This is a genomic window from Aquimarina sp. (genome assembly GCF_977115655.1).
In genome coordinates this window covers 57,672-139,148 of the sequence record NZ_CDSBKO010000005.1, presented here as the reverse complement: position 1 = coordinate 139,148, position 81,477 = coordinate 57,672, and the positions used below count along the sequence as shown (strand labels likewise).

Genomic DNA, 81,477 nt, shown 5'->3' with positions numbered 1-81,477 from the left:
CCTTTTTATTTACTTCAAAGGTACAATAGGTTCCTTCTTCTTCAAAAGCATAATAGATGCTCCTGCTACAGGAGGATAAAAATAATAATGTTACTATATATAAGACAGATCGTATCATTTATTTGGTTTCTTTTAAATAATTATGGGTTTTGCCTGTGGTACGCAATATATCCCACTGCCATTGGTAAAACACCTTGCGCTGCATAGTGGTGTTTTTAGACCCGCTATCGGTATGGGTATAATCCATATAGTTTTCTAAACTGGTGGATTTGGATTTCTTTTTTGGTAGTTCTTTTCCTTTTACAGCAGTTTTTTGTTGTACCTCTAATTCTGCTATTTTTTGGGTTGTGGTGTTAATTTCTTTTTCTAACTCTTCTATATTTTTTATAGCCCCCGTTCCTATAGATAAAGGATTGCTTTCTATTTCTAATGATTTTTTTACATAATCAACAAAAAACTGTTCAAAATTAGCGATATTCTTATTAAAAAATAATTTGGCATTCATTACTCTTTGTATAGAAGAATAATATGCATTTAAGTTGTTTAATTGATATAATTCTATATTGGTTAATTTATTATCCTTTTTTAAATTATTTAAATTAGCTAAATCCTTTTTTTTGTCAATCAATCTTTTCAACTCATCCTTTAAACTATCTAATTCACTATCCACATCCTGTTTATAGGTAACCCCGTCTTGTTTTAGGATAGTAGTACCAAGATCGTTAGAAAAGGTATGCTCTAATCCCAGGCTATGCCCAATCTCGTGCAAAGTACCAGTAATTGCAGTGGCATCTTGCAACAGCAGATTAAATATATGTGCAATCCCCGAGGTGGTAGCAGAGTATGCCGCAGCATCGCCGTATGCCCCATATATATTCTGGGTAATAAACAAATGTATTTTATGGGTTTTATCCAAAGCGGTATCTGCACCTCCCAATTGGTCATACGATTGTTTGGCTTGCAGGTACCCGGTATATGCTGCCTGTACTTTTGGGTGCTGCCAGATGGTGGTTACCATTTTTTTGTCGTACCCTTTTTTGGCTTGCTGTATACCATCTTTATTATAGCTGTATTTTTTATCAAATACCTCTAATAGCTTTTGCCCTTTTTCTTTTACTTTTTCTTCTGCCTTGTTTTTTTGTCCCTGATTTACCAGCAGGGCAGCATACCTGCTCTCTACCATAGTATTATATTGTAGTGCGGTATTTTCGTTTTTAAGGTGTAGTTTGCCCTCTCTATCCTCCAGATACTGGTCTAATTGCGATCTGCTTAGGGTAATTACATTGGTATGCGGTGCCAGTACAGCATGTATGTACGACTGGTTAAAAGATTTGGTGTTAAATGCTTTTACCAAAGTGTTTAAAAAAGGGCTGTTGGGTATTTTGTCTACCGTTTTGCCTTCGGTAGTTGCCAGTTTAAGCATTACGGGTTGTATGGTGGTGGTATATCGCTCGTGATTGGGGCATACGATCAATTGCCCCACGATTTTATCGGTTTCTTTGGTAATACGCCTGGCAGTAATGGTTACAGGGGTGCTAAACTCTTGCAGGCACTCGATCTGTAGCTCGCCTATGGCAACCGCGTTATGGGTAGCATCTTTTTGCCCGCCCATGGTTAGCATAATGGTTACCGCGCCGTTATCATTGGCTCCTGCAATGGCCACCCTATCGGGGGCAGAGGATATAAAATGTATTAGCCCCAGATCGGGATCCCCATTGGTAAACTCTTTGCCGGGCTCTAGCCGTACATATACTTTGGCACCGGTAGTATTGCCATTGGCATTGGGCGGGTATAACGACAGGTAAGAGCATAAATGCCTGTGGTCGCCATCTACGGTTTCTTGCCGGGATTCTACCCCGGCAACAACAGCATACTCATTTACCATACCTTCTGCCATAACCTTGGTATCAAAACGATCAAAGCCAAAGGTACCGGTATAGCCGGTATCCTTAGCACCATAATTGCCCATGGCATGCTCTTTGGACCGGTAAAAGGATACTACCCCCGGTAGTTGTGGCTTGTTAAGGTGGGGGATGGTGATATGGTTAGAGGGGTTGCCGGTTTGGGATATTCGTATGGGCATAGGTTATATTTTTTGGGTTTCGACAATCTCTAATGGTACCTTGGTAATATCCCCGGTAATTACCACATTGTTTAAAATATCGTTTTCTAGTAGTTTGCCACGGTACATAAAATCATGGGGATAGTCAGACAGGTCTATATTTAGTTTTTCGTCTTTTCGGTTCGAGGTTTTTATAAGTAAAATTGCTTTTCCCAAATAGGTCTCGTCTATAGTGTTGCCTTGTTCGTCCTCAAAATGTGCAGACTCTATAATAAGCTGTTGGTTGCTGTTTTGCACAGAGGTATAGGGTTGTTGTTCTTTTGGTTTAACCCAACTCTCTTGCCAGGGTTTTATATGCGTTACCCCTTTTATTTTGTGTATTGCTGAGGATATTTTTAAGGTAATGGTCATTGGTTTTTCGCCATGGGTGCAAAAGGATTCGTGCCACATTACCAAAGCAGAATCATTAAAATGGTACTCAAAAAGCACTGTGCCATCAAAACTACCTTTATAAAAAACCACTTTAGATTCGGTAAGGGTGCAACGTTTGCCTTTTGGGCTGTGCAGTATCCATCGTTGCAAACGGTCATCATTATGCCCCGCCATAAAAGACAGGGTAAGCATGCCCCCCATGGGTACCTCGCCACAGCGACCTGTTTTTGGGTTTAAATACCTATGGTATTCTAACTCGGTATGCAATAACTCCCTAAAGGTACCAAGGGTGTATAATCTGGCGACTACGTTCATCCAAAAAGATTTTATTTGTATAAATTTTGAACTGCATTAAGACAGCGAAACAGGTTCTTAGACATCAAAGTAACGCAAAATATTGCTATGATGTATAGATGCCGCAAAAGTTTGCGGTTTTACCGTAATTGGTTCTTTTTCAAGAAATAAATTAATGGTGATGGCTCTGGTTTATAATAGCGTTGATAATTTTATCAAAACTGGGCATATCCCATTGCTTAGAAGGAAGAGAGCCAATAATCTGTAAACTTTTTTTGGGGCGAGTCAAAAGCCCTTCCCTTTGGGAAGGATTTAGGATGGGTGTTTAATCCTTTAGAGCTTTTAAAATATCCTCTACAGGGATACACATTGGATTGGAATAATAATGTTTATATCTCCAAGGGAATACCATATACATAGTGCAAGGAATACATTTTTTATTTTTTATCAAATCTATAATCTCATTCTTCTCAAGATATCTGCTTTGTGATCCATCATCATCATATTCGTAAAATAATAATTCTACACTATAAAGATCATCTTCGTTTATATAGTTCTTTGGTTTAGTATCTTTTTCTATAAAAAGACTTTTTATAACCTGTTTATGATAATCTCCAACTTCAAAATTTTCCTTACCAACTAAAGGGCAAATAATTTGAGGATTGCTACGTTTAATATTTGCGATGCTATCAATATTAATATCAGAGGTAAAATATAAGCGATAAGAATCTATATTATTTTGATCTTTAAAAGGTTCAATTTGTTTATAATGAAGGGTTATTGGCGGGATATTATGATCTTTTAGACAACTAGTTGCCAAAACAGATAAACAGATTAATAAGCAAGTATGTACTATTTTCATTTTGTTTCTATATATTTTTTTATAGCTGCTAGTAATAAACTAGATGCAGAGATGGTTTTTTTTGATAAAATTTCTGTAAACATTTCTCCTGCATTACCATGATTATGTGTAGAGGTATGCATGATATGTGGGGTATGCCATTTTGGTATCCATTGTCCACCTAAATCAGCTATTATATCATCCTGTTCATAAGTATTTGGGTCTGTATAAATATGTATCCAATGTTTAGCTTTTGGCTTTGGTCTATTAAAGTGTATATCTGCAATAAGAGTCACTTGTGTAAGTTCTCCTACAGGATCTAAAGTTATCAAAGTATTTTTATATATCCTTTTTTAGTTAAAATATCAGATAAATGTGCTCCGTTCCACCCTCCTAAACTATGACCAACAATGTTTACTTGTGTGCCATCTTTATTAGGTATTTTGCTTATTACATATTTCTGAATATCTTCTGTACCTTTTACCTCTTTATAGCTTAAATACTCTGATGAATATTGAGGTGTATCAATTAAATTTTCATCAAAAGGTTCTTTTACTTTTTCTTTTACAATTTCTGTTTTCCAATCTGTATAAAACGGTTCCTTATCCCCAGCGCCACCGATAAAAAAGGTAACTACCTGCTTATACTTGGCTTTGGTATTTATATTTGGGTTAAGATTGCCTGTATAGGCATATATGGTAGCGGTATGTTTTCCTTTACTTACTTGTATTTGTGTTTTTAATATTCCATCTTGATATATGCCGCCTGTGAGGAGTTTTTGATGTTGTGCGGTATCTTCATCGTCATAAGTAGCAGACCATTGTATTTGGTTTAAATCATCTCCTTCTTTATAATTTTTTATAGTAGCGTGGTAATAATATGTATGTTTAGGGCTAATATATTTTACTTTATTCCCTGTCTCATCAAAAGGCCCTGATATATTGGTTACTTTTATAGATTCCGTTTTTTGTTGGTTTTCTACAGAGGTATAGGGTTGTTGCTGCGGTGGTTTAACCCAACTCTCCTGCCAGGGTTTTATATGCGTTACCCCTTTTATTTTGTGTATTGCCGAGGATATTTTTAAGGTAATGGTCATTGGTTTTTCGCCATGGGTGCAAAAGGATTCGTGCCACATTACCAAAGCAGAATCATTAAAATGGTACTCAAAAAGCACTGTGCCATCAAAACTACCTTTATAAAAAACCACTTTAGATTCGGTAAGGGTGCAACGTTTGCCTTTTGGGCTGTGCAGTATCCATCGTTGCAAACGGTCATCATTATGCCCCGCCATAAAAGACAGGGTAAGCATGCCCCCCATGGGTACCTCGCCACAGCGACCTGTTTTTGGGTTTAAATACCTATGGTATTCTAACTCGGTATGCAATAACTCCCTAAAGGTACCAAGGGTGTATAATCTGGCTACTACGTTCATCCAAAAAAAGATTTTATTTGTAAAAATTTTGAACTGCATTAAGATAGCGAAACAGGTTCTTAGACACCAAAGTAACGCAAAATATTGCTATGGTGTATAAATGCCGCAAAAGTTTGCGGTTTTACCGTAATGGGTTCTTTTTTAAGAAATAAATTAGGGATAATCAACCAAATATTTGTTTTTAAGCACAGTTCATCCCGGCGATTTGTTCCTCGCGTTAAAAACGGGAATGGGGTCTATTTAGCATAAGGATTATTAATAATGGATTCTGTTCTCCAACGGAATGACAAATCCGCTCATTCCTCTATGCCGCATAAATTTTTGTCATACACAAAAGTATGTTTCTTAAACTTTTTTTAACATAACTGTGCAATCTATAGTCGTTCTAATGCTATAACTTGTTATCCGCAAAAAATCACACAAATACATTAACAGTTATGAAATTAAAATTACTTTTAATTCCATTTATTATCTCTTGTTTTATAGGGATTCAGGATGGATTTACACAATCTGTGTTTATCAATGAAATACACTATGATAATGCAGGTACCGATGTAGAAGAAGCTATCGAAATCGCAGGGGTAGCAGGAACAGACCTTACCGGTTGGAGCATTGTTTTGTACAACGGTTCTAATAGCAGTGTTTACAACACCATTTCTTTATCAGGAACTATAACAGACCAACAAAATGGTTATGGTACCAAAGTAGAAATCCTTTCTGTAAACGGTCTACAAAATGGGTCCCCCGATGGATTGGCATTGGTAGACAACAACAATACGGTGGTTCAGTTTTTAAGTTACGAAGGGGTAATTACCGCAGCAGACGGACCGGCAAACGGTATGACAAGTACAGATATTGGGGTATCCGAGCCTAATACCGCACCTATTGGATCCTCCTTGCAACTATCGGGGGCAGGAACCACAGCAACAGACTTTGTTTGGGAAAACACCACAACCAATACCTATGGGGCAGTAAATACAAACCAAACGTTTGGCAGCCCGTTTACAGCACCCGTAATCAATGAGTTTGTGTTTAACCACACAGGTGCAGATACCGATGAGTTTGTTGAGGTACTATCTGGTGCAAATACCGATTTAAGTGCCTATTGGTTGCTAGAGATCGAAGGGGACAGCAATGCTGCAGGAACTATCGACGAGGTAATACAATTAGGGACAACAGATGCTAACGGGTATTTTACCACTGCCTTTGGTAGCAATACCTTCGAAAACGGAACGGTGGCATTACTGCTGGTAAAAAATTTTACGGGCACACTTGGACAGGATTTAGATACCAACGACGATGGTGTTTTGGATACCACCCCGTGGGAAGAAATAACAGACGATATTGGGGTTAACGATGGCGGGGCATCTGACCTTAATTATGCCACGGTTACCTTATTGCAATCTTTTGACGGAAGCACATTTACCGTGGGTGGGGCTTCCCGATTTCCTAACGGCAAGGATACCAATGCAACCACCGATTGGACCAGAAATGATTTTGACGGTAGTGGGCTGCTTAGCTTTCCTAATGTAATAGCAGAACCGGGAGAAGCCGTAAATACCCCAAACCGGGAAAATGTGGTCATCGAAGAGGTAAACCCAACAGCACCATTGGTAATTAACGAGATAGATGCAGATACACAAGGATCGGATGCTTTAGAATTTGTAGAATTATATGACGGCGGAGCAGGAAACACCCCGCTCGATGGTTATGTATTGGTAAACTATAACGGGAACAACGATACTAGTTACAATGCCATCGATCTGGATGGTTTTTCTACTAATGCCGAAGGGTATTTTGTGATCGGTAATGCAGAGGTTGCCAATGTAGGGTTAGTGGTGCCGGGCAATACGTTTCAGAACGGGGCAGATGCTGTGGCTCTCTATTTTGGAGATGCTACCGGTTTTCCTAATGGTACCGCCGTTACTACCGATAACTTAATAGATGCCGTAGTATACGATACCGACGATGCAGATGATGCAGGGTTATTGGTGTTACTTAACGCAGATCAACCACAAATTAATGAGAATGTAAACGGAAAAAAAGATAGCGAGTCCCTGCAAAGAGTACCTAACGGTCAAGGAGGAGCACGTAATACATCTGCTTATGTAGCCAAAACTCCTACACCGGGTGTAAGCAACGAAGGTATTATTGTAAACCCGGGAGAGCAGATCAGTATTGCCGAGGCAAGGGCCGTTGCCGAAGGAACCACAGTTATAATTGCAGGAGTATTAACGGTAACCGATAGTTTTAAGGGCCCGGCATTTGTACAGGATGCTACCGGTGGTATTGCGGTTTTTGATGAATCTGTACATGCAAACGCTACTTTAAAAGTAGGGGACTCTATAACTATTACAGGAACAAGAGCTGTTTTTAATGATCAGGTTCAGATAAGCTCTGTTACAAAAGTAGTAAACCATGGTCTTCCTCAAAACCCGATCACGCCAATAGATATTGCTTTGGCAGAACTTGGGCAGCACCCGGGAGAACTGGTTAGGGTACTCAATACTACCTTTCCTAATCCGGGAGATATTCTATTCGGAAATTCTAACTTTACTCTTACAGATACCAGCGGAAGCGGGCAATTACGGGTGGATAACGATGTGGCCTCTATCGTTGGCAAAGCACAACCGGCTACCTGCCCCGAAATTACAGGGGTAGTAGGACGTTTTAGGGAGTTTTATCAGGTACTGCCAAGACAATCCTCAGATATTCCTTGTGCAACAGAGTTTGTACCACCGGGAGATACCGTTGGTTTTCCTAAAGAAGATACTTTTGATGTAGTAGCCTGGAACATCGAGTGGTTTGGGGATGAAAGCAATTCACCAGTTGGGCAAAACCCGTTATCTGATGCTATACAGAGGGATAGTACTGCTACAGTATTAAAAAGATTAAATGCAGATGTATATGCAGTAGAAGAAATTGCAGATGATGCCTTGTTTGCCGAATTGGTAAACCTGTTACCGGGATACGATTATATCTTGTCGGATGCAGTATCGTACCCTGGTTCTGGCGGGGTATCCCAAAAAGTAGGGTTTATTTATAATACCCAAACGGTTTCGGTAGTAAATACCAGAGCGATGTTCAAATCCATACATCCTTTATATAACGGTGGTGATGCATCGGCACTTGCAGATTACCCAAGCGATCCTTCTCGTTTTTATGCCAGCGGAAGATTACCTTTTTTAATGACGGCAGATGTAACCATTAAAGGGGTAACAGAACGTATCGATCTGGTTGCATTGCACGCTAGGGCAAATAGCAGTGCAGACCCTCAAAATCGTTATGATATGCGCAAATACGATGTAGAAGTTTTAAAAGACTCCCTAGATGTTCATTTTGCAAACAATAAACTTATTCTTTTAGGGGATTATAATGATGATGTAGACCAAACCGTTGCAGATATCCCTTCTACCATTTCTAGTTTTCAGGAATATGTAGACGATACCGCAAACTATACCATTGTGTCTGCCGCATTAAGCGAAGCAGGATTGCGATCGTATGTGTTTAGGGAAAACATGATCGATCATATTACGGTAACCAATGAGCTTAAGGATGCGTATATAGATAAATCAGTAACCGTTCATTATGAGGTGTATGATAATGACTATGCCTTTACCACCTCAGACCACTTACCGGTTTCTGCACGATTTTTATTAACACCAAAATATGTGGATAACGAGTGTGCAGGAGGATCTGTAGTAGCGTTTGAGCAAGGTAAAAGACAAGATGGCAGAAAAGTTCCCTGGTTTAGGAGCAAGCCAGAACGTGCCATAGGACAACCGCGAGAAAGAAGGTACTTTAACTTTGTAAGCTTAGGGTTTGGGGGATCGATCACTATAGAATTGGACAACGAGATATTTGATAATGCAGATACTAACGAATTTGCAGTATTAGAATCCACAGGGTTTTTTGATAACATACCATGTAATTATTATCCGGAATCTGCAGAGGTATTTGCATCCCAAGATGGGGTATCGTTTGTTTCGTTGGGAACTACCTGCCAGGATGGTGAATTTGACCTTGCGGCGGGTAACCTGCGTTCTGCAAAATATATTAAAGTGGTAGATACCAGTGATAAAAATATTTTTCCTTGGTTTGCAGACGGGTATGATCTGGATGCTATTGTATGTTTAGAAAACGGAGAGCGTATTGCTACCAAAAATAAACTAGCGTATTCCAAAAATCCTACTGCTCTGGAAAGCGAATTACTAACCGAAGAGTTTGGATTAGAAGAAGTACAGGTATCGGTAACTCCTAATCCTGTTAAAGATCAATTATCTGTAGAGTTTAACAGTTTTGCCAATGCAAGCAATGTAAATGTTGTAATTACAGATGTTACAGGAAAAACTGTTTATACACAAACGATCAGGCTTAAAGTTGGACAATCTAAATTGTCTGTCGACATGCATCGCTATCCAAAAGGATTTTATGTAGTTAGAGCTTTGGATACTACAGGAAAATTGAATATTACCCAAAAAGTGATGAAAAAATAAATTTTATAAATATATTTAAAAACAGGGTACGTATTGTTTATAGGTATCCTGTTTTTTATTGTAAAATTGCTAAGTAAAAATATAATCTTACTCATGTAAATGGTAGTATTCCCTAACGCAAAATAAGTCAAAAAACAATAGCGAACTCTTGACTTTATTATTTTACATTTTCTGGTTTTACGTTTTATACCCTAAAATGGATTCCGTTCTTCAACGGAATGACAAAAAACAATAGTGCCCTGAGGTAACTCGAAGGGCAACGCTTCAATAAAAAAAATCGAAATACGATCAAACATGTAATGTTATTATTTTACATTTTCTGGATTATGTTCTTCAATAGAATGAACAAATCACCTATATTTTTGTGTTCTGTAAATTCTTTACTGTACTTAAGAAGTTTAAACCTTCAAGGTTTTTAAAAACCTGTAACAGGTTTTGTGTCAAAGACGAGTGTTTCAGTACTAAAAAAACCTATTCTCGATAGCATTGCCGGGTTTGTCGAAATACAGCTTTTATTCCTTTGAAAACAAAAAATTAAAAGAGTAATCATAAAATCAAGTTATTCAATTTTAGTATACTTTTCTTTACACGGTTCCATACATTGTGTAGGGTAATCGATAATTAGAGTTAGATCCTTTAGTTCAAAATTTATTTTAGACGCTGTAGAAGCGCAAGGTATAATAAGAATGGTTTGATCTACATTATAGGTTCCTGATTTTCCCACAGAGATATCTGTATTTAATGGGCAATAGGATGTATTGCTTTTTAAAGTACCATCGGCAAAAAATTCGATAACTTTTTCCTGATTTGATTTTTCAAAAGTAGCTTTACCATTTCCTATATCGATTAACGTATGGGTTAGCTTCCATTTACCAACTAAAGGGGATTTATTTTTTTTGGCACAAGCAGTGCAAATAGCAAATATAAAAAAGTAGAAAATAAACTTTTTCATGTTTATAAAGATTTAAGAGTTATTTTTTAACGAAGCTATAAAAAATAAGATAGAGTACCTTACGGCTTTACCTTCAAGTTTTTATATTTTTGTATGTGGTAAAAGCTCTGCACAAGAAAGTGCAGGGGAGTGCTTGTTTATGTTTGCTCATATCAATTTTACTTTGAAACAGCAGGTGCAAACCCTTTTCAGAACAAAGGACTTTTGGTTACTTTTTTTTGGAGATTGAATATAGCAACCCGAATTATAATCCGGGTTAAAATTATTTGTATTGTTTAAAAACAAATAACCCCGGAGCAAGCTCACGGGGTATGTTTCAAAAATATATTTTGATTTTGAGATCAGGGCTTTCAGGGATGCTTTTTAACTCTTAGAACCCATAATTTACACCAAGTCCAAATACTTCTCTAATTTGAAAAGCACGAACCGCATTATCATCATAGATTGCCTGAAAAGTAATGTTTGTAGATAAGTATTTATTGATTTTCATTACAACATTAGCTGTATAATCTATATCTACATTTTGTGGGTCTTCTAAATAGTTAGAATATAAGTTTAAGATATTCTCCATAGATACATTTTTCATGATTTCAAACTTAGCATATCCGCTAAGTGATGCACCAAATTCAAAACGAGAAGTTTCATTTGCTTTTACCCCAAAATAACCTCCGGCAGCATTAAAAGCATCTATATCTGCTTGTCCTGTTTTTTTAGTAAACTCATCGTGAACAAGTATAAATCTGGCCGTTGCGGGAGCAATATTAACATACAGGTTATCGCTTTTTTTCCATAACATACCAGGACCAAACTGTAAATATGCAGGCGAAAAGAAATGAGTGGTTCTAGAACGGATTTTTTCTGTTAGAGCACTACCATTTATAATAACAGGAGTTCCCTGGTCGTCCAAAAGGGGTATTTCTTTATCCTCAAAACCAGAATCCATTTGTGTTCTAAAATTTAAAAACAAAGAATAGTACCAATTAGATTCTTTTATTTGTTTTCCCAAAATAGAGTTCAATTCTAAACGGTCATTTGTTTTTCTTGTAAAATCGTCTCCTTTTATTTTTGTTAAACCATAATCAGCAATAATTTTATTGTCCCAGGAAAGTGATCCTTTTTTATAGTTAAAACCATAGGATACCGAAAGGTTTGCAGCGATATTAGAAACCCCACCACCAGTCCAATCATTGTTAAAAGCAGATTGGTTAAATAACAAGCTAATATTTCCTCCTCTGGTCCACCCGTCTTTTGGGGCTTCTTCCTTATTCGTTTCTTCCTGAGCAAATGAAACCGCAGAGACTGCTATTAATGATAGAGTTAAAAGTGTTTTTTTCATGTAATACATAGTTTTTGGTTTTAATGAGTCATTTCAAAAGTTAAGTAATTTGTGGGTATCCATGACTGCCTATATTTTTACGTTGGCAAATATATTTTAAGGAACAATTTTTACTCTAAAAAAAAGTGCATAGCGCATCGATTTTCGACAAAAGACATTATTTTCGGACAAAATGCTTTATTTTTTTTTATACAGAGGAACAGAGGAACATGCTTCGCCATACATAAGGCTTTTTGCTACTGGTTGTAGTTTTTGGATTAATGCAATATAGGCTCCCTGAGGAACTGGTTTATTTGCACATCCTTTTATAATAATAAACTTGTCCTGATATTTAGAAATATCCAAATCCCTTATAATTTCATTATAAAGGATTGTTTCTATGGTTTCTAAGGATCCTGTTACTATTTTTTTTGCAAAAGGAAAAGCAGCACTGGTTATTAACAAATATGCCCAACCCGGGATAATAGCATCTGTAGAACAGGTTAATGCAACATAAGTATCCTGGTACTGACTCCAATCATGATCTGCAACTTTTTTTCTAAAATCTTTTTCTCGTAAAATCAACCCTTCAAAAAGCCAATCTTTTATATCAAAAAGTATACGGTTTCCTTTAGGATAATAATCTTCTAAATCGAAAGTGATCAAATTTATATTACCGGCAACTTTATTTACAATTTCTTCTGCCATTATTGTATTGTAATTTTATTTATATCCTATTTTTTGGGATAGCTCTATTTTACTTTTTGTAAAATTTCCTGTTCCAAATGCAACTTCTTTTCCGTCTTCATTATATAAAACAGATTCTGCAACAAAATGGTTTCTGGATCTAAATTTTATTTTTCCTATCGCTGTAATAATTCCTTTATGTACTGGTCTCACTATATTAATGGTAAATGAGGTAGTAAGTACAAAAGCGTCTTTTATAACCGAGTTTACAGCAAAAAAAGCTGCATCGTCCAGTAATTTAAAATAAACCGAGCCGTGTATTGCTCCTAAGGCATGAAAATATTTTTCTGAGATCTCCAACTCTATTTGTGCCAGTCCTTCAGAAATTTTTACTGTAGTGGTATCATACAATTTTGTATTGATACTTGCTTGCAGATACATTCTTTCTAATTTACTATAATGTTCAGGATCCATTTTCCTTATTTAATGGTTATAGAAAAAGGGTTAGTAAATATTTTATAGCATTCCCAGTTCTAATTTGGCCTCTTCGCTCATTAAATCCTGCGACCATGGCGGATCAAAAGTAAGTTCCATTTCTACATCGTTTACAGCATCCAGAGATTTTACTTTTTCTCGTATTTCTTCTGGCAAAGACTCTGCTACAGGGCAGTTGGGCGAAGTAAGTGTCATTAAAATTTTTACATCCTGATCTTCATTTACAAATACATCATAAATTAGACCTAGTTCGTATATATCTACAGGTATTTCCGGGTCATAGATTGTTTTTAAAACCTTTACTATTTTTTCTCCCAGTTCTTCAGTATTTATATTGGTTTCGCTCATTTTATTGGATTTATACTCTTTGCTGTGTTATATCTGCAAAAAAGTAATTATTTTAATTGGGTTTGGTAAGCTACAGCATATAGTTTTATTTGTTTAATCATACTTACTAAACCATTAGCACGTGTTGGCGACAAGTGTTCTTTTAGTCCGATTTCGTCTATAAAACTGGTGTCTGCATTAATAATATCTGTAGGATGTTGCCCGGAAAATGCTCGTATTAAAATTGCGATAATGCCTTTGGTAATAATTGCATCGCTATCTGCGGTAAACTCAACTTTATCTTCTTTCATTTCGGCATGCACCCATACTTTACTTTGGCACCCTTTGATGATATTATCTTCTGTTTTGTATTTTTCTTCTATAAGGGGAAGCGATTTTCCCAGTTCTATCATATACTCATATCGTTGCATCCAATCCTCAAACATACTAAATTCGTCAACAATCTCTTCCTGAATTTCTTGAATCGTCATTACCTACAATTTTTTAACAAAAGTACAATAAGAAATGAGCATAATCAAGATTTTCATTCGTAACTAAAAAGTATTATTGTGCAATTTGTATACAGACCTGCATTTGCAGGATTGTATCTATACAAAACAATGGTTTTAACAGAGATTAATTATTGCTTTTTCATGTTTTCTGCTAATGCCAGTATAGTAGTAATTAATGGCTGTATTTCTTGAGGAGGGGCACCATGATCAAAACCACCGGAAATATATGTTTTGGTTGCAGATGTAATTTTTAATTGCGCATGTGGTGCTCCGTCAAAAAAGCGTTTTTCAGTTGGTGATTTTAGCGCATCGATTTTTTCAATATCTATAGTTTTTAAAAGAGAAAGAATAGTTTTCCAATCGTCGTCTGAGCATTTTTTAGAGATAATATCCTTTACATCCCTATCTGTTGTTTTTTCTATATGATCTTTATTTATTTTAATTTGAAGAAAAGATCCTCTTGACAAAGACTCATATTCAATATACATTATTTTATCCTGAGAGTTTGGGGTTACAGAGGTATCTTTTTCTTTAGATACTATTTTAACCAAGGTATATTGCAATGAAGAGCCATCTGCAGGAGGATTTTCTGTTTTAGTAACTGCTACTTCGATTTCGTAAATATATCCTTCTTCATACTCAAAACCATCGATAGTGTCGTAAAAAAACAACCAGTCCTCTGTGGGGTTTTCTTTGTACAACATACATTTTTGGGGAGCTTCTCCCACACAATCTGCTAAAGAACCGGCAATAAATATTGTTTTTGTCTCTTTGCAAGAAGAAAATAAAAAGATAAAGGATACTAAAACAACAAAGTTATTCATAAGGCAAAGATTTTAAACTATTAAGCAGTATATACTAATATAAATAACAAACGAATACTTCTTAGTTTTTGTTATAAAATAAAAACTAGCTTAGCATCATTTTGGCTTTTTTAACAGATTCTACCAAAATATCTATTTCCTCTTTGGTATTGTAAAATGAAAAAGATGCTCTTACTGTTCCTGGTATTTTATAAAAATCCATAACAGGTTGTGCACAGTGATGCCCTGTACGAACCGCAACTCCTAATTTATCTACAATAGAGCCTATATCATACGGGTGAATATCCTTTATATTAAAAGATATTACAGATGTTTTATTTTTGGATGTACCATAAATTTTTAAGCCTTCGATTTCTAATAGTTTTTTTGTACCGTATTCTAAAAGTTCTTTTTCATAGGCTGCAATATTATCAAAACCAATGGCATTCATGTAATCCAGTGCTACTCCAAAGGCTATTCCTCCGCATATATTTGGAGTACCTGCCTCAAATTTATGTGGCAGACCAGCATAAGTAGTTTTTTCAAAAGTTACCTGATCTATCATCTCACCACCACCTTGGTAAGGAGGAAGTTTGTTTAACCACTCTTCTTTTCCGTATAGTAATCCAACTCCTGTTGGCCCACAAAGTTTGTGTGCAGATGCCACATAAAAATCTACATCCAGAGCTTGAAGATCTGGTTTTATATGTGGGCAGGATTGTGCACCATCAATCAATACTGCTGCGCCAACCTTATGTGCCTTATCAATGATTTTTTCGATAGGATTTATCGTGCCTAAAGCGTTGGAAATATGATTAACAAAAACAAGTTTGGTTTTATCAGATAGTAATTGTTCATAAACATCTATTACTAATTCTCCTTCGAGATTCATAGGGATTACTTTAAGAACAGCTCCTGTGCGCTCACAAAGCATTTGCCACGGTACAATATTAGAATGATGTTCTAATGCCGAAACAATAATTTCATCTCCTTTAGACAAAAGGTTAGTAAATCCTGTAGCTACAATATTAATACTATGCGTAGTTCCTGAAGTTAAAATAACCTCATAACTGTGTTTTGCATTAAAATGCTCTTGTACTTTTTTACGAGCCTTTTCATATTCATCTGTTGCTTGTTGTGATAAAGTATGTACCCCACGATGAATATTGGCATTATAATTACTGTAATAATCTACTATAGCATCTATAACTGCAAGTGGTGTCTGGGATGTTGCCGCATTATCAAAATATACCAAAGGTTTTCCGTTTACTTTTCTTTTAAGAATAGGAAAATCTTCTCTAATTTTTAGTATATCTAACATATTCATTTCTTTCTGCAAAAGTACTAAGTATTTCTAAGCAGGATTGTTTATTTTTAGAATGATTTAACTCTTCTTAAAAAAAGGAGTGTTCTAAAAAATAAATAGCAATATATACACATATAATCTTAAAAAAATAATCTCATATTATAATGAAACGCTTTAAAAAAATTATTGGTATAACATTTATAATCCTTATAACAGGAGTTTGTATTATAGCATATCTTAATTATCCTAAACTTACCATACTTACAGGATATTCTGCAAAAAACATGAGTTCGTCGGTTTTTATTGCAAACCGAAGCTTAGAATATACAGACACAAATGACAATAATTTTGACCCTGTAAGTTTTGCAGAGGATAGTATAAATAAAAACAAAAAAACAGCTATTGCTTCTGTATTTGGTCTTAAAGAAAGAAAAGCAATTTATAGAGAAGGGCTAGGTAGTGTTTTAATTGATGAAAACTTTGATGAAAATGCACCTGTATTAGTCCCAAACCGAACTATAATTAATACCGGATTATCATACCCGTACGGAGAATTAGAACAAAAAGATACTATTTTTAGTTCTGTTGATTATAAAAAGATAGATGACGCTATTACCTCCATTTTTGATACCGGCGTAGAAAAAATAAAGAAAACAAGAGCTGTTTTGGTTATCCATAAAGATCAGATTATTGCAGAAAAATATACAGATGGTTTAGATAAGACTTCAAAATTACTGGGATGGTCTATGACCAAAAGTATTCTTAGTACTGTATATGGGGTTCTGGAAAAACAAGGAAAAGTGGATATTAATGACAATGCACCTGTACAAGAATGGCAAAGTGATGAGAGAAAAAATATTACTATCCATAATTTATTACAAATGAACTGTGGTTTGGAATGGGACGAGGATTATGGATCTATTTCTGATGCTACAAAAATGTTATATGTAGATGCAGATATGACTACTGCACAAATTCATAAAAAAGCAATTCACAAACCGAATGAGTATTGGTATTATTCTTCTGGCGTTTCTAATTTGTTATCTGGTATATTACGAAAACAATTTAAAAGCTACCAAGAGTATCTGGATTATCCTTATCGTGAATTTATAGATAAAATAGGAATGCATTCTATGCTTATAGAAACGGATATGGCGGGTAATTTTGTTGGTTCTTCGTATGCTTGGGCAACAGTTAGGGATTGGGGTAAATTTGGACTCTTATATCTTCATAAAGGAAACTGGAATGGAGAGCAAATTTTTAATCCGGACTGGGTAGATTATGTTACTACACCAAGCCCAACATCTAATGGGGATTATGGTGGTCATTTTTGGTTAAATGCCGGTGGTTTTTATCCGGATGCTCCAAGAGATATGTTCTCTGCAAATGGATTTCAAGGACAAAGAGTATTTATAATCCCATCTAAAGATTTGGTTATTGTTCGTTTTGGGTTGATAGGGGATGCAGGTGTAGATTTTAATACATTTTTAAAGGAGGTTGTTTCTGCAATACATTAATACCAAAAAACCTCACAGATCTTCAAGATCTGTGAGGTTTTTGTATAATTTAAATGAAATTTTCAGATTCTATAAATCAAAACCAAGATTTACACCTAGTTTATTGGCGATTAGTTTATTGATTCTGCTTTTTAATTGCGGTATTTTTACACTTGCCAATACATTATTGGCAAATGCATACATTAATAAAGCTCTGGCTTCTTTTTCGCCTATACCTCTGGATCGCATATAAAATAAAGCACTATCATCTAATTGCCCAATTGTACAACCATGAGAGCATTTTACATCATCTGCAAAAATTTCTAATTGAGGCTTAGAATTAATAGTAGCCTTATCGCTTAATAGTATATTGTTATTAGACTGAAAAGCATTGGTTTTCTGGGCTTCTTTATTTACTATGATTTTACCATTAAAAACACCTGTAGATTTTTCATCAAAAATACCTTTATAATCTTGATGACTTTCACAATTAGGTTCTGTATGATGTACCAATGTGTTGTGATCTACGTGTTGTTTTCCTTCAATAATTGTAACTCCGTTAAGGATAGAATCAATTCCTTCTCCTTTTTGATAAAAATTAAGATTGTTTCTGGTAATATTCCCTCCAAAGGCAAAAGTATGTACCGATGCCACACTTTGTGCGTGTTGCTCTATGTAGGTGCTATCTATTAAAGAAGCATTTTGGTTGTCGTTTTGTATTTTATAATAATCTACAACGGCTCTTTTATCTGCAAAAATCTCGGTTACAGAATTGGTTAAAACAGGATTATCTGTTAAACTTTGGTGACGTTCTATAATTTGTACATGCGAGTTTTCTCCAACCACAATAAGATTGCGTGGTTGTAGCATTTGTGCAGATTCTTCTCCTGTAGAAAAGTGTATAATTTGTATTGGTTTATCTGCCAGCTTGTTTTTTGGAATATAAATGTATGCTCCTTCTCTGGAAAATGCGGTGTTTAAAGATGTTATGCCATCTTCTGATGCTATTTTGTTAAAATGGTTTTCTATCACCAAACGATATTTTTCGTGCGTTAATGCAGAAGACATTAAACATACATCTATTTTATCGTGTGTTGTTTCAGATAAATGAGAAGAATATTTTCCATCTATAAACACAATTTTATATGTATCCAGATCATAAAGGAAGAATTTTTTTATGTCCTTAAACTCCAAAGCATTTTCTTCCTTCGGAAAAATACTATAATCATGCTTTAACAGGGTATTTAGCGATGTATATTTCCAGGCTTCTTCTTTTTTGGTAGGAAACCCTTTTTCTTCAAAATTTTTAATAGCTTGGCTTCGAATATCATGAACAGCACTATCGACATCTATCGTATCTTCAAAGGCCAAAAAAGAGGATACTAATTTATCTTTCAACTCCATAATTTAGTTTCAGGTTTTGTTTCTTATGAAACATTTTCAGGTTTCAAGGTTAAGATTCTTTATACTTTATACCTTTAAACTCTTTTTTATTTGAATAACTAATAAAACCAGAAATTCTCCTGCTTAATGTTTCATAGTCATTAACTAATATCTTTAACGTTTTTTCTTCTATATCCAGAATGAAAAATTCTGTATAACTGAGATTTTGTTTCTCCTGAAGAGGCTTTAGCTATAGATAGAAATTGTCTGAACTCTATATTACCGTCTCGCTCAAAACCTTCAGCTATGTTATCCATTACTGAACCAAAATTTTAGTCTAAAATCACTTTTTAGATTTGTCGTTTTCAGGCAAGAAAATAATTTTTTTGCTTAATCTTCGAGCTTCTTTCCAAATTTCTAAATCTTCAATTTTTTTTATAGTAGCCATATTTATACACTAGTAAATTTGAAACTTTAAACTAAAGGTTATGCATTTATTTCTTCCTTGATCCAATCGTATCCTTTTTCTTCTAATTCCAGAGCAAGATCTTTAGTTCCGGACTTTACAATTTTACCATCGTATAATACATGTACAAAATCCGGAACTATATAGTCTAATAATCTTTGGTAATGTGTAATAACTATAATAGCATTGTTATTGTTTTTTAGTTTATTTACTCCATTAGCAACAATACGAAGAGCATCAATATCTAATCCGGAATCTGTTTCATCCAGAATGGCTAATTTAGGTTCCATCATTGCCATCTGAAAAATCTCGTTACGTTTTTTCTCTCCCCCAGAAAAGCCTTCATTAAGGGAACGCGATAAAAATTTACGGTCGATTTCTAATAATTCAGATTTTTCACGAATTTTTTTAAGCATATCTTTTGCGGGCATTTCTTCCAGGCCTTGCGCTTTTCGGGTCTCGTTAATAGCCGTTTTCATGAAATTAGTAACCGTTACCCCGGGAATTTCTACAGGATATTGAAAAGACAGAAAAATACCTTTATGAGCACGTTCTTCTGGCGCTAATTCTTTGATGTCTTCTGTTTCTAAAAGAATTTTCCCTTTAGTAACTTCATATTCTTCTTTACCTGCTATAATACTCGCTAAGGTACTTTTACCGGCCCCGTTGGGCCCCATGATAGCATGTATTTCTCCTGCTTTCACATTTAAGTTAAGACCTTTTAAGATTTCTTTCCCTTCAACACTTGCGTGTAAATTTTTTATTTCAAGCATTTTATATTGTTTTCTCCTCTTAGCAAAGATTTTTTCAATTATTAGTGATTATGACCTTCGTGACCTGATTTTTCTGTGTTTTCTTCTCCATCAGGTGACTTAATCTTGGTTGGCAATTCTGATGTTGGAGCACTTACTCCTATAATTTCTTTTATTTCCACTATTTCTTCCCAACCTTCATCTGGGTTAGGTTTTACAATTCCTTTTATTACCACAGGAACCATATCATATTCTTCCCTTTGTAATGGTTCTATTTTTTTGGCCAGTTCATGGGTTAATTCGTTAATTACCACACCATAAATAAAATCAGTGCCTTTTATAACCGCTGCATCATCGATAAAAATAAACTCTCCGCGAATTAAATTGGATTCACCAGATTTGTTTTCTGATTTACAAGAAAAGATAATAAGACTTAATACAATTAAAATACCTAGTTTTTTCATTATAGTAGAATTTGATGGTTACACAATTACCCTACAGAACCTTCTAGAGAAATTTCTAAAAGTTTTTGTGCTTCTACGGCAAACTCCATAGGCAGTTTGTTCAATACTTCTTTACTGAAACCGTTTACGATTAATGCGATTGCTTTTTCTGTATCAATACCACGTTGGTTACAATAAAAAATTTGATCCTCGCCTATTTTGCTGGTAGTTGCTTCATGTTCTATTTGAGCAGTTTTGTTTTTTGCTTCTATATAAGGAAACGTATGTGCGCCACATTCATTGCCCATTAATAATGAATCACATTGTGAAAAATTACGTGCATTGGTCGCCCTGCTATTTATTTGCACTAATCCTCTATAGCTATTGTGAGATTTTCCTGCAGAAATACCTTTAGAAATAATAGTACTTTTGGTGTTTTTACCTAAGTGTATCATTTTTGTACCAGTATCTGCCTGTTGGTGATTATTGGTTACTGCTATAGAATAAAATTCTCCAACAGAATTATCTCCTTTGAGTATACATGAAGGGTATTTCCAGGTAACTGCTGATCCTGTTTCTACCTGTGTCCATGAAATTTTGGCATTGGCTTCGCAGATTCCTCTTTTAGTAACAAAATTAAAAACCCCTCCTTTTCCTTCGGCATTACCAGGGTACCAATTTTGTACGGTAGAGTATTTTATTTCTGCATCGTCTAATGCTATTAATTCTACAACTGCAGCATGCAATTGGTTTTCATCACGAGAGGGAGCTGTACATCCTTCGAGATAGCTAACATAGCTGCCTTGGTCTGCAACTACCAATGTGCGTTCAAACTGTCCTGTGCCTGCTTGGTTTATCCTAAAATAAGTAGATAATTCCATAGGGCAACGCACACCTTTTGGGATATAACAAAAAGATCCGTCACTAAAGACTGCAGAGTTTAAAGCTGCATAAAAGTTATCTTTTTGCGGGACAACAGACCCGATATACTTTTTGACCAGTTCGGGGTGCTCTTTTATTGCCTCAGAAATAGAGCAAAATATAATCCCTTTTTCTCCTAATGTTTTTTTAAACGTTGTAGCTACAGATACAGAGTCCATTACAATATCTACAGCAACTCCTGCCAGCTTTTTCTGCTCGTCTAATGAAATTCCTAGTTTTTTGAATGTATCCAGTAATTCAGGATCTACCTCGTCTATACTATCGTATTTTGGTTTTTTATTTGGTGCAGAATAATAGGAGATGTTTTGAAAATTTGGTTTTTCGTAGGTAACATTTGCCCATTCTGGTTCTTCCATTTCTTTCCAAATCTGAAATGCTTCTAGCCTCCATTCTGTCATCCATTCTGGTTCTTCTTTTTTCTTAGAAATTGCACGAACGATATCTTCATTAAGACCAACAGGAAAGGTATCTGATTCTATATCGGTATAAAATCCATACTCATACTCTTTGGTTTCTAATTCTTTCTTTAAGTCGTCTTCGGTATACGCCATTTTCTTGACCTTGAAATAATTCAGGGTATTTTTTTTATCAATTAAAGGGAAAAACTTTCACCACAACCACAAGTTCTGCTTGCGTTGGGGTTATTAAACACAAATCCGGTACCGTTTAATCCTCCAGAATATTCAAGAGTTGTTCCTATCAGGTACAGGAAACTTTTTTTGTCTACAATGATTTTTATATCATTGTCTTCAAAAACTTTATCTTCATCTTCTTGATTTTTATCGAATTTCAAATCGTACGATAAACCAGAACATCCGCCACTTTTAACACCTACTCGGACATAATCTACAGAAGCATCATATCCGTCATCATTCATCAATTCGATGATTTTCTTTTTAGCTATATCAGATACTTTGATCATATTTTTGTAAATAGATTAATTCTAAATTGAATGCAAATATACTACATAAGTAGATTTTATACGCAAAACCTAACATTTATCTGTTATATATTAAAATAGGTAAAAACTATAGTGACTTAAAAAGAGTGTTTTTAAAATTCTGAAAATCGATTATCGTTTAAAAAATCGTCATCTGTAAGAGTTTTAAGAAAAGTAATAATTAGTTGTTTTTCCTGAGTGGTCATAGGGATTCCCAGAGGTTCGTTTGGGTTTTTAAACAGGGGATCCAGGGTTTCAGAATCTGCCATGCCATCACTGTAGTGATTTAAAACATCTTCCAGGGTTTTTAATCTGCCATCGTGCATATATGGAAAAGTAAGTTCTATGTTTCTTAAACTAGGAACTTTAAATTTATATATGTCCCCCTCTAAACCTGTTACTCGTTTTCTGCCTATATCATTATATTGGGGATCAATTGGCAAACCATTGTTTCGGTAGGATTGATCGGTAAATAATGTTCCTTGGTGGCATGATGCACATTTGGATTTAAACAGTTCCAAGCCTGCGGTTTCTTCTTCGGTAAATACAGAGCCTTCATTTCTTTCTACTTTATCGTATTTAGTGTTTGCAGAAATCATCATAATCATAAACTGGGAAAGTGCTTTAAGCATATTATCAGAATTAATTTTTTGATCTTCAAAAGCTTCTGAAAATAATTTTACATATTCTGGTTGTTCTTCTAATTTTTTTATAATTCCTGCAAATGTTTCATTCATTTCAACTTCTGCCGTAATTGGTATAATGGGTTGTACATCCAGATGTATTGCTGCTCCATCCCATGTAAACTCTTTCATAAAAGCCATATTGTGCAAAGGTTGTGCGTTTCGGGTACCCAATGCGCCGTTTACACCGTGACTTACAATATGTGTGTGATGGGTAAATGCAAAATCCTGTATATGGCAAAATCCACAAGAGATCACTCCATCTGATGCCAAACGACCGTCATAAAACAATTTTTTTCCTAGCTCGAAACCTTTTTCTGTTGGAGGGTTAAGGGTAATATTATAGCTTGGTTCGGGAAAATTTGCCGGGACAGTAAATTCTAGTTTAGCATTCTCTATAATGGGCACATAATCTTCCTTTTCTGAACTACAGGAAGTCCAGAAAAGGAGAGATATTATGTATGCCAAAATTCTTAATTCCATACTAATTATTTACGCTAACTACGGTAAACATTGTAGCACTATTTTCTGCAATTTTTGGGGCATTTTCGGGATCTACCTGAACACTGTTTTTTATAGCCAGAGAATGTGTGTTTGTACTATCAAATATTTTGGATATATCTGCATTGACTGTTATACCAGATGTAGTGTCTTTTGTGATTTTTAATCCGGTTGGTAAATCCAGTGTAATTTCTTTATAATTATCTAATGTTGTACCATGGCTGCCTATATGTATTTTAAAATCTGTATTTGATCCTCCATTAACAATATAACTTCCTTCAAATTTAAGAAATATATATCCTGCAGACCAACTCCATAACATTTCATTTTCTTGTGCTGTAGGAATAAAATTATTTACTCCATTAAGTGGATATTTGGATTGATCTACACCTATACCAAATCTTATTTTGGTATACTCATTAACATTTATACTGTCCAAAACTATTTTTTTACTATTTTTTACATCTTCATTAACCAAGAAATAGCTTTTTGCGACTGGATATTTTATTTCTTCTCCGTTAGATTTAATAAGCACTATATTACTAATAATATATTTTAGTTCTGAAATAGTATATGTTTCGTTACTTTTATTAGTGTACGATGTTTCTGTACTTAAAACAATTGGAGTATCGTTTATTGTATTGTTAAACTCTATATTTAAAACCCCTGTTTTTTGTTGTGTTTGCATATTATCGTCGTCTTCATCTTTGCAGGATACTATTGCAAATAATGAGAATACGATTATTATTATATTTTTCATTTTTTTTCTTCTTTATATTTTATTATGATAAAGTCTTTTGAGCCTTTATTGTTTGGAACATCAAAATCATTGCTTTCAGAACTACCTACAATGATTATTTTTTTATCACTTGTTTGCAAACAACTTTCGCCAAGTTCTGCCAGACTACCTCCTGCTGTGGATTGCCATTGTACATCTCCTTTACTGTCAATTATTACATTTAAGATATCGCTTTGTCCTTTATTTTCTTTTATATCTATATCGTTGCTTCTGGAGTTTCCGGTAATTATAAACTCATTGTTTTGGGTTTTAAAAATTCCTCTGCCAGTATCAAACTGTGTTCCTCCTATGGATTTTTGCCATAAAAGAGTACCGTTTCCATCTATTTGTATCATCCATAGATCTGCATTTCCTTTGGCATCAGAAATATCACCATCGTTACTTCGGGAGTCTCCTACAATAACGTATTTTCCATCTCCCGAGGATGCAATTGCATAAGCAATATCTATTTCAGAACCTCCATAAGATTTAAACCATGACTTAGTTCCATCTGCATTTACTTTTACCGCCCAAAAATCATAACTTCCTTTACTACCATTACCTTCTGCGACATTGAAATCAATACTCTCTGAGGATCCGATCATTAAAAACCCATTATCTTCGGTTTGCAAAACATCATAGCTTCGGTCGTTGTTGGTTCCTCCAAAATAGCGTCTCCAGATCTTATTTCCGGATGCATCAAGTTTTATCCCCCAAAACTCTCCTACACCATGTTTTGTATTGTTTTTTGATTTATCATCGTTACCCTCTCCATTACTGGCAGTTACATCCAAAAATCCTGTAACAAAATATCCTCCGTCATTGGTTTGTATTACAGAAAAAGCTCGATCAATGCCAGAAAAACCAAAGTTTTTTTCCCATTGAATATTTCCTTCGCTATTAAGTTTAACAACCCAATAATCCTGCAAACCTTCATTTGAAGCTACATCAACATCGTTACTTCTGCTATATCCTACTACTGCATATCCGCCATCGTTGGTTTTAATAATTTTTTCTGCTCTTTCGTCTCCGGTTCCTCCATAGGTTTTACTCCATACGATTTCCCCTTCTTTAGTAAGTTTTAGAACCCAAAAATCGCTATCGGTTGCTGTTTTATCGGTTATATCTCCATCCATACTTAAGGTGTAGCCTGCAATAGCATAACCCCCATCTGTAGTTTCTACTACAGACAGGGCATTATCCTCATTACTTCCGCCAAATGTTTTTGTCCATTCTATGGTTCTGGTAATTTCTTTTTCCGGACCGGGATCCGGGGTTGTCCCCGAATCTTTATCATCACTACTACAAGAACTTAATACAACCATTGTAGTAAATACAATATGTTGAAGGTATAAAAATTTAGGGGTCTTCATTTGACTATAAGTTTATGGCGTTAGTTTTTTACAAAACGCTTGGTATAAATCTGATTGTTTGCTGCAATTTGTACAAAATATGTACCTGCTCTTAAGTTAGATACATTTATTGTATTTGTAACAGTACCTTTGGTTACCGATTGTCCTAAAAAGTTTTTGATTTCATAAGTTGCATTTTTTTCTATTCCGTCTATAAAAACAGTTAACAGATCTCCTTTAACTGGATTTGGAAATATGTAAAAAGCAGTATCTTCAACAAATGTAATTGCTTCGCTTCTTGAGGTATTGATAGTTAAAGATACATTGTCGATAGCAATATCAGCCTGCCATGTAGATCCTGTTGTTCTGTTAAATCTTAATTGTACGCTGTTTCCAACATAAGCAGACAGGTCTACGCTAGCAGTTTTCCAGGAATTTCCCTGATTACCGGTCTGGCTCCATATACTGGTCCATGTGGTTCCATTATTTGTACTTGCTTCCAAGGCAAAGCTTCCCATATCTGTTGCACCATACATGTGGTATGCAAATGAAAACGTGGCTGATGATTGACTACTTAGATCAAAACAAGGAGAGTTTATAATTGCTTGTTTATTAGGAAACCCTGCTGTTCCCGAAGCTTCTACATACAGATAATATGTGCCTTGTGCAGCACTGGTTGGTCCTGTGTTATTAGAAGGGGTTCCGCTTGCATCTATAGTCCAATCTATATTGTCTGCAGAGGATTGTGTCCATGAGCCAAGTGTGTTTTCAAAGCTTTCATTATAAGGAAAAGAAGATATTCCTGAAGAGCATCCTTGATTTCCGCCACCACCATCACCTGTGGTAATATTTACAGTATAATCTTCAACTTCTCCATATTGAAAAGACTCACAAGAGGTAGGTATACCATTATATTTCATAGAAACACGCATTCTTGTTGTTCCTTCGGTTGCTCCTGCAGGAACTGTAAAACTTCCGCTAACGGGAGTTGTTTTGGAGGCGGTTTTGGTCCATACCTGTTCTCCTGAATCTTCAAAATCCCCATCTTTGTTATAATCTATCCATACACTATATCCTTCATCATAAACATTGTTGGTCCATGTTGGGGTTATCGTAATAGTTTGCGAACTTCCTTTTGCTATATCTGTTGAAACAGATGTATTATCTGCATAACCACCAGTTGATGCTCCTGTAGTATTGTTAATAGTTCCTAAACTAACATTGCTTATATATTCGTCGGCAACACTTTTGCCATTAGAAGCACAATAGTTTATCTGTACATTGGTAGTTGTAAAATTAGCAGAGGCACTAAAATCAGAAGATGTTCCATCCTGACACTTACTTCTTACCTGTGCTTCATAAGATGTAGCAGCGGTTAAACCGGTTATGTTATAAGACGCCGAATTTGAAGAAACAGTGGTCCACGAAGTTGTTCCTGTTTGGCGATATCTTATGTCATAAGTCGCATTTGATATGGAGGTCCAGGTTATTGTTGCTGTTGTTGCTCCTGTATTAGATGATGTTACTCCTGCAGGTACTGTTGCGGTACATTCTCCTCCAGAAGTATTACTTTTGCGAACTAAGAAAAATCCTCCCTGGATATCACTTATTACAATGTTACCACTATTAAAATAAGGATACACGTTCCATACACCATCCATGCTTACACTATTACTAGAGGTATAGGTATCAAAGAACCCCACCTCTGTCATTGTTTTAGCTCCTATACTAGAAATATCTATTACTCTTAACCCAGCTCTATAATTTGCCAGATAGAATAAATTGCCTTTTACATATCCATTATGATCTGTAGAGGGAGTAGGCCCAAAGTAGTTAAAGTGAAATTTTGGATTATCCAGATCCTGAAAATCAAATATAATTGTTTTGGTATTAAAACCAACACCTTGTTCGTCCAGCTCATCTCCCAATATAAAATATTTCAAATCCTCGGTAAACCATCCCTGATGCGTGTATTTAACATCGGTATATTTTATGGTAGATATAGTTACAGGGTTTGATTTATTGGTAATGTCTGCTATTACTATTTCAATCTCATTGCTACCTATTAAAATTTCTTTTCCGGTATAATCACTATCCGGACCATTATAGGTTATTACTTGTGCATCGTGCGTATAGGCTCTTTGTCCGCCAGATAAAAGTCCTCCTGCATTAACAGGGTTTTTAGGGTCTTGAATATTAATAAACAGAGGTCCTCCTTTGTAGGGTCCAGAGTTTCTTTGTGCTCCTACTACATAGGCATACCCGGAATCTTCATTTATCACAATATTGTGGGCGTTTCCAAATTCAGTGTATCTCTTATCCGCAGTAAATGTTTGAGGAGGGTTTGCTACGTTACGCAATCTGGTTAAATCAAAAACCTGCATTCCATGATTAGCAGCTTCACTCACAATAAAAGCATGATTTTTATATACTTTTACGTCTCTCCAGGTGCTATTAGAAGTAGCCGTAGGAAGTTTCCCTAAATATACCGGATTAGTAGGATTAGAAATATCTATAAATGCAGTACCATTATCTAATCCGATAATAGCATATTCATTACCATTTTGTGGATCTGTCCATCCCCAACTATCGTTACCTAAACCGGCGTTCATAGTAGATAGGGTTATATGAGACATTAAATCATAATCCTTGCAAGGATAAGAACCTGCCAACCCATTTTGACAAGGGGTTTGACCATAAGAAAACACTGCCGTGATTAACAGCAGAAGAGTAGTAATTAAATTTTTCATTGAGTTTGTGTTTTAAGAGTTAGTTACAACATTAAGTTTTTGTCATGCTTTTTATAAAAGTTTAGTTAAAAATCTTACTAATTTATCAAATAATTTTATATAATATTAGCAATGTTTTAATCATTAACAATTTTTAACAAATATTTATGTTAAAAACTGTTGCTTTTATTATAAACTTCTATACGCTTAATTTTTAAAACAAAGAAACTAAATATCAAGAGTTTATAAAAATTCCTGATGCTTGACCCTTTTAATGAGGGATTACTACCAAATAGACCCTAAAAATGCTAGGTTCGTTCTTCCTTATAAAATTTCTGTAGCTATACTCTGGTTTAGCTCAGTACATGTGCTATGTATGAGTTTTACTGCTTCAGATAACCTGAGTTATACCATTTTAACTTTGAAATAGTGCGTATAGAAATTGAATTTATTTTTTAAGTATTCAAGGCAAAAAGCTTGTACCAGACTTGATCTGGCATCAAGCATAGCTGTAGTTACGGTTATGTTTTTTAACGAAGAACAGATGAAAAAGAAATAATTTATTAGCGCTATTTCAAAGTTAAAATGGTATTATAATGATACCTCAATATTTTTTCTATTTGTATTGCTAAAAATCAATACTTTATATTGATACTGAAATATTTTATGGGAGTTAAAATGCTTACAATAAAAAAGTTAATAAACTCAGGTAAGTAAGAAAAAAGCAGTTACATGTTTTTAGAACTTTTTTTGTGCAATTTATCAAGTCTGGTATCTCAAAGCAAAGTATATTTTTGGAAGCATGCTTAAAGAGTTTGCTCTGAGGTTGTTTATTTATGAAGAGCTTTTTCGAACCAGTACACACCCTTTTTCGATATCGCTAATCAAAATAGTACCACTTTCAAAAAATGGGTACACGTTCCACGCGCCATTAAAATTTGCACTATTGTTTGATGGAAATGTATCAAAAAAACCAACTTCAGACACATTCTTATTTTCAATATCTGAAATATCGATTACTCTAATTCCTGCTCTGTAATTTGCTAAATATAACAGGTTGCCTTTTACATACCCATTGTGATCAATGGCTGGTGTTGTGCCACTATAAGTCATGTGCAAATGAGGAGCATCCAAATCTTCAAAATTAAATATCAAAGTTCGGGTATTAAACCCTACCTGTTGTTCGTCTGTTTCATCTCCTAGTATAAAATATTTAAAATCCTCGGTAAACCATCCTTGGTGGGTATATCCAACATTTGGGTATTTTATTGTTTTAATAGTAACAGGATTGTTTTTATCGGTTATATCGGCGATTACAATTTCTATTTCATTACTGCCAATCAAAATTTCTTTACCTTTATAATCATTATCGGGGCCATTATAAATTACCACTTGGGCATCATGACTATATGATTCTTCACCAGACGAAAGAAAACCGCCGGCAGCAATCGGGTTCTTGGGATCTTGTATGTTGATAAATAAAGGCCCCCCATTATAAGGGCCCGAATTTTTTTGAGCTCCCACTACATAAGCATAACCAGAATCTTCATTGATTACAATATTATGTGCATTTCCAAATTTGGTATATCTTTTATCTACTGTAAAAGTCTGAGGGAGTGTTGTAACATTTCTTAATCTGGACAAATCAAAAACCTGCATTCCATGATCGGCAGCTTCACTTACAATAAAAGCATGATCTTTATATACTTTGATATCCCTCCAGGAACTATTAGAAGTAGCTGTAGGAAGTTTACCTAAATATACTGGATTAGCAGGATTAGAAATATCTATAAATGCAGTGCCATTATTTAATCCAATTATAGCATATTCTTTTCCTGTAGAGGTATCTGTCCATCCCCAACTATCATTACCAGAGCTTGCATTCATATCTGCAAGGGTTATTCTAGATACAAAATCATAACCATTACAGGGATAAATACCTTGTGCAAACCCATTTTCACAAATGTTTGAAAATGCAGGATTGGGAGGGCTTGTGAGGTTGTCATCGGTATTTGTAGTATTTTCATTATCATCGCTACTGCTGCATCCCCAAAGACTTATTAATACTATAAAAGGACAAAAAAAGATAAAATAATTTTTCATAGTGACTGCTATTTAAGTAAAAATACAAAATTATTATTTTAAAAATTAACTATATGTAAATCAAGTAAATAATGATTATACGTAGGAATATGTTTTATTTTTTTAAATTATGATGGATAAAAATGTTGTGTTACCTAAATTTGCAAAATGATTGAAAATAAAAATACATCAAGAACACAGATATCTGAATTAGGGGAATTTGGACTTATTAATCATTTAACTAAAAGTTTCAAAATCAAGCAAAAAACTACAACCCTTGGCGTTGGTGATGATGCGGCGGTTTTGGATTTTAAGAATAAGAAATGTGTTTTAACAACAGACTTATTGATTGAAGGAGTACATTTTGATTTATCTTATGTACCGTTAAAACATTTAGGGTATAAAGCTGTAGTTGTTAATCTGTCTGATGTATATGCAATGAATGCAACAGCAACTCAAATAACCGTTTCTATTGCAGTATCAAACAGGTTTCCTTTAGAAGCTTTGGAAGAATTATATTCTGGTATTGAAGCAGCTTCAAAAATTTATAATGTAGATTTGGTAGGAGGGGATACTACTTCTTCAACAACTGGTTTATTAATTAGTATAACTGCTGTAGGACATGCCGAAGAAAAAGAACTGGTGTATCGCAGTGGTGCTAAAGAAAATGATCTTTTGGTGGTAACCGGAGATTTGGGAGCAGCATATTTAGGGCTTCAGGTATTAGAAAGAGAAAAAGAAGTTTATAAAGTCAACCCAAATTCACAACCGGATTTGGATCCATATACATATCTTATAGAAAGGCAGCTTAAACCCGAAGCCAGAAAAGATATAAAAGAACTCTTAAAAGCTCTTGATGTACAACCTACAAGTATGATTGATATAAGTGATGGTTTATCTTCTGAAATTATACACTTATGTAAACAATCTAAAGTTGGAGTAAATTTGTATGAAGAAAAAATCCCGTTGGATCCTACGGTAATATCTGCTTGCGAAGAGTTTAAATTAAATAGTACTACTGTAGCCTTAAATGGTGGAGAGGATTACGAACTATTGTTTACTATCCAACAAAAAGATTATCCAAAAATTAAAGCAAATCCTAGTTTAACTGTTATTGGACATATAACAGATGAAAAAAGTGGCATAGGGCTAGTTACCAGATCTAATGAAAAGATAGAGATAAAAGCTCAGGGATGGAATCCTATGAAAGAATAATCAAGATGCTGCCTGAAAAGAGGTATCTATATTGGTTTTTGCCATTTTTTTGGCATGTACAAAAGCCAAAGCATTATTAATTTCTTTTAATTTTGGGGTCATTATTTCTAATTGCCCTCTGCTATTAGTAGTAGCTTGCTCACCGCAATGAGAACATGTATACTCTTTTATATGGTGTGTAACGTTTTTAGAAAGAAGGTAATTGTGACCAAATAAAGAACAATAGATTCTGGAAAAAGAAAATACGGAGTTAGGGGTAGTTTTTTTCATTACTTTTAGGGGTTAAAAAATTCATATAAAAAGGTTAAGGGTTCATTATCAATACAATAATAATATTTTTTTTATTACTATCCATACTTTTGTAAGAAAAAAACACATTTAACAGGTGTTTTTTATTTAAAACACCGTTTATAGGATGAATTTTAACCGATAAAAATGTATTTTGTCTACTTATTAAGCTTTTTTGATTATCCAAAGTAAGAATATACTTCTGTTTATTAACCCCTCATCGAGAGGTTAAAGGGGCTTGTCTCAAAAACAAAATATATTTTCCAGAAGCATACTTTGTAAGATTGCTTCGGGGTTATTGATTATACAGAATTCAAAAACCGGTCAAGTGCCATCATATATTGCTTCTTATTTTCGAGATAAGACATGTGCCCGCCTTCAAAACTAATTAAATCTATACCATTTTGTTTTGCTTCCAAACAACTTTGTTCATAAGATAGAACCGGATCTTTGATTCCTGCAAAAATTATCTTAGGACCTTTAAAATTTGCTAAAACACTGGTTCGATCTTTTCTAATCTTCATCCCTTCAAGAGCAGAAATGATTCCTTGTAAAGATATCTTAGAGGCTTGATCTTTAATTTTATATATATCATTTTCAAAGTGTAACCTGTTTTCTTCGGCAAAAAGATTAGCAATTGCCATACTGGTATATGCATTAGGGTTGTTTTTTACAATATTAATAGCTCTGGTTCTGTTTTGTTTTCTTTCTTCACTGTCTGGTAACGAAGTAGAATTAAGCAATGCAATACCCAAAGCCAGATCAGGAAAAAGATCTATACAGGCCAAAGACACATATCCGCCCATAGAATGTCCTACAAAGACCGCTTTGGATATACCCAGGTTTTCTAAAACAGTTTTTACCGCTTCTGCCATATTTTCCATAGTATGTATGTATCCCATGTTTTCTGAATCACCATGACCCAAAAGATCGATCAAAATGCATTGATAGTTGTTCATCAAAAATTTTGTTGTTTCTTCCCACATACTTAAATTTTCTAAAAACCCATGAAGAAATACCACAGGAGTTCCTTTTCCTAAGGAGGTATAACTTATTTTAATCCCTTTATATGCTAATATCATTATGAAAGTTTATTTTTAAGGTTCATAAACCTAACTAAATGAGATTTAATAGAGAAACTTTCGTGGCAGGATTTGCATTATTTTCTATGTTTTTTGGAGCAGGAAACCTTATGTTCCCTCCTCTTCTTGGTTTAAAAGCCGGAGATGCCTGGTTGATGGTTATGTTTGGCTTTGTTATCTCTGCGGTAATTATACCTTTATTTGGGATTTTTGCACATGCAAAACTACAAGGTACTATGCTGGATTTTGCAAAAAAGGTATCTCCTGTTTTTAGTCTTGTTTACTGTATTCTTGTATATTTGATCTCGATTGCGTTACCTTCTCCCAGAACTGCCTCTGTAACTCACGAAATGGCAATTCAACCTTTTTTTGGAACCAGTGCATGGTTAACAAGTATTATTTATTTTGCTTTAGTATTGCTTTTTGTACTTAATCGGTCCAAAGTTCTTAACCTGTTGGGTAAATTTTTATCTCCTGTTCTGTTTATTGTTGTTTTAAGTATTATTTTTATTGGTATTTTTTCTGTACAGGACCCTGTTATAAACCCATCTCAATTTAAAACACCAATGATTAAAGGATTATTGGAGGGATACCAAACTTTTGATGCCATAGGTGCTGTTGTTGTTGGCGGGGTTATTATAATCTCTTTAAAAATAAAAGGAGAGAATAATTTTATTAAAAATAGGGGGCTAATTATAAGCTCTGGTATTGTAGCAGGAATGGGGCTTTTGATAATCTATTCTGGGATGATATATAGCGGAGCATTGTTTAACAACCAATTTGACACCAATGTAACCCGAACAGAACTACTATCTGGTTTAAGTTTAATAACCCTTGGCAATATTGGAAAAACATTTTTAAGTATCCTGGTTGGAGTAGCTTGTTTTACCACCGCAGTTGGTATCATAACCGGTACTGCAGATTTTATAAAGGGACTGTTTAAAAACTCTCAAAAAGCATATATCCTTACTACAATTATAGCCTGTGTTTTAGGTGTTTTGATAGGGCAGTTTGATGTTCATTATATTGTTGTTGTAGCCATACCAGCCCTTATGTTTATTTATCCTGTAACTATTGTTTTGATAGTTTTAAATTTATTGCCAAACAGATTTACTGCTCCGTTGGTATTTAGAGCAGTAGTTGTTATAACTATCATTTTCAGTATTCCTGATTTTTTGGGATCCATAGGAATGCAAAAATTTGTTGATCCAATTCTGGAAACCCTTCCTTTTGGAAAGTATAGCTTAGCCTGGTTAATCCCCGCAATGGTTACCTTAATTTTTATGAATGTTTTTTCGCACAAAAAGCAAAAATTGGTTCCTGAGGCATAAATACTTCATTAACAATTCAATTTATGGAAGTACTGATTGACAAAATAACAAAATTAGGGATGTTTTCCTCTTTTGTAGTGTGTTGATTTTTATTACTTTCGTAGTGGAAAAACAATTTTATTTATACTAACCCACCATTTATCATTTGAATTTATATGTAAAAAATTTAAACAATAACTGGTATAAAAAAATGAATGCCTATGAAAAAAATAATTACTCTAACATGTATTATTTCTTTATTTCTATTTTCTTGTAGCGACGATGATGATTATATCCCCGTAGGATCAAGATTGGATAAAGACTTAATTACTATTTTAACAACCCTTTCTGAAGATAAAACCTTATCTTATTTTATTTTACCAGAAAGTGATGATTATCTTAAGATTCCTCAAGATCCTTTAAATATAATTACTAAAGAAAAAGTAGAATTAGGGAAGTTATTGTTGCATGAAACTGCGCTGGGCAGAAAACCAAAAATGGCAGAAATGAAAGCTACATACTCCTGTGCATCCTGTCATCAGGCTGCTGCAGGGTTTAGTTCTGCTTTAAAGCAAGGGATTGGAGAGTGTGGTATTGGATTTGGAACCAATGGTGGCGACAGGATAATTAATACAACTGTTCCTATAGATTCTGTAGATATACAACCTATTCGTTCTCCTACCCTTTTAAATGTTGCATACCAGGATGTAATGCTTTGGAACGGACAATTTGGAGGTACAGGAACCAATAAAGGTACCGAAGCAAACTGGGGTCAAATACCTGAAAATTTTTTAGGATTTCAAGGAATAGAAGTTCAGGCTATAAAAGGGCAGGGAGTTCATAGATTATTAGTGGATGAAGATTTTGTAACTACTTTTGGTTATAAAGAAATGTTTGATCTGGCTTTTGCTGATATTACAGAAACACAACGTTATACAACCAAAAATGCAGGTCTTGCAATCGCAGCATACGAAAGGACCTTGCTTGCAAATAAATCCCCGTGGCAAGAATGGCTAAAAGGAGATCGTAGTGCTATGAGCAATGCAGAAAAAAGGGGTGCTATAACTTTTTTTGGTAAAGGAAAATGTTACGAATGCCATAGTGGACCTGCTTTAAGTGATAAAGGTTTTTATGCATTTGGAATGGGTGATTTTGATAACTCTGGTAAAGCAATAGTTCTTGACAATGCCGGATTCGAAAATGTAAAAAAAGGAAGAGGTGGTTTTACCAAAAATACTGCTGATAATTACAAGTTTAAAACCCCTACTTTATACAATTTGGTAGATAATGGTTTTTATGGACATGGAGGCACATTTACATCTGTACGAGATGTTATTGCATACAAAAACAACGGGGTTGCACAGTCTGCAGAAGCAACCGTTGAAAATCTGGCACCTCAATTTGGAACCATTGGTTTAACAGACGAAGAAATAAATAACCTTACTGCTTTTGTAGAAAATAGTTTGCGGGATAGCAATTTAAACAGATATGTTCCCGAAAGATTAAAATCCGGACAATGTTTTCCTACCAATGATATACAATCTCAAATTGATTTGGGATGTAACTAATACGTTATAAATGGTTTATGCTTTTTTGATTCTGGCAGAAAAGCGTAAACCACTACTTAATATAGATACAGACCAAACCTAGTTTAATGTGGCAATCCACCAGGTATTACCAAATGGATCCTGAAAACCTGCTCCCCGGGCACCATAATCCTCTTCCATAGGTTGCATCAAGGATTTGGCTCCGGCATCAAGAGCCTCATAATAGGTTTTGTCTGTGTCTTTTACATATACATACATAGATCCGGGATGAGCAGGGTAATGTGATGAAGCTTCGGAAAGAAGAATAGTACAATCCCCTATTTTTATCTCAGAATGTTGTATTCTGTTATCCAGATCCAGATTTCTTACCATTTCCTGTGCTTGAAAAATTTTTCGAATAAAATCTATAAAATCCTCAGCTTTTTCAACTACTATATATGGCATTGCTTGCTGGTGACCAGCAGTAATTTTCATTCGTTGCATATTATGTATGGCGACTTTTACAGGAAACGAAAAAGTAGTATAAAATATTCTATGCAGAAGTAAAAAGATGCTTTAAAATTTTAGTGTTTCATGAAAAAATTCACAGATTTTGTTAAAATGTAGTTTAAAAATTAGTGCCGGATATTTGTAAAAATAACTTATAACAAACCATAAATTAAATTATAGTGGGCAGTACAATAATAGCACTCCTTTTTTTCATTTAAATTAGTAGCCTAAATAAAGATTGTTATGACTCTTACAATGAGTATCCCCGCATTATTGTTTCCTGCAATATCCCTGACTATGTTGGCTTATAATGCCAGATATCTGGCTATTGCAGCTTTAATTAGACAGTTACATAATGAATATCTGGTTTCTTCATCCAAAAACACCGTATTGCAAATCAAAAACCTAAGAAAAAGATTATCGCTAATACGAAATATGCAGGCAATAGCTATCTTAAGCTTTTTGACCAGTGTGATTACTATGTTTTTGTTATATATAGAAAAATTAGTATGGGCTAACCTGGTATTTGGTATAAGCTTACTCTTACTAATGATCTCTCTTTTTTTGTCGTTTATAGAAGTTCAGATTTCTACCAAAGCCCTGGCGATTAGATTAGATACGATTCAGGAAAATAAGTAAGAAATTCTTATCTTGTTAAGATAATTATTTCCAAAACTTTTCTAATGCTTCAGAATGAACTTTTTAATAATGTAATAAAAGATTTCAATACAGGGTATTGGGAACTGCATAAAAATCCGGAAAGGGAGATTTGGTCAGAAAAGTTTTATAGCAATTTAGGATATACAAAAAATGAAGTAGAGCCTACCATCGATTATTTTTTAAAACACTTAATACATCCCGAAGATGTAGATGTTTTCAGAGATAATTTTATTAGTTACAGGCGTAATATTGTTAATTTTAAGCAATATATAAAAATTAAATCCAATGGAGATGTTTATAAACTGTTTAGATGTGCTACCAATGATAGCTTACCAGTAAATATAAAATCAGAGTTTGATCTTATCTTTTTTTTCGAAATAAAACTAGAATCCGAACACACTATTACAAAAGACAATTTTTACTATAAAGAAACTGCCCAAATGACCGCTACCGGTAGTTGGTATGTAGATTTTATAGAAAAAAAAAGTTTTTGGGACTTTGAAACCAGACGAATTTTAGAATACCCCGATAACTATATCCCTTCTCTTAAAAAATCTGCACTATACTACGCAGAGGAATCACAACAAAAAGCAGCAAATTTGTTTTTTAATTGTGCAATGACAGGAATGCCTTTTAATTCAGAAATTAAAATGGTAACAGCTAATAAAAGAATATTTTGGGTTAGGGCAATAGGAAAACCGGTATATAATGAAAACAAAGAAATAATCGGGATTAGAGGTGTTTTTCAAGATATAGATGAAATCAAAAAAAAAGAACTAGGATTGCAAAAATCTATAGATATCATAGCATCTCAAAACTCCAGGCTGTTTAATTTTGCACATATAGTATCCCATAACCTTAGATCCCATACCAGTAATCTGTCCTTATTGGTACAATTAATAGAAGAGATAGACAATCCTGAAGACAAAATAGGGTTTATCAAGGATATCAAACAAATATCCCATAGCTTAAACACAACTATAGAACACCTTAACGAGATTGCCGCAATCCATACCAATAAAGATCAAGAAAAAAAAGTTGTCAAATTTCAAGATGCCCTTAGTGTGGTTACCAATGGTATCGGTCAAATGATCTCTATAAGCAAAGCCAAAATTATAGTAGATTTTAGTCTGTTGGATAAGATTAACTATATACCCGCATATCTGGAAAGTATATTATTAAACTTGATAACCAATGCAATAAAATATAAACATATAGACAGAGACCCAATAATAGATATAAAAACGTATAAAAAAAATGACAAAAAGTATTTAAAAATATCAGACAATGGCAAAGGAATTGATTTAAAATTATTTAAAAACAAAATATTTGGTATGTATAAAACATTTCATCACAATAAAGATGCAGTAGGAATAGGATTGTTTTTAACAAAAAATCAAATAGAATCATTAAGTGGCAGAATTACCGTAGAGAGTGAGGTAGATAAAGGAACCACTTTTATAATTGAATTTTAAAATTAAAAAACATATAGATTATGAATAAAAAAATTGGATTGGCTTGTATAATAGATGATGATAATATGTATGTAAATCTTGTAAAAAAGATTGTAGAGGCAAAAAACCTTTGTAAAAATTTGATGGTATTTCAAAACGGTAAAGAAGCCCTTACCTACTTTGAAGCCATTTTGACGAATTTAGACAAAAAAACAATTCCGGATATTATTTTTCTGGACTTAAATATGCCTGTTATGGACGGATGGGAGTTTTTGGAAAACTTTACCAAGATCAAAAACAAGCTCGAAAAAACAATTACACTGTACATTGTAAGCTCTTCTATCAATCCGGTAGATATAGAAAGAGCCAAGAGCATTAATACCGTCAAAGATTATCTTATAAAACCGGTTACCTTAAAAGAACTGGAAGCTATTTTTTTAAAACAAGCCGTATAAAAAAATTGGCAGGCAACTTGTTTTAAGAGCATTGATATAAAAAACTTAAAGCCTCACTGAGGCTTTAAGAAGTTATTTTATACTTGAGAAATCCTAAGGGTATTAACCATCCCTTTGGCAGTTATAGGCATTGCAGCCAGATTAACCAACATATCTCCTTGCTCTACAAAACCACGATCTAACGCAATTTTATTAATATCCTCTACAGTTTCATCGGTACTTACAAATTTATCATAAAAAAAAGCTTTTACACCCCACAAAAGGCTAAGTTGTGACAGAATCCTTTGATTGCTGGTAAAAACCAGAATATGGGCATCTGGTCTCCAGGCAGAGATCTGAAACGCAGTGTACCCACTATTTGTTAATGTACATATAGCTTTGGCATCAATATCATTAGCCATGTGTGCAGCGTGATAGCAAATAGATTTGGTAATAAATCGGTTTGTTCTTATATGTGGTGGATTTTGAGGAACAGTTATTAAATCCGAATTTTCTACGCTTTTAATAATTCTAGACATAGTCTCAATTACTTGCACAGGATATTTTCCAACAGATGTTTCACCAGATAGCATAACCGCATCTGCACCATCCATAACAGAATTTGCAACATCGTTTACCTCTGCACGAGTAGGGGTCAGGCTGTCAATCATAGTTTCCATCATCTGTGTTGCTATTATGACTGGTATTCTGGCAATTTTTGCCTTTAAAACTAATTTTTTCTGAATTAACGGAACTTCGTGTGCAGGAATCTCTACTCCAAGATCTCCTCTGGCAACCATTAATCCATCACAATATGCTACAATAGTGTCAATATTTTCAACACCTTCGGGTTTCTCTATCTTAGCTATAATAGGTATTTTATGTTCGCTGTGTTCTTTGATAAGATTCTGTAATTTAATCAAATCATCGGCATGACGCACAAAAGATAGAGCAATCCAATCTACTCCTTGCTCACAAGCAAAAATGGCATCTTTTACATCTTTTTCGGTTAATGCAGGTAAAGAAATATTGGTGTTCGGAAGATTGACCCCTTTTTTTGACCTTAATGGCCCTCCTTGTATTACTCTGGCAGTAACAGTATCTTTTTTGTTGGTAGAAACAACTTCAAAAATTAATTTACCATCATCCAACAGGATTCTTTCTCCGGCTTTTACATCTTTAGGAAAATTTTTATAATTCATATAAACCTCTTTCGATGTTCCTTCAAAAGGTTTTCCTGTTATAAAATTAATAGTATCCCCATCATTAACAATAATATCCCCTTTCATAACACCTACACGCAATTTTGGCCCTTGCAAATCACCAAGTATCGCAGCATTATAGCCATGATCTTCACTTAGTTTACGTATATTTTGTATGCGCTCCTTAACATCTTTATAGTCTGCATGTGAAAAATTTATTCTAAACACGTTTACACCTGCATCCAGCATTTTTTTTAAAATCTCTATATTACTTGTAGCGGGTCCAAGAGTAGCTACTATTTTAGTTCTTTTACGTTTAGGCATTATTCAAATATTAAATTGTTCTTTGATTTGAGTATCGTATGATCTACTATATATGCAGTCATAATTTGAGAAATGTTTAGCATATTTAACAGTAAAGACTTACTGGAAAAATTAGATGCTTCTGTTTCAATTTTTAAAAAATAATCTACACTTTTTAATTCAGGAATTAAATATTTTGTTACCAGGGTATCCTCTGCCAAAGCAGTAAATAACCCATTTGTGATATTGTTTTTTTGCTCTGTTTGAGCCTGAAATTTATTTCCAAAAAGGTTATATATGGTATATTGAAAATGATCTTCAAATTGATATAACGGAAAACAGGCAATTAAATCCTTATGCGAAAAAATAATATCTTCTTTTTTTCTGAAAAGCCTTAAATTCAAGTTTTTATTTAATAGAAATGCTAGCCTGTATGAAGCTAATGAACAATGAATAGCAATGAGTTCATAATCATCATCGGCAAAGGAATCTAATACTAACCGTTGAACAGCCACTTGGATTTTTTTGTTTCAGAATTAACGCGAAATATACAAATAAAATCACCTAACAAGTTTAATTAAGCATAAAGATATTTTACGAAAACGATTGCGTTAGTATCTTTTGTTTCTGAAAAATCAATCTGTCTGTAAAGCAGCAGTTCATGTTTTAATAAACCAGAAATTAATTTGATAAAGTTTTGATAAAATTTACTTAGTGTGGTTTTCAATTTTTTTATAAAGTCTTAACAGTGTATTTTTATAAAATGCGGCTTTACCATCTATAATATCTATTACCGGGTTCATTTCCAAGAGTACTTTTTGGATAATTTCTTTAGAAACTCGTGCATACTCTGATAATCTTGTAATAGCAATTTCTTTTTCTTCTGGATTCAGGTTTTTATAATTTTTGTTAAGCATAAGAAAATGGTGTATCAAAAATTTGACATATTAATGTTTTGGGGCATCATAAGTTCTTAGGATATAAAGACGTCTTGCCCGATGAATATATTCGATGGCTTCCTCACGACTTTTGCCACTTTTGTATAACTTATCCATCCAGTTGTATATTAAAACCTCATACGGGGTTTTTTGTAAAACATCATAAAAAAAATTATCAGATTGTAAATGAAGTGCTCTCAATACTTCAATCATAAAAATATAATGGGCTTCATTTTTTTGTATACTCATCTGGATATTGTTATCTGATACGCTGCAAGTTACAAATTTTCTTTTTAAATCAGTGTTATATGTCTTGAAATTACGGCTTATAAACCGTAATTTTTTAACATCTGAATGCGGACTTTTGTGAATACAGACGTTTAATGTCGTTGATTATGAATGAACAAAACAAATTACAACGTATTAAGTTGATAGGAGAACACATCAAGCAATTGAGACTTAATGCTGGATATACAAGCTACGAAACATTTGCTATAGATAAAGGATTAGACCGAAAACACTATTGGCGTTTAGAAAAAGGCTCTAATTTTACTTTAAACACACTTATTCGTATTTGTGATATTCACAATATTTCTTTAAAAGAATTTTTTAAAGATATTGACTAGTCCAACTATTTTTTTTAATAATTGAAGACTTAAAACAAAGCACTTAATTATTTATTTTGGATTGAAATGCAAAATAACCTCTTTTTGATGCTTTTTCTTCTGCCTTCTTTTTTGAAGTAGCTCTTGCTTTAGCAATTACTTTATCATCTATCCAAAGTTTTACGGCAAAATGTTTCATTTCATCTTTTCCGGTATCTTCGTATACTTCGTAGTTAAATACTTTTTTCTCTTTTTGACACCATTCTATCAATAAGCTTTTATAGCTAATTATTTGTCCTTCCAGGCTTTCAATATCCACATACGGGTCAATTACCGCTTCTTTAATAAACCGCTCGCAATACACATAGCCACGATCCAAATAAATAGCCCCTATTAAAGCTTCAAAAAGGTTTCCGTGTATATTTATCCCAAATTGAGATTTTGGAATATTGGTTTTGACTAATTCTATTAGTTTTAAATCCTTGCCTAACTCATTAAGGTGTTTTCTGCTTACTACTTTGGCCCTCATTTTGGTTAGGTAACCCTCATTGCCTTCAGGCACTTCTTTAAACAAGTGCGCAGCAATAACGCTACTAAGCATAGCGTCTCCAAGAAATTCGAGTCTTTCAAAATTAATAGCATTTCCTTTTTTATCTTTTAGATTTAGAGATCTATGGGTAAATGCTTTTTCGTAAGGACCAATACTTTTTGGCTTAAAACCTACAATTTTCTGAATTTTAGAAAAAAAATTCCCGTTCTTTTCAGAGCGGGAATTTAATATGTTGCGAATAACATTCATTATTCGTTCAATTTTTTAAATAATACACAAGCATTATGACCTCCAAAGCCAAAAGTATTACTCATTGCGTATGTAATTTCACGTTTTTGAGCTTTGTTTAAGGTCAAATTCAAAGAAGAATCTATGTTTTCATCCACAGTAGTGTGGTTGATAGTAGGGGGCACTATACTGTTTTGCATTGCCAATATAGAAGCAATTGCTTCTATTGCTCCAGCAGCGCCAAGCAGGTGTCCTGTCATAGATTTTGTTGAATTGATATTGATATTAGGTGCATGATCCCCAAAAACTTTAGTGATAGCTTTCAATTCTGCGACATCTCCTAATGGAGTGGATGTCCCGTGAGTGTTTATAGTATCTACTAGTTCTGGTGTAACACCTGCATCTTTTAAACAATTAAGCATCACGCGTTCTACGCCTATTCCGTCAGGATGTGGAGCTGTCATGTGATATGCATCACTAGACATTCCGCCGCCAACGACTTCTGCATAGATTTTAGCACCCCGTGCTTTTGCGTGTTCGTATTCTTCAAGAATTAGAGTTCCACCACCTTCACCAAGCACAAAACCATCTCTGGTAGCGTCAAATGGTCTGGAGGCAGTTTCAGGACTCTCATTTCTTGTAGATAAAGCGTGCATTGCATTAAATCCTCCCATACCAGCAATAGTTACTGCAGCTTCACTTCCTCCTGTAATGATAATGTCACAATGTCCTAAACGTATATAGTTTAGAGCATCGATCATAGCATTGGCAGAAGAAGCGCATGCAGAAACAGTGGTATAGTTAGGTCCCATAAAACCATTTCGAATAGAAATATGCCCGGGAGCTATATCGGCGATCATTTTTGGAATAAAGAAAGGATTAAAACGAGGCGTTCCGTTTCCATTGGCATAGCCAATTACTTCTTCCTGAAAAGTTTCTATTCCGCCAATTCCAGCACCCCAGATTACACCAACTCTAAATTTGTCGACTTTTTCCATGTCGATAGCAGCATCTTTTATAGCCTCTTCTGAAGATACTATAGCATACTGTGCAAATTTATCTAGTTTGCGAGCTTCTTTTTTATCAAAATAATCTGTAGGAGAATAATTTTTGACTTCGCAAGCAAATTTAGTCTTGAAATTTTCGGTATCGAAATAAGTAATGGGTGCGCATCCGCTTTTACCATTAATTAATCCATCCCAATATTCATCAATATTGTTACCGATAGGCGTTAATGCCCCTAGTCCTGTGACTACAACTCGCTTAAGATTCATATTCTGTTGTGAAATTATTACTTTGCGTCTTCAATATACGATATTGCTTGACCAACTGTTGCAATGTTTTCAGCTTGGTCATCTGGAATCTGAATATCGAATTCTTTTTCGAATTCCATAATCAATTCTACAGTGTCTAATGAATCAGCGCCTAGATCGTTTGTGAAACTAGCTTCATTCACAACTTCGTTTTCGTCTACTCCTAATTTGTCAACGATTATCGCTTTTACTCTTGATGCAATGTCTGACATAATGTTTAATTTTAATTTTTAATTAGGTGGCAAAAATAAAAAACTTTATTTTAAAACCCCACAATCCCACAAAAATGTATTTGTATTTTATCAAATATAGCGAAGTATTGCCTTTTTGCTGCCTAAAAATGAATAATTATTATTTTTTTTGTGCTCTCTGATTAACAATTTTATACTATTTATTATGAAACGTATCATAATTTTTGCTTCCGGCTCTGGTACCAATGCCGAAAATATAATTAAATACTTCCATGAGCAAAAAATTGCCGAGGTTACACATGTGTTCTCTAACAACCTGCGTGCCAAAGTATTAAAACGAGCTCATGCCTTGAAAGTAAAGGCATTACATTTTGACAAAGAGTCATTTTATGTCACAAATGAGGTGCTTAATGTCTTAAAAGATGCTAAGCCAGACATAATTGTACTGGCAGGGTTTTTATGGATTTTTCCAAAAAAAATTATTGAAGCCTTTCCTGATATGGTCATAAATATTCATCCTGCCCTGTTACCAAAATATGGTGGAAAAGGAATGTATGGCAATCATGTGCATGAAGCCGTAGTGAAAAATAAAGAAAAAGAAAGCGGTATTACCATTCATTATGTAAACGAACATTATGATGAAGGCGCTATCGTATTTCAGGCTAAAACTCCCGTATTAGAAGGAGACACTGCAGAAGATGTTGCAAATGCGATTCATCAATTAGAATATAAACATTTTCCTGTCGTGATAAAAAAATTGTTGTTTCCAGAAGCCGATACTTCGTTATAGTGGTGTGCTTTATAGTAGAATCAGACAAAAAACAATAATGTTTGAAGAGTTGGCAGGTATGTTTTTTAGTATTCTTCGAAAACTTCAGGATACCAAAAAAGCATACTATTACTATTCGTAACGCAAAAAATATTTAGAAGATATGTCAAAAAAAGAAAAATTTTATGTTGTCTGGGAAGGGCACAGACCAGGAATTTATACAAAATGGGAAGATTGTAAGGCAGCTGTAAATGGTTTTACAGGAGCAAAATACAAATCTTTTGATTCTTTTGACATTGCAAAAAAAGCATATAAAGGAGATTATGAAGATTATAAAGGAAAAAGTAGCCCTAAAAAGGCTCTTACCCCAGAGCAATTATCAAAAGTAGGAGAGCCTAACTTATATTCTATCGCAGTAGATGCTGCTTCTAGTGGTAACCCCGGTAAAATGGAATATCGTGGAGTAGATACCCAAACTTACAAACAGCTTTTTCATCAAGGCCCGTTTCCTGAAGGAACAAATAATATAGGAGAATTTTTGGCTCTTGTGCATGGGCTTGCGTATCTTAAAAAGATAAATAGTGATCGTATACTGTATTCTGATTCTAGAATAGCGATAGGTTGGGTAAAACAAAAAACCTGCAAAACCAACTTAGTAAGAACATCCAAAAATACAGAAATGTTTGCATTGGTAGATCGTGCAGTACACTGGCTTAAAAATAATACATATACCACCAAAATTGTAAAATGGGAAACCAAAGCATGGGGAGAAATTCCTGCAGATTTTGGCAGGAAGTAACATGGATTTTTGATCAAAAAGCATAAATCAATAACCATAAAACATCATGGTTTTTTCTCATTACTTAATAAGAATTTTTATTCTATTTTAGTATATAAATTATCCTACCCTAAAATGAATATCTATAGTAATCAGTTATTTGATAACTGTCTCGAAATAGATATTTATAAAATCAATGAATATTATTATGTATAAACTATCTTTTTAAATAAGGATAGATGATAGTTGTTGCGCAACAATCAGGCGAAAACCGAAAAGCCTTGATAGAATAGGTAGATAATTTTAAAGAATCAGGTGTTTTTGAAATATATGTATATTATAAGTTTCGTTTTAATCATATCCTGTAGCAAATAGATGAATCAAGTTAACTATCATTTTATGGATCTTGATTCTTTGATAACTTCTTTACATACAAAAGAAAAGAAAAGAAAGAAAAATTTCTTGTAGATTTATTTCAACAAGATCAAGAAGTAAGGGGTTCGGATAAAAAATTGGAGATTTTAAAAAGGAATAATTGTGATATGAAGTCAGAAGAATTTCAGAATTATGCCAGAAAAATGGTGGATACAGATTCTATGAATTTTTTAAAGACAAAAAAATATGTTAGAATCTTTTGGATATCCTGATTATTTAGAATCTGATTCAAAAGCTAATTATGCTTTAAACGTAATTGCTTTACATCAATCTTTTAACAAGCAGCTAGTGTTATTTCCCTATATATATAAAGCGTATAATGATGGTTTTGTAAACAGTGAACGTTTTTCTTTTTTTTCTTAATAAAATGCATATTCACAAATATGGAGAGAGTCATCCACATGCAATTACTTATGAGGAAAATATAGAGCAGTTATTGAAGAGACTTCAACTAAAATAAGGAGTGTATTATGAATTTGAAATTTTATGGTATAAGATTATGTAAGCTTGTTTTCTCAAGCAGAAATAGGGATGAGTTGAATTAAACAATGTATTTATTTTTAAATACAAGGTGCTGATCGATGAGGAGGTAGTATTGCCTGCATATTGTATTATAGTCACTGGAATAATGGATGATGTTGTTAAAAAGAATTAGATGTAAAAAAGCCCCGATACAAGATCAGGGCTTTTTAAAAATATAAATATTATTTATTTCTTAATTATTCAAAGTAGGAAATACTGCATTACTTTTTGTTGTTGCAGATGATGTACCACATGCACCAAGATTATTCCATCCGTTAGCTGTTAATTGGTATAAATTTCCTTGATAAGTTACTTTATTACCAACAGAATAAGTATTATTACGGTTATATTCAGCAACGCCAGCACAAATATCGCCATTAGGTGTACTATCACATGCACCAAGATTATCCCATCCGTTAGCAGTTTTTTGGTATAAATTTCCTCGATATGTTACTTTATCGCCAACAGAATAAGTGTCGTTACTGTTGTACTCGGCTACACCGTCACATTTACCACCACCAGTAGTAGAACCAGGATATATTCTTGCAATAAAAGACTTATCTGTGGTAGATAATTGAGTATTGTTCCCTACAGAAACGCCATCTGTAGTATGTTCTGCAGGAATAGGATAGTGCATTATTGATAATCGATCGTATGCACTGTAGTTAGTAGTACTTGCTTCATAACGTCTGAACAGGTTATTATCTACCTGTGCTCTGGTCCATCCTTGAGTTCTTTGGTAATACTCATAAACAACCTCTTTGTTCCAGTTAATTCCTGCAACAGGATTTTGATGCTCATGGATCAACCCGAGTGCATGCCCAAATTCATGAACTATAACACGTCTAAATTCCTCATCAGGTGTATTGTTGTTAAAATACTCATAATGCATACTATGAGATTGATTATTAGAATCAGTTCCTAAATATGACCAATACCCTTTTGCATTATTATAGTTGCCGAAACCAATTTTGATATTTGCACTACTATTAGAAGAAACAAATTCAAATTTTATATTGGCATGGTCTTCCCATTGTACAGCATATTGCTTTACTTTGGATTGTAAATAGCTACTTCCATTTAAAAATTTTACACGGATAGTTTGTCCAGGTTGCCATTGTACATCTTTAACACTGGCGGCTTTAGACTCATTAGTATTCCATTTTTCAATACATACATGAGCAGTACTTTTTGCGATTGCGTCCTGATTTGTTTCGGCTGTGAATTCAGAATCTTTTTCACAATTGAAGAATAAAACTGAAAGAGAGGTAGCTAAAACAAGTTTAGCTAAATTTAATTTTTTCATAATTATTGTAAGTTTGAGTTTATGTTGGATACAAGAACGTAATTTTTTTAAGATTATTTTAGTGTTATGTCATTAATTTTAATAAAACATTATTTTTTTTTTAACTATAGTGCTTAAAAATTATTATTTTAACATAGTTGAAGAGCAGACGAAACCTTGATAAACTATGATATAGTGAAGTAAAAAAATTGGTTTAAGGATTCTGTCGTTATAAAATGAGACACGAGATAATAATTTAATCCCTTATTTGGAGTCTGATTTCCCAAAGCTTGCCTCGAAAACAGAATATATTTTTAAAGAGTATACCTCGTGAGCTTACTTTAAGATTATTGATTATTAAAGAAACATTAATAAATACCCCAAAATACTTTTTGATTTTTGAAAAATAAAAAACGTAAACATCTTGATCCTAACATCTGTCAGACAAGGATAAAAACAACAATCAGGAAAAGTTTTTTTGAAATAAATAACACCTTTTGAGTATAGACTCTCAAGGTTTTAAAAAACCTTGAAGGTCTAACTAAAAGTAAAACGTATATTTGCAAAAAAATTATTACGCTACTTTATGAGCAAATTACTTATTGTAGGCTCTATTGCCTTTGATGCTATTGAAACTCCTTTTGGTAAAACAGATAAGATATTAGGAGGAGCAGCACCTTATATAGCCCTTTCTGCATCTAATTTTAATGTTTCTTCTGCAATTGTTTCTGTAGTTGGTCAAGATTTTCCGGTAGATTATCTCCAAATGCTAAAGGAAAAGAATATTGATATTTCTGCTATAGAAATAGTAAAGGGAGGAAAAACTTTTTTTTGGAGTGGCAAATATCACAATGATTTAAATTCAAGAGATACACTAGACACACAACTTAATGTACTTGCTGATTTTAATCCTGTAGTTCCCAATAATTATAAGGACGCAGATATTGTGATGTTAGGAAACTTAAATCCATTGGTACAGCTTGGTGTTATAGAACAACTTACTCATAGACCAAAACTTACCATATTAGATACCATGAATTTTTGGATGGAAGATGCTTTTTTGGAGGATCTTTTAAAAGTAATTTCAAAAGTAGACGTGATTACTATAAATGATGAAGAGGCCAGACAGTTAAGTGGAGAATATTCCCTTGTAAAAGCTGCAAGAGCGATCGAAAAAATGGGTCCAAAATATGTAGTGATTAAAAAAGGAGAACATGGGGCACTGTTGTTTCATGAGGAACAAATTTTCTTTGCACCTGCATTACCATTAGAAGAAGTTTTTGATCCTACAGGAGCAGGAGATACATTTGCAGGTGGTTTTGCAGGGTATTTAACAAAAACAGGTGATGTCTCGTTCGAGAATATGAAAAAAGCAATCATTCACGCATCAAACTTAGCATCTTTTTGCGTAGAAAAATTTGGAACAGAACGAATGGGAAACTTAAATAAAGATGAAGTTCAAAAACGACTTCAGCAATTTAAAGAACTAACACAATTCGAAATAGAATTATCTTGACACAAAATATAGCCCTAAAGCAATTGTTTGGGGCTTTTTTGATTATAATATACATAACACAACAATAGTTAGAATATTTGGAATACAATGAGTGATGCATTAAAACACGAATGCGGGATAGCATTTATAAGGCTGTTAAAGCCATTAGAGTATTATAAAGAAAAATACGGAAGTGCATTTTATGGGGTAAATAAAATGTATTTGATGATGGAAAAGCAGCATAATCGTGGTCAGGATGGGGCAGGATTTGCAAGTATTAAATTAGATACAGCTCCCGGAGAACGATATATAAGTAGAGTTCGATCTATTGAATCACAACCCATACAAGATATTTTTGCTCAGATTAATGACAGAATTAATAAGGAGTTTGATGAACATCCAGAATATGCCGATGATGTTGATTTACAGAAAAAAAATATACCTTATATAGGAGAAGTCCTTCTTGGGCATGTACGATACGGTACATTTGGAAAAAATAGTGTAGAGAGTGTTCATCCGTTTTTGAGACAAAATAATTGGATGCACCGTAACCTTATTGTGGCAGGTAACTTTAATATGACAAACAATGATGTATTGTTTAATAACCTTGTAAGATTAGGTCAACATCCCAAAGACAAGGTCGATACTGTTACTGTGATGGAGAAAATAGGACATTTTCTGGATTCTGAGGTAGCTAAGCTATATAAGAAACTAAAAAAAGAAGGATTTAACAAAAATCAAGCCTCCCCACAAATAGCAGATCGATTAAATGTTGCTAAAATTCTAAAAAAATCATCAAGAGATTGGGATGGAGGATATGCTATGGCAGGGATGTTGGGACATGGAGATGCGTTTGTTTTAAGGGATCCCGCAGGAATAAGACCTGCATATTATTATAAAGATGAAGAAGTAGTTGTAGTAGCATCAGAAAGACCTGTTATTCAAACGGTTTTTAATGTTGCTTTTGAAGAGGTAATGGAACTGGATCCGGGAAAAGCAATAATTATTAAAAAAGACGGGGAAACCTCGATAAATAAAATTATGGACTCATTAGAGCGAAAGGCCTGTTCTTTTGAGCGTATTTATTTTTCAAGAGGAAGTGATGCCGAAATCTATGAGGAACGAAAAAGATTAGGAAGGTTACTTATGCCTCAGGTGTTAGAAGAAATTAACCACGATACAGTTAATACCGTTTTTTCTTTTATTCCTAATACCGCAGAAACTTCATTTTATGGGATGGTTGAAGCTGCTCAGGATGAACTGAATAAGCAAAAAAATCAAACGATACTTTCTGAAAAAGACACATTGACAGACGAACGACTTTCAGAGATTCTATCCTCCAGATTAAGAACAGAAAAAATAGCGATCAAAGATGCTAAGCTTAGAACCTTTATTACAGAAGACAGCAGCAGAGATGATCTGGTAGCGCATGTATATGATGTAACCTATGGCGTGGTAAAACCAGAAGACAGTTTGGTAATAATTGATGATAGTATTGTTAGGGGAACTACTCTTAAAAAAAGTATTATCAAGATGATGGATAGATTAAAACCAAAGAAGATAGTTATTGTTTCTTCGGCACCACAAATTCGTTATCCCGATTGTTATGGGATCGATATGGCAAGATTAGAAGGGTTGGTTGCATTTCAGGCAGCATTAGAACTTCTGAAAGAAGATGGAAATTATGATCTTGTAGAAAAAGTTTATGAAAAATGTAAAGCGCAAGAAAATTTGGCAGATGCCGAAGTGCAAAATTTTGTAAAAGAAATTTATGATGGGTTTTCTGATCAGGAAGTAAGCGAAAAGATAGCAGAACTATTAAGTGATACCTCTGTAAAAGCCGAGGTAAAGATTATTTATCAAACCGTAGACAATTTGCATAAGTCTTGCCCAAAGAATCTTGGAGACTGGTATTTTACAGGAAACTACCCAACACCAGGAGGAAATAGAGTTGTAAATAAGGCATTTATAAATTTTTATGAAGGTAAAAACGAAAGAGCATATTAAAAAACAAGAATGTTTACTACTAAAAATAGTTAATTTGTGTATTTCAACAAGTATTTTGACCTTTCATCTAAAACATTTTTTCGATACGAAATAACGTATTATATTAGCAGAGCCATAGCATAAGTAGGTTAAGTTCATGGTAGATTTGGGGCAAAAAAAGGTGGTTCTTCCACCTTTTTTTATTTTATAACAATTCGTAAAGTTATATATAAAAAGGAGGGTATCTGAAAAGTATTTAGTTGAAATAGTAATTTCTAAAAAACTCTTTGTTTCTTTTTGTGAAACCTTCTTTTAGAGCTAATTAAAAAAAATCACAATAAAAAAAGAGGATATTTGAATTTTCAGACACCCTCCTTTTTTTTCTTGAATATTTCTTTACACTATTTTCCCTGAGCATATCGCTTAGAAACCTCGCTCCATTCAATTACATTAAAAAATGCAGAAACATAATCAGGACGACGATTTTGATAGTTCAAATAATATGCGTGCTCCCAAACATCCAGTGCAAGAATAGGAGTGCCTCCACAGCCAACACCTGGCATTAATGGGTTGTCTTGATTAGGAGTAGAACAAATCTCTACTTTTCCACCTTGATGAACACATAACCATGCCCATCCAGAGCCAAATCGGGTACCCGCTGCTTTTGAGAATACCTCCTTAAAAGTATCAAAAGATCCATAAGCCGCAGTTATAGCATCAGCAAGTTCACCAGAAGGCTTTCCTCCTCCGTTTGGAGACATTATTTCCCAAAATAAATTGTGGTTATAATATCCACCTCCATTATTTCTAACAGCTCCGTTAGACATATCCAGATTGATAAGTATATTATCAATCGTTTTACCTTCAAGATCTGTCCCTTTAATTGCAGTATTCAGGTTATTGGTGTATCCTGCATGATGTTTATCATGATGAATTTCCATTGTACGGGCATCTATATGAGGTTCTAACGCGTCAAAAGCGTAGTTTAATTTTGGTAATTCGAATGACATAATGTTATTGTTTTGATTAATAAAAAATAAAAGAGACATCAAATTTAACAATTAGAGCGATGAATAAAAATTTATAATTGTTATAAATTGATTAAAACCAAAAGTAAAGATGAAATCCACGGTTTAGTCCGGGATAATTTATATAATTTGGAACTATAGAATCTCGGGTTTTAGTATTTTAGTAAAAAAAAGAATTGAACGCTACTACTGCATTTACTGTTTATAACGCTGCTGCTGGTGCTGGTAAAACATACACCTTGGTCAAAATGTATTTGATTACCTTGCTAAAGGGCGAATTTAAAGACAGTTACAAAAATATTTTGGCTATAACCTTTACAAATAAGGCAGTTGCCGAAATGAAAACCAGAATCTTAGAAAATCTCGTGGCTATTAGTACCCCCGATACTCCTGTAAAATATCAAGGCCTGCTACAAGAATTAACTGTTGAAACCAATATAGCAGAAAAAGAACTGAAACAAAAAGCAAGCAGAATGCTTAAAAGTATTCTTCATAATTATGCAGCATTTGATATTGTCACAATAGATACATTTACACACAGGATAATCCGAACATTTGCTCATGATTTGGGGATACCCATGAATTTTGAGATCGAAATGGACACAGATTCTTTAATTGAAGAAGCTGTGGATGCAGTAGTTGCCAAAATAGGGTTAAATGAAGAACTTACCAAACTGATTATTGATTTTGCAATTAGTAAATTAGAAGATGACAAAAGTTGGGATATTACTATAGAACTTAATAAGGTCGCCAGGCTTTTGTTTAGTGAAAACGATAGACAACATCTTAATAAGTTGTCAAATAAAGAGATTAGTGATTTTGAAACACTAAAAAACCTGTTATATCAAAAGGTCAAAGACTTAAAAGACAAAATAAAAAACTCTTCAAAAAAAATTCTGGATCAAATATACAGTCTGGGATTAGAGAATAAAGATTTTAACAGAGGTACTATCCCCAATCATTTTCAAAAGCTTTGCGAGGGAGTAACTAAATTAGATTTCAAAAAAACAAAATGGGCTCAGAATATTGAAGCTGCCGATTTTTATACAAAAACCTTAAAAGAAGATAAAAAAAATAGTATTAATAGTATCAGACCTATTATCGAAGCTGCTTTTATAACAACAAAAGACCAATTGATACAACTTTCTTTGTTCGGTAATATACTTAAAAACATAACCCCGCTATCCGTACTAAATGCAATTAATAAAGAATTAATAGAAATTAAGAAAGAAAGAAAAATTCTATTAATATCAGAGTTTAATACCATAATAAGTAAAGCGATTCAAGGACAACCTGCACCATTTATATACGAACGATTAGGAGAACGATACCGGGATTATTTTATTGATGAGTTTCAAGATACCTCAGAACTACAATGGAATAATTTAGTACCTCTTATAGATAATGCCGTCTCTACAGAAACCTTAACAGGAAAAAGAGGGCAAATTACCATTGTAGGAGATGCAAAACAAGCTATTTACAGATGGCGAGGAGGCAGAGCAGAACAATTTATAGACCTTTCCTCAGATAAAAACCCTTTTTCTGCAAAAGAAAAACAAGTATATAATTTACCCAAAAATTATCGTAGCCATGAAGAAGTAATTAAGTTTAATAATCGATTATTTACCTTTTTATCAAATGATTTTAGTGATAAAAAACATCGTGAACTATATGTGTCAGGGAATAAGCAAGAAACAAATTTTAAAAAAGACGGATATGTAAACATATCTTTTATCGAAGCTAAAAATGTAGCCGAAGAAAATGAATTATACCCAGAAAAAGTTTATGAAATAGTAAATAACAGGGTAGATAACGGGTATGCACTTAATGAAATATGTATTATCGTTAGAAAACAAAAAGAAGGAGCAGCAATAGCAGATTTTCTTACTCAAAAAGGGTTGTCTATAATTTCTTCAGAAACATTATTGATAAACAATGCTCCTCAGGTAGCATTTATAGTAAACATTCTTACATGGTATGCATATCCGGACCATTTATACTCTAAAATAGAAGCCCTGCATTTTTTAACAGAAAAGTTTTCTATACAAGAAAAGCATTTGTTTTTGCAAAAAATGACAGATAGTGCACCAAATATGTTCTGTGCAGAACTAAAAGAATATGGTGTAAATTTTAATTTTACGCAACTTGCAATAAAACCTCTTTATGATGCCGTAGAATATATAATAACAAGTTTTTTTCTTGCAGATACCACTACCGCCTATATGCAATTCTTTCTGGACACAGTATTTGCATTTACACAAAAATACACAGAAGGTATTGTTGGGTTTCTGGCATATTGGGAAACCAATAAAGAAAAATTGAGTATAGTAGCCCCACAAACAGAACAGGCAATCCAAATAATGACAATACATAAGGCAAAAGGATTAGAATTTCCATGTGTGATTTATCCGTATGCTAATATTAATATTTATGACGAGATTGAACCAAAAACATGGTTCCCTGTTGACAAAGAAAAGTATGCTGATTTTGAAGAAGTATTTATTAATTATAATAAAGAAATATCAGATTATAGTATAGCTGCAGAAGAAATAGTTCTACACAGGCAAGCACAATTAGAATTGGATACATTTAATTTATTATATGTAGTGCTTACCAGGGCAAAAGAACAGCTATATATTATTTCTAAATTAGATTTAAACGCTAAAGGCGAAAGCAACCCTAATACCTTTTCAGGCAAACTAATCTCGTATTTGGATCATCTGGGATTATGGAGCCCAGAAAAAACAGAATATGATTTTGGAAACCCTTTACGACCACAAATAGAGAGTGTTAATACAGACAATAAACCAAGTGCTATTAATCTTTCCGGGTTTCAGAACACATCTGGAAAATATAAAATTAGCATAGTAACCAATTCTGGTAAATTATGGGACACTGCCCAGCAAAATGCCATTGAAAAAGGAAACTTAATACATGACATTATGGCTTCTGTATACACGTGTGAGGATGTCGAAAAAGTTATAGAAGAAGCATATACAACAGGGAAAATTGTGTTTTCAGAAAAAGAAATACTTTATAATGAGATAAAAAACATTACAAATCACCCTGAACTTTCTCAATACTTTTCTAAAGACAATATTATTTACAATGAAAAAGATATTATTTATAAAGGAAAACTGTTCAGACCAGATCGAATAATAATAGATAAAAATAATTTAGCTACTATACTGGATTATAAAACAGGGACTCACAACCCTTCTCATTCTAAGCAATTAGAGGAATATACCTTTGTTCTTCAAGATTTGGGTTATACAATAAAGGATAGAATTTTAATTTATTTTAACGAGACAATTTTCTTAAAACATATATAAATAAAATGTATTTTTTAGAATTACTAAAAGAAATTTAAGGATAAAAGGTATTTTTATCTTATAATTGTAGCATAATTATGAAGATAAATAGGATATTTTTTCTTTAACATAGTTAAAATCATTGCTTTTTTTAGGGCTAAAATACTGTTGAATTAAACTGAAATTCCCTTCAAAACTATGATATATACTGGCTTGTTAAGAAAAATTTATTAGATTTATCTTTGACAGTTATTTTTAACATATTACATTTGCTCTAATTAACACTTAAAAATTAAATTATTGAATATGAAACATCTTAGCAGATTTTTAGTGGCTTCGTTACTAGTACTTGGATTTAGTACGGCGAATGCACAAGATGAAAACAATCCTTGGGCGGTTTCTATAGGTATTAATGCCGTTGACATCTTTCCTACTGGGGGAGACCTTATCAATCAGGGAGAAATTTTCGATGAATTTTTTAATGCTAGCGACCACTGGAACATACTTCCATCTGTATCCAAATTATCTGTTGGAAGGTATATAGGAGATGGTTTTTCTTTTACAGTAGCTGGGTCGGTTAACAAAATAGAAAATTTAGGAGAACTTCCTAATGGAACTCCTGTTAATGCTAATGACCTATCTTACTATGCAGCCGATGCAAAAATTGGTTACAGCCTAAAAAATTTATTAAAAACAAAATGGTTTGATCCTTACCTAGGAGTAGGTGGAGGTTATACCTGGATTGATGAAGTAGGAGCTGGAACTTTAAACGGTTCTGCCGGAATAAACTTTTGGCTAACTGAAAATTTAGCTTTTAACGTTCAATCAACGTATAAGCACGTATTCGAAGATTACGAAAAAGGAGATTATATCCCAACACACTTTCAACACTCAGCAGGACTTACTTTCGCATTTGGAGGTAAAGATACTGACGGTGATGGAATATACGATAAAGATGATGAGTGTCCAGACGTTCCTGGTTTAGCAGAATTTAATGGATGTCCTGATACTGACGGTGATGGAATCACTGATGCTAAAGATGAGTGTCCTGATACTGCTGGTACTGCAGAATTTAATGGATGTCCTGATACTGACGGTGACGGAGTTCCGGATCCTAAAGATGAGTGTCCTACTGAAGCTGGATTACCTGCACTTAATGGATGTCCTGATGCTGATGGTGATGGAATCACTGATGGTAAAGATGGTTGTCCAAACGAAGCTGGTCCAGCTGCTAACAACGGATGTCCTTACCAAGATAAAGATGGTGACGGTGTATTAGATAAAGATGATAGCTGTCCTGATGTTGCTGGTACTGTTGCAAACAACGGTTGTCCTGAAGTAACTGAAGAAGTACAAAAAACACTTAACAATTATGCAAAAACAATCTTGTTTGATACTGGTAAATCTAGTATTAAAGCAGAATCTAATAAAGTGTTAGGAGATATTATCGGTATCTTAAAAGAGTATCCAAATGCTAAGTTTACAGTAGAAGGACATACAGATAGCGTAGGTAGTGCTACACTTAACCAAAGATTATCAGATTCAAGAGCTAATTCTGTAAAAAATTACTTAACAGAAAACGGTATCGATCAATTTAGATTATCTGCTGTTGGATATGGTGAAGACAGACCTATCGCTTCTAACAAAACTAAAGCTGGTAGAGCAGAAAACAGACGTGTAGAGATTAACTTAGTAAAAGAATAAGTAATACATACTCTCACAATATAAATAGTAAAAACGTCCCGAATTTTTCGGGACGTTTTTTTATTTTTAGAACAGTAATCATCATTACACTTTTTTGCTTATAATACCACATCTGTTAACCCCCTTAAAACCCTAACATTTGAAAAGTTTTCTAAAAGAAGTATTATTAGAACTATACAATACTAATGAGGGTATAAGCGATTTGCTTTTTATTGTTCCCAGTAAAAGAGCAGGGCTTTTTCTTAAAAAAGAACTTTTGGAGATCTATACAGATACCACCCTGTTTGTACCTGTAATCCTTAGTATAGAAGAGTTTATTGTCCAGTTATCTGGTTTACAACAAATAGATAACACACAAACGCTGTTTGAGTTTTATGAAACCTATCTAAACACTCATCCTGATGTAGAAAAAGAAAATTTTGAAACATTTAGTAATTGGGCACAGACACTTGTTTATGACTTTAATGAAATTGACAGGTATTGTATCGATCACAAAAGCTTTTTTACCTATTTATCCAGAATACAAGATCTAAACCATTGGTATTTGCAGGAAGAAAAAACAGAACTGGTTAAAAACTACATTAAGTTTTGGGAAAGCCTTATAGATTACTATAATAATTTTAAAAACAAACTTTTAGATAAAAAAATAGGATATCAGGGGCTATTGTACAGAAAAGCTTCAGAAGACATACAAACGTACATTAAAACCGAAAAAAGAAAACATATTTTAGTAGGATTTAATGCCTTGAACAATGCAGAACAAATTATTTTTCAATCTCTTTTAGAATCAGATATAGCTCGTGTATATTGGGATGCAGATCAGTTTTTTTTCGAAAACACCTATCACGAAGCATCCTTGTTTTTAAGAACATATAAAAACCAGTGGGAGTATTATAAAAAGAAACCTTTGCAATGGATTAATAATAATTTTTCTTCAAAAAAAGACATCACTCTTATTGGTGTCCCTAAAAATATAGGTCAGGCAAAATCCGTAGGACAGCTACTGGGAAAAATCCCTGAATCCCAAATGGAAAAAACCGCTTTGGTATTGGCAGATGAAAGTTTGTTACAGCCATTGCTCAATTCATTGCCAGATGTTGTTAAATCCCTAAACATTACTATGGGATTACCATTAAAAGAAGTTCCGACCGCGGCATTCTTTGAGTTGTTGTTCAATCTGCACAAAACATCAACTAACCCCAAAGGATTTTATTATAAACAAGTATTAGAGATTTTAAATAGCTTACCAGCATATAGATTGCTCGGGTTTAGTGCAACAAAATTGATTCATACCATATCCAGGGATAATATAGTATTTGTAACACTTAAAAAATTACAAGAACAAGTTGTCGAAAAAGAAAAACAAATACTTGCATTATTGCTTGAGCCCTGGAAAAATGTTACCATTGCTTTGGATAGTTGTAGAAAAATAATACAGTTGCTAAAGAATAATCTGGATAAAGACAAGAACGAATTAGAATTAGAATATGTGTATCATTTTCATTTGGTATTTAATAAAATTTCTACTTTGCATAGTAAATATCCGTACTTAAACAGCTTAACATCTTTATATACATTGTATAAAGATATTTTAACAACCCAGACATTAGATTTCTCAGGAGAGCCATTTAGCGGGTTACAACTTATGGGAATGTTAGAATCCCGCTGTTTAGACTTTGAAACAGTGATAATAACCTCTGTAAACGAAGGTACTTTACCAGCAGGAAAAAGCATGAACTCTTTTATTCCTTATGACCTTAAAAGAGCATATAACCTTCCTACTTATAAAGAAAAAGACGCTATTTATACCTATCACTTTTATAGATTAATACAAAGGGCAAAAAAAGTGTATTTGTTATATAACACAGAAAACGAAGGAGTTGGTGGTGGAGAAAAAAGCAGGTTTTTACATCAATTAGAGATAGATAAAAGACCAAATCATACCATTTCTAAATATACCGTATCTGCAGAAGTACCTAAATTGGTAAAGCAGCCATTACAAGTTAGTAAAAATTTGCACGTACTATCCAGATTAAAAGATTTGGGAGGACATGGATTATCACCATCGGCACTAACAACTTATATTAGAAACCCAATAGATTTTTATTATAAATATGTTTTGGGGATTAAAGAAACCGAAGAAGTCGAAGAAACCATTGCAGCAAATACACTGGGCACAGTAATCCACAATACCCTGGAAACATTTTATAAACCTATAGAAAACAGATTTCTTAGTATCAAAGATATCCAAGAAATGAGGAGCCAAATAGATAAAGAACTTAGCAATCAATTTAAACAAGAATATACAAAACTGGATATCACGCAAGGTAAAAACCTATTAATTTTTGAAGTAGCCAAAAGGTATGTTTACAATTTTCTGAAAGCAGAAGAAGCACTTTTACAGAAAGGTTCTCAACTAAAAATTTTATCCATAGAAAACAATTTAAAAACCAAATTGCAAATTCCAGGCTTAGATTTTCCTGTTTATATAAAAGGAAAAGTAGACAGGATAGACTCGTTGGACGGGCAAATAAGGATAATAGATTACAAAACTGGCAAAGTATCCCGTAACGATGTAGTGGTTATGGATTGGGATGCTATCACAAAAGATTACAAATACAGTAAGGTAATACAGGTTTTGGCGTATGCTTATATGCAACATAATGAAAAGCCTATTCCGGAAGCTTTTCAGGCAGGTATAGTTTCATTTAAAAATTTACAGGAAGGATTTCTTAAGTTTGGAACCAAAGAAAACGTAAGAGGCAAAATAAACGATGAAATTACAGGTTCTGTATTCGAGCAATATCTAATTCAGCTACATAAATTAATTATAGAGATTTTTGATATTGAAATACCATTTACCGAAAAAGAAACAGGGGGATTATGAACAAGTACTATTTATAAGTAACCCTGCAACCAGAGCTTGTGATTTATATAAAATATCTCTGTTTGAAAAAGAAATCAGGATTAACCAATAAAATACCAGTTTATGATTGTAAAAAATAAAAATTTAGTATTAGAAGGAAAACATCAAAAACCTATAGTAACAGATATATTTTATAAAGAAGAACAATCTCAAAAACCAATAGTCATTTTTTGTCATGGGTATAAAGGCTTTAAAGATTGGGGAGCCTGGGATTTAGTAGCAGAAACCTTTGCAAATGCAGGATTTTTCTTTGTTAAATTTAACTTCTCCCATAATGGAGGAACTGTACAACAGCCTTTGGATTTTCCCGATCTCGAAGCTTTTGGAAACAACAATTACATCAAAGAGCTAGACGATCTTACAACCGTTATAGATTGGGTTACTTCTCCATATTTTGAGTTCAAAAATAAAATAAAAAAATCTGATATTATTTTGATAGGACACTCCAGAGGAGGAGGAATTGTGACCATAAAAGCAGCAGAAGATACCAGAGTTACTAAATTGATTACCTGGGCAGGCGTTTCTGACTATAAAAGCAGGTTTCCAAAGGGAGAAGCTTTTGAAAAATGGAGAAAAGATGGAGTAATGTATATAGAAAACGGAAGAACCAAACAAAAAATGCCACATTATTTTCAATTTTATACCTCTTATATAGAAAATGAAGAGCGACTTAATATTGCTATAGCAGCTAAGAAAAATCTGATACCGCATTTAATCATTCATGGCACAAAAGATCCAACAGTTAATGTGCAAGAAAGCGGGCAAATTAAGGAGTGGAGCACTAATAGTGAATTATTTTTGGTAAAAGGAGCAGATCATGTATTTGGGATAAAACATCCCTGGAAAGATAAAAATTTATCCACGCATCTTTCAATAGTACTACAAAAAACGATTGATTTTGCAAGTATTTAACACTTTATTAATTAAAAAATATAAGAAGCAATCATTTTTTTTCGTTTATTTGTCGTAATGAAGATTAACAGGCAAATACTAGCATCTATATTTTTGATACTCTTTGGGGTAATTCAATTGGCAGACTTGCATATTGTAAGTCATGATACCGATGATGTAGACTGTTCCCTTTGTAAATTTACTTCAGATAATCATAACGCTAATTTTACTTCTCCAGACACGATTACCGTTTCAGATATAATACTTGTTCCTGCAGATGTTGTTAGAATTACTTATGAAAACCGATATTTTGGTTCTAGAATTGCTCATTCCTTTTTAAACAAAGCTCCTCCTGTAGCTTAATCTTATCAAAACCGTTTTATTAGAAACAATTCAACTAATAGTATAGTTCTACATTAGTTACTCCTATTTATTTTTTTATAGATGAAAAGACACACTTGGTTATTAGTGTTTCTTCTCGGGATCAACCTCTTATCTTCTCAAGAATGTAACAATACACTTTCTGGCAGAGTTATAGATTTTCATGATGGAATCCCCCTTGAAGGCGCTGCAATAACTTTTAACAATCGTACAATTGTGACAGATGCAACAGGTATGTATACTATTGATAAGCTTTGTGCAACAGCATACGCTTTTACAGTATCTCATGAAAAATGCAACTCACAAGTAATAACATTAGATATCGCTAAGATATCTTCAAAAGACTTTTACTTAGAACATCACCTTAATGAATTAGAAGAAGTTAAAGTGGCTGGCAATACTAATAAAACAACTTCTGCACAAGAAGAAACTATTGACTCTGATGTTATTGAAAAATATAGTAGTGCTTCTTTGGGAGATGCGTTAAAAGAAATTACAGGAGTTTCTTCATTAAACACAGGTTCTACTATAGTAAAACCTATTATTCAAGGACTAAGTGGCAGTCGGGTATTGATTATGAATAATGGTGTTCGTATGCAGGATATGGAGTGGGGTGATGAGCACGCTCCTAATATGGATATTAATACAGCAGGTAATGTAACTGTTGTTAAAGGAGCTTCAGCTTTGCGATATGGTGGTGATGCTATTGGAGGTGTTGTTATTATGGAACCTAATAAAATACCCGCAAAAGATACTTTATATGGTAAAACAATCATTATAGGAGTAACAAACGGGAGAGGAGGCTCACTTTCCTCAGAGCTGGTAAAAGGCTATGAGAACGGATGGTTTTTTAAAGTGCAAGGAACTGTAAAACGTTTTGGAGATGTAGAAACACCAGATTATATATTATCTAATACAGGAGTATTTGAAAAAGGAGCATCCATATCTTTTGGGGTAAACAAATTTACTCACGGCTGGGATGCATATTATTCGTTTTTTGATAATGAAATAGGAGTACTGGCTGCTTCGCATATAGGTAATGTAGATGACCTTATCAATGCAATTAATAGCCAAAAACCAACCATTATTAGAGATTTTACTTATAAGGTAAATAATCCTAAACAAGAAGTTACACATCACTTAGGAAAACTAAGATATTTTAAACGTTTTGAAGAATTAGGAAAATGGAGTACACAATACGATTTTCAATACAACAAACGGTTTGAATTTGATGTTCGCAGAACAGAAGAACTCAGCAAATTGCCAAGTATCGATCTGGAACTAAAAACACATACTGTAACATCAGATTTTCACTTTGATTCTAATCCTGAATTTTTATGGAGTGCAGGAATAATGTTTAGATATCAAAATAACTTTGCAAATCCGGATACCGGGGTTAGAAGGTTGATTCCGGATTATGATAAGTACGATGCTGGTATGTTTATTACCGCAGAATATAATGTGAACAACAACATCATAGTAGACACTGGTATTAGATATGATTACAACCGTATGGATGCCCAAAAGTTTTATTTAAAATCCAGATGGGATGAAAGAAGGTACAACGAGGATTTTGCAGATTTTATTAAAGAAAACTTTAATTCACAATGGCTAACCAATCCTGTTTTTGATTACCACAGTATTTCTGCAACCATAGGTATGCAATATATTTTTAAAGAAGATTATCAATTTCGATTTAATTATGCATTAGCACAAAGAGCCCCGAATCCGTCAGAACTTTTTAGTGATGGTCTGCATCACTCTGCTGCCAGAATAGAATTAGGAGATTTACGAATAGATCAGGAAACATCTCATAAAATATCATTAGCAGCACAAAAGAACACAGAAAAATGGGGATGGGAAATTGCACCATACGCCAATTTGATAAATGATTATATCTTATTAGAACCAGTAGATGTACAGCTGTCAATACGAGGAGCTTTTCCTGTATGGGAGTACAGACAAGCTAATGTTACATTGTTGGGACTGGATACAAAGCTTTATTTTAATTGGTACAAAAACTGGAAAACAGATCATAGTTTTTCTATTGTAAAAGGAAATGAGAGTAAAAAACACACACCATTGATTAATATACCTCCTCCAAAATTTGATAATAGTGTAACTTATAAAAACGAAAAATGGTTTGGTTTACAAGTATCTATAGAAAATCAATATTTTTTCAGACAAAATGAATACCCATCTAACATATCTGTATTTTCTCCCCAACAAAACAGAGATGTGCTTTTGGACATTAATACTCCACCCAAAGCATATCATGTTTTAAATGCAGATACTAGTATGGAGTTTGTAGTAGGACAAAAAAGCAAATTAAAAGCAGGAATAGCCATAAATAATATATTAAATAGCACCTATAGAAATTACTTGAATCGTCAGCGATATTTTGCAGATGATTTAGGCAGAAATTTTTTACTAAGAATATCAATAAACTATTAAATTATAAAAACGATGAACACACGTAAATTTTTATCCATACTTACTGTAGGAAGTATTTTATTTGCATCTTGCTCTAATGATGATGATGATCCGGCACCAATCAATGAAGGAGAATTAATAACTAAAATGACAATATCTCTTGTAGGAGGAGGGCAAACCATAAATATGATTGTAGTAGATGAAGATGGAGCAGACGGGCCTTCAGCACCAAAAGTGACCGTTTCAGGAGATTTAAGTGTTAATACCACATACAATGGCACTATAGAGCTGCTTAACGAATCTGTCAACCCTGTTGAAGCAATTAATGAGGAAATAGAAGCAGAAGCAGATGAACATCAATTTTTTTACACTGCTAATTCTTCGTTAAAAATTGCAACAACCTATACAGATAAAGAGTCTGATTATAAGAAAGAAGACGGAACCACTTTTACATCTGTTAATCCTGTAGGATTAAAATTTACAGTAACAACCACAGATGCAGGAACAGGTGCTTTTACGGTTATCTTAAGGCATAAACCTAATAAATCTGCAACAGGAGTTGCTAATGGGGATATTACAAACGCAGGAGGCAATACAGATATAGACCAAACCTTTAATATAACAGTTAAATAATAATTAAAAATAATGATTGAGACTTTATAAGTTATGTAAGTTGAGTTTGTGTAAAAAATTACATAATTAGTTTCAATTCTGGCCCCTAGGAGTAGTTACCTAGGGGTTTTTTATGTTTTTTACAGAACAGTAGTATGGGATACACTTATGTTTTTTGTTTTGGCTCAGTTTTAACTTTGAAACAGCACTAATAAATTATTTCTTTTTCATCTATTCTTCGTACTACAGCTATACTTGATACCAGATCAAGTCTGGCACAAGCTTTTTGCCTTGAATACTTAAAAAATAAATTCAATTTCTATACACACTATTTCAAAGTTAAAAAAGAGATTTTATACAGGTGAATTAAAACTATAGAGAGAATGTAGTATTTTGGCATGAAATTTGATAAAAGAGAAATATACAAGTATTAAAGAGAATTTTATGAAAATAGGGGACAAAGATAAAATCATAACAAAAGTTAAACAAATTAAAAGAATATCATAAAAACTGGTTTTCAGTATATTAATGTCAATAATTTTATCAAGATATTATCACATCATTAAATGTTAATTATTAAGTGAAAAACGTTGGAATCTTTGATGGATAGGCACTACCTTTGGTGCATAAATCTAACCTAATAGAACAATTGAAACTATCATAATTAGTATAAGTTGAGTTTGTGTTAAATACAATTAAGTTTCAATTCAGATCCCTGGGAGTAGTTAACCCGGGGATCGTTTTTTTAAGCATAATTTTTTTCTAAAGGTTTTTGCAGATCAAGATATTTTGTTTAACATGGATTATCCATGTCGTTAAGCTAATACAAAAAGATATTGTAGTGTCACATTGGTTTCTGTGACAATGTAATTAAAAATGTTGTTAGACCTCAAACAGATACCTGTTATACCTTAACTAAACTGCTACGCTGAAATTAAGAAAACACCTGTATGTATTGTGCTTTACAGCTTCATAACAAAGACCTAATGCATAACTCGGGTTTGATGAATTTATAAAAGTATGAGCTTTATATATTAGCGCTTTTTTATACCAGAGTTACTACTTTTGTTTGGACGGATATTTTAAGACGGTCATGCCTAAATAAATACCTTGATATTGTTAAAGCAACACACAGATGTTCTGCAAATTTTTCTTGCGTCCAAGTGTATTGATTTTCTTTACCCTTGGATAAATGTAGATAAATTCATAAATATGTGTTATTAAATATATAAGGAACAAGAATCAACTAACCATATAATCTATTGTGTTTATTATATGAAAAATAATTTACAGCATATTTTTGATACGCTACAAAAAATCAAAAGTAATGGTACAGTTGTAGTTTCAGGAACAAAAAAGCTTATAGTTCCGGGACTTCATATTAAAGATTTGGGAGAAATTAGTTTTCCAATTGAAGCAGCCAAAGCCAAATCAATCATTCAGATATCGCATAAAGCCCCTTTTGGAAAAGGAAGTACAACTATTTATGATGATACTATACGCAGCGCATGGGAAATAAACGCAACATCAATTTCTTTTCATAACCCAGAGTGGTTGCCATATCTGAATAAAATAATAGCCAATGTTAAAAAAGGGTTGAGTTTTGAGAAAGAAAAAAATGTAGAAGCAAACTTATACAAACTTTTGATATATGAACCCGGAGATTTCTTCTTGCCCCACAAAGATTCTGAAAAAGAAAAAGGAATGTTTGGCACATTGATTATTGGGTTGCCCTCTGCTCACACAGGAGGAGAATTAGATGTTAATTTTGATGGCAGAAAAAAACCGATAGATTTTTCAGAAGCTTGTAATTCATATAAAATACCATATACCGCTTTTTTTGCAGATTGCGAACACGAAGTTAAGCCCGTTTTATCAGGGTATAGGATATGTCTTGTTTATAATTTAATCCATAAAAATCAAAGCGTATCATCTATAAAATCTCTTGATTTTAGTTCACAACAAAAAAATATATCAGATCTGTTAATTTCAGAACAAAAACAGTTTGGTGAACTCCCAAAAGTAATTTTACTAGGTCACGAATATACTCCGGCTAACTTTTCGTTACAAAATTTGAAAGGTCATGACAAACCAAGGGCCGAAGCATTAATAAATACTGCAAAACAAGCTGGATATTATGCAAGTCTGGCGTTATTAACACATTATCAAAACGGAGAATTAGAATCAGACTATTATTACCATGATTATTATAGTTACAGAAACCAAGGGTATAGAGAAGAACCAGAAACAGATGGGATCATGGGAGAAGTTTTTGAAGAATACACATATATAAAACATTGGGATTCTACTTATCCGGGATTGGGAAATCTGCATATTAAAGAAAAAGATGTTATCACCGAACTAAATCTGGGTGAAGGGAAACCAACAGAAAAAGAAGGGTATACCGGAAATGCAGGTATGACTATTGAATACTGGTATCATTATGGAGCTGTTGTTTTATGACCCAAAAGCAAACATATTTCAATCCTGAAAGGCAGACCCATAGAAAGTCAATTAGAATGGCTGGATTATTATAATAAAAAAATTCAAAAACCGGATTTTAAATACATTAACATCATAAAAAAAGTATTATTAGGTTTTTTGGATCATGATTTTAAAAATCAGGATTGTCAAAATCTCAATTTCGAAGCTTTAGCAAAAGCATTGTACTATCTCGATGATGTTGCATTGATACAAAACCTGAACAAGGTTTTAAGTGATTTATTTGGCTCTATCAGAATAGATAATTGGATTTCTTTAGTAAAAAAATACCATTTAGATACTTTTAAAGAAATATTTTTATCCGTCGGAAATTCTAATAATCTATACAAAATAGGGACTTTAATCGGTCTTCTTAAAAAATTGGCACAAGAACAAATAAAACTTGATTCATCACTTTTAAGGCAAATAGACCATATTCCAAATTATATCAATACAAATGATATACATAATATAGGAGATTCATATTTGTATTACAGAGACCATTCATTAAAAAAGGCAGAAGTGGCAACCCTCCTTATACTGGATATTTTAACATTAAGTACGTTTAAAAACAAAGACGGTGATTGGATCCGGAGCACCTCGGGTCAAATTACCAAATCATTATCCAGAAAATACCTTAACAAAGTTGTAGTACCTGCGCTTTTAGAATCAGACCATAAATCTTTGTTGTTTAACAGCTTGTTAGACAGTTGTATAAAAAAACTATCTGATAAAACGAAAGAAAAACCAAAGCCCCTGAAAACTGGACCAGAAAGGTTCCTGACTCCAAATATAATGCCGAGATATGGAAAATGCTAACTCCTTTTTTGGATTCTCCAATAGATTCTGTTTTTGAGTACAGGGCTAATCAACAATTAAGACAAGAAGTAGAAAACGCCATAAAAAATGTAACTATTGATCTAAAAACAGAAACTATTGAAAAAGGAAGACCTTACACCTTGAAAATTATGAAGACACAAAAGGAATATGAAAGATTATTAAAACAATGGAATGAGGATAAATCACTGTTGCATCAATTAAAAAATGTTAACGGATTCGTTTTAGGTTCTTAAGGTTAAGTATTTAACCCCTTTTCCTTCGGATCTTTAAAGAAAGTTGTGATAAAAGATATAAAACAAAAAACCTGCAAATTAGCTGTTTGCAGGTTTTTTTAAATCTTGGTGGAGAAGATGGGATTCGAACCCACGACCTCTTGACTGCCAGTCAAGCACTCTAGCCAACTGAGCTACATCCCCAAAATTTTTAATCAGATCCCCTTAAAACCAATAACGGAATCCTGCTATCAAAGTCCTTTTTAAGGATAGTGTTTTCTTCCCAAAGTTTAGAAAAAAATCCACGCTTACGTCTGAATACACACAGAAGGTCTGGATAATTTTCGTTCAAATGTTCTAAAACACCTTGAAATAAAGTTGCGTTTTCAGATACTTTATAAGAAGAAGTAATACTTCTCAAATCTGTGTCCAAATCTGAATCTTCAGGCAAAAAATCTGCCGTTTTTATTTGAAGCAATTTCATTTCGGCATTAAAAGTACTTAAAATTTCTTTTAAAGGGGTCAAAGCGCTTTTCTTTTTTATAATTCCTGATTTAATAGACATAAGTATTTTTTTAACAGGCTTAAAAGCATACATTTGAGGAACGATCAAGATGGGTATCTCTGTTTTTTTAACAAGTGCCCCAGAGGTTTCCCCAAGAAAATAAGGATTTTTAATATCACTAACCTCTGCACCCAAAACCAATAAATCAATAGTATGTTGTAATTTAAACTTTGGGATAGCCTCTAAAAGCTCTCCCTCTAGTGGTAAAGCGATCACTTTTACTCCTTTTTTATCAATTTTTGAAACCTCTTCTTCAATAGAAAACATAGTAATCTCCTCTAGCGTTTTATTTATTAAAGGCAAACTACCGGATCTTGGCGATTTTTTAAAAACTTTTACTACATAAACAGTCGCTTTAAACTCTTTTGCAAAATCTATTGCGTATTGAAGCTGAGCAATACTAATCGAAGGTTCTGATAACCCCAAGGGAACTAATATATTCTTCATTAATTAGTGAGATTTGTGTTTTAGGTTGTAAAATTACGATTTTAGACCCTTTACAAACTACTTTATTTATAAATATTAATTTTTAACCTCTAATTATGCAATAGAATTTGGTTATAAAAGGAAAACATAAAATATATTTTGGATAAAAATTAGAACCATATTTTTTTAAGGTTTTTAAAATTCAATATGGCATTGTTATCTACAATATAAAGTTAGTATTTTTGGGCTTTAATTAATAAAATATGATTCGCAAAGCCTTACCATCCGATCTTGATTCTGTATATAAATTAGTACAATCCTGTGCCAAAGCAATGATAGCCATAGGGATTTATCAATGGAACGAGCATTATCCTACTAAAGAACGTTTTCAAAAAGATGTAGAATTACAAGAGTTATATGTATTAGAGGAAGATAATATCGTTATAGGAATTATTGTGCTAACAGATTTTATGGATGAAGAATACATTCCTATACCTTGGCTAACCAATAACGAAAATAATTTATATATACACAGAGTAGCAGTTCATCCTGATTATTGGGGCAAAGGATATGCACAGCAATTAATGGATTTTGCAGAGGGTTTTGCAAAAAACAATGAATACCAATCTGTTCGATTAGATACTTTTAGCCAAAACCAAAGAAACCAGAAGTTTTATGAAATAAGGGGGTATCAAAGGTTGGGAAATATCTATTTTCCAAAACAAAGTGAACATCCTTTTTATTGCTATGAACTCCTTACATGAACAAAATAATTAGTTTTAAAAACATAAATCGTTTGGCAGTACCAGCAATTATTTCGGGTATTGCAGAACCTTTACTTTCTATAACCGATACAGCTATAGTAGGAAACATACCCCAATATGGTACAGAATCTTTGGCAGCAGTAGGTATTGTTGGTTCCTTTTTATCGGCTTTAATCTGGATTCTTGGGCAAACCCGTAGTGCAATTTCTGCTATAATTTCTCAATATCTGGGGGCTGGTAAGATCGAAGAAGTACAAACACTACCCGCGCAAGCTATATTTTTTAATGTTAGCCTCAGTATTTTGGTATTACTTTCGACGGTGTTCTTTGTGGAAAAAATTTTTATGCTTTACAATGCTTCTGGATTGATTTTAGAATATTGTGTTCTATATTATGATATAAGAGTTTGGGGATTTCCTTTAACATTATTCACTTTTGCTATTTTTGGAATTTTTAGAGGGCTTCAAAACACATTTTGGCCAATGATAGTGGCAATAACAGGAGCTGTGACCAATATCGTACTGGATTTTATTTTGGTGTACGGTATTGAAGATATTATAGTGCCTATGGGAATTAGTGGTGCAGCATGGGCAAGCTTGATTTCGCAATTTCTTATGGCAGTTATTGCTTTTGCTTTATTGCTAATTAAAACTAATGTTAGCCTTAGGCTCAAGTTTCCGCTGCATAAAGAGTTGGGCAGGCTGGTAACTATGAGTCTTAATTTATTTGTTAGATCTATTGCATTAAACACTGCCTTGTATTTTGCAACAGCAAATGCTACACAATATGGAGATGAGTATATCGCTGCATATACCATAGCTATGAATATCTGGATGTTTACTGCGTTTTTTATTGATGGATATGGCAGTGCGGGCAATATACTAAGTGGTAAATTATTAGGAGCAAGAGATTACGATTCGTTATGGAAATTAAGCAAGCGTGTAAGCGGCTACGGTATTGGAGTAAGTATGGTTCTTGCAATTGTGGGATTTATATTTTATTACCAAATAGGAAAAGTTTTTACTAACGAAGCTATAGTGTTAGATACTTTTTATAGTGTGTTTTTTATAGTTTTGATTGTACAGCCCATTAATGGTCTTGCTTTTGTATTTGATGGGATTTTTAAAGGTCTTGGAGAAATGGGGTATTTAAGAAATGTATTGCTGGGTGCAACATTTTTGGGGTTTATACCTGCATTATATATATGCAATTTTTTTGACCTTAAGCTATACGGAATTTGGATAGCTTTTACTATTTGGGCACTTTTTAGGGGAGTAGCGCTTGTTATAAAATTCAGAAACAAGTTTTCGCCTTTAATTCCTGATTAATACTCTGATTTACAATTTTTTACATAAAAATAAAAATCTATTTTTAAGAAATATATCTCGTGAGCTTTCTCCCGGGGATATTGATTTGCTTATAAAACATAAAAAAGCATACATAATAAAGGTATATACATGACTATTAAGAAAACCCCGATTCGTAAGCTGTTTTTTTGAAAAAAATGTTCCAGTGTTCTAATCATAAATTAATAACCTTGATATAAGCACCCTAAAAACGTATTTTGTTTTTGAGACAAGCCCTTACTTAATTAAATTGTAATAGAATAATTAAAGATTATACAGTTCTATCGTATAATAAAGACTTTTTATTTTATCTATAATTACGCTTTCATTTGTAAGCTTATGATTTTATAGAATACAACTAAAAATCATATCTTTAAACGTGCAAAATAAATACAGTTAATCCTCTTATACCATTTTAACTTTGAAATCGTGCGTATGGAAATTGAATTTATTTTTTAAGTATTCAAGGCAAAAAGCTTGTGCCAGACTTGATCTGGTATCAAGTATAGCTGTAGTACGAAGAATACTTAAAAAAGAAATAATTTATTAGTGCTATTTCAAAGTTTAAAAAGGTATTGCTCTAAATCCAAACAATAATGACACCAAGATCAAACGGAAGTTTATATACCCATATCGAAAATAACATTGCTACTATAGAATTTGGTCATCCTGCCAGTAATTCTTTTCCTTCAGAATTATTAGAAAGACTGGTAAAAGCTTTCGATACCCTATCTAAAGATGTATCTGCTAAGGTTATTATTCTTAAGTCTGAAGGAGATAAAGCCTTTTGTGCAGGGGCTTCTTTTGATGAGTTGGTAGCAATAACCAATCTTGAAGAAGGAAAACAGTTTTTTTCTGGATTTGCCAATGTAATTAATGCTATGCGAAGGTGTAAAAAACCTGTTATAGGCAGGATACAAGGCAAAACAGTGGGAGGAGGTGTAGGATTGGCGTCTGCTTGTGATTATTGCCTGGCAACCGAGGCGGCTTCGATTAAACTAAGTGAGCTTACCATAGGTATCGGACCATTTGTAATAGAACCCGCCGTATCCAGAAAAATAGGATTAGCAGCTTTTGAAACCTTGGCCTGGGATGTATCTCAATGGCAAAATGCCTATTGGGCAAAAGAGCATGGGTTATTTGCACGGGTTTTTGAAACTATAGCCGAGTTAGATAGCGAAATACAATTATTTGCTGAAAAATTGGCAAGCTATAATCCCCAGGCCACACAGCAAATGAAAAAAGTAAATTGGCAAGGAACAGAGCATTGGCAGGAATTACTTATAGAACGAGCAGCAATTTCTGGAGAATTAGTGCTTTCAGAATTTACTAAAAGAGCTTTAGCAAAACATAAAAAATAAATAAAGAAGTCGTTTAAAATAAACTTGCTAAAAATTATTTAAAAATCCGGTAAGCTCATTGTTGGTAAAAAAGTATAAAGATTAGATATTCATTTTATAGAAAATCTCTTCGTAAAACATCTTCCAATGTTTCAGGATCTGTTCCGGTTAGAGTTTTTATGCTATCAGTAGTATTCTTAATATTTCCATTTTTGATTAAGCTATATATAGGAATCATATAGTCTGCAATAAAATTCGGGGTGCCAGAATCTTTTAGTACTTTACGATACGTATCTGGATCTGGATTAGCATATATTATAGGGTTACCTGTAATAGTGGTAAGCAATTTGGCAACATCAAAGTGAGAATATGCTTTAGCCCCTGTTAAAATATGTGTTTGATGTTTTCTGTTTGCATCGGTAAGCAATACCGCAATAGATCCCGCTATATCCCGAGAGGATACAAAGGGTGTTTTTCCTTCTCCCGCAGGAGAGAATAATACATTACGTTGCTCAATATTTTCTCTTTCATAATTACCAAAATTTTGCATAAAAAAACCCGGGCGCACAATATTCCAGTTAAGATTAGAAGTCTTTAACTTATCTTCCATTAAACCATGAAAAGGCATTTCTTTTAGGGTATCCATGCCGTACCCAGATAGATATACCACTCTGCCAGTGTAATTATCTTGTAGATAATTTACAAAAGGCTCTAGCAATTCAAAAAGAGCAGGATTTAAAGGAGGCCCTATAATAAATACACCATCCGTACCTTCAATTTGATTAAAAGTGTTTCTGTTTTGATAATCAAAATGTATTGGTGTTACTTTAGAGCCAAACAAACCTTTTGATTTTTCTGTGTTTCTTGTTGCTGCCACCACCATATTATTTTTTTCAAGAAGAGCAGTAACAACTTCTTTTCCTATAGTGCCGGTAGCACCAGTGATAAAATATTTTTTCATAATTTTTTTTATCCACATTGTGGAGTTTAATTCTCCGAGGCTTGCCTCGAAAACAAAATATGTTTTCGGAAGCATACCACGTGAGCTTGCTCCGAGGTTATTGATTTTTAGAACAAGGTATAAAGTATAGTATCTTTGCGCAAGTAGGTACATAAAAGTTGTATACTATATAAAAACATACTAATACTGATTATTAGTTCATTATGATGAAAAAAAAATACGATCCTTTAGAAAATAGTGAAGAATTTTTTGCTTCCTGCCCTGTTATTACAACTTTGGATGTAATAGGAGGTAAATGGAAACCAGCAATATTGTGGCAATTACAAAATAATGATCTCTTACGTTTTGGACAATTAAAAAAGCGTTTGGGAGGAATTACTCAAAAAATGTTGACTCAACAATTACGGGAGTTAGAAGCAAATAATATTATCTTGCGCAAAATATACCCAGAGGTACCACCACGAGTAGAGTACAGATTATCAGATCATGGCAAAAGTCTTGCTCCTTTACTTAACGAAATGGCAATCTGGGGAGCTAATCATAATAGAGCTAAAGAAAAATAACATAAATTTATTTGATTGATTTTATACTATGGATATATTAAATTTTTTAGGAGGTAATGGATTGTTCCTGATTTTAGGAATTGTTTTGGTTGTGGTTTATTTTATAAATAAAAGAAAGAGGAGATAATTTATTATCGTGTTTTTAACCATCCTGTAATACTAAGGCGCTCACTGGCATTAACAGGTTTTACCTCGTGTTCAATAATTTGACTTTCAAAAACGACTACCCTTCCTGGTAAAGGAAGAATAGTTTTACAGGTTTCTTTATCGTCATCCTGTAAATATAAAACCAGTTCACCCCCATTATCAGGATTCCAGTCTGCGTCATTGAGGTAACATACAAAAGATAGTTTTCTTCTGTCATCATTCATAAAAGTATCTATGTGTCTTTTATAAAAAGTACCCTCGGGATAAATAGCATAATGAAATTCTTTGTATAAGATACCTAAAAAACAAGTCCTGTTTAAATAAGAAACCAGAGCGTTTATTTTATTAAAAAAATAGTCTTCGGCTTTATTGGTTTTGTTTTCATTAATCCAAAAAATAAAATCCCCTCGAATAGATTGTATTATACTTTTATTTATTTTATTGCCGATAGCTGCTTTTTTAAATTTATCTTCCTCATATTTTTCTAGCAAAGAAGAACGAAGTATGTCTACTCCGGGAGCATCAAAAAAAGAATCAACAATACTGTACTTATCTTTCAAAAGATCCGCAATGATTTTTTCGAAAATAGGATTTTGATCAAAATCAAGTTGCTCATACAAGTGATTATCTGTCATTCATTATTTTTTTAAGGCGAGCAAATGTAACTTGTATTTCGATAAGTTGTATTCAAAAAACTCATAATAAAACAAGTATATTTGTATCGCTAAATTTTTATAGAATGAGTAAAATTAGGATTACCAAACAGTTTTCTTTTGAAACTGGTCATGCCTTGTATGGATATGATGGCAAATGCAGAAATGTTCATGGGCACAGTTACAAGCTAAGTGTAACAGTAATAGGAACTCCAATTACAGATACTACACATGTAAAATTAGGAATGGTAATTGATTTTGGGGATCTTAAAAAGATAGTAAAAGAAGATATTGAAGATGTTTTTGATCATGCTACTGTATTTAATAAAAACACACCACATCTGGAGTTGGCAAAAGAACTAAAAGACAGAGGGCATAATGTGATTTTGGTAGATTACCAACCTACCAGTGAGAACATGGTAATTGATTTTGCAGAAAAGATAAAAGCAAGACTGCCAGAAAATATAACATTATATTCTTTGAAATTACAGGAAACAGAGACATCGTATGCAGAGTGGTATGCAACTGATAACGAATAAATCATTTACATAAACCTTAAAGGTCCTTAAGATTCGTGAGATTTTGGGCTTTTTTATTTTTACCTTAAATAAATTATACTATGAACCTTCCGGAAGGAAAAAAAATCTATTTTGCCAGCGATAATCATTTAGGAGCTCCCACACCAAAACAGAGTTATCCCAGAGAACAAAAATTTGTACAATGGTTGGATGAAGTTAAAAAAGATGCTGCTGCCATATTTTTATTAGGGGATCTTTTTGACTTTTGGTTCGAATACAAAACTGTAGTTCCTAAAGGATTTACCAGAACATTGGGAAAACTTGCAGAAATAACGGATTCTGGGATCCCGGTATATTATTTTGTAGGAAACCATGATCTGTGGATGAATGGATATTTTGAAGAAGAACTTAATATACCCGTATATCATAAACCGCAAGAGTTTATTTTTAATACGACCACTTTTTTTATTGGTCATGGAGATGGTTTGGGACCCGGGGATAAAGGTTATAAACGAATGAAAAAAGTTTTTACCAATCCAGTTGCAAAATGGTTTTTTAGATGGTTGCATCCGGATCTTGGTGTAAAACTAGCACAATATCTATCGGTTAAAAACAAATTGATATCTGGGGATGAAGATGTAACTTTTTTGGGAGAAGATAAGGAATGGTTGGTGCAATATTGTAAAAGAAAATTAGAAAATAAACACAGGGATTATTTTGTTTTTGGTCACAGGCACCTTCCTATGGAAATACAATTAAATAAAAAGTCCAGATACACTAATCTTGGTGACTGGATAGGGCATTATACGTATGCTGTTTTTGATGGGGAGGATTTAAAACTATTACACTATAACAAATAGCTATATTCTTTTACGGTTTTTAAGGATTTCTTCTGGTATCGTAATTCCAATTATTTTGGGAGCTTCCAGCTTATCGGGATGGTTAAAAAATAAAACAGAATTATCCAGTATCGCTTCAATAAGATAATAGCTTCCATTAAAATAGGCATTTTTTACTCTGGCTTTTGCTTTAGCTTTTGGGTCTGTTTTTATTTCATGCGGATATACCAAAATAGTTTCTTTATTATCTGGTGTGGTAAATGAAGAAAGCTGTATGGTGTTAACTTCTCCAAACAAAGAGGCTATATAATAGTTGGCAGGGTTTTGATAAAGGCTAATAGTATCTTTTTGTATTATAATTTCACCTTTTTGTATCACTATAGTTTGATCTGTATACGAAAGAATATCGGTTTTATCATGTGTTGCAGTAATACTTGTAATTTTATTTCGTTTTAAATATCTAAATAAATTTCTTCTTAAAGAATTTCTTCTAAAATTATCGATATTACCAAACGGTTCATCCAATAATAATAGTTCTGGTCTTTTTGCCAATGCTTTTGCAAGTGCAACTCTTTGCTTTTGACCACCGCTTAAATTTTCTACCTTAGTATCTGCAAAATCTGCCATTTCTACTATTTCTAGTAGTTCTTCTACTCTGCTTTGCTTTAATTTCTGCTCAAAGTTAGACAAATACTGACCAATGTTTTCTGCTACACTTCGATAGGATTGTAGCTCAAAACCTTGAGAAAGGTATTTCATGTTTTCTTCACCCGGGACAAGATTAAAAAGCGGTCCTGATAGTTTTTTAGAACCCCAGTATAACTCTCCTTCCTGTACATGTAAAAGACCATAAATAATTTTTAATAAAGTGCTTTTTCCACAACCACTGGCTCCAATAAGTGCTATATGTTGCCCTTTTTCAATAGTAAAACTAATGTTTTTTAAAACAGGCTGTGTGGTATAAGCAAAAGATACGTTTTGTACTGTTAGCATATTTATGGACTATTTTTTTAGTTGCAGACCGATATCAACACCAATTAGGTATAGGTCTAATATACCAGTTTATATAAAACGGGTAGTACTTCAAAGATATTGAACTTTAATAAAAAAATCCGCTTCTTTTCAGAAAACGGATTTTTTAATTCCTTAGAGAGAATTTTTATGGTTGTATCTTTATAGATTTGCTATAAAACTCTCATGTTTAGACTTAAATATTAATCTTTTACGGCATCAGTAACTTTTTCAGGTAACACTTCATATCCCATATTATATAAGGTAAATCCGTAAATATCTGCGTATTGCTCAATAGTTTTGCTAACGGGTGTTCCTGCCCCGTGACCAGCTTTAGTTTCGATACGTATTAATGTAGGATTATTACCAGATTGTTTAGCTTGTAGTTCTGCGGCAAACTTAAAAGAATGTGCAGGCACTACACGATCATCATGATCTCCTGTAGTGATCATTGTAGCGGGATATTGTACTCCTTCTTTTACATTATGTACAGGAGAGTATCCTTTTAAATAGTCGAACATTTCCTTATTATCCTCTGCAGTACCATAGTCATAAGCCCATCCTGCTCCCGCAGTAAAAGTATGATAGCGTAGCATATCTAAAACACCAACTGCTGGCAATGCTACTTTCATAAGATCTGGTCGTTGTGTCATTGTTGCTCCTACCAGTAATCCTCCGTTAGATCCCCCGTGAATAGCAAGATAATCACTAGATGTATATTTTTCTTTAATCAAGTACTCTGCCGCTGCGATAAAATCATCAAAGACATTTTGCTTTTGCAGTTTTGTTCCGGCAACGTGCCATTTTTTACCATATTCACCACCACCTCTTAAATTAGGTACAGCATAAATACCACCTTGCTCCATCCATACCGCATTAGCGATACTAAATGATGGAGTTAAACTAATATTAAAGCCGCCGTAACCATATAATATGGTTGGGTTTTTACCGTTTAATTCTATTCCTTTTTTATAGGTGATAATCATAGGCACCTTTGTACCATCTTTAGAAGTATAAAAAACTTGTTTACTTTCATAATCCTCTGGGTTAAAATCAATTTTAGCCTTTCGATATAATTCTGAAGTACCTTCAACAATATTGTATTTATATATGCTGCCAGGCGTTTTGTAATTGGTAAAGGAGTAATATAAATGACTTTCTTCTTTCTTAGTACCAAACCCATTAGCACTTCCTACACCTGGTAATTCTACTTCTCTAACTAATTTACCATCATAATCATATTGTAGAACTTTAGAAACAGCATCTACCATATATCCTGCAAAAAAGTAACCTCCTGCTGTATTAGGGCTTAATACATTTTCTGTTTCAGGAATAAAATCTTTCCAGTTTTCTGGAGTTGGATTAGATGCATCGACTGTAACAATTTTTTGATTTGGTGCGTTTAAGTTTGTAACTAAATATAGAGTAGAACCTACATTTTCTATTACATAGGTATCGCTGTCAGTAGTATCTAAAATAGTAATTAGTTTACTATTGGGTTTTTTAAGGTCTTTGATAAATAATTTATTTCCAGAGGTAGAAACACTTGCAGATATGATAAGGTATTGATTGTCTTCGGTCACTGTAGCACCTATATATCTATGTTTTTGTTCTGGAGTACCTCCAAAAATTAAAGCGTCTTCTTTTTGTGAAGTCCCTAACTTATGATAGTATACTTTGTGTTGGTCTGTCTTGGCAGAAAGCTCACTTCCTTTTGGTTTATCGTAGCTGGAATAATAGAATCCTTCATTACCATTCCAGGACATTCCAGAAAACTTAACATCAATAATGGTATCTTCAATTACTTCTTTAGTTTCTGCATTTTTAACAATTACTTTACGCCAGTCGCTACCTCCCTCAGAAATAGAATAGGCTACAAGTTTTCCATTTTTGGAGAAACTTATTCCGCCCAAAGATGTTGTGCCATCTTTACTAAAGGTATTTGGGTCTAAAAAAACTTCTGGCTCTTCATCTTCTGTCTTGAAACGGTAAATTACATATTGATTTTGAAGCCCGTCGTTTTTGTAAAAGTAACTATACTCCCCTTCTTTAAAGGGAGCACCTGCTTTTTCATAATTCCAAAGATCAGATAAACGTTTTTTTAAGTCCTCTCTGAAAGGAATTTTTTCCAGATAATCAAAAGTAGTTTTGTTTTGTGCAGAAACCCAATCTTCAGTTTCTTTGCTTCGGTCGTCTTCCAACCATCGATAAGGATCTTTAACAGGTGTACCAAAATAAGTCTCTACAGTATCTACCGTTTTAGTTTCAGGATAGTTCAATGCTATGCTGGTTTTAATGGGATTTTCTTTAGTTTCATTTTTGCAACTTACTATTAATGCAACAATAGATAATGCAAGTATTATTTTTTTCATAATGCAATATGTTAATATAATTTCACAAATCTATCAAAAGATATGACTATATATGCTAAAGAAAATATAAAAAAGACTGCCCTGCAAATTAACTTGTAAAGAGAATTAGATTTCTTCCATATTGCTTTGGGGTTTAGCGATATGTTTGGATTAAAATACTAGGACAGTCCAAAATTTTATTGTAAGAAACAAAAAAAAATGATTTTAAAAAAGAGTTTTTATAATGATTCTTTTTTTTGAGAATTAAAAAACAAGTTTAAGAAATACATAAATACACAGGTACGGTATTTACAAGGATCTATCGTAGTATGAAATAAAATTGTATTTATAGAAACAGGTGCAGGTGGCACAAATACAAAAGGTACATGTTTATTGCTAAGTAGTAAAAACCTGACAATGATTTTAATAATTCTTACGATTTTTGGCACATACATTATTGGGGTATAATACACCAAAAAAGTAGCTGTCCTGATATTGGCAAATTAGCAACAAGTGGAAACTTTTGGATTGTATTTACATTTCCAAAAGAAGGAAAAGCCTAAAATTTTAAAAACAAAAATTGTCTGTCTAAGCCAGTTAAGGATCAGTTTATAACCAATTTTACTGGCTTAGTTTGACAAATGATAGTGTTTTTTTAAGACTTTTTATTAAAAGCTCCTTTGATTAGGTACTAACCTATTAATTTATTTTCAACCAGATATTCTGCAATCTGTATGGCATTTGTTGCAGCACCTTTACGTAAATTATCTGCTACAATCCACATGTTCAAAGCATTTTCTCTAGAGTGATCTCTTCTGATTCTACCTACAAATACATCATTTTTACCTTCGGCATATATAGGCATTGGATAGGTATTTGTATCTGGATTATCTTGTACAGTGATTCCTGGAGTTTCGTTTAAAACTTTTCGAACATCATTTTCATTAAAATCGGTGCCAAATTCTATATTTACACTCTCGCTATGGCCACCAACAACAGGAATACGAATGGCAGTTGCGGTAACAGCAATAGTACGGTCATCAAGAATTTTTTGTGTTTCGTTAACCAATTTCATTTCTTCTTTGGTATACCCGTTTTCTTGAAAAACATCACAGTGTGGTATAGCATTACGGTGGATTGGATATGGATATGCCATTTCTCCTTTTTTGCCAGCATATTCATTTTCTAGTTGTTGTACAGCTTTTACACCGGTTCCGGTAATAGATTGATAAGTAGAAACAATTACACGTTTGATTTTGTATTTATCATGTAATGGACCTAATGCCATCACCAATTGTATAGTCGAGCAATTAGGGTTAGCAATAATTTTGTCTTCTTTAGTTAATGTTTTAGCATTGATTTCTGGGACTACCAGTTTTTTGGTTGGATCCATTCTCCAGGCAGAAGAGTTATCAATAACAGTGATTCCTGCTTCTGCAAATTTTGGTGCCCATTCTTGAGAGGTACTTCCTCCTGCAGAAAATAATGCAACATCTGGTTTCATTTTAACGGCAGTAGCAAGTTCAACTACAGAAAATGTTTTGCCTTTATAAGTAATTTGTTTCCCAACAGATCGTTCAGATGCTACAGGGAT

Annotated in this window: 72 protein-coding genes and 1 tRNA gene (1 of these 73 cut by a window edge); 30 read left to right on the top strand and 43 right to left on the bottom strand. The window is 33.4% G+C overall.

The genetic code is table 11. The features are described 5' to 3' along the window. Positions 1-118: 118 nt before the first annotated feature. The 5 genes from ACZIYX_RS03900 to tssD (ACZIYX_RS03880) form a co-directional block, all read right to left on the bottom strand. Complete coding sequence (locus ACZIYX_RS03900; protein WP_462680882.1) at positions 119-2,083, bottom strand: zinc metalloprotease; 1,965 nt, start codon at positions 2,081-2,083, stop codon at positions 119-121. Between the two features lie 3 nt (positions 2,084-2,086). Continuing rightward, positions 2,087-2,809, bottom strand: coding sequence for a type VI secretion system tube protein TssD (gene tssD, locus ACZIYX_RS03895; protein ID WP_462680881.1), 723 nt, complete (start codon positions 2,807-2,809; stop codon positions 2,087-2,089). Between the two features lie 304 nt (positions 2,810-3,113). Next, positions 3,114-3,650, bottom strand: coding sequence for a hypothetical protein (locus ACZIYX_RS03890; protein WP_462680880.1), 537 nt, complete (start codon positions 3,648-3,650; stop codon positions 3,114-3,116). Next, positions 3,647-3,961, bottom strand: coding sequence for a hypothetical protein (locus tag ACZIYX_RS03885; RefSeq protein WP_462680879.1), 315 nt, complete (start codon positions 3,959-3,961; stop codon positions 3,647-3,649). The genes ACZIYX_RS03890 and ACZIYX_RS03885 overlap by 4 nt, the downstream gene beginning before the upstream one ends. Beyond that, entirely contained in the window at positions 3,958-5,061 is a 1,104-nt protein-coding gene (gene tssD, locus ACZIYX_RS03880) for a type VI secretion system tube protein TssD (RefSeq protein ID WP_462680878.1), read from the bottom strand. The genes ACZIYX_RS03885 and tssD (ACZIYX_RS03880) overlap by 4 nt, the downstream gene beginning before the upstream one ends. A 437-nt stretch (positions 5,062-5,498) precedes the next feature. On the opposite strand from tssD (ACZIYX_RS03880), the gene ACZIYX_RS03875 reads away from it, so the two are divergent. Then, a complete protein-coding gene (locus ACZIYX_RS03875; protein WP_462680877.1) occupies positions 5,499-9,557 on the top strand; it encodes a T9SS type A sorting domain-containing protein in 4,059 nt (1,352 codons plus the stop codon). Between the two features lie 559 nt (positions 9,558-10,116). Here the strand turns inward: ACZIYX_RS03875 and ACZIYX_RS03870 are convergent. The 8 genes from ACZIYX_RS03870 to ACZIYX_RS03835 all read right to left on the bottom strand — a co-directional run bounded on the left by ACZIYX_RS03870 (position 10,117) and on the right by ACZIYX_RS03835 (position 15,969). Then, a complete protein-coding gene (locus ACZIYX_RS03870; protein ID WP_462680876.1) occupies positions 10,117-10,509 on the bottom strand; it encodes a lipocalin-like domain-containing protein in 393 nt (130 codons plus the stop codon). Between the two features lie 370 nt (positions 10,510-10,879). After that, positions 10,880-11,845: a DUF3078 domain-containing protein gene (locus ACZIYX_RS03865; RefSeq protein ID WP_462680875.1), complete on the bottom strand. Its 966-nt coding sequence runs from the start codon at positions 11,843-11,845 to the stop codon at positions 10,880-10,882. Positions 11,846-12,022: 177 nt separating this feature from the next. Further along, positions 12,023-12,532 (bottom strand): DUF2480 family protein, encoded by a 510-nt coding sequence (locus ACZIYX_RS03860; RefSeq protein ID WP_462680874.1) that lies wholly within the window; start codon positions 12,530-12,532, stop codon positions 12,023-12,025. 15 nt (positions 12,533-12,547) lie between these two features. Next, positions 12,548-12,985 (bottom strand): PaaI family thioesterase, encoded by a 438-nt coding sequence (locus tag ACZIYX_RS03855; RefSeq protein WP_462680873.1) that lies wholly within the window; start codon positions 12,983-12,985, stop codon positions 12,548-12,550. Positions 12,986-13,027: 42 nt separating this feature from the next. After that, positions 13,028-13,354, bottom strand: a complete 327-nt coding sequence (locus tag ACZIYX_RS03850; protein ID WP_462680872.1) for an SUF system Fe-S cluster assembly protein — start codon at positions 13,352-13,354, stop codon at positions 13,028-13,030. Positions 13,355-13,401: 47 nt separating this feature from the next. Continuing rightward, entirely contained in the window at positions 13,402-13,824 is a 423-nt protein-coding gene (locus ACZIYX_RS03845) for a SufE family protein (RefSeq protein ID WP_462680871.1), read from the bottom strand. A 149-nt stretch (positions 13,825-13,973) separates the two neighbouring features. After that, a complete protein-coding gene (locus tag ACZIYX_RS03840; protein WP_462680870.1) occupies positions 13,974-14,669 on the bottom strand; it encodes a DUF4377 domain-containing protein in 696 nt (231 codons plus the stop codon). Positions 14,670-14,754: 85 nt separating this feature from the next. Continuing rightward, a complete protein-coding gene (locus ACZIYX_RS03835; RefSeq protein ID WP_462680888.1) occupies positions 14,755-15,969 on the bottom strand; it encodes an aminotransferase class V-fold PLP-dependent enzyme in 1,215 nt (404 codons plus the stop codon). 149 nt (positions 15,970-16,118) lie between these two features. Between ACZIYX_RS03835 and ACZIYX_RS03830 the strand changes: the two genes are divergently transcribed. Next, entirely contained in the window at positions 16,119-17,471 is a 1,353-nt protein-coding gene (locus ACZIYX_RS03830; RefSeq protein WP_462680869.1) for a serine hydrolase domain-containing protein, read from the top strand. Between the two features lie 69 nt (positions 17,472-17,540). Here the strand turns inward: ACZIYX_RS03830 and sufD are convergent, their stop codons facing one another. The 11 genes from sufD to ACZIYX_RS03775 form a co-directional block, all read right to left on the bottom strand. Continuing rightward, positions 17,541-18,854 (bottom strand): Fe-S cluster assembly protein SufD, encoded by a 1,314-nt coding sequence (sufD, locus tag ACZIYX_RS03825; protein ID WP_462680868.1) that lies wholly within the window; start codon positions 18,852-18,854, stop codon positions 17,541-17,543. 140 nt (positions 18,855-18,994) lie between these two features. After that, on the bottom strand, positions 18,995-19,150 hold the full coding sequence (locus ACZIYX_RS03820; protein ID WP_462680867.1) for a four helix bundle protein: 156 nt from the start codon (positions 19,148-19,150) through the stop codon (positions 18,995-18,997). A 169-nt stretch (positions 19,151-19,319) separates the two neighbouring features. Then, positions 19,320-20,072, bottom strand: coding sequence for a Fe-S cluster assembly ATPase SufC (gene sufC, locus ACZIYX_RS03815; RefSeq protein WP_462680866.1), 753 nt, complete (start codon positions 20,070-20,072; stop codon positions 19,320-19,322). A gap of 41 nt (positions 20,073-20,113) precedes the next feature. After that, entirely contained in the window at positions 20,114-20,515 is a 402-nt protein-coding gene (locus ACZIYX_RS03810) for a hypothetical protein (RefSeq protein ID WP_462680865.1), read from the bottom strand. 26 nt (positions 20,516-20,541) lie between these two features. After that, a complete protein-coding gene (sufB, locus tag ACZIYX_RS03805; protein WP_462680864.1) occupies positions 20,542-21,987 on the bottom strand; it encodes a Fe-S cluster assembly protein SufB in 1,446 nt (481 codons plus the stop codon). Between the two features lie 41 nt (positions 21,988-22,028). Continuing rightward, on the bottom strand, positions 22,029-22,358 hold the full coding sequence (locus tag ACZIYX_RS03800; protein ID WP_462680863.1) for a HesB/IscA family protein: 330 nt from the start codon (positions 22,356-22,358) through the stop codon (positions 22,029-22,031). A 131-nt stretch (positions 22,359-22,489) separates the two neighbouring features. Continuing rightward, positions 22,490-23,542 (bottom strand): cytochrome-c peroxidase, encoded by a 1,053-nt coding sequence (locus tag ACZIYX_RS03795; protein ID WP_462680862.1) that lies wholly within the window; start codon positions 23,540-23,542, stop codon positions 22,490-22,492. Between the two features lies 1 nt (position 23,543). Further along, a complete protein-coding gene (locus tag ACZIYX_RS03790) occupies positions 23,544-24,320 on the bottom strand; it encodes an MbnP family protein (protein WP_462680861.1) in 777 nt (258 codons plus the stop codon). Then, complete coding sequence (locus ACZIYX_RS03785; protein WP_462680860.1) at positions 24,317-25,711, bottom strand: hypothetical protein; 1,395 nt, start codon at positions 25,709-25,711, stop codon at positions 24,317-24,319. The genes ACZIYX_RS03790 and ACZIYX_RS03785 overlap by 4 nt, the downstream gene beginning before the upstream one ends. Before the next feature lie 20 nt (positions 25,712-25,731). Further along, complete coding sequence (locus ACZIYX_RS03780) at positions 25,732-28,440, bottom strand: choice-of-anchor B family protein (protein WP_462680859.1); 2,709 nt, start codon at positions 28,438-28,440, stop codon at positions 25,732-25,734. Between the two features lie 813 nt (positions 28,441-29,253). Next, positions 29,254-30,522, bottom strand: coding sequence for a choice-of-anchor B family protein (locus ACZIYX_RS03775; RefSeq protein WP_462680858.1), 1,269 nt, complete (start codon positions 30,520-30,522; stop codon positions 29,254-29,256). A gap of 147 nt (positions 30,523-30,669) precedes the next feature. Between ACZIYX_RS03775 and thiL the strand changes: the two genes are divergently transcribed. Beyond that, entirely contained in the window at positions 30,670-31,716 is a 1,047-nt protein-coding gene (gene thiL / locus ACZIYX_RS03770; RefSeq protein WP_462680857.1) for a thiamine-phosphate kinase, read from the top strand. Here the strand turns inward: thiL and ACZIYX_RS03765 are convergent, their stop codons facing one another. Next, entirely contained in the window at positions 31,717-31,986 is a 270-nt protein-coding gene (locus tag ACZIYX_RS03765) for a hypothetical protein (protein ID WP_462680856.1), read from the bottom strand. Positions 31,987-32,306: 320 nt separating this feature from the next. Further along, positions 32,307-33,086, bottom strand: a complete 780-nt coding sequence (locus ACZIYX_RS03760) for an alpha/beta fold hydrolase (protein WP_462680855.1) — start codon at positions 33,084-33,086, stop codon at positions 32,307-32,309. A gap of 38 nt (positions 33,087-33,124) precedes the next feature. On the opposite strand from ACZIYX_RS03760, the gene brnQ reads away from it, so the two are divergent. Both brnQ and ACZIYX_RS03750 read left to right on the top strand, forming a co-directional pair. Next, on the top strand, positions 33,125-34,417 hold the full coding sequence (gene brnQ / locus ACZIYX_RS03755; RefSeq protein ID WP_462680854.1) for a branched-chain amino acid transport system II carrier protein: 1,293 nt from the start codon (positions 33,125-33,127) through the stop codon (positions 34,415-34,417). 200 nt (positions 34,418-34,617) lie between these two features. Further along, on the top strand, positions 34,618-35,964 hold the full coding sequence (locus ACZIYX_RS03750) for a cytochrome-c peroxidase (RefSeq protein ID WP_462680853.1): 1,347 nt from the start codon (positions 34,618-34,620) through the stop codon (positions 35,962-35,964). 78 nt (positions 35,965-36,042) lie between these two features. Here ACZIYX_RS03750 and ACZIYX_RS03745 read toward each other — a convergent pair whose 3' ends face one another. After that, complete coding sequence (locus tag ACZIYX_RS03745) at positions 36,043-36,426, bottom strand: VOC family protein (protein ID WP_462680852.1); 384 nt, start codon at positions 36,424-36,426, stop codon at positions 36,043-36,045. Positions 36,427-36,675: 249 nt separating this feature from the next. Here ACZIYX_RS03745 and ACZIYX_RS03740 point away from each other — a divergent pair, with 249 nt between their 5' ends. From ACZIYX_RS03740 to ACZIYX_RS03730, 3 genes are read left to right on the top strand one after another with little or no spacing between them, the layout of a single operon-like run. Continuing rightward, on the top strand, positions 36,676-37,071 hold the full coding sequence (locus ACZIYX_RS03740; protein ID WP_462680851.1) for a DUF2721 domain-containing protein: 396 nt from the start codon (positions 36,676-36,678) through the stop codon (positions 37,069-37,071). A 44-nt stretch (positions 37,072-37,115) separates the two neighbouring features. Continuing rightward, on the top strand, positions 37,116-38,567 hold the full coding sequence (locus ACZIYX_RS03735) for an ATP-binding protein (protein WP_462680850.1): 1,452 nt from the start codon (positions 37,116-37,118) through the stop codon (positions 38,565-38,567). A gap of 20 nt (positions 38,568-38,587) precedes the next feature. After that, positions 38,588-39,001 (top strand): response regulator, encoded by a 414-nt coding sequence (locus ACZIYX_RS03730; protein WP_462680849.1) that lies wholly within the window; start codon positions 38,588-38,590, stop codon positions 38,999-39,001. Between the two features lie 77 nt (positions 39,002-39,078). Here the strand turns inward: ACZIYX_RS03730 and pyk are convergent, their stop codons facing one another. The 4 genes from pyk to ACZIYX_RS03710 form a co-directional block, all read right to left on the bottom strand. Beyond that, on the bottom strand, positions 39,079-40,506 hold the full coding sequence (gene pyk / locus ACZIYX_RS03725; RefSeq protein ID WP_462680848.1) for a pyruvate kinase: 1,428 nt from the start codon (positions 40,504-40,506) through the stop codon (positions 39,079-39,081). Then, the gene (locus ACZIYX_RS03720; protein ID WP_462680847.1) at positions 40,506-41,000 is read right to left on the bottom strand and encodes an IPExxxVDY family protein; all 495 of its coding nucleotides are present in this window, start codon (positions 40,998-41,000) and stop codon (positions 40,506-40,508) included. Before ACZIYX_RS03720 ends, pyk begins: the two co-directional genes overlap by 1 nt. Before the next feature lie 192 nt (positions 41,001-41,192). Further along, complete coding sequence (locus tag ACZIYX_RS03715; protein WP_462680846.1) at positions 41,193-41,402, bottom strand: hypothetical protein; 210 nt, start codon at positions 41,400-41,402, stop codon at positions 41,193-41,195. A 30-nt stretch (positions 41,403-41,432) separates the two neighbouring features. Then, positions 41,433-41,672 (bottom strand): hypothetical protein, encoded by a 240-nt coding sequence (locus tag ACZIYX_RS03710; protein ID WP_462680845.1) that lies wholly within the window; start codon positions 41,670-41,672, stop codon positions 41,433-41,435. Positions 41,673-41,818: 146 nt separating this feature from the next. Between ACZIYX_RS03710 and ACZIYX_RS03705 the strand changes: the two genes are divergently transcribed. Continuing rightward, positions 41,819-42,049 (top strand): helix-turn-helix domain-containing protein, encoded by a 231-nt coding sequence (locus tag ACZIYX_RS03705; protein WP_462680844.1) that lies wholly within the window; start codon positions 41,819-41,821, stop codon positions 42,047-42,049. Between the two features lie 43 nt (positions 42,050-42,092). Here the strand turns inward: ACZIYX_RS03705 and rnc are convergent, their stop codons facing one another. The 3 genes from rnc to ACZIYX_RS03690 are packed head-to-tail and all read right to left on the bottom strand — an operon-like array spanning position 42,093 to position 44,331. Further along, on the bottom strand, positions 42,093-42,827 hold the full coding sequence (gene rnc / locus ACZIYX_RS03700) for a ribonuclease III (protein ID WP_462680843.1): 735 nt from the start codon (positions 42,825-42,827) through the stop codon (positions 42,093-42,095). Then, complete coding sequence (gene fabF / locus ACZIYX_RS03695) at positions 42,827-44,080, bottom strand: beta-ketoacyl-ACP synthase II (RefSeq protein WP_462680842.1); 1,254 nt, start codon at positions 44,078-44,080, stop codon at positions 42,827-42,829. Before fabF ends, rnc begins: the two co-directional genes overlap by 1 nt. A 17-nt stretch (positions 44,081-44,097) precedes the next feature. Next, a complete protein-coding gene (locus ACZIYX_RS03690) occupies positions 44,098-44,331 on the bottom strand; it encodes an acyl carrier protein (RefSeq protein ID WP_024768509.1) in 234 nt (77 codons plus the stop codon). A gap of 184 nt (positions 44,332-44,515) precedes the next feature. Between ACZIYX_RS03690 and purN the strand changes: the two genes are divergently transcribed. The 3 genes from purN (at position 44,516) to ACZIYX_RS03675 (ending at position 46,655) form a co-directional block, all read left to right on the top strand. Beyond that, positions 44,516-45,100 carry a phosphoribosylglycinamide formyltransferase gene (gene purN / locus ACZIYX_RS03685; protein WP_462680841.1) on the top strand — a complete coding sequence of 195 codons (585 nt, stop codon included), beginning with the start codon at positions 44,516-44,518 and terminating at the stop codon, positions 45,098-45,100. A 142-nt stretch (positions 45,101-45,242) separates the two neighbouring features. Then, positions 45,243-45,878 (top strand): ribonuclease H1 domain-containing protein, encoded by a 636-nt coding sequence (locus ACZIYX_RS03680; protein WP_462680840.1) that lies wholly within the window; start codon positions 45,243-45,245, stop codon positions 45,876-45,878. 600 nt (positions 45,879-46,478) lie between these two features. Then, positions 46,479-46,655: a hypothetical protein gene (locus ACZIYX_RS03675; RefSeq protein ID WP_462680839.1), complete on the top strand. Its 177-nt coding sequence runs from the start codon at positions 46,479-46,481 to the stop codon at positions 46,653-46,655. 352 nt (positions 46,656-47,007) lie between these two features. Here ACZIYX_RS03675 and ACZIYX_RS03670 read toward each other — a convergent pair whose 3' ends face one another. Next, positions 47,008-48,120: a matrixin family metalloprotease gene (locus ACZIYX_RS03670; RefSeq protein WP_462680838.1), complete on the bottom strand. Its 1,113-nt coding sequence runs from the start codon at positions 48,118-48,120 to the stop codon at positions 47,008-47,010. 565 nt (positions 48,121-48,685) lie between these two features. Here ACZIYX_RS03670 and ACZIYX_RS03665 point away from each other — a divergent pair. Further along, a complete protein-coding gene (locus ACZIYX_RS03665) occupies positions 48,686-49,615 on the top strand; it encodes a PfkB family carbohydrate kinase (protein ID WP_462680837.1) in 930 nt (309 codons plus the stop codon). 87 nt (positions 49,616-49,702) lie between these two features. Further along, positions 49,703-51,601 carry an amidophosphoribosyltransferase gene (locus ACZIYX_RS03660; RefSeq protein ID WP_462680836.1) on the top strand — a complete coding sequence of 633 codons (1,899 nt, stop codon included), beginning with the start codon at positions 49,703-49,705 and terminating at the stop codon, positions 51,599-51,601. A gap of 380 nt (positions 51,602-51,981) precedes the next feature. Here the strand turns inward: ACZIYX_RS03660 and ACZIYX_RS03655 are convergent, their stop codons facing one another. After that, the gene (locus tag ACZIYX_RS03655; protein ID WP_462680835.1) at positions 51,982-52,590 is read right to left on the bottom strand and encodes a superoxide dismutase; all 609 of its coding nucleotides are present in this window, start codon (positions 52,588-52,590) and stop codon (positions 51,982-51,984) included. 194 nt (positions 52,591-52,784) lie between these two features. Between ACZIYX_RS03655 and ACZIYX_RS03650 the strand changes: the two genes are divergently transcribed. The 10 genes from ACZIYX_RS03650 (at position 52,785) to ACZIYX_RS03605 (ending at position 68,420) form a co-directional block, all read left to right on the top strand. After that, complete coding sequence (locus tag ACZIYX_RS03650) at positions 52,785-55,940, top strand: UvrD-helicase domain-containing protein (protein WP_462680834.1); 3,156 nt, start codon at positions 52,785-52,787, stop codon at positions 55,938-55,940. A gap of 285 nt (positions 55,941-56,225) precedes the next feature. Continuing rightward, entirely contained in the window at positions 56,226-57,623 is a 1,398-nt protein-coding gene (locus tag ACZIYX_RS03645; RefSeq protein WP_462680833.1) for an OmpA family protein, read from the top strand. 139 nt (positions 57,624-57,762) lie between these two features. Next, the gene (locus ACZIYX_RS03640) at positions 57,763-60,510 is read left to right on the top strand and encodes a PD-(D/E)XK nuclease family protein (protein WP_462680832.1); all 2,748 of its coding nucleotides are present in this window, start codon (positions 57,763-57,765) and stop codon (positions 60,508-60,510) included. Between the two features lie 102 nt (positions 60,511-60,612). After that, complete coding sequence (locus ACZIYX_RS03635; RefSeq protein ID WP_462680831.1) at positions 60,613-61,461, top strand: alpha/beta hydrolase family protein; 849 nt, start codon at positions 60,613-60,615, stop codon at positions 61,459-61,461. A 57-nt stretch (positions 61,462-61,518) separates the two neighbouring features. Next, positions 61,519-61,803, top strand: coding sequence for a hypothetical protein (locus ACZIYX_RS03630; protein WP_462680830.1), 285 nt, complete (start codon positions 61,519-61,521; stop codon positions 61,801-61,803). An 81-nt stretch (positions 61,804-61,884) separates the two neighbouring features. After that, entirely contained in the window at positions 61,885-64,275 is a 2,391-nt protein-coding gene (locus ACZIYX_RS03625; protein WP_462680829.1) for a TonB-dependent receptor, read from the top strand. A 12-nt stretch (positions 64,276-64,287) separates the two neighbouring features. Then, positions 64,288-64,887, top strand: coding sequence for a type 1 periplasmic binding fold superfamily protein (locus tag ACZIYX_RS03620; protein WP_462680828.1), 600 nt, complete (start codon positions 64,288-64,290; stop codon positions 64,885-64,887). Between the two features lie 1,254 nt (positions 64,888-66,141). Beyond that, positions 66,142-67,329, top strand: a complete 1,188-nt coding sequence (locus ACZIYX_RS03615; protein ID WP_462680827.1) for a 2OG-Fe(II) oxygenase family protein — start codon at positions 66,142-66,144, stop codon at positions 67,327-67,329. 138 nt (positions 67,330-67,467) lie between these two features. Continuing rightward, positions 67,468-68,166, top strand: coding sequence for a hypothetical protein (locus ACZIYX_RS03610; RefSeq protein ID WP_462680826.1), 699 nt, complete (start codon positions 67,468-67,470; stop codon positions 68,164-68,166). Continuing rightward, positions 68,160-68,420: a hypothetical protein gene (locus ACZIYX_RS03605; protein ID WP_462680825.1), complete on the top strand. Its 261-nt coding sequence runs from the start codon at positions 68,160-68,162 to the stop codon at positions 68,418-68,420. Before ACZIYX_RS03610 ends, ACZIYX_RS03605 begins: the two co-directional genes overlap by 7 nt. Positions 68,421-68,526: 106 nt before the next feature. Here the strand turns inward: ACZIYX_RS03605 and ACZIYX_RS03600 are convergent. Then, positions 68,527-68,603 (bottom strand) — tRNA-Ala (locus ACZIYX_RS03600). Between the two features lie 7 nt (positions 68,604-68,610). Beyond that, positions 68,611-69,411: a universal stress protein gene (locus tag ACZIYX_RS03595; protein ID WP_462680824.1), complete on the bottom strand. Its 801-nt coding sequence runs from the start codon at positions 69,409-69,411 to the stop codon at positions 68,611-68,613. A 242-nt stretch (positions 69,412-69,653) separates the two neighbouring features. Between ACZIYX_RS03595 and ACZIYX_RS03590 the strand changes: the two genes are divergently transcribed. The 3 genes from ACZIYX_RS03590 to ACZIYX_RS03580 all read left to right on the top strand — a co-directional run bounded on the left by ACZIYX_RS03590 (position 69,654) and on the right by ACZIYX_RS03580 (position 72,861). After that, a complete protein-coding gene (locus tag ACZIYX_RS03590) occupies positions 69,654-70,154 on the top strand; it encodes a GNAT family N-acetyltransferase (RefSeq protein WP_462680823.1) in 501 nt (166 codons plus the stop codon). Continuing rightward, a complete protein-coding gene (locus ACZIYX_RS03585; protein WP_462680822.1) occupies positions 70,151-71,482 on the top strand; it encodes an MATE family efflux transporter in 1,332 nt (443 codons plus the stop codon). Before ACZIYX_RS03590 ends, ACZIYX_RS03585 begins: the two co-directional genes overlap by 4 nt. A gap of 611 nt (positions 71,483-72,093) precedes the next feature. Next, complete coding sequence (locus ACZIYX_RS03580) at positions 72,094-72,861, top strand: enoyl-CoA hydratase/isomerase family protein (RefSeq protein ID WP_462680887.1); 768 nt, start codon at positions 72,094-72,096, stop codon at positions 72,859-72,861. Positions 72,862-72,955: 94 nt separating this feature from the next. Here ACZIYX_RS03580 and ACZIYX_RS03575 read toward each other — a convergent pair whose 3' ends face one another. Then, positions 72,956-73,801, bottom strand: a complete 846-nt coding sequence (locus ACZIYX_RS03575; protein WP_462680821.1) for an NmrA family NAD(P)-binding protein — start codon at positions 73,799-73,801, stop codon at positions 72,956-72,958. Between the two features lie 203 nt (positions 73,802-74,004). Here ACZIYX_RS03575 and ACZIYX_RS03570 point away from each other — a divergent pair, with 203 nt between their 5' ends. Further along, positions 74,005-74,364 carry a winged helix-turn-helix transcriptional regulator gene (locus ACZIYX_RS03570; protein ID WP_462680820.1) on the top strand — a complete coding sequence of 120 codons (360 nt, stop codon included), beginning with the start codon at positions 74,005-74,007 and terminating at the stop codon, positions 74,362-74,364. A 131-nt stretch (positions 74,365-74,495) separates the two neighbouring features. Here ACZIYX_RS03570 and ACZIYX_RS03565 read toward each other — a convergent pair whose 3' ends face one another. After that, entirely contained in the window at positions 74,496-75,146 is a 651-nt protein-coding gene (locus tag ACZIYX_RS03565; RefSeq protein ID WP_462680819.1) for a 2OG-Fe(II) oxygenase, read from the bottom strand. A 104-nt stretch (positions 75,147-75,250) separates the two neighbouring features. Between ACZIYX_RS03565 and ACZIYX_RS03560 the strand changes: the two genes are divergently transcribed. Beyond that, the gene (locus ACZIYX_RS03560) at positions 75,251-75,703 is read left to right on the top strand and encodes a 6-pyruvoyl trahydropterin synthase family protein (RefSeq protein WP_462680818.1); all 453 of its coding nucleotides are present in this window, start codon (positions 75,251-75,253) and stop codon (positions 75,701-75,703) included. Between the two features lie 80 nt (positions 75,704-75,783). After that, complete coding sequence (locus ACZIYX_RS03555; RefSeq protein ID WP_462680817.1) at positions 75,784-76,542, top strand: UDP-2,3-diacylglucosamine diphosphatase; 759 nt, start codon at positions 75,784-75,786, stop codon at positions 76,540-76,542. On the opposite strand, the gene ACZIYX_RS03550 is transcribed toward ACZIYX_RS03555, so the two are convergent. The 3 genes from ACZIYX_RS03550 to ACZIYX_RS03540 all read right to left on the bottom strand — a co-directional run. Then, positions 76,543-77,514, bottom strand: coding sequence for an ABC transporter ATP-binding protein (locus ACZIYX_RS03550; RefSeq protein WP_462680816.1), 972 nt, complete (start codon positions 77,512-77,514; stop codon positions 76,543-76,545). A gap of 221 nt (positions 77,515-77,735) precedes the next feature. Further along, on the bottom strand, positions 77,736-79,904 hold the full coding sequence (locus tag ACZIYX_RS03545) for a prolyl oligopeptidase family serine peptidase (protein WP_462680815.1): 2,169 nt from the start codon (positions 79,902-79,904) through the stop codon (positions 77,736-77,738). A 670-nt stretch (positions 79,905-80,574) separates the two neighbouring features. Further along, on the bottom strand, positions 80,575-81,477 hold the 3' portion of the coding sequence (locus ACZIYX_RS03540) for an aspartate-semialdehyde dehydrogenase (protein ID WP_462680814.1). It continues 90 nt past the right edge of the window; the window shows 903 of its 993 coding nt (coding positions 91-993); its start codon lies beyond the right edge, outside the window; its stop codon occupies positions 80,575-80,577.

Bases quoted from the DNA above. Each gene is read 5' to 3' on its own strand.
- ACZIYX_RS03710 (WP_462680845.1), bottom strand. From the start codon at position 41,672: ATGAGTATACAAAAAAATGAAGCCCATTATATTTTTATGATTGAAGTA.
- ACZIYX_RS03575 (WP_462680821.1), bottom strand. From the start codon at position 73,801: ATGAAAAAATATTTTATCACTGGTGCTACCGGCACTATAGGAAAAGAA.
- ACZIYX_RS03680 (WP_462680840.1), top strand. From the start codon at position 45,243: ATGTCAAAAAAAGAAAAATTTTATGTTGTCTGGGAAGGGCACAGACCA.
- thiL (WP_462680857.1), top strand. From the start codon at position 30,670: ATGATTGAAAATAAAAATACATCAAGAACACAGATATCTGAATTAGGG.
- ACZIYX_RS03780 (WP_462680859.1), bottom strand. From the start codon at position 28,440: ATGAAAAATTTAATTACTACTCTTCTGCTGTTAATCACGGCAGTGTTT.
- ACZIYX_RS03730 (WP_462680849.1), top strand. From the start codon at position 38,588: ATGAATAAAAAAATTGGATTGGCTTGTATAATAGATGATGATAATATG.
- ACZIYX_RS03550 (WP_462680816.1), bottom strand. From the start codon at position 77,514: ATGCTAACAGTACAAAACGTATCTTTTGCTTATACCACACAGCCTGTT.
- ACZIYX_RS03735 (WP_462680850.1), top strand. From the start codon at position 37,116: ATGCTTCAGAATGAACTTTTTAATAATGTAATAAAAGATTTCAATACA.
- ACZIYX_RS03585 (WP_462680822.1), top strand. From the start codon at position 70,151: ATGAACAAAATAATTAGTTTTAAAAACATAAATCGTTTGGCAGTACCA.
- sufC (WP_462680866.1), bottom strand. From the start codon at position 20,072: ATGCTTGAAATAAAAAATTTACACGCAAGTGTTGAAGGGAAAGAAATC.
- ACZIYX_RS03865 (WP_462680875.1), bottom strand. From the start codon at position 11,845: ATGAAAAAAACACTTTTAACTCTATCATTAATAGCAGTCTCTGCGGTT.
- ACZIYX_RS03745 (WP_462680852.1), bottom strand. From the start codon at position 36,426: ATGCAACGAATGAAAATTACTGCTGGTCACCAGCAAGCAATGCCATAT.
- ACZIYX_RS03555 (WP_462680817.1), top strand. From the start codon at position 75,784: ATGAACCTTCCGGAAGGAAAAAAAATCTATTTTGCCAGCGATAATCAT.
- ACZIYX_RS03830 (WP_462680869.1), top strand. From the start codon at position 16,119: ATGAAACGCTTTAAAAAAATTATTGGTATAACATTTATAATCCTTATA.
- ACZIYX_RS03795 (WP_462680862.1), bottom strand. From the start codon at position 23,542: ATGGAATTAAGAATTTTGGCATACATAATATCTCTCCTTTTCTGGACT.
- ACZIYX_RS03850 (WP_462680872.1), bottom strand. From the start codon at position 13,354: ATGAGCGAAACCAATATAAATACTGAAGAACTGGGAGAAAAAATAGTA.
- tssD (WP_462680881.1), bottom strand. From the start codon at position 2,809: ATGAACGTAGTCGCCAGATTATACACCCTTGGTACCTTTAGGGAGTTA.
- ACZIYX_RS03670 (WP_462680838.1), bottom strand. From the start codon at position 48,120: ATGAAAAAATTAAATTTAGCTAAACTTGTTTTAGCTACCTCTCTTTCA.
- ACZIYX_RS03635 (WP_462680831.1), top strand. From the start codon at position 60,613: ATGATTGTAAAAAATAAAAATTTAGTATTAGAAGGAAAACATCAAAAA.
- ACZIYX_RS03645 (WP_462680833.1), top strand. From the start codon at position 56,226: ATGAAACATCTTAGCAGATTTTTAGTGGCTTCGTTACTAGTACTTGGA.
- ACZIYX_RS03760 (WP_462680855.1), bottom strand. From the start codon at position 33,086: ATGATATTAGCATATAAAGGGATTAAAATAAGTTATACCTCCTTAGGA.
- tssD (WP_462680878.1), bottom strand. From the start codon at position 5,061: ATGAACGTAGTAGCCAGATTATACACCCTTGGTACCTTTAGGGAGTTA.
- ACZIYX_RS03835 (WP_462680888.1), bottom strand. From the start codon at position 15,969: ATGTTAGATATACTAAAAATTAGAGAAGATTTTCCTATTCTTAAAAGA.
- ACZIYX_RS03860 (WP_462680874.1), bottom strand. From the start codon at position 12,532: ATGGCAGAAGAAATTGTAAATAAAGTTGCCGGTAATATAAATTTGATC.
- ACZIYX_RS03800 (WP_462680863.1), bottom strand. From the start codon at position 22,358: ATGATCAAAGTATCTGATATAGCTAAAAAGAAAATCATCGAATTGATG.
- ACZIYX_RS03690 (WP_024768509.1), bottom strand. From the start codon at position 44,331: ATGTCAGACATTGCATCAAGAGTAAAAGCGATAATCGTTGACAAATTA.
- sufD (WP_462680868.1), bottom strand. From the start codon at position 18,854: ATGGAGTTGAAAGATAAATTAGTATCCTCTTTTTTGGCCTTTGAAGAT.
- ACZIYX_RS03595 (WP_462680824.1), bottom strand. From the start codon at position 69,411: ATGAAGAATATATTAGTTCCCTTGGGGTTATCAGAACCTTCGATTAGT.
- ACZIYX_RS03590 (WP_462680823.1), top strand. From the start codon at position 69,654: ATGATTCGCAAAGCCTTACCATCCGATCTTGATTCTGTATATAAATTA.
- ACZIYX_RS03570 (WP_462680820.1), top strand. From the start codon at position 74,005: ATGATGAAAAAAAAATACGATCCTTTAGAAAATAGTGAAGAATTTTTT.
- ACZIYX_RS03750 (WP_462680853.1), top strand. From the start codon at position 34,618: ATGAAAAAAATAATTACTCTAACATGTATTATTTCTTTATTTCTATTT.
- ACZIYX_RS03705 (WP_462680844.1), top strand. From the start codon at position 41,819: ATGAATGAACAAAACAAATTACAACGTATTAAGTTGATAGGAGAACAC.
- ACZIYX_RS03625 (WP_462680829.1), top strand. From the start codon at position 61,885: ATGAAAAGACACACTTGGTTATTAGTGTTTCTTCTCGGGATCAACCTC.
- ACZIYX_RS03630 (WP_462680830.1), top strand. From the start codon at position 61,519: ATGAAGATTAACAGGCAAATACTAGCATCTATATTTTTGATACTCTTT.
- sufB (WP_462680864.1), bottom strand. From the start codon at position 21,987: ATGGCGTATACCGAAGACGACTTAAAGAAAGAATTAGAAACCAAAGAG.
- ACZIYX_RS03660 (WP_462680836.1), top strand. From the start codon at position 49,703: ATGAGTGATGCATTAAAACACGAATGCGGGATAGCATTTATAAGGCTG.
- ACZIYX_RS03740 (WP_462680851.1), top strand. From the start codon at position 36,676: ATGACTCTTACAATGAGTATCCCCGCATTATTGTTTCCTGCAATATCC.
- pyk (WP_462680848.1), bottom strand. From the start codon at position 40,506: ATGCCTAAACGTAAAAGAACTAAAATAGTAGCTACTCTTGGACCCGCT.
- ACZIYX_RS03890 (WP_462680880.1), bottom strand. From the start codon at position 3,650: ATGAAAATAGTACATACTTGCTTATTAATCTGTTTATCTGTTTTGGCA.
- purN (WP_462680841.1), top strand. From the start codon at position 44,516: ATGAAACGTATCATAATTTTTGCTTCCGGCTCTGGTACCAATGCCGAA.
- ACZIYX_RS03545 (WP_462680815.1), bottom strand. From the start codon at position 79,904: ATGAAAAAAATAATACTTGCATTATCTATTGTTGCATTAATAGTAAGT.
- ACZIYX_RS03775 (WP_462680858.1), bottom strand. From the start codon at position 30,522: ATGAAAAATTATTTTATCTTTTTTTGTCCTTTTATAGTATTAATAAGT.
- ACZIYX_RS03605 (WP_462680825.1), top strand. From the start codon at position 68,160: ATGCTAACTCCTTTTTTGGATTCTCCAATAGATTCTGTTTTTGAGTAC.
- ACZIYX_RS03765 (WP_462680856.1), bottom strand. From the start codon at position 31,986: ATGAAAAAAACTACCCCTAACTCCGTATTTTCTTTTTCCAGAATCTAT.
- ACZIYX_RS03855 (WP_462680873.1), bottom strand. From the start codon at position 12,985: ATGGATCCTGAACATTATAGTAAATTAGAAAGAATGTATCTGCAAGCA.
- ACZIYX_RS03785 (WP_462680860.1), bottom strand. From the start codon at position 25,711: ATGAAGACCCCTAAATTTTTATACCTTCAACATATTGTATTTACTACA.
- ACZIYX_RS03875 (WP_462680877.1), top strand. From the start codon at position 5,499: ATGAAATTAAAATTACTTTTAATTCCATTTATTATCTCTTGTTTTATA.
- fabF (WP_462680842.1), bottom strand. From the start codon at position 44,080: ATGAATCTTAAGCGAGTTGTAGTCACAGGACTAGGGGCATTAACGCCT.
- ACZIYX_RS03565 (WP_462680819.1), bottom strand. From the start codon at position 75,146: ATGACAGATAATCACTTGTATGAGCAACTTGATTTTGATCAAAATCCT.
- ACZIYX_RS03715 (WP_462680846.1), bottom strand. From the start codon at position 41,402: ATGCTTAACAAAAATTATAAAAACCTGAATCCAGAAGAAAAAGAAATT.
- ACZIYX_RS03840 (WP_462680870.1), bottom strand. From the start codon at position 14,669: ATGAATAACTTTGTTGTTTTAGTATCCTTTATCTTTTTATTTTCTTCT.
- ACZIYX_RS03870 (WP_462680876.1), bottom strand. From the start codon at position 10,509: ATGAAAAAGTTTATTTTCTACTTTTTTATATTTGCTATTTGCACTGCT.
- ACZIYX_RS03665 (WP_462680837.1), top strand. From the start codon at position 48,686: ATGAGCAAATTACTTATTGTAGGCTCTATTGCCTTTGATGCTATTGAA.
- ACZIYX_RS03560 (WP_462680818.1), top strand. From the start codon at position 75,251: ATGAGTAAAATTAGGATTACCAAACAGTTTTCTTTTGAAACTGGTCAT.
- ACZIYX_RS03820 (WP_462680867.1), bottom strand. From the start codon at position 19,150: ATGGATAACATAGCTGAAGGTTTTGAGCGAGACGGTAATATAGAGTTC.
- brnQ (WP_462680854.1), top strand. From the start codon at position 33,125: ATGAGATTTAATAGAGAAACTTTCGTGGCAGGATTTGCATTATTTTCT.
- ACZIYX_RS03810 (WP_462680865.1), bottom strand. From the start codon at position 20,515: ATGAAAAAACTAGGTATTTTAATTGTATTAAGTCTTATTATCTTTTCT.
- ACZIYX_RS03620 (WP_462680828.1), top strand. From the start codon at position 64,288: ATGAACACACGTAAATTTTTATCCATACTTACTGTAGGAAGTATTTTA.
- ACZIYX_RS03655 (WP_462680835.1), bottom strand. From the start codon at position 52,590: ATGTCATTCGAATTACCAAAATTAAACTACGCTTTTGACGCGTTAGAA.
- ACZIYX_RS03790 (WP_462680861.1), bottom strand. From the start codon at position 24,320: ATGAAAAATATAATAATAATCGTATTCTCATTATTTGCAATAGTATCC.
- ACZIYX_RS03900 (WP_462680882.1), bottom strand. From the start codon at position 2,083: ATGCCCATACGAATATCCCAAACCGGCAACCCCTCTAACCATATCACC.
- ACZIYX_RS03845 (WP_462680871.1), bottom strand. From the start codon at position 13,824: ATGACGATTCAAGAAATTCAGGAAGAGATTGTTGACGAATTTAGTATG.
- ACZIYX_RS03615 (WP_462680827.1), top strand. From the start codon at position 66,142: ATGAAAAATAATTTACAGCATATTTTTGATACGCTACAAAAAATCAAA.
- rnc (WP_462680843.1), bottom strand. From the start codon at position 42,827: ATGAATGTTATTCGCAACATATTAAATTCCCGCTCTGAAAAGAACGGG.
- ACZIYX_RS03675 (WP_462680839.1), top strand. From the start codon at position 46,479: ATGTTAGAATCTTTTGGATATCCTGATTATTTAGAATCTGATTCAAAA.